Origin of the sequence: Cellulosimicrobium sp. CUA-896 (assembly GCF_001942335.1) — a bacterium.
GTDB lineage: Bacteria > Actinomycetota > Actinomycetes > Actinomycetales > Cellulomonadaceae > Cellulosimicrobium.
Map to the genome: position 1 here is coordinate 1 of NZ_MKKH01000077.1, position 114838 is coordinate 114838.

Annotated in this window: 95 protein-coding genes and 13 pseudogenes (1 of these 108 cut by a window edge); 55 read left to right on the top strand and 53 right to left on the bottom strand. The window is 74.2% G+C overall.

Translation table 11 applies throughout. The features are described 5' to 3' along the window. Window positions 1-2335: 2335 nt before the first annotated feature. The 5 genes and pseudogenes from BJF88_RS16395 to BJF88_RS19305 all read right to left on the bottom strand — a co-directional run bounded on the left by BJF88_RS16395 (window position 2336) and on the right by BJF88_RS19305 (window position 7382). A complete protein-coding gene (locus BJF88_RS16395) occupies window positions 2336-3313 on the bottom strand; it encodes a D-alanine--D-alanine ligase (RefSeq protein WP_222844039.1) in 978 nt (325 codons plus the stop codon). Window positions 3314-3442: 129 nt separating this feature from the next. Next, window positions 3443-4795 (bottom strand): annotated as a pseudogene (locus BJF88_RS16400) (PLP-dependent aminotransferase family protein). 105 nt (window positions 4796-4900) lie between these two features. Beyond that, window positions 4901-5233, bottom strand: a complete 333-nt coding sequence (gene trxA / locus BJF88_RS16405; protein ID WP_075829576.1) for a thioredoxin — start codon at window positions 5231-5233, stop codon at window positions 4901-4903. Window positions 5234-5287: 54 nt separating this feature from the next. Next, entirely contained in the window at window positions 5288-6316 is a 1029-nt protein-coding gene (gene trxB / locus BJF88_RS16410; protein ID WP_075829577.1) for a thioredoxin-disulfide reductase, read from the bottom strand. A gap of 166 nt (window positions 6317-6482) precedes the next feature. Continuing rightward, a complete protein-coding gene (locus BJF88_RS19305) occupies window positions 6483-7382 on the bottom strand; it encodes a hypothetical protein (protein WP_075829578.1) in 900 nt (299 codons plus the stop codon). Window positions 7383-7433: 51 nt separating this feature from the next. Here BJF88_RS19305 and BJF88_RS19310 point away from each other — a divergent pair, with 51 nt between their 5' ends. Next, window positions 7434-7811 carry a hypothetical protein gene (locus BJF88_RS19310; RefSeq protein WP_075829579.1) on the top strand — a complete coding sequence of 126 codons (378 nt, stop codon included), beginning with the start codon at window positions 7434-7436 and terminating at the stop codon, window positions 7809-7811. A gap of 603 nt (window positions 7812-8414) precedes the next feature. Here BJF88_RS19310 and BJF88_RS22560 read toward each other — a convergent pair. From BJF88_RS22560 to BJF88_RS16440, 4 genes are all read right to left on the bottom strand, one after another. After that, window positions 8415-8753, bottom strand: coding sequence for a hypothetical protein (locus BJF88_RS22560; protein ID WP_255372117.1), 339 nt, complete (start codon window positions 8751-8753; stop codon window positions 8415-8417). Beyond that, window positions 8750-10240 carry a murein biosynthesis integral membrane protein MurJ gene (gene murJ / locus BJF88_RS16430; RefSeq protein ID WP_255372118.1) on the bottom strand — a complete coding sequence of 497 codons (1491 nt, stop codon included), beginning with the start codon at window positions 10238-10240 and terminating at the stop codon, window positions 8750-8752. Before murJ ends, BJF88_RS22560 begins: the two co-directional genes overlap by 4 nt. Before the next feature lie 83 nt (window positions 10241-10323). After that, on the bottom strand, window positions 10324-12462 hold the full coding sequence (locus BJF88_RS16435; RefSeq protein ID WP_075829581.1) for a DUF6049 family protein: 2139 nt from the start codon (window positions 12460-12462) through the stop codon (window positions 10324-10326). Next, window positions 12459-13202 carry an NUDIX hydrolase gene (locus BJF88_RS16440; protein ID WP_083649221.1) on the bottom strand — a complete coding sequence of 248 codons (744 nt, stop codon included), beginning with the start codon at window positions 13200-13202 and terminating at the stop codon, window positions 12459-12461. Before BJF88_RS16440 ends, BJF88_RS16435 begins: the two co-directional genes overlap by 4 nt. 140 nt (window positions 13203-13342) lie before the next feature. On the opposite strand from BJF88_RS16440, the pseudogene BJF88_RS16445 reads away from it, so the two are divergent. Next, window positions 13343-14763, top strand: a pseudogene (locus tag BJF88_RS16445) (CCA tRNA nucleotidyltransferase). A gap of 311 nt (window positions 14764-15074) precedes the next feature. Here the strand turns inward: BJF88_RS16445 and BJF88_RS16450 are convergent. Then, window positions 15075-16637 (bottom strand): MDR family MFS transporter, encoded by a 1563-nt coding sequence (locus tag BJF88_RS16450; RefSeq protein ID WP_075829582.1) that lies wholly within the window; start codon window positions 16635-16637, stop codon window positions 15075-15077. A gap of 465 nt (window positions 16638-17102) precedes the next feature. Between BJF88_RS16450 and BJF88_RS16455 the strand changes: the two genes are divergently transcribed. From BJF88_RS16455 to BJF88_RS16500, 13 genes and pseudogenes are all read left to right on the top strand, one after another. Beyond that, on the top strand, window positions 17103-19043 hold the full coding sequence (locus tag BJF88_RS16455) for a family 43 glycosylhydrolase (RefSeq protein WP_255372130.1): 1941 nt from the start codon (window positions 17103-17105) through the stop codon (window positions 19041-19043). Continuing rightward, window positions 18941-19771, top strand: coding sequence for a hypothetical protein (locus tag BJF88_RS20590; protein WP_222844042.1), 831 nt, complete (start codon window positions 18941-18943; stop codon window positions 19769-19771). The genes BJF88_RS16455 and BJF88_RS20590 overlap by 103 nt, the downstream gene beginning before the upstream one ends. 449 nt (window positions 19772-20220) lie before the next feature. After that, window positions 20221-20646 carry an ROK family protein gene (locus BJF88_RS20595; RefSeq protein WP_222844034.1) on the top strand — a complete coding sequence of 142 codons (426 nt, stop codon included), beginning with the start codon at window positions 20221-20223 and terminating at the stop codon, window positions 20644-20646. Continuing rightward, complete coding sequence (locus BJF88_RS20600; protein ID WP_222844035.1) at window positions 20643-21170, top strand: ROK family protein; 528 nt, start codon at window positions 20643-20645, stop codon at window positions 21168-21170. Before BJF88_RS20595 ends, BJF88_RS20600 begins: the two co-directional genes overlap by 4 nt. After that, complete coding sequence (locus BJF88_RS16465; RefSeq protein ID WP_255372119.1) at window positions 21167-22069, top strand: ABC transporter permease; 903 nt, start codon at window positions 21167-21169, stop codon at window positions 22067-22069. The genes BJF88_RS20600 and BJF88_RS16465 overlap by 4 nt, the downstream gene beginning before the upstream one ends. After that, on the top strand, window positions 22066-22893 hold the full coding sequence (locus BJF88_RS16470) for an ABC transporter ATP-binding protein (protein ID WP_075829584.1): 828 nt from the start codon (window positions 22066-22068) through the stop codon (window positions 22891-22893). Before BJF88_RS16465 ends, BJF88_RS16470 begins: the two co-directional genes overlap by 4 nt. Window positions 22894-22970: 77 nt before the next feature. Continuing rightward, window positions 22971-23942: an aliphatic sulfonate ABC transporter substrate-binding protein gene (locus BJF88_RS16475; protein ID WP_075829638.1), complete on the top strand. Its 972-nt coding sequence runs from the start codon at window positions 22971-22973 to the stop codon at window positions 23940-23942. Window positions 23943-23949: 7 nt separating this feature from the next. Further along, window positions 23950-25488, top strand: a complete 1539-nt coding sequence (locus BJF88_RS16480; RefSeq protein WP_075829585.1) for a sulfatase-like hydrolase/transferase — start codon at window positions 23950-23952, stop codon at window positions 25486-25488. Next, window positions 25485-25739 (top strand): annotated as a pseudogene (locus BJF88_RS22565) (sulfatase-like hydrolase/transferase); the annotation flags it as partial. The gene BJF88_RS16480 and the pseudogene BJF88_RS22565, both read left to right, overlap by 4 nt. Window positions 25740-25783: 44 nt before the next feature. Then, window positions 25784-26953, top strand: a complete 1170-nt coding sequence (locus BJF88_RS16485; protein ID WP_255372120.1) for a sulfatase/phosphatase domain-containing protein — start codon at window positions 25784-25786, stop codon at window positions 26951-26953. After that, on the top strand, window positions 26950-27312 hold the full coding sequence (locus tag BJF88_RS16490; RefSeq protein WP_075829586.1) for a YidH family protein: 363 nt from the start codon (window positions 26950-26952) through the stop codon (window positions 27310-27312). Before BJF88_RS16485 ends, BJF88_RS16490 begins: the two co-directional genes overlap by 4 nt. Next, a complete protein-coding gene (locus BJF88_RS16495) occupies window positions 27309-27584 on the top strand; it encodes a DUF202 domain-containing protein (RefSeq protein ID WP_075829587.1) in 276 nt (91 codons plus the stop codon). Before BJF88_RS16490 ends, BJF88_RS16495 begins: the two co-directional genes overlap by 4 nt. A gap of 103 nt (window positions 27585-27687) precedes the next feature. Then, the gene (locus tag BJF88_RS16500; RefSeq protein WP_075829588.1) at window positions 27688-28632 is read left to right on the top strand and encodes a formylglycine-generating enzyme family protein; all 945 of its coding nucleotides are present in this window, start codon (window positions 27688-27690) and stop codon (window positions 28630-28632) included. 110 nt (window positions 28633-28742) lie between these two features. Here BJF88_RS16500 and BJF88_RS16505 read toward each other — a convergent pair whose 3' ends face one another. The 3 genes from BJF88_RS16505 to BJF88_RS16515 all read right to left on the bottom strand — a co-directional run bounded on the left by BJF88_RS16505 (window position 28743) and on the right by BJF88_RS16515 (window position 32301). Further along, window positions 28743-30023: an MFS transporter gene (locus tag BJF88_RS16505; RefSeq protein WP_075829589.1), complete on the bottom strand. Its 1281-nt coding sequence runs from the start codon at window positions 30021-30023 to the stop codon at window positions 28743-28745. Between the two features lie 500 nt (window positions 30024-30523). After that, window positions 30524-31615 (bottom strand): inositol-3-phosphate synthase, encoded by a 1092-nt coding sequence (locus BJF88_RS16510; protein ID WP_075829590.1) that lies wholly within the window; start codon window positions 31613-31615, stop codon window positions 30524-30526. Continuing rightward, entirely contained in the window at window positions 31612-32301 is a 690-nt protein-coding gene (locus tag BJF88_RS16515; protein ID WP_139316123.1) for a PadR family transcriptional regulator, read from the bottom strand. Before BJF88_RS16515 ends, BJF88_RS16510 begins: the two co-directional genes overlap by 4 nt. 707 nt (window positions 32302-33008) lie before the next feature. Here BJF88_RS16515 and BJF88_RS22570 point away from each other — a divergent pair. The 6 genes and pseudogenes from BJF88_RS22570 to rplI form a co-directional block, all read left to right on the top strand. Next, window positions 33009-34464 (top strand): annotated as a pseudogene (locus BJF88_RS22570) (transglycosylase domain-containing protein); the annotation flags it as partial. 355 nt (window positions 34465-34819) lie between these two features. Then, window positions 34820-35152 carry a PASTA domain-containing protein gene (locus tag BJF88_RS22575; RefSeq protein ID WP_255372131.1) on the top strand — a complete coding sequence of 111 codons (333 nt, stop codon included), beginning with the start codon at window positions 34820-34822 and terminating at the stop codon, window positions 35150-35152. A gap of 177 nt (window positions 35153-35329) precedes the next feature. Continuing rightward, window positions 35330-35620 carry a 30S ribosomal protein S6 gene (rpsF, locus tag BJF88_RS16525; protein WP_187346243.1) on the top strand — a complete coding sequence of 97 codons (291 nt, stop codon included), beginning with the start codon at window positions 35330-35332 and terminating at the stop codon, window positions 35618-35620. 123 nt (window positions 35621-35743) lie between these two features. Further along, window positions 35744-36280, top strand: coding sequence for a single-stranded DNA-binding protein (locus BJF88_RS16530; protein WP_075829591.1), 537 nt, complete (start codon window positions 35744-35746; stop codon window positions 36278-36280). Between the two features lie 90 nt (window positions 36281-36370). Next, a complete protein-coding gene (gene rpsR, locus BJF88_RS16535; RefSeq protein ID WP_075829592.1) occupies window positions 36371-36607 on the top strand; it encodes a 30S ribosomal protein S18 in 237 nt (78 codons plus the stop codon). A gap of 17 nt (window positions 36608-36624) precedes the next feature. Next, a pseudogene (rplI, locus tag BJF88_RS16540) lies at window positions 36625-37073 on the top strand (50S ribosomal protein L9). A gap of 135 nt (window positions 37074-37208) precedes the next feature. Here rplI and BJF88_RS16545 read toward each other — a convergent pair. Then, window positions 37209-38502 (bottom strand): annotated as a pseudogene (locus BJF88_RS16545) (MATE family efflux transporter). A gap of 585 nt (window positions 38503-39087) precedes the next feature. On the opposite strand from BJF88_RS16545, the gene BJF88_RS16550 reads away from it, so the two are divergent. Beyond that, on the top strand, window positions 39088-42606 hold the full coding sequence (locus tag BJF88_RS16550) for a replicative DNA helicase (RefSeq protein ID WP_369824661.1): 3519 nt from the start codon (window positions 39088-39090) through the stop codon (window positions 42604-42606). Window positions 42607-42636: 30 nt separating this feature from the next. Here the strand turns inward: BJF88_RS16550 and BJF88_RS16555 are convergent, their stop codons facing one another. From BJF88_RS16555 to BJF88_RS18620, 5 genes and pseudogenes are all read right to left on the bottom strand, one after another. Beyond that, on the bottom strand, window positions 42637-45426 hold the full coding sequence (locus tag BJF88_RS16555; protein ID WP_083649224.1) for a BREX system ATP-binding domain-containing protein: 2790 nt from the start codon (window positions 45424-45426) through the stop codon (window positions 42637-42639). An 83-nt stretch (window positions 45427-45509) separates the two neighbouring features. Further along, window positions 45510-45941, bottom strand: a complete 432-nt coding sequence (locus tag BJF88_RS16560; RefSeq protein WP_075829593.1) for a hypothetical protein — start codon at window positions 45939-45941, stop codon at window positions 45510-45512. Between the two features lie 128 nt (window positions 45942-46069). Further along, window positions 46070-46468, bottom strand: coding sequence for a nuclear transport factor 2 family protein (locus BJF88_RS16565; RefSeq protein WP_075829594.1), 399 nt, complete (start codon window positions 46466-46468; stop codon window positions 46070-46072). A gap of 80 nt (window positions 46469-46548) precedes the next feature. Next, window positions 46549-47958 (bottom strand): annotated as a pseudogene (locus tag BJF88_RS22580) (MFS transporter); the annotation flags it as partial. A gap of 73 nt (window positions 47959-48031) precedes the next feature. Further along, window positions 48032-49365 (bottom strand): annotated as a pseudogene (locus tag BJF88_RS18620) (alpha/beta fold hydrolase). 329 nt (window positions 49366-49694) lie between these two features. On the opposite strand from BJF88_RS18620, the gene BJF88_RS22585 reads away from it, so the two are divergent. The 5 genes from BJF88_RS22585 to BJF88_RS16605 all read left to right on the top strand — a co-directional run bounded on the left by BJF88_RS22585 (window position 49695) and on the right by BJF88_RS16605 (window position 56321). Continuing rightward, complete coding sequence (locus BJF88_RS22585) at window positions 49695-50375, top strand: VOC family protein (protein ID WP_255372121.1); 681 nt, start codon at window positions 49695-49697, stop codon at window positions 50373-50375. Next, window positions 50372-50803 carry a nuclear transport factor 2 family protein gene (locus BJF88_RS16590; protein WP_075829596.1) on the top strand — a complete coding sequence of 144 codons (432 nt, stop codon included), beginning with the start codon at window positions 50372-50374 and terminating at the stop codon, window positions 50801-50803. The genes BJF88_RS22585 and BJF88_RS16590 overlap by 4 nt, the downstream gene beginning before the upstream one ends. A gap of 39 nt (window positions 50804-50842) precedes the next feature. Next, window positions 50843-53620, top strand: coding sequence for a LuxR family transcriptional regulator (locus BJF88_RS16595; RefSeq protein ID WP_075829597.1), 2778 nt, complete (start codon window positions 50843-50845; stop codon window positions 53618-53620). Between the two features lie 316 nt (window positions 53621-53936). Then, on the top strand, window positions 53937-55448 hold the full coding sequence (locus BJF88_RS16600; RefSeq protein ID WP_075829598.1) for a carboxylesterase/lipase family protein: 1512 nt from the start codon (window positions 53937-53939) through the stop codon (window positions 55446-55448). Between the two features lie 132 nt (window positions 55449-55580). Beyond that, window positions 55581-56321, top strand: a complete 741-nt coding sequence (locus BJF88_RS16605; protein WP_075829599.1) for an alpha/beta fold hydrolase — start codon at window positions 55581-55583, stop codon at window positions 56319-56321. A gap of 404 nt (window positions 56322-56725) precedes the next feature. On the opposite strand, the gene BJF88_RS18625 is transcribed toward BJF88_RS16605, so the two are convergent. From BJF88_RS18625 to BJF88_RS16640, 4 genes are all read right to left on the bottom strand, one after another. Further along, window positions 56726-58414: a discoidin domain-containing protein gene (locus tag BJF88_RS18625; RefSeq protein WP_083649229.1), complete on the bottom strand. Its 1689-nt coding sequence runs from the start codon at window positions 58412-58414 to the stop codon at window positions 56726-56728. Window positions 58415-58728: 314 nt separating this feature from the next. After that, entirely contained in the window at window positions 58729-59433 is a 705-nt protein-coding gene (locus tag BJF88_RS16630) for a GPP34 family phosphoprotein (protein WP_075829601.1), read from the bottom strand. 154 nt (window positions 59434-59587) lie between these two features. After that, window positions 59588-60223: an ABC transporter permease gene (locus BJF88_RS16635; protein ID WP_255372122.1), complete on the bottom strand. Its 636-nt coding sequence runs from the start codon at window positions 60221-60223 to the stop codon at window positions 59588-59590. Window positions 60224-60281: 58 nt separating this feature from the next. Next, window positions 60282-61163 carry an ABC transporter ATP-binding protein gene (locus BJF88_RS16640; protein WP_075829602.1) on the bottom strand — a complete coding sequence of 294 codons (882 nt, stop codon included), beginning with the start codon at window positions 61161-61163 and terminating at the stop codon, window positions 60282-60284. Window positions 61164-61347: 184 nt separating this feature from the next. On the opposite strand from BJF88_RS16640, the gene BJF88_RS16645 reads away from it, so the two are divergent. Both BJF88_RS16645 and BJF88_RS16650 read left to right on the top strand, forming a co-directional pair. Continuing rightward, entirely contained in the window at window positions 61348-62517 is a 1170-nt protein-coding gene (locus BJF88_RS16645) for a sensor histidine kinase (RefSeq protein ID WP_255372123.1), read from the top strand. Further along, the gene (locus tag BJF88_RS16650; protein ID WP_075829603.1) at window positions 62514-63116 is read left to right on the top strand and encodes a DNA-binding response regulator; all 603 of its coding nucleotides are present in this window, start codon (window positions 62514-62516) and stop codon (window positions 63114-63116) included. Before BJF88_RS16645 ends, BJF88_RS16650 begins: the two co-directional genes overlap by 4 nt. A gap of 4 nt (window positions 63117-63120) precedes the next feature. Here BJF88_RS16650 and BJF88_RS16655 read toward each other — a convergent pair. Then, a pseudogene (locus BJF88_RS16655) lies at window positions 63121-63557 on the bottom strand (arsenate reductase ArsC). 254 nt (window positions 63558-63811) lie between these two features. Between BJF88_RS16655 and BJF88_RS16660 the strand changes: the two are divergent. Further along, on the top strand, window positions 63812-64210 hold the full coding sequence (locus BJF88_RS16660; RefSeq protein ID WP_075829604.1) for a hypothetical protein: 399 nt from the start codon (window positions 63812-63814) through the stop codon (window positions 64208-64210). A gap of 120 nt (window positions 64211-64330) precedes the next feature. Then, entirely contained in the window at window positions 64331-64933 is a 603-nt protein-coding gene (locus BJF88_RS16665; RefSeq protein WP_222844036.1) for a dihydrofolate reductase family protein, read from the top strand. A 79-nt stretch (window positions 64934-65012) separates the two neighbouring features. On the opposite strand, the gene BJF88_RS16670 is transcribed toward BJF88_RS16665, so the two are convergent. The 6 genes and pseudogenes from BJF88_RS16670 to BJF88_RS16695 all read right to left on the bottom strand — a co-directional run bounded on the left by BJF88_RS16670 (window position 65013) and on the right by BJF88_RS16695 (window position 69177). Next, a complete protein-coding gene (locus tag BJF88_RS16670) occupies window positions 65013-65756 on the bottom strand; it encodes a cation diffusion facilitator family transporter (RefSeq protein ID WP_075829645.1) in 744 nt (247 codons plus the stop codon). Next, window positions 65753-66088 (bottom strand): helix-turn-helix transcriptional regulator, encoded by a 336-nt coding sequence (locus BJF88_RS16675; protein WP_075829606.1) that lies wholly within the window; start codon window positions 66086-66088, stop codon window positions 65753-65755. Before BJF88_RS16675 ends, BJF88_RS16670 begins: the two co-directional genes overlap by 4 nt. Window positions 66089-66135: 47 nt before the next feature. Beyond that, on the bottom strand, window positions 66136-66951 hold the full coding sequence (locus BJF88_RS16680) for an anti-sigma factor (RefSeq protein WP_075829607.1): 816 nt from the start codon (window positions 66949-66951) through the stop codon (window positions 66136-66138). Further along, entirely contained in the window at window positions 66935-67519 is a 585-nt protein-coding gene (locus BJF88_RS16685) for an RNA polymerase sigma factor (RefSeq protein ID WP_075829646.1), read from the bottom strand. Before BJF88_RS16685 ends, BJF88_RS16680 begins: the two co-directional genes overlap by 17 nt. A 68-nt stretch (window positions 67520-67587) precedes the next feature. Continuing rightward, complete coding sequence (locus BJF88_RS16690; RefSeq protein WP_158068965.1) at window positions 67588-68079, bottom strand: class F sortase; 492 nt, start codon at window positions 68077-68079, stop codon at window positions 67588-67590. Between the two features lie 211 nt (window positions 68080-68290). Then, window positions 68291-69177: pseudogene (locus BJF88_RS16695) on the bottom strand (DUF4397 domain-containing protein). Window positions 69178-69444: 267 nt separating this feature from the next. Here BJF88_RS16695 and BJF88_RS19775 point away from each other — a divergent pair. From BJF88_RS19775 to BJF88_RS16715, 4 genes are all read left to right on the top strand, one after another. Further along, window positions 69445-71970 (top strand): family 43 glycosylhydrolase, encoded by a 2526-nt coding sequence (locus BJF88_RS19775; protein ID WP_075829609.1) that lies wholly within the window; start codon window positions 69445-69447, stop codon window positions 71968-71970. Between the two features lie 133 nt (window positions 71971-72103). Continuing rightward, window positions 72104-72655, top strand: coding sequence for a universal stress protein (locus tag BJF88_RS16705; RefSeq protein WP_075829647.1), 552 nt, complete (start codon window positions 72104-72106; stop codon window positions 72653-72655). Then, window positions 72643-73104: a CrcB family protein gene (locus BJF88_RS16710; protein WP_255372124.1), complete on the top strand. Its 462-nt coding sequence runs from the start codon at window positions 72643-72645 to the stop codon at window positions 73102-73104. Before BJF88_RS16705 ends, BJF88_RS16710 begins: the two co-directional genes overlap by 13 nt. Continuing rightward, window positions 73101-73472 (top strand): CrcB family protein, encoded by a 372-nt coding sequence (locus BJF88_RS16715; protein WP_075829610.1) that lies wholly within the window; start codon window positions 73101-73103, stop codon window positions 73470-73472. The genes BJF88_RS16710 and BJF88_RS16715 overlap by 4 nt, the downstream gene beginning before the upstream one ends. A gap of 52 nt (window positions 73473-73524) precedes the next feature. Here BJF88_RS16715 and BJF88_RS22590 read toward each other — a convergent pair whose 3' ends face one another. From BJF88_RS22590 to BJF88_RS22600, 3 genes and pseudogenes are all read right to left on the bottom strand, one after another. Next, window positions 73525-74139 carry a hypothetical protein gene (locus BJF88_RS22590; RefSeq protein ID WP_369824662.1) on the bottom strand — a complete coding sequence of 205 codons (615 nt, stop codon included), beginning with the start codon at window positions 74137-74139 and terminating at the stop codon, window positions 73525-73527. 131 nt (window positions 74140-74270) lie between these two features. Beyond that, window positions 74271-74417: pseudogene (locus BJF88_RS22595) on the bottom strand (hypothetical protein); the annotation flags it as partial. Window positions 74418-74433: 16 nt separating this feature from the next. Continuing rightward, window positions 74434-75177, bottom strand: coding sequence for a hypothetical protein (locus tag BJF88_RS22600; RefSeq protein WP_255372125.1), 744 nt, complete (start codon window positions 75175-75177; stop codon window positions 74434-74436). Window positions 75178-75303: 126 nt separating this feature from the next. Between BJF88_RS22600 and BJF88_RS16725 the strand changes: the two genes are divergently transcribed. Then, complete coding sequence (locus BJF88_RS16725; protein WP_075829611.1) at window positions 75304-75669, top strand: lipid asymmetry maintenance protein MlaB; 366 nt, start codon at window positions 75304-75306, stop codon at window positions 75667-75669. On the opposite strand, the gene BJF88_RS16730 is transcribed toward BJF88_RS16725, so the two are convergent. Then, window positions 75644-76273 carry a PAS and ANTAR domain-containing protein gene (locus BJF88_RS16730; RefSeq protein WP_083649230.1) on the bottom strand — a complete coding sequence of 210 codons (630 nt, stop codon included), beginning with the start codon at window positions 76271-76273 and terminating at the stop codon, window positions 75644-75646. The genes BJF88_RS16725 and BJF88_RS16730 overlap by 26 nt on opposite strands. Window positions 76274-76440: 167 nt before the next feature. Between BJF88_RS16730 and BJF88_RS16735 the strand changes: the two genes are divergently transcribed. The 3 genes from BJF88_RS16735 to BJF88_RS16745 all read left to right on the top strand — a co-directional run bounded on the left by BJF88_RS16735 (window position 76441) and on the right by BJF88_RS16745 (window position 78431). Continuing rightward, window positions 76441-77220 (top strand): ANTAR domain-containing protein, encoded by a 780-nt coding sequence (locus BJF88_RS16735; protein WP_075829612.1) that lies wholly within the window; start codon window positions 76441-76443, stop codon window positions 77218-77220. A 2-nt stretch (window positions 77221-77222) separates the two neighbouring features. Further along, window positions 77223-77912, top strand: coding sequence for a GAF and ANTAR domain-containing protein (locus BJF88_RS16740; RefSeq protein ID WP_255372134.1), 690 nt, complete (start codon window positions 77223-77225; stop codon window positions 77910-77912). Between the two features lie 102 nt (window positions 77913-78014). Then, complete coding sequence (locus BJF88_RS16745; protein ID WP_187346244.1) at window positions 78015-78431, top strand: CBS domain-containing protein; 417 nt, start codon at window positions 78015-78017, stop codon at window positions 78429-78431. Between the two features lie 32 nt (window positions 78432-78463). Here BJF88_RS16745 and BJF88_RS16750 read toward each other — a convergent pair whose 3' ends face one another. Next, complete coding sequence (locus tag BJF88_RS16750) at window positions 78464-79024, bottom strand: DUF421 domain-containing protein (protein WP_075829651.1); 561 nt, start codon at window positions 79022-79024, stop codon at window positions 78464-78466. Window positions 79025-79190: 166 nt separating this feature from the next. Between BJF88_RS16750 and BJF88_RS20605 the strand changes: the two genes are divergently transcribed. The 11 genes from BJF88_RS20605 (at window position 79191) to BJF88_RS16810 (ending at window position 90930) form a co-directional block, all read left to right on the top strand. Then, window positions 79191-80495 carry an NAD(P)H-dependent oxidoreductase gene (locus BJF88_RS20605; protein ID WP_222844038.1) on the top strand — a complete coding sequence of 435 codons (1305 nt, stop codon included), beginning with the start codon at window positions 79191-79193 and terminating at the stop codon, window positions 80493-80495. A 117-nt stretch (window positions 80496-80612) separates the two neighbouring features. Next, a complete protein-coding gene (locus BJF88_RS16765) occupies window positions 80613-80900 on the top strand; it encodes a hypothetical protein (RefSeq protein ID WP_075829653.1) in 288 nt (95 codons plus the stop codon). After that, complete coding sequence (locus BJF88_RS16770) at window positions 80897-81925, top strand: NAD-dependent epimerase/dehydratase family protein (RefSeq protein ID WP_083649232.1); 1029 nt, start codon at window positions 80897-80899, stop codon at window positions 81923-81925. Before BJF88_RS16765 ends, BJF88_RS16770 begins: the two co-directional genes overlap by 4 nt. After that, entirely contained in the window at window positions 81922-83322 is a 1401-nt protein-coding gene (locus tag BJF88_RS16775; protein ID WP_075829614.1) for a UDP-glucose/GDP-mannose dehydrogenase family protein, read from the top strand. The genes BJF88_RS16770 and BJF88_RS16775 overlap by 4 nt, the downstream gene beginning before the upstream one ends. 713 nt (window positions 83323-84035) lie before the next feature. Beyond that, window positions 84036-84965: a hypothetical protein gene (locus BJF88_RS16780; RefSeq protein ID WP_075829615.1), complete on the top strand. Its 930-nt coding sequence runs from the start codon at window positions 84036-84038 to the stop codon at window positions 84963-84965. Window positions 84966-85033: 68 nt separating this feature from the next. Beyond that, the gene (locus BJF88_RS16785; RefSeq protein WP_075829616.1) at window positions 85034-86092 is read left to right on the top strand and encodes a YhcG family protein; all 1059 of its coding nucleotides are present in this window, start codon (window positions 85034-85036) and stop codon (window positions 86090-86092) included. Window positions 86093-86324: 232 nt separating this feature from the next. Beyond that, the gene (gene sigJ, locus BJF88_RS16790) at window positions 86325-87215 is read left to right on the top strand and encodes an RNA polymerase sigma factor SigJ (protein ID WP_255372126.1); all 891 of its coding nucleotides are present in this window, start codon (window positions 86325-86327) and stop codon (window positions 87213-87215) included. Between the two features lie 66 nt (window positions 87216-87281). Next, the gene (locus BJF88_RS16795; protein WP_075829617.1) at window positions 87282-88145 is read left to right on the top strand and encodes an SDR family oxidoreductase; all 864 of its coding nucleotides are present in this window, start codon (window positions 87282-87284) and stop codon (window positions 88143-88145) included. After that, window positions 88142-88897, top strand: coding sequence for an SDR family oxidoreductase (locus BJF88_RS16800; protein WP_075829618.1), 756 nt, complete (start codon window positions 88142-88144; stop codon window positions 88895-88897). Before BJF88_RS16795 ends, BJF88_RS16800 begins: the two co-directional genes overlap by 4 nt. 61 nt (window positions 88898-88958) lie before the next feature. After that, window positions 88959-89420 (top strand): hypothetical protein, encoded by a 462-nt coding sequence (locus BJF88_RS16805; protein WP_083649234.1) that lies wholly within the window; start codon window positions 88959-88961, stop codon window positions 89418-89420. A gap of 85 nt (window positions 89421-89505) precedes the next feature. Beyond that, window positions 89506-90930 (top strand): MFS transporter, encoded by a 1425-nt coding sequence (locus BJF88_RS16810; protein WP_075829619.1) that lies wholly within the window; start codon window positions 89506-89508, stop codon window positions 90928-90930. Between the two features lie 42 nt (window positions 90931-90972). On the opposite strand, the gene BJF88_RS16815 is transcribed toward BJF88_RS16810, so the two are convergent. The 11 genes and pseudogenes from BJF88_RS16815 to BJF88_RS16860 form a co-directional block, all read right to left on the bottom strand. After that, window positions 90973-92214, bottom strand: a complete 1242-nt coding sequence (locus BJF88_RS16815; RefSeq protein ID WP_075829620.1) for a serine hydrolase — start codon at window positions 92212-92214, stop codon at window positions 90973-90975. 10 nt (window positions 92215-92224) lie between these two features. Then, window positions 92225-92920, bottom strand: a complete 696-nt coding sequence (locus BJF88_RS16820) for a glycosyltransferase family 9 protein (RefSeq protein ID WP_255372127.1) — start codon at window positions 92918-92920, stop codon at window positions 92225-92227. Window positions 92921-93323: 403 nt separating this feature from the next. Continuing rightward, window positions 93324-94061, bottom strand: a complete 738-nt coding sequence (locus BJF88_RS16825) for an SDR family oxidoreductase (RefSeq protein ID WP_075829621.1) — start codon at window positions 94059-94061, stop codon at window positions 93324-93326. Beyond that, the gene (locus BJF88_RS22605) at window positions 94058-94840 is read right to left on the bottom strand and encodes an adenylyltransferase/cytidyltransferase family protein (RefSeq protein ID WP_255372135.1); all 783 of its coding nucleotides are present in this window, start codon (window positions 94838-94840) and stop codon (window positions 94058-94060) included. The genes BJF88_RS16825 and BJF88_RS22605 overlap by 4 nt, the downstream gene beginning before the upstream one ends. Further along, a pseudogene (locus BJF88_RS23935) lies at window positions 94738-95742 on the bottom strand (hypothetical protein); the annotation flags it as partial. The pseudogene BJF88_RS23935 and the gene BJF88_RS22605, both read right to left, overlap by 103 nt. Before the next feature lie 85 nt (window positions 95743-95827). Beyond that, window positions 95828-96163 (bottom strand): annotated as a pseudogene (locus BJF88_RS22620) (SIS domain-containing protein); the annotation flags it as partial. Next, window positions 96160-97038: a glycosyltransferase gene (locus BJF88_RS23940; RefSeq protein ID WP_075829622.1), complete on the bottom strand. Its 879-nt coding sequence runs from the start codon at window positions 97036-97038 to the stop codon at window positions 96160-96162. The pseudogene BJF88_RS22620 and the gene BJF88_RS23940, both read right to left, overlap by 4 nt. Beyond that, window positions 96996-97496: a glycosyltransferase gene (locus tag BJF88_RS23945; RefSeq protein WP_075829623.1), complete on the bottom strand. Its 501-nt coding sequence runs from the start codon at window positions 97494-97496 to the stop codon at window positions 96996-96998. The genes BJF88_RS23940 and BJF88_RS23945 overlap by 43 nt, the downstream gene beginning before the upstream one ends. Further along, a complete protein-coding gene (locus BJF88_RS16850) occupies window positions 97493-98521 on the bottom strand; it encodes a glycosyltransferase (RefSeq protein WP_075829624.1) in 1029 nt (342 codons plus the stop codon). Before BJF88_RS16850 ends, BJF88_RS23945 begins: the two co-directional genes overlap by 4 nt. Further along, window positions 98518-101337, bottom strand: a complete 2820-nt coding sequence (locus BJF88_RS22625) for an HAD-IIIA family hydrolase (RefSeq protein ID WP_075829625.1) — start codon at window positions 101335-101337, stop codon at window positions 98518-98520. Before BJF88_RS22625 ends, BJF88_RS16850 begins: the two co-directional genes overlap by 4 nt. Then, complete coding sequence (locus BJF88_RS16860; RefSeq protein ID WP_075829626.1) at window positions 101334-103016, bottom strand: carbamoyltransferase C-terminal domain-containing protein; 1683 nt, start codon at window positions 103014-103016, stop codon at window positions 101334-101336. The genes BJF88_RS22625 and BJF88_RS16860 overlap by 4 nt, the downstream gene beginning before the upstream one ends. A 363-nt stretch (window positions 103017-103379) precedes the next feature. Between BJF88_RS16860 and BJF88_RS16865 the strand changes: the two genes are divergently transcribed. From BJF88_RS16865 to BJF88_RS19325, 3 genes are all read left to right on the top strand, one after another. Next, entirely contained in the window at window positions 103380-104636 is a 1257-nt protein-coding gene (locus BJF88_RS16865; protein ID WP_158068967.1) for an aldehyde dehydrogenase, read from the top strand. 147 nt (window positions 104637-104783) lie between these two features. Beyond that, the gene (locus BJF88_RS16870; RefSeq protein WP_075829628.1) at window positions 104784-105218 is read left to right on the top strand and encodes a VanZ family protein; all 435 of its coding nucleotides are present in this window, start codon (window positions 104784-104786) and stop codon (window positions 105216-105218) included. 285 nt (window positions 105219-105503) lie between these two features. Further along, on the top strand, window positions 105504-105977 hold the full coding sequence (locus BJF88_RS19325; RefSeq protein ID WP_158068968.1) for a DUF5956 family protein: 474 nt from the start codon (window positions 105504-105506) through the stop codon (window positions 105975-105977). A gap of 222 nt (window positions 105978-106199) precedes the next feature. Here the strand turns inward: BJF88_RS19325 and BJF88_RS16875 are convergent, their stop codons facing one another. From BJF88_RS16875 to BJF88_RS16885, 3 genes are all read right to left on the bottom strand, one after another. After that, window positions 106200-106388 (bottom strand): DUF4913 domain-containing protein, encoded by a 189-nt coding sequence (locus tag BJF88_RS16875; protein WP_075829629.1) that lies wholly within the window; start codon window positions 106386-106388, stop codon window positions 106200-106202. A gap of 44 nt (window positions 106389-106432) precedes the next feature. Then, entirely contained in the window at window positions 106433-106993 is a 561-nt protein-coding gene (locus tag BJF88_RS16880; RefSeq protein ID WP_075829630.1) for a D-alanyl-D-alanine carboxypeptidase family protein, read from the bottom strand. Window positions 106994-107085: 92 nt separating this feature from the next. Continuing rightward, window positions 107086-107346 carry a metal-sensitive transcriptional regulator gene (locus BJF88_RS16885; RefSeq protein WP_075829631.1) on the bottom strand — a complete coding sequence of 87 codons (261 nt, stop codon included), beginning with the start codon at window positions 107344-107346 and terminating at the stop codon, window positions 107086-107088. A 285-nt stretch (window positions 107347-107631) separates the two neighbouring features. Here BJF88_RS16885 and BJF88_RS16890 point away from each other — a divergent pair, with 285 nt between their 5' ends. After that, complete coding sequence (locus tag BJF88_RS16890; protein WP_075829632.1) at window positions 107632-109377, top strand: FAD-dependent oxidoreductase; 1746 nt, start codon at window positions 107632-107634, stop codon at window positions 109375-109377. Between the two features lie 25 nt (window positions 109378-109402). Here BJF88_RS16890 and BJF88_RS16895 read toward each other — a convergent pair whose 3' ends face one another. The 4 genes from BJF88_RS16895 to BJF88_RS16910 form a co-directional block, all read right to left on the bottom strand. Beyond that, window positions 109403-110347, bottom strand: coding sequence for a PfkB family carbohydrate kinase (locus BJF88_RS16895; RefSeq protein ID WP_075829633.1), 945 nt, complete (start codon window positions 110345-110347; stop codon window positions 109403-109405). Window positions 110348-110350: 3 nt separating this feature from the next. After that, on the bottom strand, window positions 110351-111832 hold the full coding sequence (locus BJF88_RS16900; protein ID WP_083649236.1) for a cytosine permease: 1482 nt from the start codon (window positions 111830-111832) through the stop codon (window positions 110351-110353). A gap of 63 nt (window positions 111833-111895) precedes the next feature. Continuing rightward, window positions 111896-112918 (bottom strand): ADP-ribosylglycohydrolase family protein, encoded by a 1023-nt coding sequence (locus tag BJF88_RS16905; RefSeq protein ID WP_075829634.1) that lies wholly within the window; start codon window positions 112916-112918, stop codon window positions 111896-111898. Next, window positions 112915-113640, bottom strand: a complete 726-nt coding sequence (locus BJF88_RS16910) for a GntR family transcriptional regulator (RefSeq protein WP_075829657.1) — start codon at window positions 113638-113640, stop codon at window positions 112915-112917. Before BJF88_RS16910 ends, BJF88_RS16905 begins: the two co-directional genes overlap by 4 nt. A gap of 163 nt (window positions 113641-113803) precedes the next feature. Here BJF88_RS16910 and BJF88_RS16915 point away from each other — a divergent pair, with 163 nt between their 5' ends. Further along, window positions 113804-114838, top strand: partial view of an iron-containing redox enzyme family protein gene (locus BJF88_RS16915; protein WP_083649237.1) — the 5' portion only. It continues 129 nt past the right edge of the window; the window shows 1035 of its 1164 coding nt (coding positions 1-1035); it begins with the start codon at window positions 113804-113806; its stop codon lies off the right edge, out of view.

The following is a 114838-nucleotide window of genomic DNA, read 5'->3' on the forward strand; positions in this document are numbered from 1 at the left end:
TCCCCGCGACGGGCGACCCGCACGACGTCACGCTTGAACTCAGGCGGGAACTTCTTGGGCACAGCGACATCCTTCCAGCAGGACCTCGTCCCACAGATGAAGTGTCAACCAATCCTGCAGCAGTCCCGCATCGCAGTCGCATCGCTTGGAGCGAGAGCAACTTTCTTGCGGCGCGGTCCCGCTGTGCGCGGGGGGCGGGGCGTCCAGAGCCCGTGGTGACGTGCCGCGATCCGTGCGCGAGAGTGCGGTGCGGACCACGCGTGCGATGCGGTGGCGAGAATCCCGCCTCAGGGCGCGCCGTGGCGACAATCGCCGCGGCGGGGATGTGCGACGGGGTGGACGCCGTCAGGGGCACGCGGAGGAACCACCAGGCCGGCGAACCACGGTGACGCGCCGCGCGTCCCGTTTACGTCACGAGCAGACGTCGCGCCGGGAGGTGGGCGCGGACAGTTCCACGTGAAACGCGCTCCGTACGGATCGGGAGATCGGCGACCACCTATGGATACCCCGGCGGCCCTGTGTCTCCCGTACGCGCTTCCCAGCCGCGGGGCGCAGCGGATGGTGATCAAGGTGTCGTCTGTGATCCCGCGCGAGACGAAGCGCAGGACGCACCCTGCTCGCGCACGGTGAAGGGCGGCGTCCGGCGTAGGGCAGAGTGCGGCGTAGATTAGCTAGCGACTGCCCCGCCGTTTCACGTGGAACGTAACATCGCCTTTCCTGACTGCGGTGATCCCGAGGGTTCGCGAGTAGCCGACGGCGCGAGACGTCCCGCCATCGCGACCCATAGCTGGACACATGTCGCTGAACAGACTGTCGCTGCTCCGATGACGCCGGTGTTCGGGACCTTTCGTCCTTGCAGACCCGCGTGACTGCGGACGAGCGGTCGAGTCGACGCAGAGCTCCGATCGGCCCGTGGCCTCCCTCGGTCCCGCCATAGGACGCGCGGACCCGATGGTCACCACGACGCAGCACGTCCGACGCGACGTCTCTTCCATCATGAGGCCCCGACGCCGGAGGAAGGCGGGAACCATGCGGCATCTCGACCTGTGCAGACGCCCGCGCGACGAGTGCGCGGCGGGCGAATGGTGCCGTGGCGAACTCGCGGGATGGCGGAGCAGCAACGAACGGACCCCAACAGGCAGGTGGAGCACCACCGGGGGAGGGGCCGCGCCATGCACGGAGACGCGGTCACCGCCAGCGCTGCGCGCACTTCTGCAGTCGTCTGCCTGGGAGGCCCATTGACTCTCCGCGCACTCGTCCCGGGGTTCCGGACGAGCGACGGGGCTTCGGGTGCACAGCAGCACGGCAGGCGTCAGCACGGCAGCCCGGCAGGACGTCAGCACGGCACGACGGAACGACGGAACGACGGCAGCACGGCACGGCGTCTCATCGGCGCCTTCACCACATGAAACGTCCGTCCACCGAGCCATCCGATGCCGCCAGCATGGCACTCAACTATGACGGACGACGCGTCCTCGTCCTCTGTTTCACGTGGAACGTGGTCCGCAGCCACCGTGGTTCCACGCGGGGACCGACCGAGGAAGAGGCACTGGTCGATGGGACGGGCGTGCGAGGCGCACGTCGTTTCACGTGAAACCGACCGAGCATCGCTCGATCGACCCGCCAGCAGGCGGTGAGTTCTCGCGCGGACGATGCTGGCCACACCCATGCTGGCTCCCGTAGGTGCGGCAGTGCGCCAAGAAGAGTGCACCACAGCGCAGCGCTGGCGAGGTCACGCCGCCTCGGACCGACGAGTTCAGATGGGCAGCGCCGCCCGGCTGGCCACGAGCGAAGGTAGTACCGGGCATCGTGGCGTCATGACGCACGACGTGCACATTCACCAGAACCGCCGCACATCACGCCCCGCGGCGCACCGCCCGGGACGCACCGCTTGAGGTGCACGGCCCCGAGGCACACGGTCCCCGTGGGTGCGGCACGCCTTGTCGCACGCGCAGGCTCGGTCGCCCAGGTGTCATGATGCGCGGGCGTGAGAGGAGCACGAGCGTGTCGCGAAGCACGCGCACGTCAGCAGAGGCGTGTGAGCTCCGGAGCATTGCCGGACATCACCGGTTCATGCCGTCGCGGGGGCCGCATCGTCGCAGGCTCGTGGAGGGCAGCACATCCGGCAGTCGGCGAGGCGGCAGCACGCTGCACCTCGTCCAGGGCCGCGGTGCCCGCCCCATCGACGGCGGTCTGATCGACGCCGGACCGTTGCGCATCGCCGGACAGCCACACGGCCGCACAGCCGGGCAGTCGCACAACCGGACAGTCGTATCGCCCGGCAGCCACGTGCTACGTCGACGGCCTGCCTGCTTCGACTTTCGCGCTGTGGAGATCAGACGCCGACGCGGTGGCGAACGACGGCGAGGTACAGCTCCGCGAGGTCGAGCCCCGCGGCGCGTGCTGCCTGCGGGAACAGGGACGTCTCCGTCATGCCGGGCGCGACGTTCACCTCGAGGAACTGCACCTGACCGTCGGGTTCGAGGATGACGTCGGTGCGTGACAGGTCCCGCAGGCCGAGCGCACGGTGCGCACGGACGGCGACGTCGCGGACCATGGCGTCCGCCTCGGCGTCGAGACGTGCGGGCGCGAAGTACTCGGTGCGGCCCGGGTTGTACCGGGCGTCGTAGTCGTACGGGCCCTCCGTGACGATCTCGACCGGCGGGAGCGCCCGTGGTCCGTCACCGAGGTCGACGACGCTCACCGCCAGCTCCGTGCCAGATACCGCGCGCTCGACGAGCGCCACGTTGCCGTAGGCGAAGCAGTCCACCATCGCGCGCGGCAGCTGGTCCGCCGTCTCCACGAGCGTCACGCCGAGCGCCGACCCGCCCTGCGTCGGCTTCACGACGAGCGGCAGACCGAGGCGCGCGACGATCGCGTCGAGGACGGGTTGTGCACCGAGCTCACGGAACAGGCTCTGGGGGAGCGTGACGTACTCCGGCGTGGAGATCCCGGCGCCGATCGCGACGCTCTTGGCGACGGGCTTGCTCCATGCGGCGCGGCTCTCACGCGGGCCGGTGCCGACGTAGGGGACGCCGACGAGCTCGAGGACGTCGCGCACGGAACCGTCCTCGCCGCTTGCGCCGTGCAGCAGCGGCCACACCACGTCGGGCCGGTGCCGGTCGAGGAAGCGCAGGAGATCGGCGTCGACGTCGTGGACGGACACCTCCAGCCCGGCAGCGCGCAAGCTCTCCGCGACGCGCCGCCCCGACCGCAACGAGACGTCACGTTCGTGCGAGAGGCCTCCCGCGAGGATGGTGACGTGCGGCTGGGACCGGCCGGTGGCCGCCGCGGCGCCCGTCGCACCGTCCAGCAGGACGGGGGAGGGGAGGGCAGAGGTCGAGCTGTGGTGTCCGGAGGGGGTGTCCACGAAGGCTCCTTGTGACGGAGGCGTGCCGTCGCCCGGGCTCCGGGCGACGGGCCGGTCGAGTGGCTGGGCGGATCAGGCGAGGTCGGGTGACGGGCTCTCGATGTCCGTGGGGTCCGGGTCGAGACCCGCCCCCGTCCCGAAGATCTCGACGAGCTCGCGCTCGGCGTTCACCACCCCGGCGAGGCGACGGACTCCCCTCGCGGATCCGTTCGGGGGTGGGGTAGCAGAAGGACAGCCGCATGTGGTCAGCGCCGCCGCCGTCGGCGTAGAACGCCGTGCCGGGGACGTAGGCGACCCGGGCCGTGACCGCTCGCGGCAGCATCGACCGGGCGTCCACCCCCTCGGGCAGTCGGACCCACGTGTAGAACCCGCCCTCGGGCACGGTCCAGCTCGCGGACGGCAGGTGCTCGGCGAGCGCGCCGACCATGGCGTCGCGACGCTCGCGGTACAGCTCGCGGAACTGCTTGATCTGGCCCTTCCAGTCGCACGTGTCCAGGTAGGCGCCGATCGCCATCTGCGATGCGTTCGACGGGCAGAGGATGGCCGACTCGCTGGCGAGCACGAGCTTCTCGCGCACGGCGTGCGGCGCGACGACCCAGCCCACGCGGTACCCGGGCGCGAACGTCTTGGAGAACGATCCCAGGTAGAGGACGCCGTCCTCGTCGAGAGACCGCAGCGCGGGGAGGGTCTCGCCGTCGAACCCGAGCAGACCGTACGGGTTGTCCTCGATGACGAGGACGCCGTGGCGCTGCGCGATCTCGAGGATCCGGGGACGCCGCTCGGCGGAGAGCGTGACGCCGGCAGGGTTGTGGAAGTTCGGCACCGTGTACAGCAGCTTGACGCGGCGACCGGCGGCGGCGAGCGACGTCAGCGTCTCGTCCAGGATCTCGGGGACGAGGCCGTGCTCGTCGAGCGGGACGTGGACGACGTCGGCCTGGTAGGACCGGAAGACGCCCAGCGCCCCGACGTAGCTCGGTGCCTCGGCGACGATGACGTCGCCCGGGTCGATGAAGATGCGCGTGACGAGATCCAGGGCTTGCTGCGACCCCGTGGTGACGACGACGTCGTCCGGGTGGCAGTCGATGCCCTCGAGACGGACGACGTCGAGGATCCGCTCGCGCAGCGCTTCGTCGCCCTGCCCGGAGCCGTACTGCAGCGCGGTGGCGCCGTGCGTCGCGACGAGGCGCTGCACCGTCTCGGCGATCGTGTCGAGGGGCAGTCCGTCGAGGTAGGGCATGCCGCCGGCGAGGGACACGACCTCGGGACGGTTGGCGACGGCGAACACGCCCGGATCTCCGACGCGCGCATGCCGTGCGCTCGCTCCGCGTACGCCCCGAACCAGGGGTCGAGTCGGGTCCCGCCCGTCGTGGGCGGCTGCGCGGGGTTCGTCGGCACGGTCACGATCCCCAGTGTGGCACGGCGCATCGGGGGATCCCGTGAAGACGCCGGAGGGCGGACCACGCGTGGTGGCCCGCCCTCCGGCAGGGTGTGACGGCGTCGACCGGCCGGCCCCGGGGACCGGCCGTCGGCTCAGACCGTGGTCGTGAGGACCGCGTCGATCTCCTCGGTGAGGGCGCGCTTGGGGCGCGCACCGATGATCGAGCGCTGGAGCTCGCCGCCCACGTAGACGTTGAGCGTCGGGATCGACACGATGCCGTAGGCACCGGTCGTCTCCGGGTTCGCGTCCGTGTCGAGCTTGGCGATCTTGATCTTGCCCGCGTACTCCTCGGAGAGCTCCTCGAGGATGGGGGCGACCTGGCGGCACGGCCCGCACCAGGTGGCCCAGAAGTCGACGAGCACGGGCACGTCGGACTCGAGGACCTCGGAGCGGAAGGTGTCATCGGTGACGGGGACGGTGGCCACGTGCCTCCTGGGGTCGGTCGGTCGTCCGGGACGGACGGGTGGGAGGAAGAGGGGTCAGGAGTTGAGCTCGGCGAGCGCCTCGGGGAGCTCGTCGGGGTTGGGTGCCTCGGGGGTGCCCGCGAGGTCGGCCTCGCCGGCGGCGTCGACGAGCTCGGTGAGGTAGCGCTGGGCGTCGAGGGCGGCGGAGCACCCGGAACCGGCGGCGGTGATGGCCTGGCGGTAGGAGTGGTCCACGAGGTCGCCGCAGGCGAACACACCGGGCAGGTTGGTGGCGGTCGAGCGTCCCACGACCTGCACGTAGCCCTCGGCGTCGAGGTCGACCTGGCCCGCCAGGAGCTCGCTGCGCGGCTCGTGCCCGATCGCGACGAACAGCCCGGTCACGGGGAACGGACGCTCCTCGCCGGTGACGGTGTCGCGCAGCGTGACGCCCTCGACCTTGTTCTCACCGGCGATGGCGACGACCTCGGAGTTCCAGGCGAAGTCGATCTTCGGGTCGTTCAGCGCGCGGTCGGCCATGATCTTCGACGCCCGCAGCTCGTCGCGACGGTGCACGATCGTCACCTTCTCGGCGAAGCGCGTCAGGAACGTGGCCTCCTCCATCGCGGAGTCGCCACCACCGACGACGGCGATGTGCTGGTCGCGGAAGAAGAACCCGTCGCAGGTCGCGCACCAGGACACCCCGCGGCCCGACAGGCGCTTCTCGTCGTCGATGCCGAGCTCGCGGTACGCGGACCCGGTCGCGAGGATCACGGCGCGGGCACGGTAGGTCTCGCCGTTCGCGGTGACGACCGTCTTCACCGGGCCGTCGAGCTCGAGCTTCTCCGCGTCGTCCCACTCCACGCGCGCGCCGAACCGCTCGGCCTGCTTGCGCATGCTCTCCATGAGGTCCGGACCCATGATCCCGTCGGGGAACCCGGGGAAGTTCTCGACCTCCGTGGTGTTCATCAGCGCGCCACCGGCGGTCACCGACCCGGCGAGCACCACCGGGCCCAGCCCGGCACGGGCGGCGTAGATCGCGGCGGTGTACCCCGCGGGACCCGACCCCACGACGATGAGGTTCTCGACGGTCGGCTGCTCGGTCACGGTGAAAGCTCCTCGATCTCGGTGCGTGGCGGTCGGCCACGCGATGTGGTGAACACGGCCGGGCCGCCTTCTGTTCCACGGTACGGGCCCCCGTGGCGGGGCGTGCGCGCCCCGCCGCAGCGGCCCGCATGGCGTCGCGCGCGGAGCCGCTGCGGCGGCGTCCCCGTCAGGAGACGAGCAGCTCGTTGATCTCCACGCGGTTCTCGCCCTGGCCGTTCTGCGGCAGCTCCGTGAACCACAGGACGAGGGACTCGGCCTCGACCGGCTCGGCGAACGTGAACTCCGCCCCGGGGGAGAGGGGTCCGGAGGCGAGGACCTCGCCCTCCGTCGGCGCGTCGGGCGACGTCGCCCGGATCTCGACGTTGCCGCCCTCGACCGTGGTGTCCACCACGATCGTCTGCACCGGGGCCGCCTGCTCGAGCGTGATGGCGTACCCGATGCCGCTCTTGAGCCCGGCGAAGTCCGGCGAGTTGTAGCGCCGGGAGTACCAGGCGGTCTCGGGCTGCCCGTCGTACGCCTGCGCGGCGAGCTCGGGGTGCTCACCCTCGTTGTCGGGGTTCTCGTCCCCCTGCGGGTCGAGCGCGGTGCCGGACGCGATGGCGGGCCGGACCTCGGGCGCGGGCTCGGGGGCAGCGGGCTCCTCGGCCCCGTCCCCGTCGGTCGTCTCCTCGCCCGCGGGCTCGCCGGCGTCGGCCGTCGGGCGCCCGTCCGTCGACACGGCGGGGTCGAAGCCGGAGAAGGCCGTGTTGACCGCCCACACCACGCCGGCGCCCACGAGGAGCAGGACGAGCACGAGCACCACCGGGGTGGCGTTGAACCGGCGCGACCCACGGCGTGGCGGTGCGGCGTCGGCCCCGGCGGGCGCGGCCTCGACCCGGGCTCCCGCCCCGCCGTCGCCTCCGGGCGCGGAGGCGGGGAGAGGCGCGGTGCCGGCGTCGTACCCGGCCGGAGGTGGCGGTACGGGGGCCGCACCCACCGCGGTGGCACCCGCCGCTGCACCCGCGCCCGCGCCGTACGCGACCGCCTGCGGGACGCCGGCACCGGCGGAGCCGGGGACGTCGCCCACGCGGTGGATCCGGCCCGTGCTGGGGCGCGGACGGGGGGTGCGGGTGGCGGGGTGCCCGGAGGGGCGGCGGCCCCGCCGTCGAACGCGCTGCGGACGGACTGCCGGTTCACGCCCGCGGCGGCCGGTGCGGCCGCCCCGTGCAGCGACGCGACGGAGACCGCGTCCCACGGCGCGAGCGCACCGACGACGTCCTCGGGCGTGCGCGGGCCGTCCCCGGGCAGGGTGCTGGTCCACGCGCCGGGCGCGCCGACGTCGGTGGCGAAGGTCCGGACGCACAGCTCGTCGATCTCGGGCGGCACGTCGCCGCGGACGCCGGACGGCGGGAGCACGCCGCCGCGCGACCGCTGGGCGGGCAGCGGGTGGATCGCGGCGTCGGAGATCCAGGGCACGTCGAGCGACGGCCCGGGCCAGCGCGCCGTCGTCGCGTAGTAGAGGAGCGCCACGAGCGAGACGGCGTCCAGGCGCGACGTGCGGCCCGGGTCGTGCTGGTCCTGGCCGGCGACGCCGCCGTCGAGCCCGAGCCCGGTGACGACGACCCGGTCGCCGTCGACCCGGACGGCGTCCGGCCGCACGGCCAGGTGGTGCACGCCGCGGCTGCGGGCGGCCTCGAGCGCGGAGGCCGCCTCACCGACGATGGCGCGGGCCTGCCGCGGGTCGACGACGCCGCCCGCGACGAGGTCCGTCAGCGTCGTGCCGACGAACGGCTCGGTCACGACGTACGCGACGCCGTCCTCCGACCCGACGTCGAGGACGCGCGTCAGGCGCGGGTCCGCGACGAGCGCGGCGCGCCGCGCCGCGTCGAGCGCCTCGGCGACGTGCGGGCCCGCGACGAGAGAGACCCGGACCGGCCGGTCGAGGATCTGGTCGTGGGCCGCCCACGCCGTGACGTCGGCGAGGTCGGACGCGAGCTGGTCGTCCAACCGGTAGCGGGCGACGAGCAGTGTTCCAGGGGCCACGCCGTTCACCGGACCTCCTTCGGGGGACTCGTGGTCGGCATCACCACATGGTACGCGGGCCCGGATTGCCCGGTATCTACCGGCGCGCGAGGCGCCGCACCTTGCCGAGCAGCGGCCCGAGGAGCTCGTCGAGCTCGCGCACCCGCAGGACGCGGAGGCCGCCGACGTACACCCCGGTCATGACGGTACCCACGACGGCCACCACGAGCACCGCCTCCCACCACGACAGGCCGTAGATCTCGCCGGCGAGGCGCACGTAGAGCTGGAGGACCCCCCAGCCGGCGCCAGCGCTGACGAGGGCGGCGAGCACCGTCTTCACGTGCATCCGCACGATGCGGTGCCCGTCGAGGCCGCGCAGCGTGCGCCGCAGTCCCACGGTGCGCAGCGCGACCGCCACGACGTTGGACAGGCTCATGGCGGCGCCGACGCCGACCACCCACACTGCGGGTCGAGCGTGCGCGTCGCGAGCCACGACACGCCGACGAGCACGATCGTGCCGGGCACCTGGATCCAGAACACCGTCCGCCCGTCCTCGAAGGCGTAGTAGACCCACTTCATGAGGACCATGCCGCCGAGGGGGACGAGGCCGAACGCCATGGCGACGAGGACCTGCGCGACCGCCGCGCCCGAGGCGGCGCCCACGGAGGGCACGAGCAGCTTGGTGATCGGCAGGGCGAGCACCGCGAAGACCGCGGTCGCGAACACCGTGAACACGCCGACGGTGCGCACGCCGCGCGACAGGTCGCGGCGGACACGGTCGACGTCGCCGGCGTGGGCCGCGGCGCTCATCCCCGTGAACAGCGCCGTGGCGATCGACACGGTGACGAGCGAGTGGGGGAGCAGGTAGATCATCAGCGCCTGCGTGTAGGCGGCGTTGCCCGCCACGGTGAGCTGGTCGGCGAACGCCTCGGGGGACGCGACGGTCAGGCCCGTGACGACGCCCTGCGCACCCGGGTCGCCCGCGTACTCGCCGAAGCGCTCGGCGAGGGCGGCGCGCGGGGCCTCGCTCGCGAACCGCGTGGTGAACAGCACGCCGACCTGCTCGAGCACGACGGCGGCGAACGTCCACAGCGCCACCTGGCCCGCGGACCGCAGGCCGATGCCGCGCAGCCCGAACCGCACGTGCCAGCGGAAGCCGGCCCGCCACAGCGGCACGACGAGGATGAGCGCCTGCGCCGCGACCCCGAGGGTGGCCGTGCCGGCGAGGAGCGCGATCTTCGGGCCGTCCCACTGCGTGAGGTCGTCCACCGTGCCGCTCGCGGCGGGCCCGTACACCGCGATGAACGCGCCGAAGCCGATGATCGACACGACGTTGTTGAGCACCGGCGCCCACATGAACGGCCCGAACTGCCCGCGCGCGTTGAGCACCTGGCCGAGGAGCGTGTAGAGGCCGTAGAAGAACAGCTGCGGCGTGCACCAGAGCGCGAACGACACCGCGAGGGCCATCTGGGGGGACGTCCACCCGTCGCCCGTGTACAGGCCCACGAGGATGCTCGAGCCCGCCGTGAGCAGCGCGGAGATCGCGATCAGCACCGTGCCGGACAGCGTGAGCAGCTTGTCGAGACGCTGCTGCGTGTCGTGCGCACGGTAGGCCCGCACGATCTGCGGCACGAGCACCGCGTTGAGCACGCCGCCCGCGAGGATCGCGAAGAGGACGTTGGGGATCTTGTTCGCGACGTCGAACGCGTCGGCCACGAGCCCCGTCGTCCCGATCGCGGCGACGAGCAGCACGTTGCGCACGAGTCCCAGCGCGCGCGAGACGAGGGTCCCGGACGCCATGAGCGCCGACGAGCGACCCAGGCCGCCCGAGCGGCCGGCGGCGGGCGCCTCGGCCGCCCCCGCCTCCGCGGTCTCGTCCGCCGTGCCCGCGGCCGCGGGGTCGCCCGGCAGCGCGGACGGCACCGGGGCGTCCTCCCCGCGGCTCGTGCCGGGGCGCTCGCCGGGCCGGTCGTCCCGCGGTCGGACGTGGCGCGGGCTCGAGCGCGTCACCGGCGCTGCCCCTCGACGTCGGCCCGCTCCGGCTCCGCCGGGGCGGGAGCCGGCTGGTCCACGGTCGCGCCCGGGAGACGACGAGGCGAGCGGCCGCGACGGACGGTGCGCCAGATGCCCGCGACCATCGCGATCGCGAGCAGCGCCGCGACGACGGCCGTGCCGACCGACTCCCACTCGGCGCGCACGCGCACGACGAACTCGTCGGGGGCCGCGACGCGCACGGACGGGTCGGCGGCGCTGACGACCTCGACGGCGACGGTGACGTTGCCGCTCCCGTTCGCCTCGACCGGCACCGAGACGGTCACCTCCGAGTCGGCGGGGACCGTCGTCGTCTGGCGCGACGGCGCCTTGAGGCGGGGGTCGTCGGGGCGCAGGACGACCTGCACCTCGACGTCCTGCGGCAGGTCGTTCGCCACCCGGACCGGCAGGCTCTGCTCCTCGGCCAGCAGCAGGATCGGCGAGCCGCGCTCGATCGACACCCCGCCCATCACGGCCTGGGCGGCCTGCGCGGCGTGCTGCACGGCGGCGGACCGCGCCTCCGGTGCGTCGCGGTAGGCGACCGCGCCCGGCACCACGAAGCCGGGCTCGAGCGGGCGCGTGAGCGCCGCCGGGTCCGGCGCGACCGTCGCGAAGGCCGCGAGCTCCGTGCGGGTGCGGTCGAGCGAGTGCAGCTGGCTCGGCGGGATCTCGCCCTCGGCGGGCGCGTCGTCGGGCAGCGGCGACCGCGCGTCCTCGGGCACCGGCGCGGCGAGGAGCTCGTCGACGGGCGCGACGTCGACCCACGGCGCGGCCTGCAGCGCGGCGACGCGCTCCTCGAACGCCGTGGCGTCCGGCTCCCAGCCGCGGGGGAGCGCGACGAGGACGTGCCGCGCGTCGGCCGGTCGCTCGCGCGCGACGACCGCGGTCTCGGCGAGGAGGCGCTGCACGGCGACGGGGTCGGCCCCCGGCCCGGCGGCGACGGCGCGCGTGATCTCCGGGTCCGGCACGAGTGCGGTGACGTCCCCGGCGGGCGTGGACACGCGGGCGGTGCCGGTGGGCGTGTAGGTCAGCGAGCGGTCGGGGGCGAGCGCGTCGCCGCCCACCACGACGGTCGTCGCGCCCGACGACGCGGCGAGCGCCGTCGTCGTGACGTCGGGCACCGGGTCGGCCGGCCAGGCGAGGTCGGTGCGCCACGCCGCCGCCGCCGGTTCGTCGGGCACCGCGGGCTCCGGGTCCGCACCGGGCAGCGGTGTGCCCTCGGGGAGGGGCAGCCCCGCGTGGGCGTACGCGGCGACGTCCGGGTCGTAGGCGCGCAGCGCGAACGTCGTCCGCCCCTCGGCGGCGTCCAGCAGGCGACCGGCCCACGCCGTCACGCCGGGGTCCGGGGACGCCTGCGCCGCGGCCACGAGCGCGGGGTCGACGACCCACCCGATCTCGGGGGACGACGCCGTGGCGTCCAGCACCCGGCCGAGGCGGCCGTCGGCGCCGGTCGCGGCCGACAGCGCGTCGTCGTACGCCTCGGGGTCCGGGTCGACGGGCGGCCCGGTCACGGCCGCCACCATGCTCAGCCGCACCGGTGGGACGTCGCCCGGCGGCGCCCACACGACGAACGAGCGTGCGACGGCGAGGCGCCGGCCGTCGTCGGAGAGGCGGACCGCGAGCCCGCGCGGGCCCCAGTCGCTGCGTGCCGACAGTCCGAGGTCCGCGGCGGGCACGGAGAACGTGACCTGCGCCGTCGCGCCCGGCGCGAGCGGGTCGAGCGACTGCTGGTCGACGAGCGTGCCGATCCGCCGGGTCGCCGCGGCGGTGGACCAGCTCTCGAGGCCGGAGCGCGTCGCGGTGGCCGACCGGTCGAGGCCGAGCTCGACGGCGGGGGACCCGACGGTCTCCTCGGTCCCGTTGCTCACGGTGGCGGTGACCGTCAGCGTGCCGTCCGGCGCGAGCACCCCGGGCGTGATCGCGTCGAGCTCCACCGTCACCTCGCCGTCCGCGGCGACGTCGGCGGCGGCAGGGGCCAGGAAGGAGGCCGCGCGGCTCGTCCCCGGGACCGGCGAGAGCGCGGTGCCCAGCACGGTGGCGAGCACGACGAGGACGAGGAGCAGGCCCGGGGCGAGGCGGCGTGCGCGCACGCCGCGGGAGGCGGTGGACGTCATGAGTGGTCGGTCGGGCTCCGTGGGGCGGGCGGTACCGGCCCGCCCCCCTCGTGCGGCCGGCCGGGCGAGCGGACGATCGTGCGGGTCACCCTACTCGTGATGGTGCTGCGGAACCGCGCGCGGCGGCCCTCCAGGACGCTGCCCGCGACGACGGCGATGCGCCGCTCGTTCGGGTACGCCAGGCGCTCCGCGAGCTCCACCACGGGGATCCACGCGACGTCCTCCGCCTCGCCGTCGGGGTCGCCGTCGACGCTCAGCCGACCGCCCGTCGCCCGCAGGAGGAAGTGGTGGACCACCTTGTGCACCCGCCGGTCGTCGCCGGTGAACCAGTAGTCGATGACGCCGAGCGGCTCCTGCACGACGCCGTGGATGCCGGTCTCCTCGGCGATCTCGCGGATCGCGGCCTCCTCCGCCGTCTCCTCGCCCTCGAGGTGCCCCTTGGGCAGGCACCACTCGAGGCGGCCGCCGCGGTTGCGCCGCGCGATGATGGCCGCGCGCGGGCCGTCCGCGTCCGTGGCGACGACGAGACCGCCTGCCGAGACCTCCTCGACCACGGGCAGCGGTGCCGCCCCGCCGAGCCGGTCGCGGGGGTCGATGTGCAGGGCGTGCCCGCCGGGCGGTGCCGGGACGGCGACGCGCCGGGCGCGCGCCCGGGCCCCGTCCGCTCCGTCACGGCCGCTCGCGCGACGGGGGCCGGCGGGGTCCCTCCGAGGCTCGTCGGCGTGCGCGGGGCTGGACATCCTCCAACTTTACCGAGTGGGGCTCGTCCGGCCGTGACGCGCCATCTGGCAGGCTTGGGTGTCGTGCCCACGCCACCCACCCCCAGCCGAACCCGGCGGCCCTCGAGCTGCAGCGCCGAGCCCTCGCCGTGCTCGCCGAGATGGCCCCCGCGGCGATCGAGCTCGGCGAGGTCTTCCGCGCGGCGGGCCACGAGCTCGCCCTCGTCGGCGGACCGGTGCGCGACGCCTTCCTCGGACGGGCCAGCAACGACCTCGACTTCGCGACCTCCGCTTCCCCGGACGAGACGCAGGCGGTGCTCGCGCGCTGGGGCGACGCGCACTGGGACATCGGCAAGGAGTTCGGCACGATCGGCGCGAAGCGGTTCGCCCGTGGCGGGGGCGAGGACCTCGTCGTCGAGGTGACGACGTACCGCACCGACGAGTACGACCCCGCGTCGCGCAAGCCCGTCGTCGCGTTCGGCGACACGCTCGAGGGCGACCTGTCGCGGCGCGACTTCACGGTCAACGCGATGGCCGTCCGGGTGCCGGAGATGACGTTCGTCGACCCGTTCGACGGACTCGGCGACCTCGCGCGACGCGTCCTGCGCACCCCGGTCGCGCCCGAGCGCTCGTTCGACGACGACCCGCTGCGCATGATGCGCGCTGCGCGGTTCGCGGCACAGCTCGGGTTCGACGTCGACGGCGGCACCCTCGCCGCACTCGTGCTCATGACCGAGCGCGTCGACATCGTCTCCGCCGAGCGCGTGCGCGACGAGCTGTCGAAGCTGCTGTGCGCCGCCGAGCCGCGGCGCGGGCTCGAGGTGCTCGTCGACACGGGCCTGGCCGACCACGTGCTGCCCGAGCTGCCCGCCCTCAAGCTCGAGATCGACGAGCACCACCGGCACAAGGACGTCTACGAGCACTCCCTCACCGTGCTCGACCAGGCGATCGCCCAGGAGACCGGCCCCGACGGCGCCGTGCCGGCACCCGACCTCGTGCTGCGCCTCGCCGCGCTCCTGCACGACGTCGGCAAGCCCCCCACGCGCCGGTTCGAGCCCGGCGGCGGCGTGAGCTTCCACCACCACGAGGTCGTCGGCGCGAAGATGGTCGCCAAGCGGCTCAAGGCGCTGCGCTACGACAAGCAGCTCGTCAAGGACGTCGCGCGGCTCGTCGAGCTCCACCTGCGGTTCCACGGGTACGGCGACGGCGCCTGGACCGACTCGGCCGTGCGGCGCTACGTCACCGACGCGGCCCGCTGCTGGAGCGGCTGCACCGCCTCACGCGCGCCGACTCCACGACGCGCAACAAGCGCAAGGCGCAGCGCCTGCGCGACGCGTACGACCACCTGGAGCGGCGGATCGCCGATCTCCAGGAGCAGGAAGAGCTCGCCGCGGTCCGACCCGACCTCGACGGGCAGCAGATCATGGCAGCTCTGGGCATCGCGCCCGGGCCGGTCGTCGGCCGCGCCTACAAGCACCTGCTCGAGCTGCGGCTCGACCGCGGCCCCGTCGACGAGGAGACCGCGCGCGCCGACCTGCTGCGGTGGTGGGCCCAGCAGCCGGAGTCGGCCGCGTCGTCCTGACGCTCGGAGGGGGCGGGGCCTCGGGCGGGGCGCTCCAGCAGGGTCCGGACGAGGCCTCCGGGGCGGCCGTGCCGGGTCTACCATCCGCGACCTCGTTCCTCGGTCGCTCCCGCCAGACCCGCCACGACCCGGCACGGCCGCCCCTCCGACCTCCTCCTCGTCCGGCACAGCCGCCCTTCCGGAACGGCCGCCGCTCCGGCCTCGCCCTCGCCTTCCACCGGGCCGTCACACGGCCGAACCCCGGGTCGTGCGACGGACGGGGCGGTCCGTGCCGCGCAACCCGGGGTTCGGCACCGGACCGCCCGCCCGCGTCAGTGGGCGAGCGGCGCCGGCGCGTCCTCGACGGTCTCGTCCGCGTCGTCGTGGGGCGCGCCCGGTGCCGCCGCCGCGGGGCGGCGCAGCAGGAACGACAGGCCGACCGCGACGAGCATGACGGCAGTGCCCCACACGAACGCGTCGCCGACGCCCTCGGCGAGCGCGACGGGCGCGGACGCGCCGTCCCGGCCGTAGGCGAGGGAGCGCGTCGTCATGACGGCGACGAACATCGCCGTGCCGGCCGCGCCGGCGAGCTGCTGCACCGTGCCGATCGCGGCCGACCCGTGCGAGTACAGGTGCGGGCGCAGCGAGGACAGCGCGGTCGTGAACAGCGGAGTGAACATGAACGCGAGACCCAGGCTGAGCGTCACGTGCAGCCCGAGGACGAACCACGGCGACGTGTCCGCGTGCACGGTCGTGAACGACGCGAGGGCGACGGCCACGACGCTCGTGCCCGGGATGACGAGCGGGCGCGGGCCCACGCGGTCGTAGAGGCGCCCGACCGTCGGGCCGAGGAGACCCATGAGCAGCCCGCCGGGGAGCACGATGAGACCGGTCTGGAGCGGCTCGAGACCCATCGCGTCCTGCAGGAACAGCGGCAGGAGGATGAGCGAGCCGAACATCGCGACCATGCCGACCGCCATGATCCCGAGCGCGAGGCTGAAGGAGCCGGCCGTGAAGACGCGCAGGTCGAGCAGGGCGCGGTCCTCGCGCTGGAGGGCGAGCTGGCGCCACACGAACGCGCCGAGCGCTGCCGCGCCGAGGAGGATCGGCACCCACACCGGCACGACCGGGGTGTGCCGGGCCGCCTCGCCGATGCTCGACAGGCCGTACACGAGGCCGCCGAACGCGAGCGCCGCGAGGAGCAGCGAGAACGGGTCGAGGCGCGAGTGCGTACGGTCGGCGACGTCGCGGACGTACAGGAAGCCGAGCGTGAGCGCGACGAGGCCGATCGGCAGCACCGTCCCGAACACCCAGCGCCAGCTCAGCACGTCGAGGATGAAGCCGGACAGCGACGGGCCCAGCGCCGGCGCCGCCGCCATGACGATCGAGACGTTGCCCATGATCTTGCCGCGGATCGCCGGCGGGACGAGCGTCATGATCGTCGTCATGAGCAGCGGCATCATGATCGCCGTGCCCGACGCCTGCACGACACGCCCGACCAGCAGCCACGCGAAGCCCGGCGACAGCGCGGCGAGCAGCGTCCCCGCGCTGAACAGCGACATCGCCAGCAGGTAGGCACCGCGCGTCCCGAGGCGCTGGAGCAGGAACCCGCTCGTCGGGATCACGACGGCCATGGTCAGCATGAACGCCGTCGTGAGCCACTGCCCGGTGCTCGCCGTGATGCCGAGGTCGGCCATGAGCGGGGCGAGCGCCACGCTCATCGTCGTCTCGTTGAGGATGACGACGAACGCGGAGACCAGCAGCAGCGCGATGACGAGGAAGTCCTGGCGCGGCAGCTTGTCGGCCACCGCCGCGACGGTCGACGCGCTCGCGGGCGTCGTGGCGGCGGGAGCGGAGGAGGGGAGGGAGCCGGGGCTGGTCTCGGATGCTGTCACGGTGGTCTCCGCTCGCGTCGGTGGGCGTGCCGGTCTCGGTCCGGGCCGGCAGGGGCAGGCGGCGACGCCGCGCGGTGGCGGGACGTCGTCGTGTCGGTCGTGGTGGTGGCGTGGTGCGGCGCGCGGCCGACGCCCGGGCACCGGGACGTCGGGGTGTCGCGCCGCCCGCACGAGCTCGGCACGCCTGGCGACCCGCCGGACTGGCGATCCGTACCCTGTACGACCGCGAACCATCATGCGTTATTCCCGCACGCCCTGACGACGTCTTTTCGGGCCGGTTCTCATCGGTCGCACCGGAGGCTACGGGCCCGCCGACGACGCAGCGCATTCTGCCGGATCCTTGACGGAAAAATCCGGCACCGGTCGGATGGCACGCGAGAGTCGGCGCGACGGCGAGGAGGCCGCCGCGCGTGACCCGGCTGCGCGGGGCGCGCAGCCGCTTCGACGACGAAGGAGAACCACGTGATGCGACGGCGATCAGGACGGGCACGGGGCGCGCTGGCGCTCGTGGCCGCGGCAGCGCTCGGGGCCACGCTCGTGCCCGCCGCCCCGGGGGCGGTCGCCGAGGCGGCGACGGCCCCAGCCGCGGCAGCCCCTCCCGCGGCGGTCGCGACGGCCGCGGACGGCGCCTACGGCAACCCGGTGACGGAGGGCGTCGTGGACACCTTCCCCGACCCCGCGATGATCCGCGGCAAGGACGGCGCCTGGTACGCGTACGGGACGCAGAACCCGATCTTCGAGAGCGCGGGCGAGGACGGGGAGCACATCCTGCCGATCCTGCGCACCGAGAACCTCGTCGACTACGAGTACGTGGGCGACGTCGTCGAGCCCGACGACGTCCCCGCGACGTGGCGCGACGGCTCACGCGCGTGGGCGCCGGACATCCGGTACGTCGGCGGCGAGTACCTCTTGACCTACGGGCTGTCCACGGGCGGGCTCGCCGTCGCGACGGCGCCGACACCGACGGGGCCGTGGGCGCACCGCGACGAGCTGCTGGTCCCGTCGGCGCCGGTCGCCGGCTGCCCCACGGGGAACATCGACCAGGCGCTGTTCAGCGACGACGACGGGACGCTCTACCTCTACTGGGGCAGCTACGACGTCATCTGCGTCTCCGAGCTGACGCCCGACGCCTCGGCGCTCACGGGCCCGGTCACGCAGGTCGCGCAGGGCCGGCGCATGGAGGGCGCGTACGTCGTGCGCCACGACGACCTCTACTACCTCATGTACTCCGACGCCGGCTGCTGCGACGGCGCGTTCAGCGGCTACTCCGTCAAGGTGGGCCGCAGCGACAGCCCGACCGGCCCGTTCGTCGACGACGCGGGCGTGGACCTCATGAGCCTGTCGAGCAAGGGCGGGTTCGTCCTGACGCCGAACGGCAACGGCTACACCGGCGTCGGGCACCACGCGGTGCAGACGGACCTGGCCGGCCAGGACTGGATCGTCTACCACGCCATCGCGAACGACGACCCCGACTTCCCGCCCGTGCAGACGCGTGCGGGGACGCTGCAGCTGTCGAAGCGCCCGATGATGGTCGACCGCCTCGACTGGATCGACGGCTGGCCCGTCGTCAACGCCGGGGCGGGCGCCAGCACGCAGCCGCCGGCGGCGCCGGTCACGACCGGTCCGGTGGACGACGACTTCGCGGACGGGCTGGGCGCCTGGATTACGAGCGGCTCGGTCACGACGCCCGCGGAGACCGACGCCGGCGCGTTCGCCCGGCTGGCCGACGGCGCGTCGATCACCTCCCGTGCCAGCGTCACCGGCGACGTGCGTGCCCAGGCGGACGTCCGCGTCGAGGCCGGCGGTGCCGTCGGCCTCGAGGTCCGGGGCGGGGACGACGACACGGCGACTGCGTGGGTCGACGCCGACGCGCGGGAGCTGCGCGTCGAGGTCCGGCGCGGCGGGGACACCGGGAGCGCGTCGGCGCCGGTCCCGGCGGGCGTGGACCTCGGCACGTGGCACGTCGTCACGCTCGACCGGGTCGGCGACGAGGTGACCGCGACGCTGTCCGCCGACGGTCTCAAGGACCCGCTGGCGCTCGCGTCGGTCAACGCCGAGCCGGCTGCCCCGGGCGCGGGCTCGACCGCCGTCGCCGTCGCGCGCGGCGGTGCGGACGTCGACAACATGAGCGCGGTCCCGGCGGCACGCCCGGTGACCGAGCGGGTCGCCGACCCGCAGCCCGGCGAGCTGCTCGCCGAGTTCTCCGACGAGCTCGACGCGCCGGCGACCCCGCGGCCGACGGGTCCGGGTGGTCCTGGGTGCGCCGCCCGGCGTCGGGCCCCCGCCTCGAGGGCGGCAGCCTCGTGTGGCCCACCCAGGCCGCCGAGCTGCACCGCGACAACAACTCCGCGTCCGTGCTGCTGCGCGACGCGCCGCAGGAGGACTTCCTCGTCGAGACGCGGCTGACGTTCGACGGCACGCGCGGCAACCAGCAGGCCGGGCTCGTCCTGTACGAGAACGACGACCGGTACCTCAAGCTCGCGCACACCGTGCTGCCCCTGAACCGCAAGGGCGGGCAGTTCCTGCACGTGACGGAGTTCGGCAAGGAGGCGGAGCGTCCGACGACGACGCCTCCGACGGCCGTGGCCAACGGCCCGATGTTCGGCGCCGCGCCCGCGGCGACCACGTGGCTGCGGCTGTACGCGCAGATCGACGAGGCGAACGACGAGTACGACGTCCGCATGGCGTCGAGCACCGACGGCGAGCACTGGCAGTGGGGCGGGACGTGGTCCCTGTCCGTCCGGGGCGACCTGCGGATCGGCCTGGTCTCGATGAATGCCACCGGCGCGACGGCCGAGTTCGACTACCTCCGGACCTACGCGATGCCGGACGACGCTGCGACCGGCCCGGCCCTCGACGTCACCGTGCAGCCGCGGTGCCTCGCGGGCCGGGCGTACGTCGCCGTGCGGGCGACGAACGCCGAGGAGGTCCCGGTCGACGTCGAGCTCGTGACGCCGTACGGGAGCCGGTCGGTCGCCGACGTCGCCCCCGGGAGCAGCGCGTACCAGGCCTTCACGGTGCGCGAGGGTGCGGCGCCGTCGGGCAGCGTGACGGTGCGCGGCACGGCGACGCTCGCGGGCGACGAGCTCACGTCGAGCTCCGAGCACGGCTTCGACGGGCTCGACTGCGGCTGACCCCGGCCGACGAGACGCGCGGAACCGCCCCCGATCTCCTCGATCGCGGGGCGGTTCCTCGTGTCCCGGCACGGCGGGCGCCACCGTCCCCCGGAGGTGAATTCCGTCCGGATCCCGTTCGGAAGACGCATGTTTTCTGCCGGGTCGTTGACGGAAAAATTCGGTGTCCCTACCGTCTCTCTCATGTCGACGACGACGGGCGTCCACGCGATGGTGCGACGGACCCACGAAGGACGGGTGCTCAGCGCCCTGCGCACCTCCGGCGCGCTCAGCCGCGCGACCTGGCGCGCCACGTCGGCCTGTCGCGCACCACGCTGTCGGAGATCACGGCCCGGCTGCTCGAGCGCGGCGCGATCGTCGTCGTCGACACCGACGCCGCGCAGCGCCGGGGGAGCGGGCGGCCGGCAGAGCGTCTCGCGCTCGACCCGGCGTCGGGGCAGTACCTCGGCGTGGACTTCGGCCACCGCCGCGTGCACGTCGCCGTCGCCGACGCCTCCCACGAGATCATCGCCTCCGGCGTGCAGCGGTACGACGACGACACGAGGTGGACGGCGCGGATCGCCCTCGCGTTCGAGCTCGTCGACCGGGTCGGTGCCGAGCACGGTCTGCACTTCGGAGCCCTCCAGGCCGTGGGCATCGGCGTCCCGGGCCCGTACACCGGCGCGCGCGGCATCACGTGGAACCACCGGACCGCGCCCGAGGGCGTGGACACCGCCTTCGCCGAGCGCTTCCACGCGTCCGTGGTGGTCGACAACAACACGCGCCTCGCCGCGCTCGCGGAGGCCGTCTCGCGGCCGGGTGCCGTCGGCGACGTCGTCTACGTCCGCCTGTCCGACGCGTCGGCGGCGGTCTCGTCGTCGCCGGCCGCCTCGTGACCGGCGCGCGCGGGTTCGCGGGTGAGCTCGGTCACGTGACCGCCGACCACGCCGGCGTCGTGTGCCGGTGCGGCAAGCGTGGGTGCCTCGAGACCGTCGCGTCCGTGCCCGCCATCCTCGAGGCGTGCCGCGTCCGCGGCGCGGAGCTCGTCTCGCTCGACGACCTCGCCGCGGCGGTCGAGCGGGAGGACCCCGTCGTCGACGCGGTGCTGCGCGAGGTCGGGGCCACGCTCGGGCGCGTGCTCGGCGCCGCCGCCATGACCCTCGACCCGGACGAGATCGTCATCGGCGGCGAGGTGGCGCACGTCGCCCCCGTCATCGTCGAGCAGGCGGCCTCGGCCCTGCGGTACGAGCTCCACTCCCTCCCGACGGACGGCCCGCGGGTCGTGCGGGCCGGCCGCCTGCGCGACAGCGACGGCGCGCTGGGCGCGCTCGCCGCCGTCTTCCACCAGTCCCCCCTGCTCGTCGAGTACCCGGCACCCGCCCCCTCGGGCGGGCGTGACACGCAAAGGAGCGCACGATGACCACACCGACGCCGAGCATGGCTCGGAACGGCCCCGGCGCGGGGTCGGGCTCCGTCGCCGCGGGCTCGGCCGCGCCGCTCGTGCGGGGCACCGCGGCGTCCGACGGCGGGACCGCCCCCTCCGCGCCCGGGCCGTCCCGGCGGCGGTCGACGGACCGCCGCACGAAGCTGCGGCTGCTCAACGCCGTCTCGATCGTCGGCGGCATCGCGATCTGGTGGGCCATGTCCCTGGCGGGCCTGCAGTTCCCGACCCCGCCCGAGGTCGTGAGCAAGGCGGTCGAGCTCTGGCAGGACGGCGTCCTCCAGCGCGACGTCCTCGCGAGCCTCGGGCGTGTCCTCACCGGCTTCCTCATCGGGTCCGCCGCGGCGATCCCCGTCGGCTTCCTCATGGGCTGGTACACCGTGGCGCGGGGGCTGTTCGAGCCGTGGATCCAGTTCTTCCGCACCATCCCGCCGCTGGCGCTGCTGCCGCTCGTGCTCGTCCTCATGGGCATCGGCGAGCTGCCGAAGGTGTTCGTCATCTTCCTCGCGGCGTTCCTGGCGTGCGTCATCTCGACGTACCAGGGCGTCGTCGGCGTCGACAAGACCCTCATCAACGCCGCACGCGTCCTCGGCGCGAAGGACGGGCGCATCTTCCTGCGCGTCGTCGTGCCGGCGTCCACGCCGTTCATCCTCGTCGGCATGCGCGTCGGGCTCGGGTCCGCCTGGGCGACGCTCGTGGCCGCCGAGCTCCTCGCCGCGCAGGCCGGTCTCGGGTACCGGATGCAGCAGGCCCAGCTCTACTACGACATCGCGACGATCTTCGTCGGCATCGTCGCCATCGGCGTCCTCGGCCTGGTGATGGACCGGCTGCTGCTCCTCGCGGAGACCAGGCTCACCGGATGGCAGGAGCGACGATGACCACCACGACCGACACCCCGCGCAGCACCGCGAAGATCTCCGTGCAGGGCGTGCGCAGGACGTTCGAGCTGCGCAACGAGGAGTTCGTCGCGCTGGAGAGCGTCTCCCTGGACATCGCGGACAACGAGTTCGTGACGGTCGTGGGCCCGTCCGGGTGCGGCAAGTCGACCCTCATGAACATCCTCGCGGGCCTCGACGAGCCGACGGCGGGCCACGCCCGGGTCGACGGCCGCGACGTCTCCGGCCCCGGTCCCGAGCGCGGCGTGATCTTCCAGCAGTACGCGCTGTTCCCGTGGCTGACCGTGCGCAAGAACATCGAGTTCGGGCTCAAGGTCGCCGGCCTCGGCAAGGCCGAGCGCCGCGAGCGCGCCGAGCACTTCATCCGGCTCGTCGGCCTCGAGCAGTTCGCGGACGCGCTGCCCAAGATGCTCTCGGGTGGCATGAAGCAGCGGTGCGCCATCGCCCGCGCGTACGCGGTGGACCCGTCGATCCTGCTCATGGACGAGCCGTTCGGCGCCCTCGACGCCCTCACGCGCGTCAAGCTCCAGGAGCAGCTCCTCGAGACGTGGAGCCGCGAGAAGCGCACCGTCATGTTCATCACGCACGACGTCGACGAAGCGGTGTTCCTCGCGAACCGCGTCGTCGTCATGGCCGCCCGCCCGGGCCGCATCTACGACGTGATCGACGTGGACCTGCCCTACCCCCGCACCGAGGAGGTGCGGCTCAGCCCCGAGTTCGCCGAGCTGCGGAACCGGGTCTGGACCTCCGTCTACCACCAGACGCCCGGCACCGCCGCCGACGCGTCCACCACCCCTACGGCCTGACGGCCTTCGAAGAAGAGGACCACCATGCGCACCACGACCACCCGCCTCGCGCCGCCGCCGTCGCCTCCACGCTCGCCCTGACCCTCGCCGCCTGCTCGAGCGACGGTGGTTCCAGCACCGACGCCGGCGGTGACGGCGGCAGCGCCGAGGAGACCATCCAGGTCGACTTCGGCTACATCCCGGACTTCAACGGCACCAGCCTGCTGGCGATCGCCGAGGACCAGGGCATGTGGGAGGAGCACGGCATCGAGATCAACACGCCCTCGTTCACCAACGGCCCGCTGCAGATCCAGGCGCTGGGCACCGGCGACCTCGACTTCGGCTACATCGGCCCCGGGGCGTTCTGGCTGCCCGCGTCGGGCCAGGCGAAGATCGTCGCGATGAACACGCTCGGGCAGGCCGACCGTGTCGTCGCCCAGCCGGGCATCGAGTCCATGGAGGACCTGCGCGGCAAGAAGGTCGCGATCCCCGAGGGCACCTCGGGCGACATGATCCTCACCCTCGCCCTCCAGGAGGCGGGGATGACCAAGGACGACATCGAGGTCGTGCCGATGGAGCCGGCGGCGATCGTCGCGGCCCTGTCGTCCGGCCAGGTCGACGGCGCCGGGTTCTGGTACCCGGCGCTCGCCACGGTCAAGGAGCAGGTCCCGGACCTGGTCGAGATCGCGAGCAACAAGGACTTCGAGGACACGATGGCGTTCCCGACGGCGTTCGTCGCGAGCAACGACCTCGTCGCCGAGGACCCCGAGATGGTGCAGCGCGTCCTCGCCGTGCTGCGCGAGGCCATCGCGTACCGCGCGGACAACATGGACGACGCGGTCGCGCTCACCGCGGAGTACAACGACCTCGCGGTCGAGGCCGTCGAGGGCGACGCCGCGAACGTCGAGATCCTGTCCCTGGAGGACATCGACTCGATGACCGAGGACGGCACGGTGAACGACTGGCTGACCGTCATGGGCGACTACTTCGTCGACGCGGGCAAGCTCGAGAGCCCCGTGGACCCGTCCGAGTACTACACGGGGGACCTGTTCCTCGAGGCAGGCGAGTGACGGCCCGATGAGCGACACGACCACGACGGGCGCGCCGGGCGCCCCGAGGAACGTCCTGTTCCTCATGACCGACCAGCACCGGGTCGACACCCTCGGCACGTACGGCAACCCGCACGCCTCGACCCCGGTGCTCGACGAGCTCGCGCGCACGGGCACCCGGTTCGACCGGTGGTACACGCCGACGGCGATCTGCACCCCGGCGCGCGCGAGCCTCCTCACGGGGCAGGCGCCGTTCCGGCACCGGGTGCTCGCAAACCACGAGCGCAACGTCGGGTACCGCGAGGACCTCGCGGAGGGCACCTTCACGTTCGTGGAGGCCCTGCGCGAGCGCGGGTACAACACGGGGCTGGTCGGCAAGTGGCACGCCGGCACGGAGAAGAACGCCGCCGACTTCGGGTTCGACGGCCCGGACCTGCCGGGCTGGCACAACCCCGTGGACAACGAGGACTACCTGAAGTACCTGGCGGAGAACGACCTGCCGCCGTACGCGATCAGCGACCGCGTGCGGGGCACGCTGCCGAACGGCGGGCCGGGAAACCTGCTCGCCGCCCGGCTGCACCAGCCCGTCGAGGCGACGTTCGAGCACTACCTCGCGACGCGGACCATCGAGCTGCTCGAGCGGTACGCGGAGGACTTCCGCAGCGGCCGCCGGCCGTTCTTCCTCGAGCTGAGCTTCTTCGGCCCGCACCTGCCCTACATCGTGCCCGACGAGTACTTCGACCTGGTCGACCCGGCCGACGTCGAGCTGCCGAAGTCCATCGCCGAGACCTTCGCGGGCAAGCCGCCGGTGCAGCAGAACTACAGCGCGCACTGGACGTTCGACACCATGCCGATCGAGGTGACGCGCAAGCTCATCGCCGTCTACTGGGGGTACGTGGCGCTCATCGACCGGGAGATCGGGCGGGTCATGGACGCGCTCGAGCGGCTCGGCCTCGTCGACGACACCGCGGTGTTCTTCACGTGCGACCACGGGGAGTTCACCGGGGCGCACCGGCTGCACGACAAGGGGCCCGCGATGTACGAGGACATCTACCGCACCCCGGGCCTGCTCCGCGTCCCCGGCGGCCCGCAGGGTCAGGTCCGCACCGAGTTCGTGAGCCTGCTCGACTGCACCGCCACGATCCTCGAGCTCGCCGGCGTCGACCCGGCACCGGCCGTGGACTCGCGCAGCCTCCTGCCGCTGGCGCAGGGGGAGTCGGTGCCGTGGTCCGAGGACATCGTGTGCGAGTTCCACGGGCACCACTTCCCGTACCCGCAGCGCATGCTGCGCGAGGACCGGTACAAGCTCGTGGTCAACCCCGACTCGACGAACGAGCTGTACGACCTGCACCGGGACCCCGACGAGCTCATGAACGTCTACGAGCACCCGGAGATGACCGAGGTCCGCTCGCGCATGATGCGGCGGCTGTACCGCCTGCTGCGCGAGCGCGGCGACAACTTCTACCACTGGATGACCACGATGTACGACGTCGGGGACGTCGACTACGACCCGACGCAGTCGGGCCTCGACGAGACGACCTACCAGGCCGAGCCGGCGGCGACATGAGGCGGCCCAACATCGCGTTCGTCCTCACCGACGACCACGCGGCGCACGCCATCGGCGCGTACGGGTCGGTGGTGAACACGACCCCCCACATCGACGCGATCAGCGCGGCGGGCTGGCGGCTGGACCGCTGCTACGCGACCAACTCGCTGTGCTCGCCGAGCCGCGCGTCGATCCTCACCGGGACGTACAGCCACGTCAACGGCGTCACGACCCTCGAGACGCCGATCGACGCGAGCCAGCCCACGTTCGTGTCCGCGCTGCGCGCCGCCGGGTACCGCACGGCCGTCGTCGGCAAGTGGCACATGGGCGACGGGCCGGGCCACGACCCCGAGGGCTTCGACTACTGGGACGTGCTCATCGAGCAGGGGGAGTACCACGACCCGACGTTCCTGTCGGCGATGGGCCTGCGCACCGAGCCGGGTACGCGACGGACGTCATCACCGACCTCGCGCTGCGCTGGCTCGACTCCCTCGAGGGCGACGACCCGTGGTGCCTGCTCGTCTGGCACAAGGCGCCGCACCGGCCGTGGGAGCCCGACGAGGCGCACGCCGACCTGTACCGGGAGCCGATCCCGGTGCCGGCCACGTTCACGGACGACTACGCGACCCGGACCTCCTCGGCACGGCGCGCGGCGATGCGGATCGCCGAGCACCTCACCGCCGAGGACCTCAAGGTCGACCCGCCGCCCGGCCTGACCTACGACGAGCTCGCCCTGTGGAAGTACCAGCGCTACATGGAGGACTACCTGCGCTGCGTCGCGTCCGTCGACGACAACGTCGGGCGGCTCACCGCCGCCCTGCGCGAGCGCGGCGAGCTCGACGACACGCTCCTGCTGTACTCCTCCGACCAGGGGTTCTTCCTCGGCGACCACGGCTGGTTCGACAAGCGGTTCATGTACGAGGAGTCGATCCGCATGCCGTTCCTGCTGTCCTACCCGCGGGCGCTCGACGGCGGCCGCGTGCACGACGGGATCGTCACCAACGTCGACCTCGCCCGCACGATCCTCGACGCCGCCGGCGTCGAGCCGCACCCGCGGATGCAGGGCCGCTCGTTCTGGCCGGAGCTCGCCGGGCACCACGGGACCGGCGACCACGCCGACCCGCCCCCCGACCCGCCCGCGAGAGGGTTCTACTACCGGTACTGGGAGCACGACGACGTCTTCCACAAGGCGCCCGCGCACTACGGGTACCGCGACGACCGCTACAAGATCGTCTACTTCTACAACGACGGCACCGGCCTCGCCGGCACCGGCCCCTTCACCTACCCGGGGGAGTGGGAGCTGTACGACCTCGAGCGCGACCCCGAGGAGCTGCACAACGTCGCCGACGACCCCGCCTACGCTGACGTCCGCGCCCGCCTCGAGGTCGACCTGTGGCACGCGCAGGCCGCCGTCGACGACCGTCCCCACCCCGGGCAGCCCGTCCCCGCGGGGATCGCCGCGCTCGCCGGCCGGACCGGGACATGAGCGCCGAGAGCCGCTTTCCACGGTCCGTCTACGGGGTGGGGACCGAGCCCGACCCGCGCTTCAGCCTCGCGAACGAGCGCACCTACCTCGCCTGGCTGCGGACCGCGCTCGCGCTGTTCGCCGCCGGCGTGGCCCTCGAGGCGCTCGACGTCCCCGTGGACCCGCGGTTCCGGCTCGCCTCCGCCGCCGTGTTCGTGCTGCTCGGCCTGCTCGGCCTCGTGCAGGCCTGGCGCGGCTGGGTGCGCACCGAGCGCGCGCTGCGCGAGGCCCGCCCCCTGCCGGGGCCGTCGATCGGCGTCGTCGTCGGCGCCGGTGCCGGCGTCGCGATGCTCCTGCTCGCGGCAGGCGCCCTCGCATGACCGCACCCGGGCCGCCGTACGACCCCGGGCTCCAGCCCGAGCGCACCCTCCTCGCGTGGCGGCGCACGTGCCTCGCCCTCGGCGTCGCCGCCGCCGTGGCGGTGCGCTTCGCCGCCGACGTCGTGGGGCCCGTCGCCGTCGTCCTCGGCGCGTCGGGATCGGGACGGCGCTCGCGGCCTCCGTCGTGGCGGCCCGGCGTTATCGTGCGTCCCCGACCGGTTGACCGCGACGGGGGGAGCTACCGGTGGACGGGACGGCGCTCGCCGCGCTGACCGTGACCGGCGCGGTGGTCGGCCTCGCCGCGGCGGTGTTCGTCGCGGGCGGTGTCGCCGCGGTCGGGTCGGGGAGATGATCCGAGGGGGAGAGGATGGGGCGATGAGCGACACGGTCACCGGCTCGCCGACGGCGGACCTCGTCCGCATCGACGGCGGCACGTTCCGCATGGGGTCGGAGCACTTCTACACGGAGGAGGGCCCGGTGGTCGAGGTGACCGTCGCGCCCTTCGAGATGGGCCGCACCCAGGTCACCAACCGGGAGTTCGCCCGGTTCGTCGACGCGACCGGCTACGTCACGACGGCGGAGCGCGCACCCGACCCCGCCGAGTTCCCGGGGGCGGACCCCGAGCTGCTCGTCCCGGGCTCGCTCGTCTTCACCCCGACGGAGGGACCCGTCGACCTGCGCGACTGGCGGCAGTGGTGGCGGTGGCAGCCGGGTGCGTCGTGGCGGCACCCCGCCGGTCCGGGATCGTCGCTGGAGGGGAAGGAGGACCACCCGGTCGTCCAGGTGTCGTTCGAGGACGCCGGCGCCTACGCGGCCTGGGCGGGGCTGCGGCTGCCGACGGAGGCCGAGTGGGAGATCGCGGCGCGCGGCGGCCTGGACGGCGCGACGTACACGTGGGGCGGCGAGGCGCAGGACGGCACGCGCGCCAACACGTGGCAGGGCCGGTTCCCGTACCTCAACACCGGCGCCGGCTCCGGCCGCTGGGTCGGCACCGCGCCCGTCGGCTCGTTCCCGCCCAACGAGTTCGGGCTGCTCGACATGGCCGGCAACGTCTGGGAGTGGACGACCGACCCCTGGACCGACGGGCACCGCCGCCCCGACCTCCTGACGACCGAGCCGGAGCACGCGTGCACGTGCGGGTGCGGCCCGTCCGACGCGCGGGAGCGCGCCGACGCGCAGGCGCCGCCCGAGCGTCTGGTGCTCAAGGGCGGGTCGCACCTGTGCGCGCCCGAGTACTGCCTGCGGTACCGCCCGGCGGCCCGCTCGCCGCAGACGCCGGACTCGTCGACGACGCACATCGGCTTCCGCTGCGCGCGCTGACCCCGGTGCCCGTCAGCCCCGAGGGCTGCCCTCGCTCGCGGCGGGCTCGACGGGACCGGTCCCTGCGCCGCCCAGCTCGCCCCGGTCCGGCTCCACGTCCTCGCGCAGCGTCACGGCGTCGGCCGCGTCCGCGCGCCGCGCGTCCACAGCAGGAGCGCGGCGAGCGCGTACGCCACGGCGAGCGCGACGAACACCGGCCTCGACCAGCCCGTGTCGGGCAGCGTGAACGCCGCGAGAGCCGCCGCGCCCACGAACGCCGCGTTGTACAGGACGTCGTAGAACGCGAACGCGCGCCCGCGGAAGCCGTCCTCGGTGTCGCGTTGCACGATCGTGTCGACCGCGATCTTCGTGCCCTGCGCCGCCAGCCCCAGCAGCGCGGCACCCGTGTAGACCACGGCGCGCGACGGCGTCGTGAGCAGCAGCAGCTGGCTCGCCGCGGCGAGCACCAGCATGATCGCGATCCACGCCTGCGGGCCCGTGTAGCGCGAGAGCGTCGGGGTGAGCAGGACGGCACCCGCGCCACCCACGCCCGTGAGCCCGACGACGACGCCGAACGTCGCGAGGCCCGCGTCCGGGTTCCCCGGCTCGAGGAGGTTGCGCGCGATGAGGATCGACGCGATGAACACGACCCCGTACAGGAACCGGTGCGTCGCCATCGCCAGCAGCGCCTGGCCCGGGGTGCGGCGGGCGACGAGGTAGCGCGCGCCGTCGGCCAGGCCACGGGCGACCTCGGCGATCTGGCTCGTCACCGCGCCCCGCTCCGGCCGCTCCGGGCCGAGCTGCGTGCGCCCGAGCCGCAGCGCCAGGAGCGACGCGACGCCGAACACCAGCGCCGCGCACACCAGCGCGGAGGAGTCCTTGACCCGGCCCGGCTCGAACGCGAGGCTCAGGACGAACCCGATGCCGCCGCCCACGAACGCCGCCCCCGCCCCGAGCGTCGGGGTGAGCGAGTTCGCGGTCAGCAGGAGCGGACCGTCGACGACACGCGGCAGGCCTGCCGACAGCCCCGCGAGCAGGAAGCGGTTCACCGACAGCGCCGCGAGCCCCAGCGCGTAGATGCCCGCGCCGACGCCCCCGGACAGCATCAGCGCCGCCATGCCCAGCGTGAGGACGACCCGCACCGCGTTGCCCCACAGCAGCACCTGCCGCCGCTGCCACCGGTCGAGGAACACGCCCGCGAACGGGCCCACGATCGTGAACGGCGCCAGCATCACCGCGAACGCGCCCGCGATCGCCGCCGCCGAGCCCTGCGCCTCCGGGGAGAAGAACAGCAGCGACGCGAGACCGACCTGGAACATGCCGTCGCCCGCCTGCGACACCAGCCGCACGGCGAACAGACGACGGAAGCCGCTCAGGCGCAGCAACGCCCGCAGCTCGGAGATCACGCCCACGCGTTCACCCTACTTTTCTGGCTGACGGGCGTACGGTCGCCCTGGGTGGTCGGCCCGGGTGGGTGCGCCGCGTCTACCATCCGCCGCTCGTGCCTCGCGGCTCCCGCCAGACCCGCCACGACGCGGCGCACCACGGCCCGCCCTGCATCGCCTCACCTCGATCGGCGCTCACCAGTGGCGGGGCAGAGCGAGGTACCGCCCTGGTGGCGCGACCTGGAGCGCGACCGTGCGAGGCCGAGCGCCGGTCACCCGGGCGACACGAGCGGCGAGCGGATGGGGCGGACTCGGATGCGAAGGGCGTCGAGCCGCGCTCGTGAACCCACGGCCGACCGACCGTGGTGACGGCGCGGCAGCCCGAGCACCGAGACCGCCCCACCCGCGGGGAGGCCCTACCTGGACCGCTCAGCTCAGCGCTCGACCTTCTCGGTCGTGCCGACCGCTGCGCTCCGCTGCGGGCGAGCGCCTCGTTCCTCGGCCCTCACCCTTCGCTGCGCTCCGGCTCAGCGCTCCACCTCGCCGCGGATGAAGGACTCCAGCTGAGCACGGCCCTTCGTGTCCTCCATCTGGACCGGCGGGGACTTCATGAAGTACGTCGAGGCCGAGAGGATCGGGCCGCCGACGCCGCGGTCCTTCGCGATCTTCGCGGCGCGGACGGCGTCGATGATGATGCCCGCGGAGTTGGGGGAGTCCCACACCTCGAGCTTGTACTCCAGGTTCAGCGGGACCTCGCCGAACGCGCGGCCCTCGAGGCGCACGTAGGCCCACTTGCGGTCGTCGAGCCACGCGACGTAGTCCGACGGGCCGATGTGGACGTTGCGGTCGTCCGTCTTGCCGGCGAGTGGACCCTCGAGGTTCGACGTGACGGCCTGCGTCTTGGAGATCTTCTTGGACTCCAGGCGCTCGCGCTCGAGCATGTTCTTGAAGTCCATGTTGCCGCCGACGTTGAGCTGGTACGTGCGGTCGAGGATGACGCCGCGGTCCTCGAACAGCTTAGCGAGCACGCGGTGCGTGATCGTCGCGCCGACCTGCGACTTGATGTCGTCGCCGACGATCGGGACGCCGGCCTGCTCGAACTTCGCGGCCCACTCCGGGTCGGACGCGATGAAGACGGGGAGCGCGTTGACGAACGCGACGCCCGCGTCGATCGCGGCCTGCGCGTAGAACTTCGCGGCCTCCTCCGAGCCCACCGGCAGGTAGCAGACGAGCACGTCGACCTGCGCCTCGCGCAGCGTCGCGACGACGTCGACCGGCTCCGCGTCCGACTCCTCGATCGTCTGCGCGTAGTACTTGCCGACGCCGTCGAGCGTCGGGCCGCGCTGGACGGTCACGCCGGTCGGCGGGACGTCCGCGATCTTGATGGTGTTGTTCTCGGACGCGTTGATCGCCTCGGCGAGGTCGAAGCCGACCTTCTTCGCGTCGACGTCGAACGCCGCCACGAAGTCCAGGCTCGACACGTGGTAGTCGCCGAACTGCACGTGCATGAGGCCGGGGACGGTGTCCGCCGGGTCGGCGTCACGGTAGTAGTGCACGCCCTGGACGAGGGACGATGCGCAGTTCCCTACGCCGACGATGGCGACGCGGATGGAGGTCATCCTCGCTCCTTGGTGATCGAAGTTCCAGGATCCTCGGGGCGACGAGCGCCGGGCTCCTGACCGGGTGTTTCCGCAGGGTGCGGGGTGCTGCTGGGTCGTACGCGGCCGCTCCGGGGTGTTCCGAAGGAGCGGTCGCGCTCGGTGGTGATGAGACCGTCGAGCCAGCGCACCTCGCGCTCGACCTGCTCGAGTCCGTGGCGCTGCAGCTCGAGCGTGTACTCGTCGAGCCGCTCGCGGGTGCGGGCCGCGGACTCCCTGACCGCCTCCAGCCTCTCCGTGAGCCGGGTGCGCCGGCCCTCGAGGATGCGGATGCGGGTCTCGGCGTCGGTCTGCGCGAAGAACGCGAACCGGACGTCGAAGCTCTCGTCCTCCCACGCGGCCGGGCCCGAGGAGGCCAGCACGCTCTGGAGGTGTTCCTTGCCGTCGGCCGTCAGCTCGTAGACGATGCGCGCCCGCTTGCCCGACAGGGCCGGCGCCAGCGCCGCCGGGGCGGCGGTCTGCTCCGTGCCCGTGATGAGGCCACGGGCGACGAGCGTCTTGAGCGCCGGGTACAGCGACCCGTAGGACAGCGCGCGGAACGAGCCGAGCATGAGGTTGAGGCGCTTGCGCAGCTCGTAGCCGTGCAGCGGCGCGTCGTTGAGGAGGCCCAGGATCGCCGTCTGGAGCACGGGTGTCTTGCTGCGCACGATCCTCACCTCCGCCCGTCGCGTCGTCGTCCTCGCCCGCCCGACGACCGGGAGGAAAGTCGATGTATCGAGTCGATACATCGGTAGGTTAGGTCGTGTCGATGTGTCGCGCAACGCTCGGCGCGCGGCGTGACGGCGGTCACGGGGGCGCGCCGACTTGTGAAGGAGCGGCGGAGGGCCCGGGCGGCCGGGGCGAATCGTTGGCGGACGATCGCGCCGTCGTGCCGCACGGTCCTTGCCCGGCGAGGGCGACGTCCTATTGTTCAGGGTGGCCGGTCCTGTGCGTGCGTGCCCGCTCCCTGCCTGCCTCGTGCCCGACGACGTCCCCTCGCTCCCGGAGCGGGCGTGCGCCGTCCGGTGGCCCGGCTCTGCGGCACGGCATGCATAGGACCCGAGGGGCGCCCCGGCGCCGCTCCCGAACGTCCCCCAGAGGAAGGCAGACCGTGGCGCGAACCACGAGCAGGAAGGGCCGGACGACCGCGCGACCGCGCGGCCGCCGTCGCTTCTTCAACTACCCGCGCTCGCACGTCTCGGGATTCCGCCGCTGGCTCCCGTCGTGGCGCGTCGTGGTCGGCACGATGCTCACCGGCATCGCGCTCGTGGCGGGCGTCGGCGCCGCCGCGTGGTTCACGACCGAGGTCCCGGACGAGCTCCCGAGCGTCGACGCGCAGACGTCGACCGTCTACTGGGGCGACGGGGCGACGCAGATGGGCACCTACGCCGTCGAGAACCGCGAGATCGTCGACTACGCGACCCTGCCCGAGTACGTGGGCAACGCGGTCGTCGCGTCCGAGGACCGCACGTTCTGGACCAACTCCGGCGTCGACGTCAAGGGCATCGCCCGCGCCTTCTACAACACGTCCGGGGCGGCGGCCGCCAGGGCGCGTCCACGCTGACGCAGCAGTACGTCGAGCGGTACTACACCGACACCGTCACGGACTACGCGGGCAAGGCCCGCGAGGCGATCCTCGCGCTGAAGATCACGCAGCAGCAGGAGAAGTCCGAGATCCTCGGCAACTACCTCAACACCATCTACTTCGGGCGCGGCGCTACGGCATCGAGGCGGCGGCGCAGAAGTACTACGCCAAGCCGGCTGCCGAGCTCACGCTGTCGGAGTCGGCCGTCATCGCGGGCATCATCCCCAACCCGACCAACTGGGACCCGGCGAACAGCCCGGAGCAGGCGCAGCAGCGCTGGGAGCGCACGCTGAACCTCATGCTCGAGGACGGCCACATCACGCAGGCCGACCACGACGCCGCGGTCGCCGCCGGCATGCCGCAGCCGGTCGAGTACGTGAAGTCGAACAAGTACGCCGGCGCCACGGGCTACCTGCTCGACACGGTGGAGAAGGAGCTCGAGCGCGACGCGGGCATCACGTCCGACGAGCTGCAGACACGCGGTCTGACGGTGACGACGACGGTCGACAAGGCGATGCAGGACGCCGCGGTCGCGGCCATGCAGACGATCCCCGAGGACGCTGCTCCGAACCTGCGTCAGGCGCTGGTGTCGATCGACCCGGCCGACGGGTCCGTCCGCGCGATGTACGGCGGTGCCGACTACCTCGCCAACCAGTACAACAACGCCACCCGCGGTGCGGCCCAGGGCGGCTCGACCTTCAAGCCGTTCACGCTCATCGGCGCCCTGGAGTCCGACCACACGCTCGACGAGCGGTTCAACGGCAACAACGATCTCGAGGTGCCCGGCTTCGACAAGCCGGTCGTGAACTTCGGGGGGTACAGCTACGGCAGCACCGACCTCGTCGAGGCGACTGCCAAGTCGATCAACACGGTCTATGCCGAGCTCAACGTGGAGATCGGCCCGGAGAAGACCGCCGACGTCGCTGCGCGGGCCGGCATCGACGCGGAGGACGTGGGTGCCAACCCGGCGAACGTGCTGGGCACCGCGACGGTGACCCCGCTCGAGCTCGCCAACGCCTATGCGACGCTCGCCGCGCAGGGGATGCGGGCCACGCCGCACATCGTCGCGGAGGTCAAGGACGCGCGCGGGAACCTCGTCTGGCAGGCCCCTGGCGCCGACCGTCGGACCCAGGAGTTCGAGCCGGACGTCATCGCCGGGGCGACCTACGCCATGACGCAGGTCGTCGAGGCGCCGGGTGGGTCCGGCGCGCCGGCCCAGGCGCTGAACCGTCCCGTCGCCGGTAAGACGGGAACGTCGAACGACAACCGGTCGGCCTGGTTCGCGGGCTTCACGCCGCAGCTCGCGACCGTCGTCGGCCTCTACCAGTCCGGTCCGAACGGCGAGCAGGAGCAGATCACGCCCTTCGGCGAGTGGGACGCGATCACGGCGGCACATGGCCCGTGCAGGCTGGACCACGTACATGCAGGCCGCGATGGAAGGCATGCCCGTGGAGGAGTTCCCGGAGTACACGCCGCCGCGCAAGCCCCAGCCGACGGAGACGCCGACCGAGGAGCCTACGGAGGAGCCCACGGAGGAGGAGACCGAGGAGCCCGAGGTCGAGGAGCCCGAGAACGTCTCCGTGCCGGGCAACCTGGCGGGCATGTCGCAGCAGGACGCGCGGGCGGCCCTGCAGGCGCTCGGTCTCAAGGCGAACGTCACCGAGGAGTTCTCCGACACGGTGCCGCGCGGGATCGTGATCAGCTCCGGCTCGGCGGGCGCGCAGGTGCCCCCGGGCTCGACGATCGCGCTCGTCGTCTCCAAGGGCCCGGACCCGGCGAACCAGGAGCCGGAGGAGCCCGAGGAGCCGGAGGACCCGGAGAACCCGGAGGATCCGGACCCGGGGCAGTCGCCACCTCCGACCACCCAGCCGACGACTCCGGGCGGCACGAACCAGGGCGGCAACAACAATCGTGGCGGTGGCTCCGGGGGCTGACCGACCGGCACCGCCTGCGCCGGGGACTTTCCCCCGCCACGGATTTCCAGGCCCGCGCCCGGTACGGGTACCCTGGGGAGCTGCTGTCCGCGGCTACGTCGCGACAGCAGGACTGCATGAACCCTCCTGTCACGGATGGACCGTGACCGTGAAGACCAGAGGAGGTGGGTTATCCGCATGCGTCAGTACGAACTGATGATCATCCTCGACCCGGAGGTCGAGGAGCGCACCGTCGGCCCGTCGCTCGACAAGTACCTGTCGGTCATCAAGACCGACGGCGGTTCCGTCGACAAGGTGGACATCTGGGGTCGTCGCCGCCTGGCGTACGACATCGACAAGAAGTCCGAGGGCATCTACGCGGTCGTGGACTTCACGTCGACGTCCGACACCGCCAAGGAGCTGGACCGTCAGCTCGGCCTGAACGAGGCCGTGCTGCGCACCAAGATCCTGCGCACGGACGCTCGCTGACCTTCCCCCGCACCCCCTCGCGGCTCGTCCTCCACGGGTCCGCCCCACGCCTCGCGCGTGTGGGCGCCACGTGATGGGATGGGCCGCCGACACGGACGACGACGAGACACGAAGGAGCTGGCCATGGCAGGTGACACCGTCATCACGGTGATCGGGAACCTCACGGGCGACCCGGAGCTGCGCTTCACCCCTGCGGGTGCGGCGGTGGCCAACTTCACGGTGGCGTCGACGCCGCGGACCTTCGACCGCCAGGCGAACGAGTGGAAGGACGGGGAGACCCTGTTCATGCGCTGCTCGATCTGGCGCGAGGCCGCGGAGAACGTGGCCGAGTCGCTGACGAAGGGCATGCGCGTCATCGTGCAGGGCCGTCTCGTCCAGCGCTCGTACGAGACCCGTGAGGGGGAGAAGCGCACCGTCGTCGAGCTGCAGGTGGACGAGATCGGTCCTTCCCTGCGCTACGCCTCCGCGAAGGTCACCCGGGCCCAGCGCTCGGGCGGCGGTGGCGGCGGCTTCGGCGGCGGTGGCGGCTTCGGTGGAGGCGGCAACGCCTCCGGCGGTGGATTCGGCGCTTCCGGCGGCGGTCAGCAGAACGACGACCCGTGGGCCACGGCCGGCCCGGCGTCGTCCGGCGGCTCGTTCTCCGACGAGCCCCCGTTCTGACCGGACGCCACACCCAGAACATCCCTCGTCCCTGACCGACGCCGCGTCCGCGGCCCGGGCGGGGACCGCACCTGAGAAGGAGCACCCACCATGGCCAAGCCTGTGGTGCGCAAGCCCAAGAAGAAGTCCAACCCGCTGAAGACGGCGAAGATCGAGACGGTCGACTACAAGGACACCGCTCTCCTGCGCAAGTTCATCTCCGACCGCGGCAAGATCCGCGCGCGTCGCGTGACCGGCGTCTCCGTCCAGGAGCAGCGCCAGATCGCCCGTGCGGTGAAGAACGCGCGTGAGATGGCCCTGCTGCCGTACACGTCGACGGCTCGCTGAGCGGGGAGGGGAAGAACATGGCCAAGCTGATCCTGACCCACGAGTCACCGGTCTCGGTGAGCCCGGCGACGTCGTCGACGTCAAGGACGGGTACGCCCGCAACTACCTCGTCCCGCGCAAGCTCGCCACGCCGTGGTCGAAGGGCGCCGAGTCGCAGGTCTCCGCGATCCGCAAGGCGCGCAAGGCCCGCGAGATCGCGTCGCTCGACGACGCGAAGGCGATCCGCGACTCGCTGCAGTCGAAGCCGGTCGTCGTCGAGGCGAAGGCCGGCGCCGCCGGTCGTCTCTTCGGCGCGGTGACGACGGCGGACATCGCGTCCGCGGTCGCCGCCGCCGAGGGCCCCTCGGTCGACAAGCGCAAGATCGAGATCGGCCAGCCGATCAAGTCGACGGGCGACTACACGGTCTCCGTCCGCCTGCACCCCGAGGTCTCCGCGACCGTCGCGGTGAAGGTCGTCGCTGCCTGATCTGCTGATCCAGCACCGCGAAGGCCCGGTCCCTCCCGAGGGGCCGGGCCTTCGCGCTGCTCGGGCCCGCGTCGCGCGGCCGCGGCGGTGGCCCCGGCGGTGGCCCCGGCGGTGACGTCCCGGGCGGCGCCGGCCTCAGGCGGTGCCGGTGACCATCCAGCGGGTGCCGCGGGCGCGGAGCCCCGTGGTGACGGCGCGTGCGGCCATGAAGACCCCCGCGAAGGCGAGCCAGAGCCACGCGAGCCCCGTCGCGCCGTCGGGCGCCCAGTGCCGGACGGCGAGCGCGAACGGCGCGTAGACCGCGAGCGTCACCATGCCGGCCCACGCGAGGAAGCGGCCGTCGCCGGCGCCGATGAGGACGCCGTCGAGGACGAAGACCCACCCCGCCATGGGCATGAGCGCGCCGCACACGGCCATGCCGAGCGCGACGGCGAGGCGCACCTCGGGGTCGGTCGTGAACAGCAGGGCGAACCACCAGCCGCCCGCCGCCATGACGACGCCGATGACGGCTCCTGCCGCGACGCCCCACTGGAGCGTGCGGCGCAGGACGGCGCGGACGCGGGGGACGTCGTCGCGCCGAGCCCGTGCCCGACGAGCGCCTGCGCAGCGATGGCGAGCGCGTCGAGCGCGAACGCGGCGAGCCCCCACACGGAGCTCACGACCTGGTAGCCCGCGAGCGTGACCTCGCCGAGGCCGGTGGCGACGAACACGGTGAGCAGGATCGCCAGCCGCAGGGACAGCGTGCGGACGAAGAGCGGGACGCCGGCCCGGGCGTGGCCCAGATGCCTCCTGCGGCGGGGCGCAGGGCGGCGCCGCGGCGTCGGGCGCCGCGGACGACGACCGCGACGAGGACGGCGCCCATGGTGAGCTGGGCGACGGCGGTGCCGATGCCGGAGCCCGCGATGCCGAGCCCGGCGCCGTAGACGAGCACGACGTTGAGGACCGCGTTGAGGGTGGCGCCGCCGGCGGCCACCCACAGGGGCGTGCGGGTGTCCTGGAGGCCGCGGAGCACGCCGGTGGACGCGAGGACGAGCAGCATGCCGGGCAGGCCGAGCGCGGACCAGCGCAGGTAGACGACGGCGTGGCCGGCGACGTCGCCCGTGCCGCCCATCGCGCCGACCGCCCACGGCGCGGCGATCCACAGGGCGGCGGCGAGCGCGACGCCGAGACCGAGCGCGAGCCACAGGCCGTCGACGCCGGACTGGAGCGCCTCACGCTCCTGTCCCGCACCGAGGCGGCGCGCGACCGCGGCGGTGGTCGCGTACGCGAGGAAGACGCACAGGCCGACCAGGGTGACGAGCAGCGTCGAGGCGAGCGAGAGGCCGGCGAGCTGGGCGGTCCCGAGGTGGCCCACCACGGCCGAGTCGACGAGGACGAACAGCGGCTCCGCGACGAGGGCGCCGAGCGCCGGGACGGCCAGCGCGAGGATCTGCCGGTCGAGCGCGGATCGCCGGCCACGGCCTGTGGATGGCTCGGCGCGGCGAGGCCCGGCGGGTGAAGGACGGGTGTCCGGCGGCGGGCCGGAGGGTCTCCGGCGTGTCGTCGGCGTGTCGTCGGACTTTCTTTCGTCCACACCCTTGAGGGTAGTGAATGCGCTGGTCACCGGCCGTGCCAGGAGTTGTACACAGGAGAATTCCCCAGTTGTCCACATGGTTGTCCACCGGGTGTGCACAGCGCGCGGCGGTGTGTCCACAGGATCGCGGGTGACTGTCCACGATCCTGTGCACAGGGCTGTTTGCCGTCCGCGCGATCCGGCCTCTACTGTCGCGGGGTCGTGTCTGCCGGGACGGGAGGCGCGGCCACCGGGACAGTCGTGTGGGTGGCCCGCTGTAGAACACGTGTACGACGCGGGTGAGGCCCGCTGCCGGGCCTGGTGGCCTCGGCGAGCCGGGGGAGCGAGGGGCGCATGTCGATCGAGGAGCTCGAGGACAGCTACGGGGGGTCCGGCCCGTCGTCGGCGTTCGACCGCACGCCGCCGCAGGACGTCGCGGCCGAGATGAGCGTCCTGGGCGGCATGCTGCTGTCGAAGGACGCGATCGCCGACGTCATCGAGCAGATCCGCGGCTCGGACTTCTACCGCCCCGCGCACGAGGTCATCTACGAGTCGATCATCGACCTCTACGGCCGTGGCGAGCCGGCCGACGCCATCACCGTCGTCGCGGAGCTGACGCGGCGTGGCGAGCTCCAGCGCATCGGCGGCGCCCCGTACCTCCACGACCTCATGGCCGGCGTCCCCACCGCCGCCAACGCCGGCTACTACGCCCGGATCGTGCGCGAGCGCGCGGTGCTGCGCCGCCTGGTCGAGGCCGGCACGCGCATCGTCCAGCTCGGCTACGCGACCGACGGCGGCGACGTCGACGACATCGTCAACAACGCCCAGGCCGAGGTCTACGCCGTCACCGAGCGGCGCACCACCGAGGACTACCTGCCGCTGTCGGAGATCCTCGGCCCCACGTTCGACGAGATCGAGGCCGCGCAGGGCCGCGGCGAGGGCATGACCGGCGTCCCGACGGGGTACTCCGACTTCGACCGCCTGACGAACGGTCTGCACCCGGGACAGATGGTCGTCGTCGCGGCGCGTCCGGCCATCGGCAAGGCTCTTGCCCTCGACACACCGCTCCCGACGCCGACCGGGTGGACGACGATGGGCGACGTCGCCGTCGGTGACCTGCTGCTCACGGCCGACGGGACGCCGACGGGTGTCGTCGCGGCCACCGACGTGATGGTCGACCGCCCCTGCTACGAGGTCGAGCTCGACGACGGCACGGTCATCGTCGCGGACGCGTGGCACCAGTGGGTCACGTCGACCCGTGCGCAGCGTCGCCGCGTGAGCAGCGGAGAGACGCCCGAGTCAGCGGTGCGCACGACGGAGGAGCTCGCCGCCACGGTGCGGTGTGCCACCGCCGACCAGCGCGCGAACCACTCGATCGCGACGACAGCCGCCCTCGCGCTCCCCGAGGCGGATCTGCCGATCCACCCGTACGCGCTCGGTGTGTGGCTGGGCGACGGCAGCTCCCGGCGCGCGGAGTTCACCTCCGCCGACCCCGAGATCGCGATGCGGATCGAAGGTCTCGGCTACGCGGTCGATCCGACGGACGGGCAGCTCCGCGCCCTGGGGATGCCGTCGACCGCCCACGTCCCCGCGGCGTACCTCCGGGCGAGCGAGAACCAGCGCCGTGAGCTCCTCGCCGGGCTGCTCGACACGGACGGGACGGTGAACCCCACCGGCAGCGTCCAGATCGCGTTGACCAACGAGCGTCTCGCGACGGACGTCCGCGAGCTGGTCCACTCGCTCGGTTACCGCACCGGCTGGTCGACGAAGTCGGTGAAGGGCCGGAGCGCGGCGTCGTCCACGGCGTACACGATCACGTTCACGACGGAGGACGACGTGTTCGCGCTGGAGCGCAAGCGCCTCGTCCACAAGGAACGTCGACGCCCCGGCACCGCACGGCTGACCTCACGGTTCGTCGTCGACGTGCGTCGGGTCGAGTCCGTGCCGGTGCGCTGCGTGGAGGTCGAGCACCCCTCTCACCTGTACCTCGCGGGCCGGTCGATGGTCCCGACGCACAACTCGGTGCTCGGCATCAACGTCGCGACGCACGCGGCGGTGCACCACCAGATGGCGTCCGTCATCTTCTCCCTGGAGATGAGCCGCAACGAGATCACGATGCGTATGCTCGCCGCCGAGGCGAAGGTGCCGCTGACCCGGATGCGCTCGGGAAAGATGGACGACGGCGACTGGCAGAAGCTTGCCGGCACGATGGGCAAGGTCGCCGAGGCGCCGCTGTTCATCGACGACTCGCCGAACATGTCGCTCATGGAGATCCGGGCCAAGTGCCGACGGCTCAAGCAGCGGCACGATCTCAAGCTCGTGGTCATCGACTACCTCCAGCTCATGTCGTCCGGGAAGCGCGTCGAGTCGCGTCAGCAGGAGGTCTCCGAGTTCTCCCGTGCGCTCAAGCTGCTCGCGAAGGAGCTGGAAGTCCCGGTCATCGCGATCTCGCAGCTGAACCGTGGTCCGGAGCAGCGCGGCGACAAGAAACCGCAGATGAGCGACCTGCGTGAGTCCGGCTGCTTCCCCGAGGACACGAAGATCCTGCGCGCCGACACGGGTGCCGAGACCACGCTGGGCGAGCTGTTCGCGCTCAACGCCAAGGACGTGCCGGTCTGGGCGCTCAACGACCGGCTCCAGTACGTGCGCCGTCACCTCACGCACGTGTTCCCCACGGGCGTGAAGCCGGTCTTCCGGATGCGCCTGTCCTCCGGCAAGGAGGTCGAGGCGACGGCGAACCACCCGTTCCTCACCTACGACGGCTGGACGGCCCTCGGCGATCTGGAGGTGGGCTCGCGCATCGGTGTGCCGCGCCACGTCCCCGGCCCGGAGAAGAACGTGGAGTGGGACGACCACAAGGTCGTCATGCTTGCGCACCTCCTGGGGGACGGCTCGTTCGTCGAGCGTCAGCCCATCCGGTACGCGTCGATCGACGAGCGGAACCTGTCGGCCGTCAGCGACGCAGCGACGGCGTTCGGGATCACACCGGTGCGGGACGAGTACGCCGCCGCGCGGTGCACCACGCTGCGGCTGCCGGCGCCGTACCGCCTGACGCACGGCAAGCGGAACCCGATCGCCGAGTGGCTCGACGACATGGGGCTCTTCGGCGCGCGAAGCCACGAGAAGTTCATCCCGACGAGCGTCTTCCACCTGCCCAAGCATCAGATCGCGCTGTTCATCAAGCACATCTGGGCGACAGACGGCTCGGTGACCGTGAACAAGAACGGCCGCGGCGGACGCATCTACTACGCCTCGACCTCGCGCGGGCTCGTCGACGGCCTGTCGCGGCTCCTGCTCCGGTTCGGCATCTCCACGCGCGTTCGTCGGACGACGCCCAAGGGCGCCTACCGGACCGGCTGGACGCTCGACGTCAGCGGTGTGGACGACCAGCGCCGCTTCCTCCAGGAGATCGGTGTCCACGGCGACCGCGGCGACACCGCCGAGAAGCTGTTGGCGATCATCCGGGACACGCGGCCGAACACGAACGTCGACACGGTTCCTCGCCAGGTCTGGGAGGACGTGCGCGAGCTGCTCGTGGAACGTGAGATGACGCAGCGGGAGTTTGCCGCGGCGATCGACACGCAGTTCTGCGGAAGCGCCCTGTGGAAGAGCGCTCCGTCGCGACACCGCCTGACCAAGATCGCGTCCGTCCTCGAGAGCGAGAAGCTCGAGATCATGGCGATGAACGACCTGCTGTGGGACGAGGTCGTCGCCATCGAACCGGTGGGGGAGAAGCAGGTGTTCGACGCGACCGTGGTCGACGCCCATAACTTCGTCGCGAACGGGATCGCGGCTCACAACAGCATCGAGCAGGACGCCGACGTCGTGATCCTCCTCCACCGCGAGGACGCGTACGAGAAGGAGTCGCCACGAGCCGGCGAAGCCGACCTCATCGTGGCGAAGCACCGTAACGGCCCGACGGACACCATCACCGTGGCGTTCCAGGGGCACTACCAACGCTTCGCCGACATGCAGATGTAGCGTCGTTCGGCCGCTGTGCCCAGTCGAGGATCACCGCGCTCCGAGCGCCGCCGAGAGATCGCGCCGGGAGGTGACGCCGAGCTTCCCGAAGACTTTGCGCAGGTGCCACTCGACGGTGCGCGGGCTCAGGAACATCGTCGCCGCGATCTCCGGGTTGGTGCGCCCCGCCATGGCGAGCCGGGCCACCTGCTCCTCCTGCGGTGTGAGCTCCTCCTCCGAGCCCGCGACCCGCTTGCGGACCGTCTCGCCCGTCGCCATGAGCTCCCGGCCGGCGCGCTCGGCGAACGCCACCGCTCCCATGGCGACGAACGCCTCGTGCGCGTCACGCAGCCGCTCCCGGGCGTCGACCCGCCTGCCCTCGCGTCTCAGCCACTCGCCGAGCAGCAGGTTCGCTCGTGCCACGCCCATCCCGACGCGACCGCGTCCGAAGTGCTCGACGGCAGCGATGTAGTGCGTCTCCGCAGTGCCGTCCCTCGCCGTCAGCGCCTGAGCGAGGGCCTGCGCGCCGAGCGCCCAGGGGGTCCCCGAGGCGGACGTCCGCACCGACAGCCGACCGGCCGCCTCCTGCGCGGCCTCGTGCTCGCCGAGCCGCACCGCTGCCTCGACGAGCTCGCCGAGGCTCCAGTGGTACATGGAGAGGTCTGTGTAGCGGGTCGCCTCCGCCGCGGACGCCATCGCCTGCTCGGGATCACCGAGACCGTTGTAGAGCACCGCTCGCGTGTACGCGGCGACGCCGAGAAGACGCCCGACGCCACGCTCGTGCGCGTCGCGGCGAAGCCTTCCGATCGCGTCGAGCGCCTCCGGTTCGCGCCCCAGGTGCGCCGCCATCACCGCCCCGGTGGCGAGGAACGTCTCGACGCCCGTGACCTGGCCCGTCGCGGACGACTCCTCCTGGAGCGCGCGTGCCTCGTCCAGCCGACCGGCGAAGACGAGCGCTCCCGCCCGGTACGACAAGGCGGCGGGCAGGATCGACAGCGTGCCGGTGGTCCGGGACCAGAGGACGGCCTGCCCGGTCACGCGGATCCACGACTCGAGGTCGTACAGCTCCATCGACACCATCGCGGCGAGCCACAGGAGGCGCAGGTCGTCGGTCGCGGTCAGGGTCTGGACCGCGCGGGACAGCAGCGGGAACCCGGTCGCCGGGCCGTCGAGGCCCCACCGTGTCAGGCCCTGGAGGAACAGGCCGGGTGCGTCGTCGGCGGTGGGCGCGGTGGCGGCGGCACGGGCGGACTCCTGCAGGGCCTCGGGTCGACCGAGACGCCCGGACCACAGCGCGGACCCGAGTGCGGCGAGATAGGTCTCGCGAGCCGCCGTGGGTTCGAGCGGGGCGAGCCGGGCGGCGGCCTCCAGCAGCGCCGTGCCCGCACCGAGGCCCGGGTTGAGCAGGTAGGCGGTCTGCGCGCGCAGCCGTGCGACCTGCGCGCGCTGCAGCCCGTCGAGCGGACCCCGCTCAGCGGTGACGAGAAGGCCGGAGACCGCGGCCGGCTCGCCGGAGTCGAGCCGGGCGAGCGCGGCGGACAGCGCCCGTCCTGCGCGTCGGGCCGGGTCCGGGCTCAGGACCACCGAGCGTTCGAGGAACGCCGCTGCCGCCGCTCGTCCGCCCCTGGCGAGCGCGCGGTCCGCCGAGGCCTCGAGCTCGGCGGCCACCGACTCGTCGGGATCGATCGTGGCGTGCGCGCGGTGCCAGGCGCGCCGGTCGGGTTCGAGCCGCGGGTCGGTCACCTCGGCGAGGGCGCCGTGGACACGCCGGAGGGTGCGCGGGTCCGCCGAGCGCCAGGAGGCGGAGCGGACGAGAGGGTGGCGGAACCGCACCCGAGGGCCGAGCTCCAGGAGCCCTTCAGCCTCGGCCGCCGCGGCTGCGGCGGGTGGGACACCGAGCACGTCGAGTGCGCGCAGGAGGAGCGAGGAGTCACCGACAGGCTCCACCGCGGCCGCCAGCACGGCCGTCCTCGCGTCCGGGCCGAGCGCGTCGAGCCGCCGCCGGAACCCCTCCTCGACCCGGCTGGTCAGTCGGCGGTCCCTGCTCTCGCCGAACCCGAACGCCAGCTCGGCGACGGGGACCCCCCGGGGAAGCTCGACGAGCGCCAGCGGGTTGCCCCGCGTCTCCGCGACGATCCGGTCGCGGACGGCAGCATCGATCGGCCCAGCGAGCGAGGACGTCAGCAGCGCGTGAGCGGCCTCGGCGTCGAGGCCGTCGACGACCAGCTCCGGCAGGCCGGTGAACGCGTCGTGGGCCGCAGGGGTGCGTGCCGCGACGACGAGGCCGACCGACTCCGCGTCGAGCCGGCGCGCCACGAACCCGAGGATCAGGGACGAGCTCCGGTCGAGCCACTGGGCGTCGTCCACCAGGCAGAGCAGCGGTGTGCCGGCTCCGGCCTCGGCGAGGAGCGCGAGCACCGCCATGCCCAGCACGAGCGGCTCGGGCGGTGCGCCCGACGCGAGACCGAAGGCGGTGCGCAGGGCGGTCGTGTGCACCTCCGAGAGCCGGGCTGCGTGCTGCATCAGCGGCGCGCACACCTGCTGCAGGGCGGAGTTCGCCAGCTCGGACTCCTCCTCGACCCCGGCGGCGCGCACCACCTCGACGGCGGTGGCTTGCGCGGCCGCGAGGTCCAGCAGGACGCTCTTGCCCACACCCGGTTCTCCCCGCACCACGAGCACCCGGCTGCGGCCGCCGCGCACGTCACGGAGCAGCTGGTCGAGGACGTCGCGCTCGCGCCGCCTGCCGTGCAGCTCCACCGGGGAGCCCGTTCCGACGCGTCGGCCGCCGCGGGCACCGGGCCGGTGCCGCAGCGGCTCTCGCGCCGTGGTCGAGGTGTCCATGCCGTCGACGCTAGGGGGCGGGGTCCCGGGTCGCGCCCGTGGGACTCACTGGTCTCGCCGGGCCGTTGCGCTCGCGCCTGGCCTCAGGCGACGGCCTGCAAGGGACCGCTGAAGGCCTTCCGGAAGGACGCCGGGGCGACGACGGGCAGGAGCGCCCCCAGCATCCTCGCCTTCAGGCCGTGCGGCGCCCGCGTCAGCTCGACGTCGATCCGGGTGCCCGTCCCCTGCGGCGTGAGCCGGAACACCCAGCCTCCTCCCGGGCCGAAGATCTTCGAGTCGAGGGTCGTGATGTCGACCTGGTTCCGCGTCGCGTCCCACTCGTAGTGGGCACGTTCCCAGGACGCCTCGGTGCCCTCGGTCACCTCGGCCCAGTTCTCGCCGATCCCGTGCACCTGGAAGTGCTCGGCGTCGATGGTGGGCCAGGCGTCAGGACGCCGGGGGGAGAAGTCCGTGAGGACGGCGAGCACCTCGGGCGCGCTCAGCGACGACGTGAGGTGGAAGCGGGCGGTGGGCATGATGTCTCCTTTCGTCACGACCGGGCAGGACGTCCGCCCGGTCCCTCCACCGTGGCGGCGGAGGACCGTGGGCCGCACCGGGGTGCGGCACTGGTCCGGTCCCTGGTCCCGCCCCGGCGGGACGCCGGTCACACGCCGAGCAGCCGGGACGCCTCGGCCGGGTTCGTGCAGTCGCGCCAGGCCGCGATCCTGCCGTCCCGGAGCTCGTAGACCGCGAGGTTGCGGATCGGTGCGAGGTCCCGGCCCGGGAGCGCGAGCCCGTGGATCTGCTCCGCGATCACGGTGTCGCCGTCGACCGCCTGGTTGAGGGTCTCGAACCGGACCCGCTCGAAGGTCCGGAAGACGCCCGCCCACAAGGAGACGAGTGCGCTGCGGCCCTGGAGCGGCGCGTCGCCGTAGTTCTCGAAGGTGACGTCGTCGGTGAGGTACGGCGTGAGACGGGAGGCTTCCCGCTGCTCGAACTCGGCCAGGAACGCGCGGATCGCCTCGTCGTTGCGCGCCTCACGGGCGCTCGGGTTGTCGGACACGGGGGCTTCCTCTCGGTGACGGGCGTCGGCCGCAGGGCGGCCTGACGCTCAGGCGGACGGTGTCGGGGCGGGCGTCGCGTCGTCCGCGGCACCCACGTCGCCGGTGCGTCCCGGTGGTCGGCGTGCTCGTCGTCGACGGGCGGCGCGGCACGGTCCCGCAGCGAGACGGCGCCGATCGCGAGCGCGAGGAAGCCCGCGGCGGCGAGCAGGGCACCCCTCGTGCCTGCGAAGGACTGCACGAGGACGAGCACCGCGATCCCCACCGAGGCGCCGAGCTGCACCGACGTCTGCACGACGCCGGCCGCGGCACCTGCGAATCGTGGTGCGACGGACGACATGACGGTGATGTTCACGCCGTAGTAGACGACCCCTGCACCGAGCCCGGTCGTCACCATGCCCAGGACGAGCAGCACGGACACGGTCCCGGACGGTGCGGCGATCGCGAGAGCCGCCATCCCGGCCACGGCCAGTCCGAGGCCCGTGCTCAGCACCTTGCGGACCCCGAACGCGCGGACGAGCCTGCTGGCCGACAGCGCGCTGGCCAGCTGCGGGGCGGTGAAGACGACGAAGAGCGCTCCGATCGCGATCGGGGCGAGCCCGAGGCCGGTGCCGAACAGCTGCGAGAGGAAGAAGACCACCCCGGTGAGAGCGCCCGCCGCGGGCCCGTTGGCGAGGAAGGCGCCTACGACGCTCCGACGGGCGAAGAGCGCCACGGGGACCAGCGGCTCGGCTGCCGACCGCAGGCGGAGCACGAGTCCGGAGACCGCGACGACGGCGACGGCCAGGCCGACCACGACCACGGTCCCGACGCGGTGCGTGCCGGCGAGCTGGACGAAGGCGAGCACGACGCCCACCGTGCCCGTGATGGTGAGCACGGCGCCCGGCAGGTCGAGCCGGTGCCTGTCCGGGGAGCGCAGGGCGGGGACGAGGACGGGCGTCAGGACCAGCAGCGCGATGCCGAGCGGCACGTTGAGCCAGAAGATCCAACGCCAGTCCAGCCACTGCACGACCACCCCGCCGAGGATCATCCCGAGCGAGAAGCCGACCCCGAGCACGACGCTGAACCAGCCCAGGGCCTTCGCGCGCGCGTGCCCGGTGAAGCTGTGGGTCACGATCGCGAGCACCGCGGGGGACGCCACTGCCGCACCCACGCCCTGGAGGGCGCGTGCCGCGACGAGGGAGCTCGGGTCCCAGGCGAGTCCCGCGACCCCCGATCCGATCGTGAAGACGGCGAGACCGACCAGCAGCGTCCGGCGCCGTCCGATCACGTCGCTCAGTCGACCCCCCACGATGAGCAGCCCGCCGTAGGTCAGCAGGTAGGCGTTGACGACCCAGGAGAGCGTCGCGGCGCTGAAGCCGAGGTCCGCCTGGATGCGGGTCAGTGCGACGTTGACGATCGCCGTGCTGATGGTGACGAGGAGCGTCGTCGCGAGGACGACCGGGAGGAGCTCCCGCGACGGCGCGCGGTCGACGGTCGGGTCCACGGGCATGGTGTGCTCCAGGTGGGTCGCGCGGACGGGAGCGCCCGCGAGGTCGCGTGCCGGGGGGCGTGGGTCGCGGGTCTCACGCACCGTGGACCTCGAGGTCCGGGGCCCAGTTGTCGAGAGGTTCGAGCCGCAGGCGGGTCAGCACCATCGACGCGATGCGCCAGTGACCGTCGACCTTGCGGTAGGTCTCGCGGTAGTGGCCGTACCCGCGGTGGCCCTGAGGGGCGTCGGGTCCGGCGCGGAACGGCAGCACGTCCTCCATGGCCCACACGGCGGTCGCGGTGTCCGGGCCCGTGATCTCGATCTCGGGCATGTGCCCGTGGTGCGCGGTGGCGCGCCGCCGACCAGCGACCCGACGGTCGCGACGAACTGCTCGGGCGAGCTCCACTCGACGCCGTCGGTCACGAGGTGGGCGTCCGGGGTGAAGACACCGAGCAGGTCGTCCGGGCGTTTCTCGTCGACGTACCGGAAGTACCTCGCCTTGAGGGCGCCGATCTGCTCGACCGCCTCCAGCCGCGCGACGCGGTCGGCGAGGGCGTCCCGCTCGGTCCCGTGGACGGCGAGCGAGTCGTCGCCGCGGAGGAAGTCGAGGACGTCCCTGCTGAACGCCTCAGGGTGCTGGAAGAGGACGCCGTGCCCGGCGTCGCCGTAGAGGATCGTCCGCGCGTGCGGCAGACGCTGCGCCATGGCGAAGCTCGCGTACGCGGGGATCATGACGTCGTGGACGCCGTTGACGACGAGCGTCGGCGTCGCCAGGGTGCCGAGCAGGTCGAGGTTGCCCTCGAAGCTCCGGATGGTCTCGATCTGGGCGCGGACCGCCTCGGGCGAGACCTCGGCGTGCCCGGGATCGGCGAGGCGCCGGTCGAGGCGGCGAAGCGACCTGCGCCCGGCGTCGCGAGCGGCGTCGTCCTCGGGGAAGAACAGGAGCAGGAAGTCCTCGTCCGTGTTCTCCTCACGGAATGCCGCCTCCCAGACGCGGTCCTCGGTGGGCGGCAGCCCGGGGAAGGTGCCGCCGGGACCGCTCCCGACGACGACGAGCCGGTGCACCCTCGCCGGGCGGAGGAGCGCCACGCACTGCGCGACGTACCCGCCCATGGACCAGCCGAGCAGGTCCACCGTCGTGAGCCCGAGCGCGTCGAGGAAGTCGGTCGCGCCGCGGGTGAGGCCTTCCACCGACCGGGGAGGCGTGCCCGAGGAACGCCCCGTGCCCACGTTGTCGAAGACGATGACGTCGCGCTCGGCCGCGAGCAGGTCCAGCAGGTAGGGGTCCCAGTGGTCGATCGTCCCGCGGAAGCGCAGCGTCAGCACGAGCGGGACACCGCCCCGCACGCCGAACCTGCGGTAGGCGTACCTCGCGAGCTCGCCGTCGACCCACCGGGTCTCGGCACGTTCCGACTCGTACAGCGTCATGGTGTCCTCGTCCTCTCTCGCCGGCAGGGCCGGGTCCTCGGCGGCCGTCCGGCCGCTCCGTGTCACGAGGCTCGCTCGGGAGTCCTGCCCGTGGGACCCGTGTCTCCGACTGGTCGTGCACCCGGTCGGGCGACGGGCGCGGTCGTCCTCCACGAGCCGGACGTGTCTGCCGCGCGGACCTCCGCACACGTCCGCGGACCTCCGCACACGTCCGCGGACCTCCGCACGCGTCCGTGCCAGGGGTTCTCACGGGCGCGACGTGGCCGCGGCGCGGCCGAGACTCGGTGTACCGGTCGACCGTCGGCCGGACCGGACGAGAGGAGTTCTCGATGAGCACCCAGATGGACGAGCCCGTCGTCGCCGGCACCGCCGCCACGCCAGCGGTCGGCGATCCGGCGTTCGCGTCGAAGCTCGAGGTCGTCGTCATCCCGGTCGCGGACGTGGACCGCGCGAAGGCGTTCTACGAGCGCCTCGGCTGGACGCTCGACGTCGACCTCGCCGTGGCGGCCGACTACCGGGTCGTGGAGTTCACACCGCCCGGGTCACCCGCGTCGATCATCTTCGGGACGGGGGTGACCCGCGCCGAGCCGGGGTCGGCCACGGGCCTGCACCTGGTCGTCCCCGACATCGAGGCCGCGCGAGCCGTCCTGGTCGCACGAGGCGTGGCGACCAGCAAGATCTTCCACGAGGCGACCGGCGTGTTCCACCACGAGGAGGAGGAGCGGCGGGAGCCGGGTCTCGCGCCGGAGCGTCGCTCGTACGGCTCCTTCCTGGCGTTCGAGGACCCGGACGGCAACACGTGGTACGTCCAGGAGGTCACCGTCCGCATCCCTGGCCGGATCGTCCAGACCCGCTACGACTCGCCGGCCGAGCTGGCCGTCGCGCTGCGTGCTGCGGCCGTGGCGCACGGGCGCCACGAGGAACGGATCGGGCACGAGGACCCGGAGTGGCCGACGTGGTACGCCGAGTACATGGTGCGTGCGGCGGCGGGCCAGGAGCTGCCTGAGTGAGTGACGGTCTGGACCCGGTCGAGCGGCTCGAGGCCACCGAGGCCGTCAGGCGCTTGCAGGCACGCCTGTGCCGTGCCGCGGGCGAGCGCGTCTGGGCCGACGTCGACCGGTGCTTCTGCGGGGACGGACAGCTGCGCGGGTACCGACCCGACGGCGAGCTGGCGTGGTTCGCCGACGCCCCCGACATCGGGACGTCGGTCGGGCTGGAGGTGGGCCCGGGCACGCTGTCCGTCCACGCGTTCGGGGAAGAGCTGGTGGTGCACTCGCCGACGCGCGCCGAGGGCATGTGGACCGTCGAGGGCGTGCTCGTCCGCCCGGACGGCACGGTGCGGCGGGACCTCGGGTACGCCCACCAGACCTATCACCGGCACGACGGTCGGTGGCTGGTCCGGTCCGCCGAGTTCCGAGGGCGGCACCTCGAGCGCTGACCGGCTCCCGCCGGGCCGCCGCCGGTATCATCGGCCGACATGGGGCAGCTCGATCCCCCGAGGACGCTGGTCGGGCGCCGGCGCGAGACCGACCGCCTCGACCGTCTCGTGGCGAGCCTGAGAGGCGGTCAGTCCCGGGCGCTCGTCGTCCGCGCCGACGCAGGCATGGGCAAGACCGCGCTGCTCGAACGGACGGCGGTCGCCGCGTCCGGCGGGTGCCGTGTGCTCCGGGCGGCGGGCGTGGAGTCCGAGCGGGAGCTTCCGTACGCGGGCGTCCACCGCCTGTGCGCGCCGCTGCTCGACGGCCTCGACGCACTCCCCGAGCCGCAGGCCACAGCGCTGGGGGTCGCGCTCGGGCTGCGCGCCGGGCCGGCACCCGACCGGTTCCTCGTCGGCCTGGCGGTGCTCAGCCTGCTCAGCGGTGCCGCCGAGCGTCAGCCCCTGCTGTGCCTGGTCGACGACGCCCAGTGGCTCGACCAGGCGTCGACGCAGGCGCTGACGTTCGCGGCGCGTCGTCTGGCGGTCGAGTCGGTCGGCATGGTGTTCGCGGTGCGCGAGCCGGTCACCGAGGGGTTCACCGGGATCGAGGAGCTCGTGGTCACCGGGCTCGAGGACGTCGACGCCCGACGACTGCTCGACAGAGGCCTCACCGGACCGGTGGACGAGGGCGTACGTGCGCGACTCGTCGCGGAGGCGCACGGGAACCCCCTCGCGCTCATCGAGCTGTCCGACGGCACCACCGTGCTCGAGCTCGCCGGCGGATACCGCTCGAGCGGTCCGGCCGGGGTGATCGGACGGATCGAGGGGAGCTTCGCCCGCCGCATCGGCGAGCTCGGTCCGCGGACGAGGACGGCGCTCCTGATCGCCGCCCTCGAACCCGTCGGCGACCCGACGCTGGTTCTCGCCGCGGCCGGCACCCTCGGCATGGACGCGGACGCCTTCGCCCCGGCGATCGAGGACGGCCTCGTCGAGCTCGGCGCACGGCTCCGGTTCCGTCACCCGCTGGTCCGCTCCGCCGCGGTCCGCTGCGCGTCGGGCGACGAGCGGCGGGAGGCGCACCGTGCCCTGGCCGCGGTGACGGACGAGCAGACCGAGCCGGACCGCCGGGCGTGGCACCGCTCCGAGGCGGTCGTCGGGCTGGACGAGGAGGTGGCCGCCGAGCTGGTCGCCTCGGCCCGGCGCGCCCGCGCGCGCGGCGGGGCGGCCGCCGCTGCCGCGTTCCACGCCCGGGCGGCGGAGCTCACCCCCGACCGCACCACCCGCTCGCTGCGGGCGCTGACCGCCGCGGAGGACACGTTCCGGGCGGGGTCGATGCACGAGGCGTCGCGGCTCCTCGAGCTGTGCGAGCCGGATCTGCTCGACGCCGCCGCGGGGGCACGCGCCGACCTCGTGCGTGCGCGCATCGTGTTCAGCACGACGCGCGGGCGCGAGGCGCCGCCGCTGCTTCTCGCCGCCGCCCGCGCCCTGGAGGTCCACGACGGCGCCGCCGCCGTCACGACCTATGCCGAGGCCCTGCTCGCCGGGCTCAGCGCCGGCTCGTCCGCGCGCGAGGGAGGTGGCGTGGGGGACGTGGCGGCGGGCATCCTCGGTGCGCGGCTCGCAGAGCCTCTCGACGACGAGTCACGCCTGATGGCCGACGCGCTGCGCGGGCTGGCGGTGCTCGTCCGCGACGGCTACGCCGCCGCGGCCCCCGGCCTGAAGAAGTCGCTCGCGGCGTTCCTCGACCGCGCGGGTCGCGGCGAGCCCGGCTCCGACGCACCGCTGCGCTGGCTGCCGCTGGGCTGCCTCGTCGCGCGCGTGCTGCTCGACGACGTGGCCTCCGACCGGCTCAGCCGAGCGTTCGTCGAGACGAGCCTGCGCGGGGGAGCGTTCTCCACCCTGCCGCTCGCGGCAGCGGAGCGGATCGTCTTCCTCCTGATGGCGGGGCGCATCGTCGACGCCGAGGACCTCTTCACCCAGGCGCGTGCGGTCATCGCCGCGACCAGCGCTCCCGAGTCGATGTACCGGCGGGGGTGGATCGCGAGCTTCCGGGGAGACGTCGCGGCCAAGGCCGAGTTCACCGAGCGGTGGCGCGACCGCGTCGTCGAGCGGGGTGAGGCGCAGTGGCTGCTGACGGTCGCGTGGCTCGACGGTTTCCTCTTCGACTCGCTCGGCCGCTACGAGGAGGCGCTCGACTCGGTCGGTCGAGCCGACGGGCACCCGTTCGACATCGGCATGTCGGCATGGGCGCTCTCGGAGCACGTGGAGGCAGCGGTGCGGGCCGGCGCACCCGGACGGGCCGCCGCACCGCTCGCCCGGCTCCGGGAGCAGGCCGAGGCCATGGGTACCGACTGGGCGGTGGGTCTCGCCCGCCGCGCGACGGCGCTCGCCTCCGCGGACGACGACGCCGAGGCCGCCTACGCGGAGGCCGTCGACCGGCACGGGCGCACGCGGGCGGCCACGGCGCACGCGCGCTCGCAGCTCGTGTACGGGGAGTGGCTCCGGCGCCAGGGCAGGCGGGTCGACGCGCGCGGCCAGCTGCACGCAGCGTACGAGGCGTTCGCCGCGATGGGTGCCCACGCGCTCGCCGAGCGCGCACGCCGGGAGCTGTCGGCCACCGGCGAGGTGGTGCACCGGACCGGCGCCGGTCCGGGGAGCGAGCTCACGGCGCAGGAGCGGCAGATCGCCCGGCTCGCGTCGACCGGTAGCACCAACCCCGAGATCGGCGCTCTGCTCTACCTCAGCCCGCGCACCGTCGAGTGGCACCTGCGCAAGGTGTACACCAAGCTCGGGGTGTCCTCGCGGCGACAGCTCGCGCCTGCGCTGACGGAGCGGTGAGCGGCAGCTGCACTCACGGCCCGGCCAGGTCTCGGGCGGCTCGCGCTGCGCCCGGCCCGTAGGTGACCAGGGACCTGCCCGGGGTACCGGCACGGTGGAGGTACCGGTGCGCCGGGTGCCGGTGCCCGACGACGGTGGCTGCATGGACACCACCCCATCACCCCAGGCCTCATCCGTTGCGGCACATCGTGCCCTGTCCGGACGGTTCGCCGCCCGACTCGTCGCAGTCCTCGGAGCGCTCGCGGTCCTGCTGTCCTGCTGGACCTCGGTCGCAGCGCCGAGCCACGCGCGCGACCGCGGCCCGGCGTCGCCCGAGGTGTCGACCTCCGTCCGCATCGACTCCGGACGGCTCCAGGGGCTCGCCACGGTCGACGGCGTGGAGTTCCGCGGCGTCCCGTACGCGGCGCCCCCGACCGGTGACCTGCGCTGGGAACCTCCGCAGCCCGTCGCGCCCTGGTCCGGCGTACGGGGTGCCGAACAGTACTCGCCGGTCTGTCCCCAGGCCCCACCGAGCCCCAACGGTCAGAGCGAGGACTGCCTCACCCTGAACGTCACGGTGCCGCAGGGCACCACGACCGCCGCGAGGCTGCCCGTGATCGTGTGGATCCACGGCGGTGGGTTCGAGCTCGGCGAGGGTGCCGACTACGAGGCGGCCGACCTGGCGCGCAAGGGCGCGGTCGTGGTCACCGTCAACTACCGGCTCGGGCTCCTCGGGTTCCTCTCCCACCCGGCGCTGGCCGACAAGCCCGGCGGGCCGAGCGGCAACTACGGGCTCATGGACCAGCAGGCCGCGCTCCGCTGGGTCGCGCGGAACATCGGCCGGCTCGGCGGTGATCCCGGCAACGTCACCATCGCGGGACAGTCGGCCGGCGGCCTCTCCGTGGCGATGCAGCTCGCGTCGCCGGGGGCGAAGGGCCTCTTCCACCGCGCGGTGATCCAGAGCGGGGCGTTCGCACCCGTGCAGAAGTCCCTCGCCCGGGCGGAGCAGGAGGGCCGGGCGGCGGCCGAGGCCGTGGGCTGCCCGGACCAGAGCTCGCAGTGCCTGCGCGAGGTCCCCGTCGAGACCCTCGTGGCGAACCAGCCGCTGTCGATCACACCCGGAGTCGTCGACGGTGCGGTGCTCACGCGGTCGGTCGGCAACGCTCTCGCCACAGGCCGCTTCAACCGGGTGCCGATCATCAACGGCGTCAACACCCAGGAGAACCGCCTCTTCACGACGCTCGGCCTGAGCGTCACCCGCGGGGCGACGGCAGTCCTGCCCGGGCCGGTCACCGCGGAGAGCTACGAAGCCACGATCGCGACGAACTTCGGAGTGAGCGCGCGGACCGCGTCGTTCGTGGCGAAGGCCTACCCGCTGTCGCGGTATCCGTCGCCCGCTCAGGCCTTCAGCGTGCTGAACTCCGACGCGAACTTCTCGTGCCCCGCGTTCGTGCTCGATGCAGCGGCCGCCACGTGGGTGCCGACGTTCGCCTACGAGTTCAACGACGCGCAGGCACCGCGGCTGTTCGCTCCCGACACGCTCGGGGAGCCGTACGCGGCGACCCACCAGTCGGAGCTCGCCTACCTGTTCGACCAGCCGAACGCACCACTGCCGGGCGAGCTCTCGCCCACCCAGCGGCAGCTCGCCTCGGCCATGCAGGAGGCATGGGTGACGTTCGCCCGGACCGGGTCGCCGTCGACCCCCGAGGTGCCGTGGCCGAGGTTCGACCTGCGCAGCCGACAGGTGCTCTCGCTCGACGACCCGGCACCGTCCGTGGAGCGCGGCTTCGCGGCCGACCACCGGTGCGGGGTGTGGGCAGCCGTCGCCCTCTTCGGGACGACGGGCTGACGGAACGGCCCCGTCGGACCGGTGCCGTGCCTCGAGGCCGGCGCCGGTCCGGCGTCCCGTCCGGCAGACGACCGGGCCGCGTCGGCGGCACCGCAGCAACGACACGCAGAACCGAGAAGAAGGAGCAGAACGATGAGCACCACTACTCCCGTCGTCGTGCTGGTGCACGGCGCGTTCGCCGAGTCCTCGTCCTGGGACGGTGTCGTGACGCACCTGCGCCGCCGAGGCGTCGAGGTGATCGCCGCGGCCAACCCGCTGCGGAGTCTCGCGGGCGACGCGGCCTACGTCCGCGACGTCGTCACGTCCGTCGGGAGGCCGGTCGTCCTCGTCGGGCACTCGTACGGCGGATCGGTGATCACGGAGGCCGCGTCACGCAGCGAGCTCGTCGCCGGGCTCGTCTACGTGGCCGCCTTCGCGCCCGAGACCGGTGAGAGCGCGCTCGAGCTGTCGAACAGCGAGCCGGGCAGCACCCTCGGGGACGCGATCGTGAGACGAGAGCTGGCCGGCGGCGGCGCCGAGCTCTTCGTCCGGCCCGAGCTCTACCCGGAGCAGTTCGCGGCGGACGTGCCCCGCGCCGCCGCCGAGCTGATGGCGGTGAGCCAGCGCCCCGCCGCCGAGGGGGCGCTGGCCGACGGACTGCCCACGGGTCGACCGGCATGGATGACGATCCCGTCCTGGTCCGTCTTCGGTACCGCCGACCGCAACATCCCGCCGGCCGTGCTGCGAGCAGGTGCGGCCCGAGCAGGCGCGCGGACGGTCCGGGAGATCGACGGTGCCTCGCACGCGATCGCGGTCTCGCACCCGCAGGAGGTCGCCGAGGTCGTCCTCCTGGCCGTGGACGCCGCACGCTCGGCGCGCGGAGCCGTGGCGTGACGCGCGGGGCTCGCACGAGGCGACGGGACCGTCGTGCCGCAGCGGTCTACGCGGCTTCTCTGCGCCGTGCGGATCCGGACGGACCGATCACCGACCGCGAGGTGCGCACGCTCGAACGACTCTCGCCCGAGGGTTTCGACCTCGTGCTCCGTCGGTTCGAGGCCGGCGACCTGGGTCTGCCGGAGCGCCGGCGGGTGCGGACCGCGTGCGGGGGTCCGTCGCCCGAGCACCGGAACGGCGGGGCGAGGTACGCCGCAGCACCGCCCCCACGGTCGGCGTACCTCTTCCTGTGGGGGCTCGGCTACTGGTACGGGCCTTGGTGAGCACCAGGGCTCGTGGCGACGACGACGCCGCCGGCCTCAGGACGAGGCCGGCGGGCGTCGCGCCGGTCGCGAGGCGCCGCGTCAGTCGCAGGCGAGCGCGTCGTGCTCGACGTCGACGGTCGAGGTGACGTCCTCACCGTCGATAGCCGCGGTACCGGTGACGGTCACCGTGCCGCTTTCGACGTCGGCGGAGCGCACCGGGAACGCCTGGTACGCGTTCGCGCCGGGGGCGACGTCGGCGACCTCGTGCGTGCCGAACGCCGTCGTGAGCGTCACGTCGACGGGGGAGTCCTCGCCGTTCGCCGCGCGGACGGCGAGGTAGGCGTTGCCGCCGAGGCACCGCGGCTCGGCCACGACGTCGAGGTCGAGCTCCGGCTGTCCGCCGGCCGGCGTGCCGTAGATCTCGAGCTCGTAGATGGAGAAGCCCCACTGCGTGGCGCGCTCCGTGGCGTAGAGGCGCACGTGCCGGGCCGTGCCCGAGACGTCCAGCCGGTCGAAGAAGCCGTCGCCGTCGGTGACGGTGTGCACGGTGGTCCAGGTCTCGCCGTCGGGCGAGGTCTGGATCTCGTACGCCGACGCGTAGGCGGTCTCCCAGTCGACGACGACGCGGCTGAGGTCGTAGCTGGCGCCGAGGTCCACCGCGATCCACTCGGGCTCGCTCCAGCCGCTGCCCCAGCGCGTGCCCGCGTTGCCGTCCACCGCCATGTCACCGGTGCGCGCGGGGTCGTCGGTGCTGGACGTCGTCACCGGGCGACCGAGAGCCAGCGAGTCGCCGTCGTCGCCGTCGTCGCCCCCGCCGTCGTAGTCGGGGGACAGGTAGCAGCGCAGGTACTCGTAGGAGTCGGCGGTGGTCTGGAACGACGGCGCCGCGTCCCACTCGTACGTGTAGTACTCGACGTACGGCTCGGCCGCGGCGATGATCGCCGGGAGGTCGAGCTCGCCGTTGCCGAGCCCGACCTGTCGCATGTCGCCCTCGGCGTCGACGTTCACGGCGTCCTTGATGTGGAGGAGCTCGATGCGGTCGCCGTGCTCCTCGATCCACGTGGGGACGTCGATGCCGGCGTCCGCGGCCCAGCCGACGTCGAGCTGGAACGTCACGTAGCGCGGGTCGGTGTTCTGCTCGATGACCTCCCAGGCCCGGACCATGTCGCCGGTCTCGGGGTCGGGGAACTGCGTGGTGAACTCGCTCTGGTGGTTGTGCAGCACGATCTTGCCCGCACCGTTCTCGGTCGAGTACTGCCCGAGCTGGTTCACGTACTCCGCGGTCGCGACCGCTTCCTCGTACGTGCCGTAGCTCCCGGCCATGCCGCCGGTCCCGATGTAGTCCTGGCCCAGCGCGACGGCGTACTCGACCGTCTCGGGCCACGTGGCCCAGTCGGTGCTGCCGTGGCTCGACGAGACCTCGAGGCCGTACGTGTCGAGGATCGCCTGGTAGTCGGCGACCGGCATCGAGTAGGGCTGGTTGTACGGCTCGACGTTGGTGAACCCGGCGGCGGCGACCTCACCGAGCACGCGGTCGATCGTCTCGGGCGACGGGGTCCCGGACCCCAGCTCGCCCACGTGCGTGTACAGCTGGATGGAGATCTTGGAGTCGGGGAGCCCGTCGTCCGGGCCGCACGCCTCCGCCGCGGCGGCGGTCGGGGCCGGGGCGGCGAGCGGTGACGGGGCGGCAGCGGCCGGGGTCGCGGCGAGCGCGCCCGCGAGGAGCGCACCCCCCGTCAGCCCAGCACCGAGCCGGCGCGCGCGAGATGAGTGCTGCGAGATGTGCATGGAACTCCAATGGACAGCGTTGTCGATTGAGGGCGGCAGGCATGCAACTTTTGACTGCGGCGTGTGCAAAAGAACGTAACCGCCGGGTATGGGACCGTCAAGGGCACCGGCTGCCGTCCGCGGCCACGCAGCGCTCGGTCGCGGCCCATGACCAGGCAGGGCGGTTCGCCATCCGGCGGAGCAGGAGCTCGTGACCACGGCGCGGACGCGATCGTCCTCGACCCCCGCAGGCACGTGGCGGCTCCGCGCACCGAGAAGTGAGAATCCGCCCCGGATATCGCGAGATGTGGGGCAGATTCTCACTCCTCGGCGGTTCACTGCGCCTGGCTGCCGCCGATCACGCCCGTCGCGACGGCGATGCCGATCGAGACGTTGACCGCAGCGGCCTGCGCGACGAGCGCGGTGCCCACGGCGGCGGCGCCCCAGTCGCCGTTCTGGTACCGGAGAGCGCGTGTCGCGACGGCGTTCGACCACCGGATCGCGGGGTGGAACTGCGGCAGCGTGCCGCTCGCGGACAGGATCGCGACGAGTGCCGCGGTCCGGGGGTCCGGCGCCGCGCCGTCCTCGAGCACCGCACGCACGCGTTCGAGCAGCGCCGCCTCGTACGCCGGGTCCTGCGCGGGCATCCGCGTGGTCGGGATGAACCCGAGCAGCCTCGACCGCTCGCGGCGGACCAGGCCGCGCTCGACGAGCCGGTCCAGCACCTGCGCGCGCAGGGGCGGACCGACCTCGGCGAGCACGGACCCGACGTAGCGCGGACGCTTCTCGATCCGGGCGAACGCGTCGTCGAGCAGCGCGTCGCCGAGCGAGGGACCGGGCACGGCGTACACGGTCTGCTTGCGATCCGTCTCGACGCGGCCGCGCAGCGCGAGCTCCATGAGGACCGCACCGCCGAGCGTCCAGTGCAGGGTGCCCTCCCCCTTGGCGACGCCGCTCCGGTCGTCGAGGAGCAGCAGCATGAGGTCCTCGACGAGGAGCAGGTCGCGGGCCGTGCCGGCCTCGACGGGCTGGTGATCCATGGTGGTCTCCGATCCGTGTCCGTGTCCGTGTCCGGGTCCGTGGGCCGGAGGTGGTGCCGGCCCGGCGTGCGTCAGCGCCGCGGGTCCCAGCGGAACAGGCGGGCCGCGAGCGCGACGGCGACGACGATCCACGCGGCGGTGGGCGCGAGCAGGATCAACGAGTCGCCGAGCGGGGCGCCGCCCTCCCACGCCTGGACGACGAGCTCGGTCGCCGCCCCGCCGGGCAGCAGGCGCTTGAGCAGGGTGAGGCTCTCCGTGCCGGTGATGCCGACCCAGCTCGCGACGCGATGACGCCGAGGCTGACGGGCAGCGCGGTGATCTGCGCGTGCTCCGGCGTGCGGGTGATCCCCGCCGTGGCGAGCCCGAGGGCGATCATCAGGGCGACGGTCGCGACGACGGCGACGACGAGCAGCCCGACGTTCTCGGGTGCGCCGGTGACCACGCCGAACACCGCGAGGATGAGCGCGACCTGAACGAACGCGATCGCGGTGGCGGGCAGCACGAGCCCGGTGAGGATGCCGGAGTCGCTGGCCGCGGTGGAGCGCAGCCGCTTGAGGAACAGGTTCTGGCGGCGGTCGACGAGGGTCGTGACGGTCGTGGAGTACAGGCCGAAGACGGTGACGGTGAACATGACGATCGCGGCGATGTAGCCGAGGCTGCCGATGGTCGCGAACGTGTCGTGCTGGTAGATGAAGAACGCGCTGACCGCGACGGGGATGACGAAGCTCGTGACGAGCACCGAGCGGTTGCGGAAGATCTGGACGAGCTCGCTCCGGGCGATGGGGAGCATGAGGGTTCCTCTCGGAAGAGTCGGGGTGGTGCGGGGGTCGGCCGGGGCGGCCGCGTGGTCAGTCGCTGTCGAGCGCGCGGAAGACGTCGTCGAGCCGCGTCGGGCCGGCTTCGAGGTCGGCCAGCTCGAGGGCGTGCTCGTCGGCCCACGCGAGCAGCGTGCGGAGGTCGCGCTGGAGGGTGAAGGTCTCGACGACGGTCCGGTCACCGGTGCTCGCCACCTCCAGGGGCAGCGCGGGAGCCGCGGGCGGGGTGGTGAAGCTGATGACGGCGGGCAGGGTGCGGGTCAGCTCGGAGACGGTGCCCTCCTGGCGCAGCGTGCCGCGGTGCATGAGGCCGATCCGGTCGGCGTGCTGCTGCGCCTCCTCCAGGTAGTGCGTGGTGAGGACGATCGTCGAGCCGTCGCCGCGCAGCTTCTCCACCGCGGTCCACAGCGCGTCGCGGGACTGGATGTCCAGCCCGGTCGTGGGCTCGTCGAGGAAGACGAGCTCCGGCGACCCGTACACGGCGGTCGCGAAGTCGAGGCGGCGCTTCTCGCCCCCGGAGAGCTGGCCCACGAGCGTGGTCGCCTTGCGCAGGAGGTCGACGACGTCGAGCACGCGGTCCACGTCGTCGCTGCGGCCGCTCAGGCCGCCGATGAGAGCGACGGACTCCCGCACGGTGAGGTCGGACGCGAAGCCGCTCTCCTGGAGCATGATCCCGGTGCGGGGCCGCACCTCGCGCCGGTCGTCGGGGCGGCGGCCGAAGACGCGCGCGCGGCCGGAGGTCGCGGTCCGGTGGCCCTCCACGACCTCGAGCGTCGAGGTCTTGCCGGCGCCGTTCGTGCCGAGCAGGGCGTAGATCTCCCCGCGCCGCACCTGGAAGGACAGGTCCTGGACGGCCTGGAAGTCGCCGTAGCTGACGTTCAGGCCGTCGACGTCGATGACGTGTGTCGATGGCATGCCCCGATCACACCCGTTCCCGCGTCCGCGCGGCAGTGCCGCCGCGTCAGGAGCCCGGCGTGACACCGGGCACGGCCGGGCGTGACAGGTCACCGGGGGTGGCGTGACGTGGCGTCACTGGTGCGACGTCGGGGTGCACGGGATGCTGGGACGAGACCCGTCGACCGAACCCGGAGCGCCGCCCATGCCGATGTCGCCGTCGCGCCCGTCCGCGACGCCGGGGCGCGACGTGACGGCGCAGGGACGCTTCCGCGACCTCAACCTCACGATGATGCTGCCGGTGCTCGCCCTCGGCGGGGCGGTCGCCGTCGCTGTCGACGCCCGCACGTGGGCGGAGGCGGCGGTGCTCGCCCTCGGGGTCGTCGCGGCGCTGGTCGCGTTCGTGCGGTGGGCGGCGGGCCGGCTCCTCCCGGTGGCGCTCCCGTGCCTCGTCGTCGCCGCGGCCGTGTGGGCGTACGGGGCGCTGGTCGTCGAGAGCTCCACCGCGTTCTTCGGGGTCGCCGTGGTCGGCGGGCTCGTCGTCCCGCGCCTGCCGCGCCACCGCGTCGCGGGCGCCGTCGCGCTCGTGGGCTACGTCGCCGCGGTCGGCGTGGTCCGGCTCGTCGTCGAGCCCCCCGTGACCACCCGGGACTTCCTCGCCTACGTGCTGCTGCCCACCGGCATCACGACCGTGGTCACGGCGCTGATGTTCCCCAACAAGCGCTTCTACGACGTCGTCCAGGAGCTCGAGGACTCGCGCGAGCGCGAGGCGGAGCTGGCCGTGGCGCGCGAGCGCATCCGGTTCGCGAGCGACCTGCACGACATCCAGGGCCACACGCTGCACGTCGTGAAGCTCAAGCTCGCGCTCGCGCGCCGGCTCGTGCACGTCGACGCCGACCGCGCCGACGACGAGCTGCGCGAGATCTACGCCCTCGTCGGCGACACGATCGACCGCACGCGGGACCTCGTGTACGCGCAGCGGCGCCTGAACCTCACGGCCGAGCTCGAGAACGCGAAGAACCTCTTCGAGGCCGCGGGGATCCGCGTGCGGGTCGAGCGCGACGGCGTGCCCGACGCGCGCACCGGCGAGCTGCTCGGCCAGGTGCTTCGCGAGACGACGACGAACGTGCTCCGGCACGCCCAGGCCACGCAGGTGCACGTCACCCTCACGGCGACGGGGATCACCGTCGTCAACGACGGCGCGCCGCGCGGTCCGCTGCCCGGGCTCGGCGGTCTCGCCGCCCTCCGGGAGCGGCTGGCCGGCGCGGGCGGAGAGCTGACGGTGGCCCAGGACGGCGGCCGGTTCACGACGTCGGCCACGCTCCCCGCGACCGACGCGGACCGGCGTCCGACCGCACGGCAGGAGACGCGATGACGACGGTCGTGCTCGCGGACGACGAGGTGCTGCTGCGCAAGGCCCTCGGGGCGCTGCTGCCGCTCGAGGGCGACATCACCGTGCTCGCGGAGGCGGAGGACGGCGAGGCCGCCGTCCGCGCCGTCGCCGAGCACGAGCCGGACGTCCTCGTCATCGACCTCGAGATGCCCGGCGTCGACGGGCTCGCCGCGGTCGAGCGGATCCGCGCGGACCGGCCGGACCAGGTGATCCTCATGCTCACGCGGCACGCCCGGCCGGGGGTGCTCCGCAAGGCGCTGCGGCTCGGTGTCCAGGGCTTCGTGAGCAAGGCGGCCGAGCCGTCGCAGATCGCGTCGGTCGTCGCGGCGCTGCACGCGGGCCGGCGCTGGGTCGACCCGGACGTGTCCGCCCTCGCGCTCGTCGACGACTGCCCCCTGACCGAGCGCGAGGTCGACGTCCTGCGCGCGACCTCCGACGGCTACTCGGTGGCCGACATCGCCGTCCGCCTGCACCTCGCCCAGGGCACGGTGCGCAACTACCTGTCGAACGCGATGCAGAAGACGCAGACGCGCACGCGTCACGAGGCGGCGCGGTACGCGCGCGAGCACGACTGGTTGTAGCGGCTCAGCGAGCGGCCGTCGCAACGCCCAGCGAGTCGAGCAGCGCGACGACGCGCTCGCGGACGCGTCGCGGATCGGCCGGACGGCGTCGATGCCCTGCCCCGCCGGGTCGTCGAGCTCCCAGTCCTCGTAGCGCTTGCCCGGGTAGTACGGGCACGCGTCGCCGCAGCCCATGGTGACGACGACGTCCGACGCCTGCACCGCCTCCGGCGTGAGCACCTTCGGCTGCTGGCCGGTGAGGTCGATCCCGACCTCGCGCATGGCCTCGACCGCGACGGGATTGATGCGGTCGCCCGGCATCGACCCTGCGGACCGGACCTCGACGGAGCCGCCGCCGAGCTCGCGCAGGAACCCGGCGGCCATCTGCGACCGACCGGCGTTGTGCACGCACACGAACAGCACGCTGGGCCGGTACCCGGCGGTCGTCGTCATGCGGACCATCCTCACGCACGACAGGGATGCTCGTCGATACGTGGCCTCACCGGCCGCGCCGGCCGCCGCATGCTCGTCGACCGTCGCGCGGCCGACCTCCACGTCGCGATGACGCGCGCGACCCGGCGCCTCGTCGTACTCTCGGGCGTGTCGTCCACAGCGGGGAGCTCTACCCCTTGGCATCCGGCCCGGTGAGCGGCACACTTACCAGGCCGCGGGATCGAACCGGTCCTGACTTCCGGGCAGCGGGGGGACGACGACGTATGGACGCTCTGCGGTGGAGCGCGCTCGGCGACGGGGTGTACCGGGCAGAGGTGGACGGCTACGCGTACGAGATCTGCCACGACACCGACCTGGACACGTGGACGCTCGAGACGGGCGGCCGGACGTGGCGCGCGCTGCCCAGCCTCGACGTCGCGCAGGAGGTCGCCGTCGTGGCGCACGAGGTCCGCGACAGCGACCGGGGGACGACCCGCTACCGCGTCGTGACGTCGTCCGGCGCGGTGCGCGGCGAGGAGTTCGGCGCGGTGGACGACGACGAGGCGCTCCAGGTGCTGCGCGCACGGCTGCGCTCGGGCAACCTGCCCCTGGCCCCGTTCCAGCTCTTGGCCGACGGCGGCCGCGTCGTCGGGTCCTGGCAGCGCGCCGTCGAGCTGCGCTGACCCTCGCGCCCCCGGGAGCCGCCGACCGATGACCGCGCGCTGCCCGGGCGGTCGACCCTCGCGAGACCGGCCGCCGGCCCGCGGCGGCCCCGCGTGGGAGGACGGGACGACATGGGCATCGTGACGACCAGTGCGAGCGTGTCGCTGGACGGGTACATCTCCGGTCCGCAGGGCAGCGGCTTCGAGCACCTGTTCGCGTGGTACGACGGCGGGGACCACGAGTTCCCCAGCGCGAACCCCGGCGTCTCGTTCCGGCTGTCCGCGGCGGACCACGCCTACCTGACGGCCGCGATGGAACGCCTCGGAGCGCTCGTCGTGGGCCGCCGCCTCTTCGACCTGACCGACGGCTGGGGCGGTACCCACCCGCTCGACAAGCCCGTCGTCGTGCTCACGCACGCGGTGCCGCAGGAGTGGGTCGACGCGCACCCGGGCGCGCCGTTCCGGTTCGTCACGGGCGGGATCGAGGACGCGGTCGCGGCCGGGCACGACGCGGCGGGCGGTCTCGACGTCGCGGTCAACGCGGGGGAGATCGCGAGCCAGGCGCTCGCGGCGGGGCTGCTGGAGGAGGTCGTGCTCGACGTCGTGCCCGTGCTGCTCGGCGGCGGCGTCCCGTTCTTCGGCGCGATCGGCGCGGCGCCGCGGCTGCTCGACGGGCCGGACGTCACGCCGGGGGAGCGGGTGACGCACCTGCGCTTCCGCGTGCGGCCGCTCGACCCGGCGTAGCACCTGAGGCTCGCGGCGCGAGCGATGCACTCCCGCTCGAATGATGCGCCCAGGAGTGCATCACTCGAGCCGGAGTGCATCACTCGGACGGAAGTGCATCACTCGATGGCGGGCGCGGGGCGCAGCAGCCGTCGGAGCAGCCGCGCTCGGCAGCGGGACCCGCGTCGTCGTGCCCGACGAGCGCGGCGACGGGCGTGCAGCACGCGTCACCGCGCCACGCCTCGACGCCCTCGCGGACGGCGAAGCCGGCGATGACGAGCGCCGCCAGGGGGTCGGCCCACGTCCAGCCGAGCGTGGAGTTGAGCACGAGCCCGACGAGGAGCACGGCGGACAGGTAGCTGCAGATCAGCGTCTGCTTCGAGTCCGCGACGGCCGACGCCGAGCCGAGCTCGCGCCCGGTGCGGCGCTCGAACCACGACAGGACGGGCATGACGACCAGGCTGACCGCGGCCAGCACGATGCCGACGGTCGAGTGGTCCGGCTCGGACGCGCCGAGCAGGGTGCGCGCCGCGTCGACCGTGACGAAGAGTGCGAGACCGAAGAACGACAGCGCGATGACGCGCATCGCGGTGCGCTCGCGCCGGTGCGGGTCGGGTGCGGCGAACTGCCAGGCGACGGCCGCGGCGGAGAGCACCTCGACGACCGAGTCGAGGCCGAACCCGACGAGCGCCGCCGACGACGCGACGCGACCGGCGGTGATCGCGACGACCGCCTCGACGGCGTTGTAGGCGATCGTCGCGCCGACGACCCACCGGACGCGCCGCTCGAGGACGGCGCGGCGCGCGGGCAGGAGGGGCCGCGGCCCGACGGGGAGGGACGTCATGAGCAGGTGCACCCGTCCGGTCCGCAGCACGTGGGGTCGACCGCGACGACGAGCCGCAGGAGGTCGTCGAGCGCGGGCGCGAGGTGGGCGTCGGCGAGCCGGTACCAGGTGCGGCGGCCGTCGGGGATCGCCTCGACGAGACCGCAGCCGCGCAGGCACGCGAGCTGGTTCGACATGACCTGGCGCGAGACGCCGAGCGCGTCCGCGAGGTCCGACGGGTAGGCGGGTGCCTCGCGCAGCGCGAGCAGGACCCGGCTGCGCGTCTCGTCCGAGAGCGCGTACCCCAGGCGCGCGAGCGCGGCGGTGTGCGTCAGCGTGACCGTCTCGACCATGAGGGCGACAGTACACGCAAACGTGAATTCACGGAACGGTGAACCCGTCAGGCGTCGAGCGGTCCCCGGACCACGGAGTCGCCCGAGTGGGCGGGGTCGCCGTCGAAGTGCTCCTCGGAGACGTCGACGACCGGGAACGCCGCGAGGTCGAGGCCGTCGGGGACGTCGAACCGCCCCTCGGAGCCCTCGAGCACGCCGAGGCTCACGAGCCCGCTGACGTCCTCGGCGAGCAGCCAGACCTCGCGGTACGTGCCCTCGGGCGCGGGCGCGTCGACCGACACGACGACCTGCCGCGTCCCGTCCGGCGCCTCCTCGACGCGCGCCTGCCCGCTCGCGCCCGTCCACGCGGGCAGCGCCTCGAGGTCGGCGGTCGCGAGCGTCGTCTCGGGCGGCTCGGTCTCCCGGCGCTCCCACCAGACGCCGCCCGCGACGCCCAGGAAAAGCGCGAGGCACGCCGCGGCCGCGACCGGCAGCCAGGCACGCGGTCGACGGGACGCCAGCGGCACCACGCTCGCGCCGGTGTGCGGGAGGTCGGGTGTCGGCTCGCGCTCGGCCGGCAGCGGCGCGGTCCCCGCGTCCGCAGGGGCGACCGCGTCGGCCTCGGCCTCGGACTCGGCGTCGGTCTCGGCCGGAGCCGCGAGCCCGAGCCCCAGCTCGCCGCGCACGGCGTCCCAGACGCGCGGCGCGGGCGCCACGAGGTCGCGGTCCCGCTCGGCCGACCGTGCGACGTCGGCCACGACGGCGAGCTCGCGCACGGAGGCCGAGCACGCCGGGCAGGAGTCGAGGTGGGCGCGCGCGGCGTCGTCGAGCACGTCCTCGCCGAGCGCGAGGAGCGCGAGGTCCTCGTCATCGATGTGCTGCACCGTCCACCTCCAACCTGTCTCGCAGCCGGATCAGGCTCCGTCTGACGTGGCTCTTGACCGTACCCAGCGGCAGGTCGAGCTCCTCGGCGATCTGCACGTGCGTGAGGTCGCGGTAGAACGCGAGCTCGAGGATCGTGCGTCCCGGGTCGCCCAGCCGCCGCAGCTCGTCCGCGACGAGCACCCGGTCCGCGACCTGGTGCACCTCGTCCTCCGTCACGACAGGGTTCGGAGCGGACGACGCGGCGGCTTGCTCCGAGCGCCGGGCCCGCGTGCGCGCCTCGTGCGCGTCGGCGACCGCGTGCCGCGTGATGCCCATGAGCCACGCCGGGAGGCGCGCCCGCCCGGCGTCGAACCGGTGCCGGCCGCGCCACGCCGAGACGAAGACCTGCTGCGTCACGTCCTCGGCGTCCGTGCGGTCCCCGAGCGAGCGCAGCGCGACCGTGTGGACCAGCGTCGACCACCGCCGGTACGCCTCCGCGAGCGCCTCCTCCTCGCCGTCGGCGAAGCGACGGCCCAGGAGGGCGACGTCGACGTCGGCGTCGTCGACCGCGGCGTCGGTGGGCTTCAGGACGAGTCCTCCGTGCTGGGATCCGTCCCCGCGTCGTGCGGGGTGGTGCGTGCGCCGATCGTAGACCGTCACGCGCCCGGCGTCCGCTCGGCGGTGACCACCACGTTCTCCGTGTACGAGCGCTGCCCCCGGTCCCACCTCCCTCCGCACGTGACGAGGACGAGCCGCGGGGCGCCGGCGCGGTCGAACACCGTCGTCGCGGGGAACTCGCTCTTGGGGATGCTCTCGATGCCGGTCACGGTGTAGCGGTGCGTCGTCCCTGCGGCGTCGACGACGTCGACCGCCGCGCCCTGGCCGACCTCCCGCAGCGTGGCGAACGGGCCGACCTGCACGGGGTCGTCGACGTGCGCGGCGACGACCGTCGCTCCGGCGGCGCTCGCGGGTGCGGGGCCGTGGCGGTACCAGCCGGCCGTGAGCGCGTCGCCGGGGAGCGCCATGCGGCCCTGGTCGTCGACGCCCTCGGGGACGACGGGCATGTCGATCCCGAGGTCGGGGACGACGACGCGGACGGGGGCGGGCGGCGCGGGGGCGGGGGTGTCCCGAGCGGGACGGACGGGCACGTCGGGCCGCACTGCTGCGGCCGACGGCGCCTCGTCCGTCCCGCCGGTCTCCGGGCCCGGGGCAGGTGGCCGGGCGGGAGCGCCCGCCGCCGGGTCGTGACCCCCGGCGGCGGGCCGGTCGCGGGTGCAGGGGAACACCCGCCGACGACCAGGACGAGCCCCGCGAGCGCCGCGACGAGCACCCCGCCGCGGCGTGCCGCGAGGCGCGTCCTCATGCGGACCGGTGCGTCGTCGCGTGCACGGCCTCGCGGTCGTGCTGCTCCCGGCGGGCGCGGACGAGCATGACGCCCGCACCGACGAGGAGCAGTCCGACGAGGCTCGCGCCGAACGCGATCGCGACGGTGGTGAAGGTGCCGCTGGGGGTGGTCGCGGCGGCGAGGCCGGACTCGCCCGCCGGGACGCCGGACGGTGCGGAGTGCAGGCCCTCGACGGTCTGGGTCGCGAGGGCGAGGTTGCCGGCGTCGAGGCTGCCCCACGCGTAGGCGATGGTGTTGACGCCCTCGGCGACGGTGAGGTCGGCCGGGCCGAGCACCGGGTCGGTGGTGCCGGCGGCGGCGATCGTCGCGGAGACCGTGCCGGCGGGCAGGTTCAGCACCGACTCGTCGGGGTTCTCGAGGCCGGAGACGACGCCTGCCCACCGGCGAGGACGTCGACGGCGGGTGCGGCGGCGACGTGCCGGACGGTGAGGCGGCCCTCGCCGGCCGCGGTGGCCGACGTGTCGTTGGTGAACAGGGTCGCGGTCGGCTGGCCGCCGGCGTCGAGGTGCGCGACGGCGGTGTAGTTCCCGTCGGCCTCGAGCGGCAGGTCGACGGGGCCGATCACCGGGGAGCTGGTGTCGGTGGCGTCGGGTGCGGTGATCGCGACGCTGTACGTGCCCGGGGCGAGGTCGAGCGGCCCGGCGAGGTCCCCGGGCTGGAAGTCGTCGAGGGTGAGCTCGTCGTTGACCCAGACGTCCACGGGGGTGTCCGGCACGCCGTGCAGGACGGAGAGCGCGGCGTTGCCCTCGGTGGCGGCCGTCGCGGGGGCGGCGAACGCCCCGATGGCGACGAGTCCGGCGGCGCCCGCGAGCGCGGCGGTGCGTCGTGCGGTGCGGTGCATGGTGTCCTCCAGGTGTCGGGCCCGGTGGCCGGGCGCGATGTGCTGCTGACACCCGGTACTTCCGCCGCAGGGGCCGGATCGGATGCACCGTCGCACCGCCACGTTGTTGACAGCGATGTCAAGCCCGCGCAGACTGGTCGGGACCACGAACCGCGCAGCCCGGGGCCCTGCCTGCCCGGTCGCGCCCGCGAAGCGGCGGGCCCGACCTCGCGGTCGCGACCGGGCCCGTCCTCGACGACGTCGTCGAGGTCCCCGGAGGGAACACGCATGAGAAGACCGCTCGCCGCGGCGTCCGTCGCCGTGCTCGCGCTGCTCGTCGGGGGCGCGCTCGCCCCGGCCGCGGCCGCCGACGACGCACCGGAACCCGCCGTCGTCCCCGACCTCACGACGGCGGAGGCCGGCAACCCGATCATCGACGGCTGGTACGCCGACCCCGACGTCGAGTTCTACGAGGGGGAGTACTGGGTCTTCCCGACGACGTCGGCGCCGTACTCCCAGCAGGTACAGCTCGACGCGTTCTCGTCGCCCGACATGATCCACTGGACGAAGCACGAGCGCGTGCTGCACCTGGACGACGTCTCGTGGGGCTCCTACGCCCTGTGGGCCCCGGCGCCGGTGGAGCGCGACGGGAAGTACTACCTGTACTTCGGCGCGAACGACATCCAGAGCGACGACGCGCTGGGCGGCATCGGCGTCGCGGTGGCGGACCGCCCCGAGGGCCCGTACGTGGACGCGCTCGGCGAGCCGCTCATCGACGCGTTCCACAACGGCGCGCAGCCGATCGATCAGGACGTCTTCGTCGACGACGACGGCCAGGCGTACATGTACTACGGCGGGTGGGGCCACTCGAACGTGGTCGAGCTGAACGACGACATGATCAGTCTCGGCACCCACGACGACGGGTCGACCTTCAAGGAGGTCACCCCGGACGGCTTCGTCGAGGGCTCGTTCATGTTCAAGCGGAACGGGACCTACTACTTCATGTGGTCCGAGGGCGGCTGGACCGGCCCGGACTACCGCGTCTCGTACGCGCGCTCCGACTCGCCGCTCGGGCCGTTCGAGTCGGAGGGGACGGTGCTCGCGCAGGACTCCGCGGTCGCGCGCGGCGCCGGGCACAACTCCGTGGTCAACGTCCCCGGCACGGACATCTGGTACATCGTCTACCACCGCCGTCCGCTCAGCGAGACCGACGGCAACGCCCGCCAGGTGTCGTACGAGCGCCTGCGGTTCGGCGAGGACGGCTCGATCCTGCCGATCGAGATGAAGGTCCAGGACGACTTCGAGGACGACAACGACCTCGGCTGGACCGCGCACGGCGGGACGTGGACGGCGACCGACGGCGAGTACGTCGTGGGGTCCGTCCGGGAGGGCAAGAGCGTCCAGGACACGAACTTCGCCGACCTCGACTACCGCGTCTCCGTCACCCCCACGGCGGTCGCGGCCACCGGCGGCGACGCCGGCGTGATCTTCCGTGCGAGCCAGGTGGCTGCCGGCCAGGACGCCTACCGCGGCTACTACGCGGGCCTGCGGCCGTCGGGTCAGGTCGTGCTCGGCAAGGTCGACGACGGTGGGTGGAGCACGCTCGCGACGGCGCCGGCCGACGTCGCGCTCGGCGAGCGCCACGCGCTGCGCGTCGTCGCCGTCGGGCCGAACCTGCGGGTGTACGTCGACGACGCCCCGGACCCGGCGATCAGCGTCACCGACGGGACGTTCGCGTCCGGCACGCACGGCCTGCGCGTCTTCGACGCCGCGGCCCGCTTCGACGACGTCGCGATCGAGCGCCGCGTGCTCGACGTCGGCGTCGACGTGAGCGCGGGTGCGGTGCTGCCCGGCGGGTCGGCGGGCCTCGAGGTCTCGGTGACGAACACCGCCGACGAGGGGCGCACGGTCGACCTCACCACGACGGCGCCGGACGGCTGGACCGCCGCCCTCCCCGCGACGTCGCTCGACGTCGCCGCCGGTGCGACGGAGACGTTCACCCTCCCGGTCTCGGCCGCCTCCGGCGCCGCCGACGGCGTGCACCCGGTCAGCGTGTCCGCGTCGTGGGACGACTGGACCGCCGCCGGGACGGGCTACGTCGCGGTGATCGAGGACGTCTTCGAAGCGCACCCGAGCACACCGGAGGAGTCGGTGTGGCTCGCCGCGGACGACCGCTCGCAGATCGGCCCGCACGGCGCCGGCCAGTGGGTGCGGTACACCGACGAGGACCGCTCCTACACGTACCGGGTGCCGCTGCCGGAGAGCGTGCGCGCCGGGACGGTCACGCTCGACATCGGCAACCAGTTCCTCGTCGAGGCCTCCTCCGACCAGGAGACGTGGGTCGAGGTGCTGCGCGAGACGCGCGAGGAGCGCGCGCTGGGCAACCGCGCCGAGCGGTCGCTCGACGTCGCGACGCTCCTCGAGCAGACCGGCTCGGCCGACGGGTCGCTGTACCTGCGGTTCCGTGACGCGTTCCCCGCCGACGGCTGGGGCTCGTGGCTACGCACTGCGCGTCTCGAGATCGACGCGACCCCCGCGCCCACCGTCTCCGTGCAGGCGGAGACCCGGTGCCTCGCCGGCACGGCGTACGTCGCGGTCCGCGCGACGAACGACGGCGACGCGCCGGTCGACGTCGAGCTCGCCACGGCGTTCGGGTCGACGACGCGCACCGGCGTCGAGCCGGGGCGCAACGCGTACCAGGCGTTCTCGTCGCGCGGCTCGAGCGTCGACGCCGGCAGCGTGACCGTGACGGCCACGTCGCCGGGCGGCGAGCCGCACGCGCAGGAGGTCGAGGTGCCCGCCCGCACCTGCTGACGCCGGCGGACCGGTGAGAGCTGCGGTCCCGCTCGAGCGCTGCGTGCACGGACGCAGCGCTCGAGCGCGGACGCATCGCTCGTCCCGGACCGCGGCGCACGGGCGCCGGCGCCGAGGGGCCATGATGGGGAGCATGTCCCGACGTCCCGTGCCGCAGCCCGCGGTCGACCGCATGGTCCCGTTCGCGGGGCACGCGGTCGTCGTCGGCGTCGTGCCCGGCCAGGCCCCGCTCGTCGTGCGGACGGCGGCGTCGCTCGCGGGCGCCGTGGGTGCCGGCCGGCTGCACGCCGCGTACGCGGACACGTCGCGCTACGTCGTCGAGGAGCACGCGGACGGCACGGTGACGCACGCCGCGCTGGACCCCGACGCCGCCGACGACGCGTGGGAGGCTGCGCGGGACGCGCTGCGCGTCCAGGTCGGCGCGGCGCTGGCGGACGAGGACGTCGCGTGGGAGCTGTCCTACCTCGCCGGCCGCCCGGACCGCGCGCTGACGCACCTGGCCCGGGCGGTCGACGCCGCGGTGATCGTGGTGGGCACGCGCACGCCCGGCACCGGGGCGCGGCTGCGCGAGCTCGTGGACGGGTCCGTCGCGGCGCACCTCGCGCACCACCAGCACCGCCCGGTGCTCACGGTGCCGCTCGCCGTCGTGGACTGGAAGGAGCTGCGCACGCCGTGGGAGGGCTGAGGCGCCGCACCCCGCTGCTCGCGCTCGCGGGCGTCGTCGCGGCCGGGGGAGCGGTGGGCGCGACCGCGCGTGCGCTGCTCGAGAGCGCGTTCCCCGCGCAGCCCGGCGCGTGGCCGTGGGCGACGTTCTGGATCAACGTCGTCGGCTCGTTCCTGCTCGGCGCGCTGCTCGAGACGCTCGTGCGCACCGGCCCGGACCAGGGTGTGCGCCGCGCCGTACGGCTCGGCGTCGGCACGGGCGTGCTCGGCGGGTTCACCACGTACAGCACGTTCGTCGTCGAGGTGGAGCGGCTCGCGTCCGGCGGTCACCTCGGCCTCGGCGCGGCGTACGCCGTCGTGAGCGTCGTGCTGGGGATCGCGGCGGCGGCCGGCGGCTTCGCCGTCGCGACGGCGGTGCTGCGGCGGCGGGACGCACGGGACCCCGGCACGAGCCCGGACGCGGCGACGTGACGGCGCTCGAGATCGCCGCCGTCGCGCTCGGCGGTGGCACGGGCGCCGCCGCGCGCTTCCTGCTCGACACGGCCGTGCAGCGCCACAACCGGTGGTCGACGCCGCTCGGCACCGTCGTCGTCAACGTCACCGCGTGCTTCCTGCTCGGTCTGGTCACCGGCTGGGGACTGGGGCACGCGGGCGACGTCGTGCTCGTCGCCGGCCTGGGCGCCGGGTTCCTGGGCGGCTTCTCCACGTTCAGCACGGCGAGCGTCGAGGCGGCCCGCCTGCTGCTGGCGCGGCGGCGCCTCGCCGCGGTGCTGCACCCGCTCGGCATGCTGCTCGCCGGGCTCGCCGCCGCCGCCCTCGGCATCGCGCTGACGTCCTGAGCGCCGGAGCCGTCGCAACAGCTGCACAGCAGGGGAGCAGCGCCCGGCGGCGTCAGACGCGGGCCATCGCACGCACGGCCTCGATCGTGTCGGCCTCCGCCGCGGTCTTGTCGTCGCGGTAGCGCAGGACGCGCGCGAACCGCAGCGCGAGGCCGCCGGGGTAGCGGGTGGAGCGCTGGAGCCCGTCGAACGCGATCTCGACGACCTGCTCGGGCCGCACGTGCACGACGTGCGCGGCGCGCGACGTCTCGAGCTCGAGGAACCGCTGCGTCTGCCACGCGAGCATCTCGTCCGTCATGCCCTTGAACGTCTTGCCGAGCATGACGAACCCGCCGTCGGGGTCGCGCGCGCCGAGGTGGATGTTCGACAGCGTGCCGCTGCGCCGCCCCGAGCCCCACTCGACGGCGAGCACGACGAGGTCGAGCGTGTGCCGCGGCTTGACCTTCACCCAGCCCGCACCCCGGCGGCCGGCAGCGTACGGGGCCTCGAGGGACTTCACGACGACGCCCTCCTGCCCGTCGGCGACCGCGCGGTCGAAGAACGCGCCCGCGGCGGCGGGGTCGCCGGTGGCGAGACGCCGGACGGCGAGCGGGCCGGCGACGGCGTCCAGCACCGCGAGCCGCTCGCGCAGCGGCTCGTCGAGCAGGTCCCGGCCCCCGGCGTGCAGGACGTCGAAGAAGAACGGCGTGAGCTCGAGCGCTCGGCCAGCTCCGCCTCGACGCTGGCGGAGCGCTCCCCGGACTCGCGGGTCGCGGACCGGGCCGCCGTCTCCTGGAACGGTCGCGGCACGCCGTCGTCGTCGACGACGAGCGCCTCGCCGTCGAGCACGAGCCGCTGCACCGGCAGCGCGCGCACGGCCGCCACGATCTCCGGCACGCGTGCGGTGATGTCGTCGAGCGAGCGCGTGAAGACCCGCACGTCGTCGCCGTCGCGGTGCACCTGCACGCGGATGCGTCGAGCTTCACGTCGACGGTGACGGGCACGGCGTCGTCGTACCCCGGGACGCGTCCGCCTCGGTGTCGGGCGCGCCGACGACCCCGAGCTTCTCGAACGCCCCCGCGACGTCGGGGGCCGACTGCGCGAGCATGGGCCGCACAGGCCGGCCGACCTCGAGCGTGAACGCGGCGAGCGCGACGAGCGCCGCGTCCGGGTCGGGCGAGCCGAGAGCCGCGCGCGCCACCGGGCCCGTCGCGCCGCGGAGCATGACCGCCCGGCGCACCGCCTCCGCGGGCACGCCCGAGGCCTCGGCGACGGCGTCCAGCACCACGGAGTCGAGCGCACCCTGCCGCAGCTCGCCGGTGACGAGGCCCCGCAGGAACGCCTGCTCGCGCTCGGTGGCGGCGCCGAACAGCGCCGCGGCCTCGGTGGCGCGCGCGCCGTCCGAGCCCGGTCCGGAGAGCCCGGTCATGCGGGCGAACGCCGCGTCGACGGCGTCGAGCGTGAGGGTCGGACCGTCCGCGGGTCCGGGCAGGTCGCGCAGGGACCGCCAGCCCAACCCGGTGCGCCGCTGGCGCAGCTCGCCGGCGAGGTAGGAGACCGCGATCTCGATCTCGTCGAGCGCGACCCCGACGGAGTGGGTCGGCCCGGAGCGCACGGCCTCGTCGGCGGCGCGGCGCAGGAGCGCGGCGATCTCGGAGCGCTTGGCGAGCCGCGAGCGGGTGGCGGCGACGGCGTCGGACGTGGCGGCGACCTCGGCGAGGAGCATGCTCCATCGTCGCGTCGCGGGCCCGGTCCCGCCCGGCGAGCCGCTGCTCCACGCGCCGTCCGGGGAGCCGTAGGATGGCCGAGCCTTCAGACCCGGGGCCACGGCACGTCGACGAGGTGGTCCGTCATGCCCTCGGTTCCCTCCCGTCCGCCCGGCACGGGCACGACGCCCACGGCGTCCGTCGAGGGCGACGTCTGGCGTCTCGCGGGTGACCTCGACGCCGCCGCGCTCCAGCTGCTCGGCGACGAGCTCGCACGCGCGGCAGCCGCCCGGGCGCACGGCGAGCTCGTCGTCGACGTGAGCGCCGTGACGTTCTGCGACGCGGCCGGGCTGCGGCTCCTGTGCCGGACGGCGCTCGCCGCGTCCGGCCCCGTCGCGCTCGTGGGCGTGCCCGAGCGGCTGCGCGACCTCGTCGCGCTGTGCGGCGCGACCTTCCCGTTCGTGCTCGACGAGAGTGCGGGCGAGGTCACGGCAGGTGGAGGATCCGGCTGACGAGGGCGCGCCGGTCGGCGCGGGGGTCGAGGTCGGCGAGGCAGCTCACGAGCTCGTCGGCGAGGTCGCGGACCCGCACGTTCGCGAGGCTCGAGGCGGCGCACAGCAGCGAGAAGGCCTCCTCGGGGTCGAGGCCCAGGACGATCGCGACCGCCCCCTTGGCCTGCTCGATCCGTCCCCGCGAGGAGAACGCGTCGGAGATCTGCCGGTTCGCGTCGGACGCCGAGCGCGCCGCGACCGACGCCGTGACGTCGACGAGATCGCCCGTGACCTCCACGACGCGACCGGCGTCATCACGTACCGCGGTGCCCGTCACGACGACGGTCCGCGTCGCGCCGTGCGCGTCGACGATCCGGTGCAGGTGGGAGAACGGCTCGCCCTCGGCGAGCGCCTCGAGCAGGGTCCCGCCGGTGGGCCGGGTGTCGTCGGGGTGGCGGTGCGCGAGGAGGAGCTGGGTCGTCGGGACGACCTCCCCGGGCTGGAGACCGAGGATCGCGTAGACGCCCGCCGACCACCACCACCGGTCGTCGTCGATCCGGTAGCGGTACGTCCCGGTGGCGTTGCGTGCCCCAGGCAGGAGCGCGTCGTCGATGGTCATGGGCATGATCAGCCGTCTCTGCAGTCCTGCGGAGCCGTGGCCTGACCCTTCCCCTCGACCGTATGCTCAGCCGGGCCCATCGGCAATCGGCGACGGGACGCCGCACGCGTGTCGACGGGCGTGCCGGCGCGGACGCGCGATACTGGCCGGGACGAGGGACGGGGGCAGCGACCATGGCCGACGACGCGGGCGTGCTCGCGCTCCTGGCTGCCGCCGTGGCGCGGAACGCCGACGTCGAACCGCTGGCCGCGCGCCTGTGCCGCGCGTGCCTCGAGGTCCTGGGCGCGGACGGCGGCTCGATCACCCTTCTGCCGGCGAGCGCCGGCCAGCTCACGGTGTGCACCTCGGACGTCACGTCGGCGCGGTTCGAGGACCTCCAGGACGTCCTCGGCGAGGGGCCGACCCGCATGGCGCACACGGAGGGCCGCGTCGTGGTCGCGGCCGTCGACGGTGAGTCCTTCGTCGACGTCGTCCTCGACGGGGACGGCGACGGGCACCACCTGACCGGGGAGGACAGCCCGTTCCCGATGTTCCTCGAGCTCGCGCCCGAGGTCGCAGCGCCCGTGACGGTGTTCGCGTTCCCGATGCGGCCCGGGGGGAACGCGATCGGGGTGCTGACGTGCCATGCCGCGAGCGGGGAGCTCGCGATCTCGCTCCACGACTGCCTACGGCTCGCCGACGCCGTCGGCGCGGCGCTGCTCGGCGACCGCGAGTCGCTGTCGGCCACGGCGCCGGGCTGGCGCGAGCGGGCGAAGATCCACCAGGCGACGGGCATGGTGATCGCCCAGCTCGGCCTCCCGGCCGAGGACGCGCTCGCGCTCCTGCGCGCCCACGCGTACGCGGGCGGGGTGACACTGGACGAGGTGGCCGAGCGGGTGGTCGCCCGGCAGCTGTCGTTCGCCACCCAGGCCCCGGGGTCGACCCCGACGATCGAGGAGGAGGAGGAGTCGTGACGATGCGGACCTCGACGCAGGCGCTGGCGGCGAGCACGTCGGCGCTCCTCCGCGGCGACGACGTGACCGACCTGCTCGCGCGCCTCCTCGCGGACGCGGTCGCGTTCCTGCCCGTCGACGGCGCGGCCGTGCTCGTCGCGGGCCCCTACGGCGCTCTCGAGCTGCTCAGCGCGACCTCCCACCGCGAGCAGCAGCTCGAGCTCTACCAGGCGCAGGTCGACGAGGGCCCGTGCGTCGACACGGTGCGCGACGTCGCCGAGGTGGTATGCGTCGGTGCGGACGAGATCGTCGGACGGTGGCCCACGGTGGGGGTCGCGGTCGTCGGGTCCGGGTTCTCCGCGGTGCACGCCTTCCCGCTGCGGTGGCACGACGGCGCGCTGGGTGGCCTGAACCTCTTCGGCACGGACGCGAGCTCCTTCTCGCCCGAGGAGTGCGCCCTCGCGCAGTCCTTCGCCGACGTGGCGACCCTCGCCGTCGTGCACCCGACGGCGCTCGCCGACGACGAGGTGCGGCGCCGGGTCGAGCAGGCGCTCGAGGGCCGTGCCGTCGTCGAGCGGGCGAAGGGCGTGCTGGCCCACCAGCTCGGCGTCGACCCCGGCGACGCGTACGACGAGCTCGTCGCGCGCGCCCGTGGCGGCAGCCTGACCGCGACGGCCGAGGCCGTCGTCGCGGAGGCGTCCCGGCGGCGCTGAGGCACAGCGGCGCGCGACGGCGGTCCGGTGCGGCGGCGCGGCTCGGGGCGCACGATGGGAGCAAGGCCGGGGCAGCCCGCCCCGCCCGCACGAGAGGACGCCGTGGTGCGACGCACCGTGTCCGACTGCATGGCCCCCGCGCCGACCGTCGTCGACCACGGCGCGACGTTGCGGTCCGCGGCGCAGACCATGGCGCAGCAGGGCCTCGGCGCGCTCCTCGTCGCCGCGGGCGGCGAGATCGTCGGCGTCGTCACGGACCACGACCTCGTCGTGCGGGGGCTGGCCGCCGGGCTCGACGGCGACGCTCACGTACGGGACGTGATCAGCGGCCGCCTCGCGACGCTCGCGCCCGGCGACCTGGTCGCCGACGCCCTCCAGGTCGTGCGCGACGCCGGCCTGCGCCGGGCGCCCGTGCTCGACGGCGGCGTCGTTGTCGGGATGGTGTCGATCCGCGACCTCGCGGTCGCCCTCGACGCCGACGCGGCGCTCTCCGACGTCGCCGGCCCGTCGGACGACTGAACGCGGACGACTGAACGCGGCCGAGCCGGCGACTACGAGCCGGACGACCCACGTCCGGACGACCCACGTCCGGACGACCGGCCGCCGGACGAGGCGTCCTCCTCGAGCGCCGACCCGTCGCCGAGCTGATCCTGCGTGACCACGGACAGCGTGCCGTCGCTCTCGAGGACGACGAGCGCCACGAGGTCCAGGCCGCCGACCCCGTTGCTGCGCACCGCCTGCCGCACCTCCGACGCCGCGACACGGTTGCGGCGCATCGCGTCCTCGAGGAGACGGCCGTCGCGCAGGAGCACCGACGGGCTCGCCGTGACGACCGACCGCCCGCGCGCGAACCGGGTGGACGACCACGACACGAGCACCTGGAGCAGCACGAGCGTCAGGACCGCGGTCGCGCCCTCGGTCCACGACACGTCGGAGGTGAGGAGGATCGTCGCGAGCACCGAGCCCAGCGCGACGGTCACGACGAGGTCGAACGCGTTGAGCTTCGCTAGGGTGCGCTTGCCCGTCACGCGCAGCACGAGGACGAGCCACACGTAGCCGGCCGTCCCCACGAGCACGACCCTCGCGACCTGCGACCACGCGTCGAACCACACGGCGGCGCTCCTTCCCTCGGCGTTCCACGGTCCGCCCCGGCCGGCCCGGACGGGGCGGCGGACCCGCCCACCGTGCGTCACCGCGGCACCGCTCGCCATGCGAGGTGCGCGCGGCGGTGCCTACGGTCCCGACGACCGGGAACGATTGACGAGGACGGCGAGACGGATGACGGAGCACCAGGACGCGACCCGCGGCACCGGACCGACGGGCACGGGGTCGACCGGGACGGGGGCGCGTGAGCACGACGGCGGCAGCAGCCCCTGGCGCACGTACGGGCGCTTCGCGGCGATGATCGCGACGTCGACCGTCGTCATGTTCGGCCTCACGTACACGAACGCGTTCGCCCTCGACCACGTGCGTTTCAGCGAGGAGCGCGTCTACATGGCGGTCCTCATGGGCTCGGCGATGGCGATCATCATGCTCGGGTTCATGTGGGGGCGCATGTACCGCGACGTGCGCGTCAACGTCGCGATCGTGCTCGTCGCGCTCGTGGTGGGCACCGGCGCGCTGGCGCTGTCGCGCTCGCAGGTCCTCGTCGACGACCGCGCGTACATGAAGGGCATGATCCCGCACCACTCGATCGCGATCCTCACGAGCGAGCGCGCCGACATCGACGACGTGCGCGTGCGCCAGCTCGCCGACGAGATCATCGAGGCGCAGCGGCGCGAGATCGCCGAGATGGACTGGCTGATCGAGGACATCGCCGAGAACGGCGTCGTGACGTCGCCGCTCGAGCGACGCAGCGGCCGGTGCCGGACTTCGGCCCGGGCGACGAGTCGTGACCGGGCGCTCGGGCGGGCCGCCGGACCCCGCGTTACGGTGGCGAGAGGTCGAGACGAGGCCGCCACGCCGTCGCGGAGGTACCCGATGAAGGCCCTGTTCGTCAGCTGCACGCTCAAGAAGTCGCCCGAGCCGTCCAACACCGAGACCCTCGGCCGTGTGGTCGCCGAGTCGCTGCAGGACCGCGGCGTCGACGTCGAGCACGTGCGGCTCGTCGACCACGACGTGCCGCCCGGCGTCGTCACCGACCTCGGCGAGGGCGACGGCTGGCCCGCGATCCACGACAAGCTGCTCGAGTCCGAGATCCTCGTCGTGCTCACGCCGACGTGGCTCGCGCGGCCGTCGTCGATCGCGCAGCGCATGCTCGAGCGCATGGACGCGATGCTGTCCGAGGCGACCGACGACGGCACGCCGGTCGCCTACAACCGGGTCGCGGGCGTCGTCGTCACCGGGAACGAGGACGGGGCGCACCACGTCATCTCCGAGGTGTCCGGCGCGCTCGGCGACATCGGGTACACGATCCCCGGCCAGTCGTGGGTGTACTGGAACCAGGGCCCCGGTCCCGGACCGGACTACGTCCAGACCGGTCACGGCCACGAGTGGGCGCGCAGCACCGCGCAGCTCATGGCGCACAACCTGCACGCCGTGGCCACGGCGCTCGCCGAGCGCCCGGTGCCGCCGCCCTCCTGACCTGCGACGGCGTCCGCGCGGCTCGGCGTGCGGGCGCCCCGGGCCCGTGCCAGCGTGGTCGGTGCCCGGGTCCAGCAGCGAGCCCGTCCAGCACGAGCGCGACCGGTGGAGGCGATCATGGCTGACGAGTCCGAGACGAGGACGACGACCGACCACGACGAGATCCGCAGGTGGGTCGAGGAGAACGGCGGGTCCCCGGCGAGCGTGCGCGGTACCGAGAAGGGCGACGACGACGCGGGCGTCCTGCGCGTCGACTTCCCCGGCGGGGCCGGCGAGGACCAGCTCGAGCACGTGTCGTGGGACGACTGGTTCGCGAAGTTCGACGCGTCCGACCTCGCGTTCCTGTACCAGGCGCAACGGTCCGGCGGGGGCGGCAGCACCTTCTTCAAGCTCGTGCGCCGGTGAGCGCCGCGACGTCGGCGCGCCCCGTGCGGCGCGCGGTGGTCACGGGCGGGGCCGGGTTCGTCGGCAGCCATCTCTGCGAGGCGCTCGTCGCGGCGGGCGCCGAGGTGGTGTGCGTCGACGACCTGTCCACGGGCGACGAGCGCAACGTCGCCGCGCTGCTCGACGACCCGCGGTTCACGCTCGTGCGCCAGGACGTCTCCGCGGCGCTCGAGGTCCCCGATCCCGACCGGGTCGACCTCGTGCTGCACCTCGCCTCGCCCGCCTCGCCCGTCGACTACCTGCGGCTGCCCGTGGAGACGCTGCTCGTCGGCTCGGCCGGGACCCGCCACGCGCTCGAGCTCGCCGAGCGGGCCGGCGCGCGGTTCGTCCTCGCGTCGACGTCCGAGGTGTACGGCGACCCCGAGGTCCACCCGCAGCGCGAGGACTACTGGGGCAACGTCAACCCCGTCGGTCCCCGCAGCGTGTACGACGAGTCCAAGCGCTTCGCCGAGGCGATCACCACCGCGTACCGGCGCAGCCGCGGCGTCGACGCCGGCATCGTGCGCATCTTCAACACCTACGGCCCCCGCATGCGCGGCCACGACGGCCGCATGATCCCGACGTTCGTGCGCCAGGCGCTCGCGGGCGAGCCGCTCACCGTGGCCGGCGACGGGTCGCAGACGCGCTCCGTCTGCTACGTCGACGACCTCGTCGAGGGGCTGCTCGCGTTCGCGGCGAGCGGGCACCCCGGGCCCATGAACCTCGGCAACGCGACCGAGCTCACGGTCGAGCGGATCGCGCGCGACGTGCTCGCCGCCACGGGGTCCGACGCGCCGCTCGAACGGATCCCGCTCCCGGAGGACGACCCGCGACGCCGCCGACCCGACACCGCGCTCGCCGAGCGCGAGCTCGGCTGGCACGCCCGCACGTCGTGGCCCGACGGGCTCGCGCGCACCGTCGCGTGGTTCCGGTCGCGGCCCGACGAGCGCCCCGACGCACCCGACGAGGCCGAGCGCGCCGTCGTCGGGGCGGGTGAGCCGTCGTGAAGGTCTCCGTGCACGGCTGTGGCTACCTCGGGGCCGTGCACGCCGCCGCGATGGCGCACCTCGGGCACGACGTCGTGGGCGTCGACGTCGACGAGGCGAAGGTCGCCGCCCTGGGCGCCGGGCGCGCGCCGTTCTACGAGCCCGGCCTGCCGGACCTGCTCACGGACGGCACGACGCGCGGCGCGCTGCGCTTCTCCACCGACGCCGCCGACGCCGCGGGTGCCGACGTGCACTTCCTGTGCGTCGGGACGCCCCAGTCCGCCGGCAGCGGTGTCGCCGACCTGCACCACCTCGACGCGGCGCTCGCGGCGCTGCGCCCGCACCTGCGGCCTGGCGACGTCGTCGTGGGCAAGTCGACGGTGCCCGTGGGCACGGCAGCGCGTCTCGCGGCGGAGCTGCCCGACGGCGTGCACCTCGCCTGGAACCCGGAGTTCCTGCGGGAGGGCCACGCGGTCGAGGACACGCTGCACCCGGACCGCCTCGTGTACGGCGTGCCGCGCGACGAGCCGGCCGGCCCGGGCACGGCGGACGACGCGCGCGAGCCCGCCGAGCGTCCGGCGCAGCGCCTCGACGCCGTCTACGCCCGCCTGCTCGCCGACGGCGTGCCGCGCGTCGTGACCGACTACGCGACCGCGGAGCTCGCGAAGGTCGCCGCCAACGCGTTCCTCGCCACCAAGGTCTCCTTCGCGAACGCGATGGCGGAGGTCTGCGAGGCCGCGGGCGGCGACGCGGTGGCGCTCGTCGGGACGATGTCCTACGACGCCCGCATCGGCGGCGACTACCTCGGCGTCGGGCTCGGCTTCGGCGGCGGCTGCCTGCCCAAGGACATCCGCGCGTTCGCCGCGCGCGCCGAGGAGCTCGGCGTGGGTCGCTCGGTCGCGTTCCTCGAGGAGGTCGACGCGATCAACGAGCGCTGCCGCGACCGCGCGGTCGAGCTCGTCCGGTCGGCGGGCGGCGGTCTCGCGGGCCGGCGCGTCGCCGTCCTCGGCGCGGCGTTCAAGCCCGACAGCGACGACGTGCGCTCCTCGCCCGCGCTCGACCTCGCGCGCCGCCTCGCGGGCGAGGGGGCGGACGTCGTCGTCACCGACCCGCAGGCGATCGCGCTCGCCCAGGCCGCGGCGCCCGAGCTGCGCTACGCGGCGGAGGTCGCGGAGGCGGTGACGGGCGCGGACGTCGTCGTGCTCGCGACCGAGTGGCCCGAGTACCGCGCGCTCGACCCGGCCGCGCTGGCCGGCGTCGCGCGGTCCGCGCGGCTCGTCGACACCCGCAACGCGCTCGACCTCGCCGCGTGGCGGGCCGCGGGCTGGGACGCGCGGTCGCTGGGCGGCGCGCCGGTCGCGGTGCTCGACGGTCCCGCCCCCGACGTCGCACGCCCTGGCGAGGTCGTCACCGGCTGACCCGGGCAGGTCCCCGGTGGCGCCCGGTGAAGAGCTGGGGCGGACGCCGGGCGGGCACGGGGTGGGAACGGCGGACGCCGCGGCGCCGCAGGCCAGGTGTCGGGACGATACGGGCGTGGACGACACCGCAGGGGAGCACGACGACGCACCCGTGCCGGACCCGCGCCCGGAGCGCCCGGCACGCCCCCCGTCGTCCCCGGGACCGCAGCGCCGGCGCCGGGTGTGCGCCGCGTCGCTCCGGGCGTCGCGGCCGGGCACGGCGTGTGGACCGGAGCGCTCCTGTCCGTCGTCGTCCTCGCGGGGCTCGGCCTCTTCTCCGCAGGCTCCGGCGGCGTCGAGGAGCGTCTCGTCGCGGCCGTCGCCCTCTCCGCTTGGCTCGGCGTGGTCTGGGTCCCGTTCACCGCGCTGTGGGGCGGCCTGGCCGGTCTCGCCGGGGGCGTCGCGGCGCGCCTCACCGACCGGTGGTGGGGACGGACGCCCGCTTGGCTGGTCGCCGCGGGCCCGGTGCTGGTGGCCGCGCTGGGTGGCGCCGCTGCCGGCTGGACCGTCTCGTCCGTGGCCGACGTCGGGCTGACGCCGGCGCTCGGCTCGACGTCGGGCGGCTCCGGCGCGCTCGTCGGCGCGGCGGCGGTGGCGTTCGAACGGCGGGGCGCTCGACGGGCGGCACGCTCCGGGCAGCCGCGACATCGGGCGTCCTCGCGGGCGTCACGGCCGTGCTCGTCGCCGTGGCGTGGCTGTGGACGGGGTGGGTGTCCCTGCGCGCTCAGCCGTGGGACTGGGGTGAGACCTACGGCCACCTGCTCGGCCGGGCGTCGAGCGAGGTCGGCTTCGCGAGCGGCGGGTTTCCGCCCCAGGGCTGGTGCCTCGGCGGCACCTCGGAGGTCGTGCCGACGCAGCCGGTGTGGCACGCGGTCCTCGCGGCCCTGCTCCTCACGGCGGCGTTCGTCGCCCTGGTCGCCCTGCTGGCGCGCAGCGTCGGCCCGTGGAGGTCGAGGACGGACCGGGTCGTCGCACGCGTGGTGTTCGTCGTCGCGGTCGGCGCCGGTCTGGTGTGGGGCTGGTCCATCGCCACCGCGGTGCCGCCCGACGAGGCGTGGGACGACCTCGCCGCACGGCGCGCCGCCGCTGCGCAGGACGCGGTGGATTCTGCGGCGGCGGCAGAGGCCGCGGCCGGCGTCGGCACGTCGGCCGACGCGAGCGCCGTGCCGACACCGCCGCCTGCGCCGGTGAGCGATGCCGCGGCGCGCGCGGACCTCGAGGTGCTGCGCGCCGCCGCTCAGGACGCCGGCGGGCCGGACCTGCTGTGGCCCCAGCCGCTCGGCGTCGTGGACGCCCCCTGCACGACCGCCGACGGGACGGCCGGCGTCCTCCCGTCACTCACCGGCCGGTTCACCACGCGCGACCTCGCGACCGCGACCGACAACCTCGACTTCCTGTCGATCACGCAGGCCAACGAGGACGTCGCCGAGCGGATCGTCCAGGCCTGGTCGCGGCACGGGCTCGGCACGCCCGAGCCCCTGCACGGCGAGTGGTGGCAGGGCCCGACGCCGGACGGCCGGACGACCGTCGAGATCGCGCACGTCGGCTTCGAGGAGGGCGTCGGCGCCGTGCGGGTCGACGCCGTGTGCACGACGCTCCCATGACTGTCGTGGATGGTGAAAAGTTCGGTATGCCCGCTTCGAGTGTCGGTGGTAGCGGCCAGGATGCCCGCATGACTGTGCCAGGACATGACATCGAGCCCGCCGGGTACGCCGAGATGTTGGCCGAGCTGAAGGCACGGGTGCGCGCGACGCGGTTCCGGGCCGCGCGGGCCGCGAACACCGAGGTGCTGCGCCTGTACTGGTCGGTGGGCCGCGACATCCTCGACCGGCAGCGCTCCGCGGGGTGGGGGAGCAAGGTCGTGACGAGCCTGGCGGCCGATCTGCAGCGTGAGTTCCCCGACCAGCGCGGCTGGTCGCGATCGAACCTGCTGTACATGCGGCGAGCGGCCGAGACCTGGCCGACCGAGGACGAGTTCGTCCACCACGTTGGTGGACGATTGCCGTGGCGGCACGTGACGGTGCTGCTCGACCGCGTCGACACCCGCGACGAGCGTGACTGGTACGCCGCACGGGCCGCGGAGGACGGCTGGTCCCGCGCGGTGCTCGAGCATCAGATCAAGGCCGACCTGCGCCGCGCCGTCGGTGCGGCGCCGACCAACTTCACCGTAGCGCTCGAGACGCCTGACTCGGAGCTCGCGCAGCAGCTCGTCAAGGACCCGTACGTGTTCGAGCACCTGGCCCTGGTCGAGCGCGTGGCGGAGCGGGACGTCGAGCAGGCGTTGATGGACCGCTTGCAGGACACGATGCTCGAGCTCGGCCGCGGCATGGCGTTCGTCGGACGTCAGGTGCGCCTGAGCGTGCCGGACGACGCGAGCGACCGTGTGGACGAGTTCTTCGTCGACCTGCTGTTCTTCCACGTCGAGCAGCTGCGCTACGTCGTCGTCGAGCTGAAGATCGGCGCGTTCGAGCCCGGGCACGTCGGCCAGCTCGGCACGTACGTCGCCATCGTCGACGACCAGCTCCGCCGCCCTGAGATCCACGCACCGACGATCGGGATCCTGCTGTGCACGGGCAAGACCGGGCCGACGGTGCGGTACGCCTTGGCGGGCACCAGGGCGCCTATCGCCGTCGCGGACTACCAGGGCCTGCCCGAGGACGCCCGTGGCGTGCTGCCGTCGGCGGCCGAGCTCGAGGCCGTCATCGAGGACGAGCTCGACCACGGCCACTGAGCAGTCCGAACCGGTACGCGCAGCTGCCCTGCGCAGCTCGTCCGCGTGCCGGGTCGGCGGCGCTCGCCCTGCTCGGCGGGCGGACGCATGGCTCCCGGTCCGGACCGCTCACATGGGGGCCCGTCGGTTCGTCATAGTGGGGACAGCACGAGGACGGGAGCGCGTGATGACGCAGAGCGAGGCAGGTCAGGGACCAGGCTCCGATGCGGATGCTCGCGAGCAGCTGCCGGAGGTGTTCGACGAACGGCGTCGGCTGCTCGCGATCGGGTACCGGATGCTCGGCACCCTCGCCGAGGCGGAGGACGCGGTCCAGGAGACGTACGTGCGCTGGTACCGCATGACCGACGCCGAACGTGCCGCGATCGCGAATCCGCAGGGGTGGCTCACCCGTGTCATGAGCCGCGTCTGCCTCGACGTCCTCGGCTCCGCCCGCGCTCGTCGGGAGCGCTACGTCGGGGAGTGGTTGCCGGAACCGGTGCCGGCCGACCTGTTCAGCGGCGCCCCGTCCCCGGCGCACCGGGCACCGACCGTGGACCCGCTGGACCGGGTGACGCTCGACGACGAGGTCAGTACAGCGCTCCTCATCGTGATGGAGAGCATGACGCCTGCCCAGCGCGTCGCGTTCGTCCTGCACGACGTGTTCGCCGTGCCGTTCGACGAGATCGCCGCGGTCGTCGGGCGAAGCCCGGCAGCGGTCCGCCAGCTGGCGACCTCCGCGCGGCGACGGATCCGCGCGCACGACGCCCACCCACGGAACCGGCGGGAGCACGACGACGTGCTCGTCGCCTTCGCGGCGGCCGTCACCGGCGGCGACCTCGCCGCGCTGACCGGACTCCTCGACCCGTCGGTCACGCTCCGTTCCGACGGCGGCGGCGTGGTGACCGCGGCCCGTCGCCCCGTGCTCGGCGTCTCCAACGTCGCCCGCTTCATGCTCGGCGTGTTCCGGAAGCGACCGGGCATGGTCTTTGCCGAGCACCGCACGGGCGACGGCCTGGCCCTCGCCGCCATGGACGGTCGACGGCTTCGCGGCATCGTCAACGTCAAGGTCCGCGACGGGCGGATCACCGACGTCTGGATGCAGGTCAACCCCGACAAGCTGACCAGCTGGCGGACCAGCCTCTGACCCTCGCAGGTCCCTGCCGGCCTCGTCAGGACACCGGCGCCACGAGCCGCGGGGAAAGGAACCGCCATGAAGATCCTCGTCCTCGGCGGCACCGGGCACGTCGGGGCGCGGCTCACCGTCCGCCTCGCCGCGCTCGGCCACGAGACGGTCGCGGCGTCACGCACGAGCGGGGTCGACGCCGTCACCGGGGAAGGCCTCGGAGCGGCGATGGCCGGCGTCGACGTCGTCGTCGACGTGCTCGACACAGTCGACACGGACGTCGCGGCCGCGACCGCGTTCTTCCGCGGCACGACCGAGCGCGTCCTCGCCGCCGAGCACACCACCGGCGTGCACCACCACGTCCTGCTCTCCGTGCTCGGGGCGGACCGCGCGCTCGCGAACGGGTACCACGCCGGGAAGGTCGCGCAGGAGGAGGCGGTCCGCGACGGCGGCATCCCCTTCACCATCGTCCGCGCCACCCAGTTCCACGACGCCGTCCTCACGATCGCGGACGCGCTCACGAGCGACGGCGTCGTCCGCGCACCCGGCATGCTCCTCCAGCCGGTGGACGTCGACGACGTCGTCGACCTTCTCACCGAGGTCGCGACCGCGGAACCGGCGTACGACACCGTCGACCTCGCCGGACCGGACCGGTACCGCCTCGACGAGCTCCTCCGAGCGACGCTCGCCGCCGCCGCCGACGGCCGCGAGGTCGTCACCACCGCCGGGCTGGCCCTTGGCGCCGACGCTGCCGACTCCCTGCTCCCGCTGGGTGCGCACCGCACGGCGCCCGGCCCTTCCCCACCCCCGTGCCGCGAGCGGACCGGTAGCCGCAGCGTCCACCGCGCACGCTCCGGCGATCTCGTCGCGGTGCTCCCTCACACGTCGACCCGCCACGTCGTCAGTGCACCGAGGGCGCACGTCGAGCGCCAGGACGAGGAGACGATATGAAGATCGCCGTCGCCGGTGGCACGGGAACCGTCGGGAAGCACGTCGTGCACGCAGCGCGAGAACGAGGGCACGACGTCGTCGTCCTCTCGCGCGAGCACGGCGTCGACGTGCACGGGAACGTCGGCATCACCGCGTCGATCGACGGTGCCGACGCGGTGATCGACGTCCTCAACACCACGACGCTCTCGACCAAGGTCGCCAGGGCGTTCTTCTCCACGGCCACGACGAACCTCCTCGCCGCCGAGGCGCAGGTCGACACCGCGCACCACGTCGTGCTCTCCATCGTCGGCATCGACGAGATCGACACGTCGTACTACGCCGGGAAGATCGCGCAGGAGCGCCTCGTCCGCGGCTCGGACGTCCCGCACACCGTCGCGCGGGCCGCGCAGTTCCACGAGTTCGCCGAGCAGATCGCCTCCCAGACGACGCTGGGCCCGCTCACCGTGGCACCGCGCACCCTCTCCCGCCCTGTCGCCGCGCGGGAGGTCGGCGCCCATCTCGTCAGCGTCGCGGAGTCCGAGCCCGGGGGGCGAGCCCCAGACCTGGTCGGGCCGGAGGACGACACGCTCGCCGGCATGATCCGCCGCATGTACGCCCACGACCGGACGTCCCGCCGCGTCCTCGACGTCCGCTTCCCGGGTGCCTACGGCACGGGCCTCGCCTCCGGCGCCCTCCGGGGAGGGCAGGGCCCGCAGCGAGTCGCCGGCACGACGTTCGACCAGTGGCTCGAGTCCCCCGACCACCACGGCTGAACGACCACCACGGCTGAACGACCACCACGGCTGAACGACCACCACGAGCGAGGAGAACCCCATGGAACACCCGCGACCCGCTCGAGACCGGATCGGTCTGCTGCAGACCGTCGGGCTCGTCGGCACGATCGTCATCGCCCTCGGAGTGGGCGTGTGGGCGTACGTCCTGCCGCGCGAGTTCTACGACCACTTCCCCTCGCTCCTCGGCGAGTGGATCTCCCAGGACGGCCCGTACAACGAGCACCTGATCCGCGACCACGGAGCGCAGTACCTCGCCCTCGGGGCCGCCAGCGTCGCCGCCCTGTTCTGGCGGTCGCAGCCGCTGTACCGCGTGCTCGGCATCGCCTGGGGCAGCTTCGGCGTCCTGCACGTCGCCTACCACGTCACGCACCTCGGGCACATGAGCACCACGGACGCCGTCGCCCAGATGGTCGTCCTGACGGTCGCCGCGGTGCTCGGCATCATGATCGCGGTCCCCCCGAGAACCCGGGAACCGCAGGAGGACCACGCGCTTCGCGCCTGAGCCTGGCGTCGCCGCCCGTTCATCACCCTCTCGGCCTGGTCGCACACCACGTCGCGGACGGGACACCACGATCGGAGAGAACTGCATGCCCGAGAGCGTCGACGGAGCGACGAGACCGGTCACGTCGCTCGTCCTGGGGTGCGTCGGCATCCTCACCGCCTACCTGCCCGTCGTCGGCGTACCCGTCATCCTCGGCGAGATCGGCACGGCGACCGGCGCCTCGACGGCAGAGCTGCAGTGGGTGACCGCCTCGGGGCTGCTCGCGCTCGCCGCCGCCGTGCTCCCGAGCGGAGTTCTCGGGCACCGGCTCGGACGGCACGTCGTCCTCGTGGCGGGGCTGGCGCTCGTCCTCCTCGGCGCCGTCGTCGGCGTCGTCGCGGGGCTGGTCCCCGCGGAGGTCGCGCTCGGATGGCTGTACACCGGTCAGGTCGTCATCGGGCTCGGCGGCGGAGCGCTCCTGACCTCGACGCTCGCCGTCGTCAGCGACGCCGCGACGACGCACCACCGGCGTGGCCTGTACATCCCGCTCTGGGCGAGCTCGCTGGTCGTCGGGTCCGGCCTCGGACCGTTCGTCTCCGGCGCGGTCGCGACGTTCACCACCTGGGGCTGGACCTTCCTCCCGCTGGCCGTCGTCGCGGCGGGGGCGCTGGCCCTCGCCGTCGCCGTCGCACCTCCCGCACGGACGCCGCGGACGATGCGGCAGGGGATCGACCTGCCAGGACAGCTGACGTCGGCGGCCGCCGTGACGGCGCTCGTCTACACGATCATCCAGGCACCCACCACCGGATGGGCGTCCACCCCGACCGTCGTGAGCGGCGGTGCGTCGGTCCTGCTCGTCGCGGCCTTCGTCGCGGTCGAGGCCCGGGCGGTCTCGCCGATCGTCCCGCTCCGGCTCTTCCGCTCACCAGGTTTCGTCGTCGCCGCGCTCGCGGCGACGAGCATCCTGTTCGCCATCGTCGGCATCGCCTTCGTGCTCACCCTGTATCTCAGCGGGCACCAGCACCTCAGCGTCCTCGGCGTCGCGGACCGTATCGGGTTCCTCTACCTGTTCGCCGCGCTGACCGGGCCGGTCGTCGGGTACGCGCACCGGTACGTCGCGATGTCCACCGTGCTCGTCACCGGGCTCGCGATCTCGGCGCTCGGCGTCGGTCTGCTCGCCGCCGTCCCCGCGGAGGCCGGTCTGGTCGCTCTCGCCTGGCGGCTCAGCCTCACCGGGATCGGCGTCGGAGCCGTCCTCAGCGTTGTCTCGTCGGTCGCCATCCACTCCGTCCAGAGCGGGGACGCGGGCATGGCGGGCGCGACGAACACGTTGTTCCGGCAGGTCGGCGCGGCTCTCGGCCCCGCCGTCGCCGGCACGATCTGGACCACTCGGACCACCGGCGGGGGTCCCGCCGTGGAGGGGTTGCACGTCAGCATGCTCGCCATCGCCTGGGCCCTCGGCGTGTCCGCCGTGCTGGCCCTGCTGACCTTCGCCACGAGCAGTCGTCGGGCCCGCCTGGCCGGCCGCTGACCCGCCGTCCCGGGCTCGACGACCCCGGGCGCCGCCCCGGGCTCAGCGGCCCGTCACGAGCGCGTCGATCCGCCGCACCGGCTCCCACGCACCGTCCTCGGCGTTCGACACGACGACGACGGTCGTCCCCGGCGCGGCGGCTGGCGGCACGCCGGTGCTGCCGGTGCCCTCGGTGGTGGCGTCCGGGTAGTGGCGCAGGATCGCGCTGGCGCCGGTGTTGATGCCCTCCTTGTACGCCGAGCGCACGCTCCCGTCGGCGCGGAGCTCGAACTCGAGCCCGAACCCGTAGTGCACCTCGGCGGTGCGGTCCTCGGGCGCGAGGCCCTCGGCGTCCTTCTCGTCCGTCTCGTCGGTGTCGCCGTCGTCGTGCTTGACCTGCGGCGTGAAGAACGCGCGCGTCAGGTCGGGCGGGAGCAGGACGCCGTCGCGCGCCGCGCCGAGGAAGCGGGCGAGGTCGGCCGCGGTGACGTGCGCGCCGCCGTCGGGTGAGCCGACGGGCGGGTAGGAGTAGATGTTCTGCCGCCACCCGAGCACCGGGCCGTTGCCGGTGCGGTCGTCGCTCGCTGCGTCGTCGCCCGCCGTGTCGCCGCGCACGGGCTCCCAGCCCTCGGCGACGTCCGGCACGGCCTCGTCCATGCGGAAGAACCCGGACGCCGCCATGCCCGCCCGGGCGAAGACGTGCTCGCGGACGTAGTCGCGGTACGTCTGCCCGGTGGCGGACTCGAGGGCGAGCCCGGCGAGCACGTATCCGACGTTGCAGTACCGGCAGCCTTCGCCGGGCGCGAAGTTCGGCTCCTTGTGGACGAAGCCGGGGAGGAAGTCGGCGGTGCGCGTCACGGAGTAGTTCGGCCGGTCGACCCACAGCGCCTCGTACGACTCACCGGCCTCCTCGTCCGCGTCGTCGGCGATGCCCGACGTGTGCGTGAGCAGGTGCCGCAGCGTCACGTCGCGGGGGATCGCGGTGCCGGCGAGGTCGACGTGGTCGTGGACCCGGTCGTCGAGGGCGAGCGTGCCGGCGCCGACCTGCTGGAGCACCGCGACGGCGGTGAACAGCTTGGTCACGGACGCGACGTCGAACCGCGTCGTCGTGCGCACCGGCACGCCCCAGCGGCGCGAGGCCACGCCGTATGCGCGCTCGAACACCTCCTCCCCGTGCCGCTCGACGCGGACGACGCCGGAGAAGTCGTCCGCGGCGGCGGCCGCCGCGAGGTGCCGGTCGAGGGCGTCGAAGGCCTCGGGGGAGGAGGTGTCGAGCGGTGGGTCGGCGGGCACGGACGGGGCCATGCCGTCGACCCTAGGCGTCGGCGTCGGCCCCCGTCAGGAGGTTTTCCGCCGCGGCGACCACCTCGTCGACGGTCGCGCGCTCGAGCGCCGGGTCGACGTCGTCGGCGTGCGGGTCGCCGAGGTAGGTGACGTCGCCGCCCTGCGGCACGGGCTCGTCGCCGTGCCAGACGACGACGTGCCGCTCCGGGTCGATCGCCGGCCCCCACAGCGTGGGCGGCGTCGGGCCGAACAGCACGACCGACGGCGTGCCGTACGCGGTGGCGAGGTGCGCCACGCCCGTGTCCCCGGACACGACGAGCCGGGCCGTCGCGACGACGTCCGCGAGCGCGGGCAGGTCGAGCGTGCCGGACGCGTCGCTCACCGAGCCGCCGGGCGACAGGTCGTCCCCGGCACCGGCGTCCGCGACGACCTGCGCGCACAGCTCGCGCTCGGCAGGCCCTCCCGTGACGACGACGTCGTGCCCCGCGTCCGCGAGCCGGCGCACCACGGCGGCGAACCGGTCGGCGGGCCAGCGCCGCGACCCCGACGCCGCGCCGGGGTGCACGACCACGTGCTCGCCGCGCGAGGCCGGGGCCTCGACGCGCAGGTCCTCGCGCGCGCAGCGCCCGCCCGCCCACGTGAGGAGGCGGCACCAGCGGTCGACCTCGTGCTCGTCGGCGTCCCAGTCGAGCCCGGGCACCATGGCCTCGTCGGACCGGAACGCCACGAGCAGGTCCGGCTCGGTCTCGAGGAGGATCCGGTGGCTCTCGGGGCGCTGCCGTGGAGGTTGACGGCGATGTGCCCGACAGGCGCCCCGCCCGTCACGGCCTCGGCCTCCTCGCCCCAGTGCAGCGGCTCGAGGCCGGTCGTCGGCACGACGCCGTCGACGAGCCCGAGACCCTGGAGCCACGCCCCGACCTCGCTCGGCGCGGCGAGCAGCACGCGCCGGCCGGGCCACGCGCGCCGGACGCCGCGCAGCGCCGGGATCGCGGTCACGGCGTCGCCGAGCCCGAGCGCGCGCAGCACGAGGACCGTGCCCTCGTCCTCGCCCTCGACGACCGCCGGCAGGTCGGGCGCGAGCTCGCTCGCGCCGTCGCCGGTCACGTCCTCCGGTCCCGTCACGCCCTCGCTCACGGCCACGACGTCTCGCCGGAGGCCATGACGAGCATCTCGCGGATCTCGCACCCGACCGGCTGGCGCAGCGCGGTGATCACCGCCTGCGCGGTCGCGCGCGGGTCGTTGAGGTCGGCGTCCGGGCCGGGCTTGTACTGCTCGGTGCGGCCGTCGAAGAACGCGGTGCGCATGCCGCCGGGCACGAGGCACGTCACGCCGACGGTCCCCGCGGTCTCGGCCGCGAGCGCCTGGGAGAACCCGCGCACGGCGAACTTGGACGAGCAGTAGGCGGTGGCGTCGGAGACGCCCTTGAGCCCGAGCGTGGACGCGACGGTCACGACGGTGCCGCGCCGCTCGGCGAGGTGCGGCAGCGCGGCGCGCACGACGGAGACGGTGCCGAACAGGTTGACCTGGACGACGCGCTCCCAGGTGGCGGGGTCGATCTCGTCGAGGCGTCCGCACGCGTCGGTCCCGGCAGCGGTGACGACGGCGTCGGGCGGCCCCACCTCGACGGCGAGGCGCTCGACGGCGGCGGCGGCCGCGGCGGAGTCGGACAGGTCCACGATCGCGTGCAGGCCGCCGTTCGCGGGCGCGACGCGGTCGAGGACGACGGGCTTGCCGCCGGCGGCGGTCACCGCCTCGACGACGGCGGCGCCGAGGCCGCTCGCGCCGCCCGTGACGTACACGGTGCCGACCTCGCGGGGTACGGGCGCCGGGGAGTCGGCGGGCTGCTGGAACGTGGTGGGAGAGGTCATGCGGTGGTCTCCTTCGCGGTGGTGGGGGAGGGAGCTGGGGGGGCGTACTGCCCGGAGCGCTCGAGGATCGACGTCGTGGACCGTCCGGCGACGAACGGCAGGACGACGACGCGCCCGCCGTGGCGGCGCACGACCTCGGCCTCGGGCAGCGTGTCCTCGGTGTAGTCGCCGCCCTTGGCCCACACGTCGGGGCGCAGGCGGTCGAGGGCGGCGCGCGGGTCGTCCTCGTCGAAGACGACGACCTCGCTCACGCAGTCGAGCGCGGCGAGCACGCGGGCGCGGTCGGCCTGCGTGACGACGGGGCGGTCCGGTCCCTTGAGGCGGCGCACGGACGCGTCGCCGTTGAGCAGGACGACGAGGTGGTCGCCGAGGCGGGCCGCGGCCTCGAGCGTCGCGACGTGGCCGGCGTGGAGGATGTCGAAGCACCCGCCGGTCGCGACGACCGTGCCGCCGCGACCGCGCAGGCGGGCCGCGACCTCCTCGGGCGTGGCGGTGCCGGGGCGCCCGTCGGCGGCGTCCTGGCCGTCGGCAGCGCCCCGGTCGTCCGCGCGACGGCGGTAGCCCTCGGCGCCGCCGGCCGCGACCCACGCGGACGCGGCGTCGACGGCGCGGGCGACGCGTCGACGAGCGAGGCGCCGCGCGCGAGCTCGCACGCCGCGGTCGAGGCGAAGCGGTCCCCGGCGCCGCACGGGTCGCCCGCGACGGCGGTCGCGGGCACGTACGCCGGCTCGCCGGTCGCGCGGGCCACGAACGCGCCGCGCTCCCCGGCGGTCACGCACACCGCGTCGACGTCCCAGCCGCGTGCGAGCGCCTGGGCGAGCCCGCCGACGTCGTCGGGGTCCGCGGCGATGCCGAGCCGGTCCGCGGCGTCGAGCGCCTCGGCGAGGTTGGGGGTGACGAGCGCCGCCCCGGGCACGGGTGCGCCGCCGCGCGGGTGCGGGTCCCACACGACCGTCGTCGTGCGGGCCGCCTCCGCGAGCGCGACGCGCAGGGGGCCGTCGTGCGTGGTGCCGGCGCCGTAGTCGGACACGAGGACGACGTCCGCGTCGCCGAGCGTCGCGCGCACGGCCGCCTCGGGGACGTCGACGGGCCGGGCCGGGCCGCCGTCGTCGACCCGGACGACGGTCTGTCCCGCGGAGCGCACGCGCGTCTTGCGCCGCGTCGTGCCCTCCTGCGGGACGGGCACGACGCCGAGGTGCGGACGCAGCAGCGCGCGCAGGTCGCGCCCGCGTCGTCGTCGCCGAACGGCGCGACCAGCCGGACGCGCGCGGCGTCGGCGGCGAGCAGGGCCGTGAGCCCGGCGCCGCCGGGGCTGCGGCGCACGCCGAGCGTGTCGACGACCGGGACCGGGCCGTCGGGGGAGAAGCGCGTGACCTGCCCGTCGACGTCGCGGTCGAGGAGCACGTCCCCGACGACGACGACGCGCGGCCGGTCGTCCGCGGGTGTGGGCTCGGCGGCTCGCGGCTGCGCGTGGGCAGCACCGTCGGCGCCGTCGGCACTGTCGGCGACGGCCTCCGCGGCGGCCTGCCGGTGGCGCACGTGCGCGTCGACCGCCGCGCACAGCGCGTGCACGACGACGAGGTGCAGCTCCTGCACCGACGACGTCGACGCGCCCTGCATCGCGAGCGTGTCGTCGCACGCCGCCGACAGGGCGGACTCGCGCGGGCCGGTGAGCGCCCACGTGGTGAGGCCGAGCTCGCGCGCCGGTGCGCCGCGGCCACGACGTTCTCGCTGCGGCCCGACGTGGACAGCAGCAGCAGCACGTCGCCCGCCCGCCCGTGCGCGGCGACCTGCCGCGCGTACATCTCGCCGACGCCGTAGTCGTTGACGATCGCGGTGAGGCTGGAGGTCTCGGCGTGCAGGCTGATCGCGGACAGCGGCACGCGCTCCCCCTCGAACCGCCCCACGAGCTCGGCCGTGAGGTGCTGGGCCTCCGCGGCGCTGCCGCCGTTGCCCGCGACGAGCAGGCGTCCGCCCGCCAGCACGACGTCCGCGAGTCTCTCGCCCCACGCGTCGATGCGGCCCGCCTCGGCGAGCAGCAGGTCGAGGCCCTGGTGGAGGTCGTCCGCGTGCGCACGCAGCCAGTCGCGCGCGGCGCTCATCGGGCGCTCACCGCCCGCAGCGCCGCGGCGGGCGCGGCCGCCGCGGACCTGGACGACGCCGCGGCGGCAGCGACCGAGGCCGGCTCGGACGACGGTGCGCGCCGCGTGCCCGACCGCGACCCGGCGGCCACGACGCGCTCGTACGACTCGAGCGTGCTCGCCGCGACGGCGGTCCAGCTGTAGAGGCGCTCGGCCCGCACGCGCGCCGCCGACCCGAGCCGTTCGCCGAGCGCGGGGTCGTCGGCGAGGCGCTGCAGCGCCGCGGCCAGCGCCGCCGCGTCGCGCGGCGGGACGAGCAGGCCCGTGCGCCCGTCCACGACCGAGTCGAGCAGACCGCCGACCGCGGCGCCCACGACCGGGCGCCCGCAGGCCGCGGCCTCGAGCGGCACGATCCCGAACGGCTCGTACCAGGGGTCGCACACGACGACGTCGGCCGCGTGCATGTGGTCGCGCACCTCGTCCTGCGTGACGCTGCCGACGAGGTGCACCCGGTCGGCCACGCCGAGGGCCTGCGCGAGCGCCCGCAGGCGGCGCGCCTCGTCGTCCTGCTCGAGCCGGTCCGGCCGCGGGCCGCCCGCGACGACCAGCTCGGCCCGCGGCAGCGCCGGGAGCGCCTCGATGACGGTGTCGATCCCCTTGCGCTCCACGAGCCGCCCGACCGTGACCAGCCGCAGCGTGCCCGGCTCGCGGTCGCGGCGCTCGCGCAGGCGCTCCCCGCGGGCGGGGTCGGGGCGGAAGTGCCCGACGTCGACCCCGCACGGCACGACGTCCACCCGGTCCGGGTCGGCGCCGAGCGCGACGAGCTCGGCGACCTCGTCGGTGCACGTCGCGATCACGCGGTCCACCGCGCGGCACAGCAGGCGCTCGCGGGCCACGCGCTCCGCGGGGCTCGTGTCGCGCGCGCCTGGTGGCGGCGCTTGACGGACCCGAGCGCGTGGAACGTCTGCACGAGCGGGATGCCGAGCGCCGGCGCGGACATCAGCCCGGCGATGCCGGACATCCAGAAGTGCGCGTGCACGACGTCGGGCGCCGCGGCCGGGTCGGACCACCGCCGGCGCAGGTCCGCGCCGAAGGCGTCCATGTGCGGCAGGAGCTCGTCCTTGGGCACGGACGTCGGCGGTCCGGCGTCGACGTGCACGACCTCGACGCCGCGCGCGAGGGGCACGCGCTCCGGGAGCGCCGCGTCGTCGCGCCGGGTGTAGACCTCGACGTCGTGCCCCTGGGCGCCGAGCCGCGTGGCGAGCGACGCGACGTGGACGTTCTGCCCGCCAGCGTCGACGCCGCCGAGGACGGCGAGCGGGCTGGCGTGCTCGGAGATCATCGCGATCTTCATGAGGTCACCTCCTGGAGGACCGTGTCCCAGCGGCGCAGGAACGTGGCGAGGGAGTAGTGCTCGAGGACGTGGGCGCGCGCGGCGGTGCCGCGCTCGCGCGCCTCGTCGGGGTCGGCGAGCCAGCGCCGCGCGGTCGCGACGAGCTCGTCGGGACGGGAGCTGAGCGTCCCGGCGGCCGGCGGGACCGCGACGGGCGCCTCGGTGGTCGGCAGCGCGAGCACCGGCATGCCGAGGGCCATCGCCTCGAGCAGCGACAGTCCGAGGCTCGTCCAGCGGTAGGGGTGCAGGTAGACGCGCGACGTCGCGAGGCGCGCGTGCATCGCAGCCTGCGGGACGTCGTCGTGCAGGCCGTGCTGCGTGCCGGGTGCGCCGCCGGGCCCGGGGGCGGGACCGGCCGCCGGACCGCCGAGGTGCTCGGCAAGCTTGCCGACGCCCATCCCGTACACGTCGAGCGGTGCGTGCCGCCCGACCTCGACGAGGACGTCGGTGCCCGCGACGCGCCACCGCCGTACCGGCTCGTTGACGACGACGCCGACGCTCGCCCGGCTGCCCGTGTACAGGTGGCCGGGGTCGGGGATGCCGTGGTCGACGACGAGGGTGCGCGCGTCGCCGCAGTCCCACATGAGCTGGTTGAACGCGGTGACGTGCACGATCGGGACGAGGCCCTCCTCGACGACGTCGAGGCCGGCGAGGGGGTGGCGCGAGCGGGCCGCGTGCTCGGTGGGCGCGTTGTGCTCGACGTACACCGCGGGCACGTCGCGCCCGGGCACGAGCCCGGTCCAGCGCCGTAGCAGCTCGACCTCCTCCGGCCGCTGGAGCACGACGACGTCGATCCCGCCGCCCGCGGCGAGGCCGGCGATCTCCTCGGGCGAGGCCTCGGTCACCGACGCGGGCCAGTCCCAGGTCTGCGCGCGGCCGCGGCCCTCGGGCCCGCGGCCCGGGACGAGGGGGACGACGTACTCGTGGCCGCCGCCGACGAACGACGTCGCCCACGACCCGTGCACGTGCCAGACGAGGATCCTCATGCGACCACCTCCGCGGTCTCGGGCGCACGTCCGGGCGGGGCCGGGGGCGCGTCGGGGGACGTCGCGGCGAGACGCTCGACGGCGTCGACGACCTCGTGCGTCCCGATGCCGCCCAGGCACGGGTGCCCGGCGACGGGGCACGCGCGCGCCCGGGTGCCGCGGCACGCGGCGCCCTGGTCGCCGAGGACGACGCTCGGCACGCCCCACGGCGCCCAGCGGTCGGCGGGGACGACGGGCGCGAAGAGCGAGACGACCGGCGTCCCGACGGCGGCGGCGAGGTGCGCGGGCCCGGTGTTGCCGACGACGACGCACGCCGCCCCGGCGAGCACGGCCGCGAGCCCGGCGAGGTCGGTGCGACCCGACAGGTCCGTCGCGCGGCCGTCCGCGACGTGCGCCGCGAGGTCGGTCTCGCGCGGCCCGCCGGTCACGACGACGCGGTGCCCGGCGTCGGCCAGCGCGGCAACCATGTCGCGCGCGTGGTCGGGCGCGGGCGCGCGGGCCGGTACCGACGCACCGGGGTGCACGACGACGTACGGCCCGGCGGGCACGAGGTCGCGCACGTCGGGCAGCGGCTCGCGCACGCGCAGGCGGTCGTCGGCCGGTCCGTCGTGACGAGACCGTGCGCGTGCGGTCGCGCCGTCGCGGTCGGCGACCGGGTAGCCCGCGGCGCGCACCAGGTCGAGGGCGGCCTCGACCTCGTGCAGGCCGTCGGGGCGGCGGTGGCGCACGTCGAGCAGCGAGCCGGGGTAGTCCTCGCTCGTGCCGGACACGTGAGGGATCCCCGCGAGCCGGGCGAGCAGCGCCATGGGCAGCGGGCTCTGGTGGAACGACGTGAAGACCACGGCGGCGGCGTACCGGCGCGCGGCGAGCGTCTCGACGAGGCCGAGCACCTCGGCGCGGTCGAGCGGCGGCGGCGCGTACCCGGACCACGGCGCGTCGAACACGAGCACGTCGCGCACGCCCGGCAGCAGCCCGGCGGCGGCGCGGCCGGCGGACGACGCGAGCACGTCGACCTGTCCGCCGCGCTCGGCCGCACCGGCCGCCAGGGCCCGGACCGCCGGACCGGTGAGCAGCACGTCGCCGTCGCTGTCGAGGCGCACGGCCAGGACGTCGGCCGTCATGCGTCGCCCTCCGCGAGATCGGCAGCTCCGGTCGACGTCGCAGTCCCGACGCGCCGATCTCAGCACCGGCTGCCGATCTCGACGCGCCCCGTGCCGAGGCGGGGAGCGGTCGGCGAGCAGCTTCACCGCGGCGGCGAGGTCGGGCGCGACGTGCGGGGCGGCGTCGACCTCCTCGGCCCGCGTGACGGGGGTCGGCACGAGCACGGGCGTCGCGCCCGCGGCGAGCGCGGCACCGACGTCGGCGCCGATGTCCCCGACGACGGCGCAGCGCCACGGCTCGACGCCGAGCTCGGCCGCGGCGGCGAGCACCATGCCGGGTGCGGGCTTGCGGCACGCGCACGCGTCGTCGGGCCCGTGCGGGCACACCTGCCACGTGTCGAACGGGCCGAGCAGCTCCTCGACGCGCGCGTTGACGGCGTCGACCTGGTCGCGCGTGATCATGCCCCGCGCCACACCGGACTGGTTGGACACGACGCCGACGCGCACGCCGCGCGCCCGCAGGCCGTCGAGCACCTCTTGCGCGCCCTCGACGGGCCGGACGGCCGCCGGGTCGCCGTTGTAGGGGACGTCGTGGACGAGCGTGCCGTCGCGGTCGAAGAGCACCGCGGCGAGCGTGCCGGGCCACGGGTCGAGCCCGCGGCGCGCGGCGAGCGTGCCTGCGACGCGGTGCCGCACGGCGGCGAACGGGATCGCGGCGCTCGTCCAGGCCATGCGGCGCAGCTCGGCGGCGAAGACGTCGTCGCCCGGGCGGGGGCCGGGGGCGAGGCGGCGGCGCGCGAAGTCGAGCGTGAGCCCGGCCCAGGCGGCGGCACCGAGCGCGGCGACCGCGGGGCGGCGCGCGAGCAGTCCCGCTGCGGCGACGCCCGCGGCGCCCACGGTCGCGACGTGCCAGGCGAGGCGTCCCCGCCCGGTCTCGGCGCGCTCGCGCCAGTCGGGACTGTGCAGGGCGCGCATCGTCGCGTCGTCGCGCGTGCCCGCCTGGACGCGCAGGCTCACGCCGTCGTCGGTCGGGCGTACCGGGTGCGTCGTCGTGCGGGTGCCGCGCACGAGCTCCCAGCCCGCATCGCGCACGCGCAGCGCCAGGTCGGCGTCCTCGCGGTACGCGCGGGGGAAGCGCTCGTCGAACCCGGCGACGTGCTCGAGCGCGGCGCGGCGGTAGGCCATGTCGGCGGTCGGCCACAGCGCGTCCTGCAGCCCCGCGGTGCCGCGCTCCCAGTCGGTCGGTCGACGGTGCGTCGGCAGCGGCACGTGCAGGCGTCCCTGCACACCGCCCGTGCGAGCGCCGGCGGCGGCGAGGTCGGCGGCCAGGAGATCGGCCCAGCCGTCGGGGAGCTCTACGTCGTCGTCGAGGAACACGACCCACGGCGCGGACGTCGAGCGCCAGCCGGCGTTGCGGGCGGCGGCCGGGCCGCGCCCGCCGGTGCGCACGACGCGCGCACCGAGCCGGGCGCCGACGTCGCCGAGGTCGAGCGGCTCGGGCAGCGGGTCGCCCGGCCCGTCGGCGGAGGAAGCGGTGGGCAGGCGCCGGTCGTCCGCGACGACGACCTCGACCGGCGCCGGCGCGGCTGGGGAGCCGTCGGCCTGCGCGGCGAGCGTCTCGAGCAGACGCAGCAGCGACGGCCGCCCGATGGACGGCACGACGACGGCGTACGCCTGCTCGCTGCCGGCGACGCCCGGGGTGGCGGGCGCCGTCACGCCGCCGCCCCGTCGCCCGCGCCGGGGGCGAAGACGTCCGCGCGGCGCACGAGGTGGGGGCCGAGGACGAGCACGTCGACGGGCGCCGAGCCGAACAGCTCGAGCGCGTCGCGCGGGTCGTCGACCATCGGCCGCCCGGCGGTGTTGAGGCTCGTGTTGACGACGACGGGCAGGCCCGTGCGCTCCTTGAACGCACGGATCATCGCCTGCAGCCGCGGGGTCGAGTCGTCGATCGTCTGGATGCGCGCGGTGTGGTCCACGTGCACGACCGTCGCGATGCGGTCGCGCCACTCGGGCGCGACCTCGTGCACGAACAGCATGTACGGGCTGGGGATCGGGCCGCCGCTGAAGATCTCCGCGGCGTCCTCGAGGAGGACCATCGGCGCGACGGGGCGGAACTGCTCGCGGCCCTTGACGTCGTTGAGGCGCTCGAGGTTCTCCACCGGCCCGGGGTTCGCGATGAGCGAGCGGTGCCCGAGCGCGCGCGGCCCGAACTCGGCGCGCCCGTCGAACCACGCGATGACGCCGTTGTCGGCGAGCACCTGGGCGACCTCGCCGGGCAGGTCGTCGGGCGTGGTGAACGGGACCTTGGCGGTGCGCAGCCAGTCGGCGAGCTCGTCGTCGGACCAGGACCGGCCGAGGGCGGCCGAGCCCATCGGCTCGACGGTGTCGCCCGCCTCGGCCGCGAGCTGCATCGCCGCGCCGAGCGCGGTGCCGGAGTCGCCCGCGGCGGGCTGCACCCACACCTCCTCGAACGGCGTCTCGCGCCAGATCCGGGAGTTCGCGACGCAGTTGAGCGCCGTCCCGCCGCCCATCGTGAGCACGCGGTCGCCCGTCTGCCCGTGCAGCCACGTCGCGAGGTCCACGAGGACCTCCTCGAGCCGCGCCTGCACCGACGCGGCGAGGTCGGCGTGCTCCGCCATGCCGCCGTGCTCGGTGCCCCACGTGCCGTCGTCGACGCGACGCGGCGCCCACCGCGTCCAGTCGGGCGCCTCGGCGACGAACCCGCCGTCGTCGGTCGCGTAGAGGATCTCGCGCAGGTCGTCGAGGAAGCGCGGCTCGCCGTAGGACGCGAGCGCCATGACCTTGTACTCGTCGCTCGAGCGCAGGAAGCCCAGGTGCTCGGTCAGGGACTCGTAGACCAGGCCGAGCGAGTGGGGCAGCTCCTGGCTCGCGAGCACCTCGAGCTTGCCGTGCGCGTACCGGCCGGCGAGGTGGGACGAGCGCTCACCGCGCCCGTCGAGCGACAGGACGCTCGCGACGGGGAACGGCGACGCGAGCGCGGCCGACGCCGCGTGCGCGACCTCGTGCGGGACGAACCGCACCGCCGACGGCGACAGGCCGGGCAGCGCCGTCGCGATGAACTGCGGGGCCCGCTCGGCGTACTGCACGCGCAGCCAGTCCCACGGGTCCGGAAGGCCCATCTCCTCGGCGGGCTTCGCCAGCGCCGGGTCGAACGAGTACGCGACCGCGTCGAGGTCCTGCGGGCGCAGCCCACCGGCCTCCAGGCACCACGCCATCGCCTTCTCGGGCAGCTCCCACGCCGCGAACGGCACGGGCCGCTTGCCGTGCTTGCGCCGGGAGAACCTCTCCTCCTCGGCGGCCGCGACGACCTTGCCGTCGACGACCAGAGCCGCGGACGGGTCGTGGAACAGGGCGTTCACACCGAGGACGCGCATGGATGGCGAGCCTTCCTTTCTCGGGCCAGGCTGGGAGGGCCCCGTCACGGGGCACGACCTGACGCGTGCGGGTCGGCGCTGCTGCAACCCGGCTTCACCTTCTCGCCGAGAAGCGCTTCTCGCACGCCGACCTGGCACGCACACGTACTTCTCCCCGTGTCATTCGACGCACCGCCCACCTCCGGAGGCCTTGATGACGACGACCACCTCGACCGCTCCGTCCGCACCGGCGGGCACCTCGACCGGCGCCCACCGGGTCGAGCGCACCGACCCGACGACGGGCCGTCCCGGCACGCCGGTCGAGTGCGCCGGGGCGCACGAGGTGGACGCCGCCGTCCGCGCCGCCGCCGCCGCGTGGCCCGCGTGGCGCGCGACGCACCCGGCGAGCGGGCGGGCGCGCTGCGCGACGCCGCGAAGGCGGTGCGCGAGGCCGCCGACGAGCTCGGCGCGCTGCTGTGCGCGACGACGGGGCGGCTCGAGCGCGAGGCGCGGCAGTCGGCCGAGGTCGCGGCCGAGCTGCTCGAGGAGGCCGCGGTCACCGGGCTGACCCGGTCGGGTCGCGTCCTCGCGGGCGACCCCGCCGCGCTCGACGTCGTGCGCCGCGAGCCGCGCGGCGTCGTCGCCGTCATCACGCCGTGGAACGACCCCTACCCGGCCGCCGCCGGGCTCATCGCCGCCGCCCTCATCACGGGCAACGTCGTGGTGCACAAGCCGTCCGAGCGCAGCGACGCCCCCGGCGTGCGGCTCGCCGAGCTCGTCGCCGGCGCCCTCCCGGCCGACGTGTTGCGCGTGCTCAGCGGCGACGGCTCGACCGGCGAGGCGATCGTGGCGCACGAGGACGTCGCGCTCGTCGCGCACGTCGGGTCCACCGCGGTTGGCCGGCGCATCGCCGCCGCCGCGGGCGCGCGCGGCGCCAAGGCGCTGCTGGAGAACGGGGGGAAGGACCCGATCGTCGTCGACGCGGGCGTCGACCCGGCGCTCGCCGCGCAGCAGATCGCGACCGGTGCGTTCACGAACGGCGGCCAGCTGTGCACGGCCGTCGAGCGGGCGTACGTCGTCGAGGAGGTCGCGGACGCCGTCGTCGCGGAGCTCGCGCGGATCGCCCGCGAGGTCACGGTCGGCGACCCGTCCGACGACGCCACGACGATGGGGCCGCTCGTCGACGAGGACCAGCTCGCCGTCGTCGACGAGCACGTGCGCGGCGCGACCGCGGCCGGCGCGGAAGTGGTCGTGGGCGGGCAGCGGCTCGACCGCGACGGGTCGTTCTACGCCCCGACGGTGCTCGACCGCTGCCCCGACGACGTCGCCCTGCTCACGGAGGAGACGTTCGGCCCTGTCGCGCCCGTCGTGCGCGTCGCGGACTTCGACGAAGGCCTGCGCCGGGCGTCGGAGTCCGCGTACGGGCTGGCGGCGACCGTGCTCACCCCGTCGCTCGAGCGCGCGCTGCGCGCCGCGGACCAGCTCGACGTCGGGACCGTGAAGGTCAACGCCGTGTTCGGCGGCGCGCCCGGCGGCTCCGCCGACCCGCGCCGGGGGAGCGGCGGAGGCGCCGGGTTCGGCCCGGACCTGCTCGACGAGATGACCGTGCGCAAGGCGATCCACCTGGAGGGCCTCGCCTGACGACCCGCGTTCACCTGTCCGCCGCGACGGACCGCTACCCGCGAGACGGATCCGACCACGGGTGGATGGCATGACCGTCGCCGGCGGGCAGAGTGGAGCCGCACGTGCTGACGTGCCATGACGTCTCCACGAATGCGCAGGTCACCCGTGTTCCACCAGGTCCCCGTCCTCCCGGTCGTCGTCCCGCTCGCTGCAGCGGTGCTGGCAGGGCTGCTCTGGTCCTTGAGACGCCGTGGGCGGCTCTCGGTGCCGCGCGCCTCCGTGGCCCTCGCCCTCTGCGTCTACGTCGCGGGCGTCGTGGCGAACACCGTCTTCCCGATCTACTGGGACAAGCCCGCCCGGAGCGCGCCGTGGAGCAGCTACCTCGTCGTCGTGCCGTTCGCGGACTACGAGGTCACCGACGCGGTCATGAACGTCCTGGTCTTCGTCCCGGTCGGCATCGTCGTGCCGCTCGTCCTCGTCGAGGTCTCGTGGGGGAGGGTTCTGGCCACAGCGGCGATCTTCAGCGCCGTCATCGAAGGCACGCAGTACGTGACGGCGCACGTGCTGGGCGGAGGGCACATCGCGGACGCAACGACCTGATCTTCAACGTGCTCGGCGGGGCACTGGCTTCGCCGTCTTCTCCGTGCTCTCGCGGGTGCCAGTCATCGATGACGTCGTCCACCAGTTTCGCTGGCACGACGTCGACCGCCGCGCAGTTGGGCGCGAGGCGCGATAGCGGTACGGCACACGCGGCAATCCGTCAGCCGCAGGAGCGCCCACGATGCCGGCCAGGCGCCGACTCATGATCGACCGGGCGTGGCCGTCGACGAGCGGATCGGCCGGGACTCGATCTCGACGAGGGAACCTCAGCGAAAGAATGGCCCGATGACCTTCATTGACAGCCGATGGGCAGAGATCCTTGAGGCTCATCCCTTGCCAACCGGCCGATGGGCAACCCTGCCTCTCATTGATCGATCGACTCTTGTTGCCTACACCGCCGGTCCAGGAAGGGTGCGGGGAGAACGACTTCTCCTGGGCGATGAAGCGCTCGACGACATGGTGCGGCATGACCACCGACGCCGCTCGGCCGTTAGTGTCGATGAACTCGAAGACATGTCGGATGAAACTCGCCGATACATGCGTGATCTCGGTTTGCCGGCCCCACCGTCCGCCATGCGGTGGTCAGTGCTGATTCCGGAACGCATCTCAACGGCTGAATTTGATCGGCTGATCGCGACGGCCGCTAACCCTCAGGAGATACTCCAAGACCCTCGCGAGGATGCGGCACACAGTGCACGCGCCGTCACGCGCACTGTGGCACGACTGCTAGGCGTTCCCGACCCGCTGGCGAAGCCGTAGGCAAGCACCGGAGCAGCGTGCCCACGAACTCGCACCTCACGAGCACGCACGTCTTCCAGTTGCCGAGCGTGGGCCGCATCTCTTGTCGCCTTGGGTCCTCGCGGTGACTCGACCAGGCTGAGTGTGCTGCCGTTGGCGAGGATGTGGGTGGTCTTGCGCGCGCGCGAGTGAGTGCGACGTATAGGTCGTTGATCTCGGCGTGATTCCCGGCGTCGGCGATGATCACGTGGTCGCACTCCAAGCCCAGGACCGCCACAGCCGCTCCAGGTGCGCGACGACCTCGGTGTACTCCCACCCGCGCGGGTCCCACCGGAACGCCTTGGGGTTGCGCTTGAAGTGCGGCAGCAGCCACTCGCGCACCCACACGTCGACGTTCGGGGAGAACGTCGCGACCGGCTCGGAACCGGGCACGTCGTCCAGCGTCGCCGCGTTCGCTAGTGCGAGCCGACCGCGTCTCAGCCGCGGTGCACCCAGTGCCACGGCTCGCGCGGCGTGTCCTCTACGTAGCCGAATCGGCCCGCGTTGGCGCGCATCCAGGTCTGCGCCTGGGCGTCGAGATCGAGGTCGACGGCGATGCCCCACCCGTGCGGGCTGGTGCCCGGCTCGGCCGCGAGACCGCCCTGGGTGTACAGGCCCTTGCGCTGGGCCACGTCGACCTGGGCGTCGAACGATCGGTAGGAGTCCGTGATCCCGATCGTGACGCCCTCGCGCGCGGCCGCGGTCATGAGCTGTTCGAGCTGCTGGGCGGCCGGTCCCCACAGCCGGTGGCCCGTGGTGCCGACGGCCTGCAGCGCGGAGGCGGGCACCTTGCCGTTGCCGTACACCGCGAGCGCGGCCGGGACGCCGTCCGCGGACCGGACGTCGGTCGTCGAGCGGACGCCGGTCGTCGCGAGCGCGGCGTCGAGCACCTCGTCGAAGCGCACGGCGTTGCCGGTCGCCGCCACGGGCCTCGCGCCGAGCCCCATCATCGTCTCGATCTCCGTCATCCGCTGGGAGATCGCCGAGATCCCGTGCACGCTGCCCTCCTGTCACCCGTCACGCGCGGCACCTGCCGCTGCTCCAGGTATGCGTCGGCAAGCCGTGGCAGCCGACGGGCGCGCCCGCCCGCTCAGGTGAGCGAGAGGAAGAGCTTCTCGAGGCGCTGGACGTCGGCCGGGCCGTTCTCCTCGTCCGTCAGGCACTGCTTGAGGCCGGACGCGATGATCGCGAACCCGGCGCGGTCGAGCGCCTTCGACACCGCCGAGAGCTGGGTGACGACGTCGGCGCAGTCGCCGCCCTCGTCGACCATGCGCACGACGGCGGTCAGCTGGCCCTGCGCGCGCTTGAGCCGGTTCGAGACCTTCTTCATCTCGTCCTGGTCGAGCTCCATGGGTGTTCCCTCCTCGATCCGCGTCTCAGCGCCCGAACAGCCGGGCGAGCACGGAGGACCCGGACCGCTGGGCGGGGTGTCCCTCGCACCGGTCCTGCCGTGGCACGCCGCGCATCACCTGGTCGACGTGCTGGCCGCAGCCTGTCCACGTCGTCTTGCCGCACCGTCGGCACGTCACCGCCTGGCACATGGTCGTCCTCCTCGGATGGTCGTGACAGCCCCGGCCGACGTCGCGGCGAGGCCCTGCTTCACGAGCACTATACCCCAGGGGGTATCTTAATGAGCATGACGGAGAAGAACTCGCTCAAGATCGTCGTGGTCGGAGGGGTCGCCGCGGGCATGTCCGCGGCCACGCGCCTGCGCCGCCTGTCCGAGGACGCCGAGATCGTCGTCCTCGAGGCCGGCGAGCACGTCTCGTTCGCGAACTGCGGCCTGCCGTACCACGCGGGCGGGGTCATCGAGGAGCGCGACGCCCTGCTCCTCCAGACGCCCGCGTCGCTCGCCGCGCGGTTCCGCCTCGACGTGCGCGTCCGCAGCCGCGTCACCGACGTGGACCCGGTGGCGCACCAGGTCACCGTCCGCGACCAGGCCACGGGGGAGGAGTACGTCGAGACGTACGATCGGCTCGTCCTCAGCCCCGGTGCGCGGCCCGTCGTGCCGCGGGTGCCCGGCGCCGAGCGCGCCCTCGTGCTGCGCGACGTCGCGGACGTCGACCGCCTCGTCGACGCCATCGGTCACGCGGGGGAGGGCGGCGGCCCGGCCCGCACGGCCGTCGTGATCGGCGCCGGGTTCGTCGGCGTCGAGGTCGCCGAGAACCTCGTGCACCGCGGGCTGAGCGTGACCCTCGTCGAGCTCGCCGACCAGGTCCTCGCCCCGCTCGACCCCGAGATGGCTGTCCGCGTCCGGGACGAGCTCGTCGCGCACGGCGTCGACGTGCGCACGTCTGCGCAGGTGACGGCGGTCGACGCTCGCACCGTGGACCTGTCCGACGCCGCAGGCGACGCTCTCGGCACCGTCGAGGCCGACCTCGTGGTCGCCGCGATCGGCGTGCGCCCGGACTCCGACCTCGCCGCCCGCGCCGGGGCGCGCACCGACGCGCGCGGCGCGATCGTCGTCGACGAGGACATGCGCACCACGGTGCCGGACGTCTTCGCCGTCGGCGACGCCGCGACGAAGCGCGACGCGCTCGCCCCCGAGGGCCCGGGTGCCGCGACGACGGCGATCCCGCTCGCGAACCTCGCCAACCGGCACGGCCGGCACGTCGCCGACGTCATCCTCGGACGCCCCCGCCGCCTCGCAGCCTCTGCGGGCACCGCCGTGGTCGGCGTCTTCGGCCTTACCGCCGCGGTGGTCGGCCGCAACGAGAAGCGCCTGCGCGCGGAAGGGCGCCTGTACCGCGCGATCCACACTCACCCGATGCAGCACGCGGGCTACTACCCGGGCGCCGAGCAGATGGCGCTCAAGATTCTCGTCGACCCGGCCACCGACCAGGTCCTCGGCGCCCAGGGCGTCGGGCGCGACGGCGTGGACAAGCGGATCGACGTCGTCGCCACGGCGATGGCCGGCGGCCTGACGGCCTCGGAGCTCGCCGACCTCGAGCTCGCCTACGCGCCGGCGTACGGCTCCGCGAAGGACCCGGTCAACATGCTGGGGTACGTCGCCGACAACCTGCGCACCGGGGACACCCGGACGGCCCAGTGGCACGAGGTCGACGCGCTCGTCGACGCGGGTGCGACGCTCGTCGACGTCCGGACGCCGGTCGAGCACGCCCGCGGCACGGTCCGCGCGGCCGACGGCCGCGAGTCCCTCAACGTCCCGCTCGACGAGCTCCGCGACCGTGCCGCGCGCGAGATCCCGGCGGGCGCACCCGTCGTCGTGCACTGCCAGGTGGGGCAGCGCGGGCACACCGCCGCGCGTCTGCTCACCCAGCTCGGGTACGACGTGCGCAACCTCGACGGCGGGTACCTCACCTGGCGGGACGGCACGGCCGCGCGCCAGGCCTCGGACCGCGCGGAGCTCGCCGCCGCCTGACGGCGCGTCACGCGTCAGCGTGAGGTCAGCCGGCCAGCGCCGCGGTGATCTCGTCCGCGGTCGGGGACGTTGCCGGGCCGCGCCGCGTCACGGCGATCCCGGCGGCGACGTTGGCGCGCCGGACCGCCTCGAGCAGGTCACGGCCGAGCGCCAGGTCCGCGCACAGCACGCCGGTGTGCGCGTCCCCGGCGCCGTTGGTGTCGACGGCCGTGACCTTCACACCGGGCACCAGGACGGGCTCGGTGCCCGCCGGGGCGACCCAGCACCCGTCCGCGCCGACACGGACGAGGACCAGAGCGTCCAGCGCCCGCGAGAGACGCGACGCGAGCTCGCGAGGTGCGAGCGACGGAGCGTCCGTGCCCTCGTCGAGCCGGCCGAGCAGGATCCTCGCCTCGCGCTCGTTGACCGTCCAGGTCGTCGCCGCGTCGCGCACGGTCGCGAGCGCCGCGGCAGGGACGTCACCGATCACGGGCGAGGCGTCCACGACGACGGGGACCTGACCGCCGATCCGGCCCAGCAGGCGAGCCAGGGCGGCGGCGGTGGCCGGGTGGTGGAGCGAGTACCCCGTGACGTAGACGACGTCGCCCGGGCGGACCTCCACCGCGTCGAAAGCGTCGTCCGGGACGGCGCCCTCCGCGCCCACGGTGGAGACGAAGGTGCGCTCGGCGTCGTCGTCGACGAGCGCGACGCAGAAGCCGGAGTCCAGGCCGGGGTGCGGGGTCTGCAGGACGTCGACGCCCTCGGTGGCCAGCGTGCGTCGGACGAGGTCCCCCAGGGGTCCCGTCCCGTGCCCGCCGGCGTACAGGACACCGGCCCCCTCGCGCCGCGCGGCGGCCATGACGTTGAACCCGCCGCCCACCTCCATGGCGGAGTCCGTCGCGAACACGTCCGCGCCCGGCCGCGGGACCGCGGCGACGTTCATGACGAGGTCGACGATGGCCTGCCCCGTGTGGACGACCCTGCCGGTCATGTCTCAGGCCTCCTTCGTGGCCCGGCCGGCCCGGACCCCGCCGAGCGCGGCGTACAGGGCGCCCGCGACGACGAGCGTCGCGACCCAGGCGAGGCCGTTGCTGCCGATCCACGTGTCCGCCAGGGCACCGGTGAACCAGACCTCCGCCTCGCTGACGCGCGCGGTGGAGAAGAGGAAGCCCACGACGATCGCGACCGCCCAGGAGGCCGTGGCGCGCCACTCGACCCCGCCCCGGTACCAGTAGCGGGACGAGCGGGAGAGGTCCATGAGCGCGTCGGCGTCGTAGCGCCGTCGGCCGATCATGTCGACGACGAACACGCCGACCCATGCCGTGATCGGCACCGCGAGCAGCGAGATGAACGTGATGAACGGGCCGTAGAAGCTGTCGGAGATGAGGATGAAGTAGATGGCGCCGAGCGTGGTGACGACGACGTCGAGCACCACCGCGTACACCCGCTTGATGCGGAAGCCGAGGGTCAGCGTGGTCAGGCCCGCCGAGTACACCGAGAGGTGGTTCGACAGGAGCAGCCCGCCGAACGCCGTGACGAGGTACGGGACGGCGACCCAGGAGGGGAGCAGGGAGCGCACGGCGGCGACGGGGTCGCCGGCCGCGGCGAGGCTGCTGTCGCCCGCCGCGAGGAGGCTGCCGAGCCCGATGATGAACACGAGCGGGATGCCCGCGCCCGCGGATGCAGACGCGACCAGCGCGCCGGCCCGGACGCGCCCCGACTGGTAGCGCGACATGTCGGCGCCCGCGTTGGCCCAGCCGATACCGGTGCCCGCAGCGATGGTCCCGACGCCGATGATCACCGCGGAGATCGGCCCCGCCGGCGTGGAGGCGACGGCGCTCCAGTCGACCGTGCTGACGAGGTAGGCGCCGACGAGCACGTTGAGGCCGCCGAAGATCCAGGTGGCCCACTTCTGCACGGTCACGAGGAAGGCGTGGCCCATGCCGGAGACCGCCACGGTGCAGCCGACGAAGATGGCGATGCACACGAGCGCGAGCACCGGGGTCTGCTTCGCGTCGGGGTTCGTGCCCAGCAGCAGCGCGGACAGCGAGAGGAGCGCGAACGCACCCGTCGCGGTGTTGACCGTCTCCCACCCGAGGCGCGAGGCCAGCGAGACGAGCGTGGGCCCGATGTTGCCCCGGACGCCGAACGTCGCGCGGGAGAGCGTGAGGCTCGGGGCCCCGCCGCGGCGGCCCGCGATCGAGATGACGCCGACGAGCGCGAACGAGCCGAAGGCGCCGAGCGCGGCCACGAGGAGCGCCTGCCAGACGTTCATGCCGAGGGCGACGAGGGTGACGCCGAGCGGGATGCCGAGGATGGAGAGGTTGGCGGCGAACCACACCCAGAACAGGTCCAGCGGGTTGCCCTGGCGGTCGGCCTCGGGGACGGGCTCGATGCCGCGCTGCTCGTACCGGGACAGCACGGGGCTCTCCACGGGTGCGGGTGGGTCCTCGGTCGTACGGGTGTTCTCGGGCATGGCGATGCATCCTCCTTGATGTCCTGCGGGTGGTAAGGCGTGCGCGGTGGTGCGTGACGAGGGTCAGCGCACGGTCGCGCCCGCACGGTCGTGGGCTCGACGGAGGTCGAGCAGGCGTGCGACGACCGGCTCGACCTCGAGGCCGGACACGGCGCGGACCTGGGCGACCGCGTCGGCGGGGAAGGCGTCCGGACCGGCGACGCTCCCGAGGACCGCGCCGGCCATCGCGGCGACGGTGTCGGTGTCCCCGCCGAGGCCGGCGGCGAAGCACAGGCCGTCGAACGGCTCGTCGCGGAACCGGTGCGCGATCACGAGGGCGCTCGGGACCGACTCCTGGGACTGGACGGAGGTGCCGACGACCCGGCTCAGGAAGTCGGCCAGCTCGGTCAGGTCCATGCGGGTGGCGGCCCGGAGCGCGAACCGCGTCCGGTCGACGATCGACGCACCTGCGACCCAGCGGCCGAGCGGCTCGGCCCGACGTGCGAGATCCAGGCCGTACTCCAGCGCCTCGTCGACGTCCGCGCCGTCGACACCGGCGGAGACGGCTCCACCCACGGCCGCAGCGGCGGACAGGCCGAGGCCGGTGTTGTGGGTCACGAAGCTGAGGTCGTGCACGGCCCCGAGCAGCTCCTCAGGACGCGCCGACGGGACGGCGATCGCGACGGGGGTGATCCGCATCGCGGCGCCGTTCGTGGTGCCGCCACCACCGGCCTCGGCCGGGTCCGTGCCGCCGGCGATCGCGGCGACCGCGGCGGAGGTCGAGGGACCGAGGAGGTCCAGCGACCCCTTGTCCCGCATCGTCCGCTCCCAGGCGATGAGCGCGTCCGCGAACGCCGTCGCGGGCACGCGGCCTCCGCCCTCCACCAGGAGGTCGGCGACGAGCAGCGCCTGCTCGGTGTCGTCGGTCACCGACCCGGCAGGCATCCCCGCTGCGATCGGTTGGTCGGCGGGCGCGTCGACGAGGCCGGTGATGCGCCCGAACCGCCGGGCGATCACCTCGCGCGGCATCGACTGCGTCGGCATCCCGAGCGCGTCGCCGAGGGCGAGGCCGGTCATCGCGCCGACGGCCCGACTGTGAGGAGTCATCGGGCCGTCACCTCCTCGCCGAAGGTCAGGTGCAGGCTGAAGTGTGCGGGGTCGAGGTAGGACTCGACGCGCTCGACGAACTCGCCGGAGCGGTCGAACGAGACGCGCACCGTGCGCAGGAACGCGCTGCCGGCCGCCCTGCCGAGGATGTCGGCGACCTCGGGGCCGACCGTCGCCACGGACACGTCCTGCGTGCCGTGGTGGGCGACGAGGCCCGCGTCGCGCAGCGTCTCGGTGAGCGAGCCCCCCAGGAGACCGGTGTCCGGCAACGAGGCGAGGCGCCCGCGGGCGGGCACGGTCGCCCGCTCGTAGGAGACCGGTGTCGCGCCGAGCAACCGGCGGCGTCGCACGACGACGCACGGCGCACCGTCGAGGCCGCGGGCCTCGTCGGCGGACCCGGCCACCAGCTCGATGCCGAGCTCTTCCGTGGTGATCTCGGCGCCGGTGGCCGTGAGGGCCCGGGCCCAGCCGACCTGGGCGTCGAGCGGGGTGCCCTCGAACGTCACGAAGGAGCCGACGCCCGCGCGGGTGGCGATCAGGTCGAGGTCCTGGAGGTCTCGCAGCGCCTGGCGCACCGTCCCGCGGGAGACCGCGAACTCCGCGGCGATGTCGGCCTCGCTCCCGAGCCGGTCGCCGGACCGGAGGTCGCCGTCCTTGATGCGTCGCGCGAGCGCGTCGACGATCTGCTCCCGTCGCGTCCTCGCGACCACGTTCGCTGCCATGTTGAACATGTTCATACCTGTACAGCCGAGTGTCAAGCGATGCCAGCGTCCGCTCCGACGCGGCGGGACCGCGGCGCCGCAGCGGTCGCGAGCTGCCGGAACCTCGGCGACCATGTCGTCGGCGTCCAGCAGGGCGCCGCACGTGCCGCTCACAGGAGCCTTGATGACGTCGACGCCGGTGCGAGACACCGCAGCCCGCGACACCGCAGACCACCCCGATGCTGCGGACCACCCCGTCACCGCCGCCACCCCGCGTCCGCCCCACCAGGCCCGCCTGCCGCTGCCCGCGGCCCGCGGACCGGTGAGCGGGGCGCTGGTCGCCGCCCTCACGTCCGGGCCGCCCGCCGACGACGCGGGCGAGCGCCTCGCACCGGTGCGCGCGGCGCTCGCGGCCGCGCTCGCCGCACACGCCCCAGGCAGCCGCGACATCCTCGACGACGGCGACGTCCAGCTCGCGCTCCTGGTCATGTACGAGCTGCACTACCGCGGTGTCGAGGGCGTCGACGACGCGTGGGAGTGGGAACCGGCGCTCCTCGCCGCGCGCCGGACGATCGAGGGCCCGTTCGAGGCGGCGGTGCGCGAGCGCGCGGGCACGCCGACCGGCACCGAGACCGACGCGCCCGCCGTCGCGCGGCGCCTGTTCGACCTCGCGGCGTCCGACGACGGCCCGAGCCTGTCGCGCTACGTCGCCAAGCGCGCGGACGCCGAGCAGGTGCGCGAGCTGCTCGTGCTCAAGTCGCTCTACCAGCTCAAGGAGGCCGACCCGCACACGTGGGCCGTCCCGCGCCTCGCGGGCGCACCGAAGGCGGCGCTCGTCGAGATCCAGGCCGACGAGTACGGCGGCGGCCAGGTGGGCCGGATGCACGCCGACCTGTTCGCGCGCACGATGCGCGGCGCCGGGCTCGACGACACGTACGGCCGGTACGTCGACGCCGTCCCGGCGGTCGTGCTCGTCGCCCTCAACACCATGTCGCTGTTCGGCCTGCACCGGCGCCTGCGCGGCGCGATCGTCGGGCACCTCGCGGCGTTCGAGATGACGTCGTCGATCCCGAGCCGCCTGTACGGCAACGGCTTCCGGCGGCTCGGCCACGACGAGGGCACCACGGAGTACTTCGACGAGCATGTCGAGGCCGACGCCGTCCACGAGCAGATCGCGGCGCGCGACCTCGCGGGCCGGCTCGTCGAGCAGGATCCCGCC

What these genes read in the sequence shown, in the direction of transcription:
- BJF88_RS22560 (WP_255372117.1), bottom strand. Translation starts at nt 8,753, where the DNA reads ATGAGCCTGTCCAACGTCGTGGCGGTCGCGCTGCGCACCGTGGGACTG.
- BJF88_RS16435 (WP_075829581.1), bottom strand. Translation starts at nt 12,462, where the DNA reads ATGACGTCCACCGCCTCCCGCGGCGTGCGCGCACGCCGCCTCGCCCCG.
- BJF88_RS16440 (WP_083649221.1), bottom strand. Translation starts at nt 13,202, where the DNA reads ATGTCCAGCCCCGCGCACGCCGACGAGCCTCGGAGGGACCCCGCCGGC.
- BJF88_RS16455 (WP_255372130.1), top strand. Translation starts at nt 17,103, where the DNA reads ATGCGACGGCGATCAGGACGGGCACGGGGCGCGCTGGCGCTCGTGGCC.
- BJF88_RS16465 (WP_255372119.1), top strand. Translation starts at nt 21,167, where the DNA reads ATGACCACACCGACGCCGAGCATGGCTCGGAACGGCCCCGGCGCGGGG.
- BJF88_RS16470 (WP_075829584.1), top strand. Translation starts at nt 22,066, where the DNA reads ATGACCACCACGACCGACACCCCGCGCAGCACCGCGAAGATCTCCGTG.
- BJF88_RS16480 (WP_075829585.1), top strand. Translation starts at nt 23,950, where the DNA reads ATGAGCGACACGACCACGACGGGCGCGCCGGGCGCCCCGAGGAACGTC.
- BJF88_RS16490 (WP_075829586.1), top strand. Translation starts at nt 26,950, where the DNA reads ATGAGCGCCGAGAGCCGCTTTCCACGGTCCGTCTACGGGGTGGGGACC.
- BJF88_RS16495 (WP_075829587.1), top strand. Translation starts at nt 27,309, where the DNA reads ATGACCGCACCCGGGCCGCCGTACGACCCCGGGCTCCAGCCCGAGCGC.
- BJF88_RS16500 (WP_075829588.1), top strand. Translation starts at nt 27,688, where the DNA reads ATGAGCGACACGGTCACCGGCTCGCCGACGGCGGACCTCGTCCGCATC.
- BJF88_RS16510 (WP_075829590.1), bottom strand. Translation starts at nt 31,615, where the DNA reads ATGACCTCCATCCGCGTCGCCATCGTCGGCGTAGGGAACTGCGCATCG.
- BJF88_RS22575 (WP_255372131.1), top strand. Translation starts at nt 34,820, where the DNA reads ATGTCGCAGCAGGACGCGCGGGCGGCCCTGCAGGCGCTCGGTCTCAAG.
- rpsF (WP_187346243.1), top strand. Translation starts at nt 35,330, where the DNA reads ATGCGTCAGTACGAACTGATGATCATCCTCGACCCGGAGGTCGAGGAG.
- BJF88_RS16530 (WP_075829591.1), top strand. Translation starts at nt 35,744, where the DNA reads ATGGCAGGTGACACCGTCATCACGGTGATCGGGAACCTCACGGGCGAC.
- rpsR (WP_075829592.1), top strand. Translation starts at nt 36,371, where the DNA reads ATGGCCAAGCCTGTGGTGCGCAAGCCCAAGAAGAAGTCCAACCCGCTG.
- BJF88_RS16550 (WP_369824661.1), top strand. Translation starts at nt 39,088, where the DNA reads ATGCTGCTGTCGAAGGACGCGATCGCCGACGTCATCGAGCAGATCCGC.
- BJF88_RS16555 (WP_083649224.1), bottom strand. Translation starts at nt 45,426, where the DNA reads ATGGACACCTCGACCACGGCGCGAGAGCCGCTGCGGCACCGGCCCGGT.
- BJF88_RS16560 (WP_075829593.1), bottom strand. Translation starts at nt 45,941, where the DNA reads ATGCCCACCGCCCGCTTCCACCTCACGTCGTCGCTGAGCGCGCCCGAG.
- BJF88_RS22585 (WP_255372121.1), top strand. Translation starts at nt 49,695, where the DNA reads ATGAGCACCCAGATGGACGAGCCCGTCGTCGCCGGCACCGCCGCCACG.
- BJF88_RS16595 (WP_075829597.1), top strand. Translation starts at nt 50,843, where the DNA reads ATGGGGCAGCTCGATCCCCCGAGGACGCTGGTCGGGCGCCGGCGCGAG.
- BJF88_RS16605 (WP_075829599.1), top strand. Translation starts at nt 55,581, where the DNA reads ATGAGCACCACTACTCCCGTCGTCGTGCTGGTGCACGGCGCGTTCGCC.
- BJF88_RS18625 (WP_083649229.1), bottom strand. Translation starts at nt 58,414, where the DNA reads ATGCACATCTCGCAGCACTCATCTCGCGCGCGCCGGCTCGGTGCTGGG.
- BJF88_RS16630 (WP_075829601.1), bottom strand. Translation starts at nt 59,433, where the DNA reads ATGGATCACCAGCCCGTCGAGGCCGGCACGGCCCGCGACCTGCTCCTC.
- BJF88_RS16635 (WP_255372122.1), bottom strand. Translation starts at nt 60,223, where the DNA reads ATGCTCCCCATCGCCCGGAGCGAGCTCGTCCAGATCTTCCGCAACCGC.
- BJF88_RS16640 (WP_075829602.1), bottom strand. Translation starts at nt 61,163, where the DNA reads ATGCCATCGACACACGTCATCGACGTCGACGGCCTGAACGTCAGCTAC.
- BJF88_RS16645 (WP_255372123.1), top strand. Translation starts at nt 61,348, where the DNA reads ATGCCGATGTCGCCGTCGCGCCCGTCCGCGACGCCGGGGCGCGACGTG.
- BJF88_RS16650 (WP_075829603.1), top strand. Translation starts at nt 62,514, where the DNA reads ATGACGACGGTCGTGCTCGCGGACGACGAGGTGCTGCTGCGCAAGGCC.
- BJF88_RS16660 (WP_075829604.1), top strand. Translation starts at nt 63,812, where the DNA reads ATGGACGCTCTGCGGTGGAGCGCGCTCGGCGACGGGGTGTACCGGGCA.
- BJF88_RS16670 (WP_075829645.1), bottom strand. Translation starts at nt 65,756, where the DNA reads ATGACGTCCCTCCCCGTCGGGCCGCGGCCCCTCCTGCCCGCGCGCCGC.
- BJF88_RS16675 (WP_075829606.1), bottom strand. Translation starts at nt 66,088, where the DNA reads ATGGTCGAGACGGTCACGCTGACGCACACCGCCGCGCTCGCGCGCCTG.
- BJF88_RS19775 (WP_075829609.1), top strand. Translation starts at nt 69,445, where the DNA reads ATGAGAAGACCGCTCGCCGCGGCGTCCGTCGCCGTGCTCGCGCTGCTC.
- BJF88_RS16705 (WP_075829647.1), top strand. Translation starts at nt 72,104, where the DNA reads ATGTCCCGACGTCCCGTGCCGCAGCCCGCGGTCGACCGCATGGTCCCG.
- BJF88_RS22600 (WP_255372125.1), bottom strand. Translation starts at nt 75,177, where the DNA reads ATGCTCCTCGCCGAGGTCGCCGCCACGTCCGACGCCGTCGCCGCCACC.
- BJF88_RS16725 (WP_075829611.1), top strand. Translation starts at nt 75,304, where the DNA reads ATGCCCTCGGTTCCCTCCCGTCCGCCCGGCACGGGCACGACGCCCACG.
- BJF88_RS16730 (WP_083649230.1), bottom strand. Translation starts at nt 76,273, where the DNA reads ATGCCCATGACCATCGACGACGCGCTCCTGCCTGGGGCACGCAACGCC.
- BJF88_RS16735 (WP_075829612.1), top strand. Translation starts at nt 76,441, where the DNA reads ATGGCCGACGACGCGGGCGTGCTCGCGCTCCTGGCTGCCGCCGTGGCG.
- BJF88_RS16740 (WP_255372134.1), top strand. Translation starts at nt 77,223, where the DNA reads ATGCGGACCTCGACGCAGGCGCTGGCGGCGAGCACGTCGGCGCTCCTC.
- BJF88_RS20605 (WP_222844038.1), top strand. Translation starts at nt 79,191, where the DNA reads ATGACGGAGCACCAGGACGCGACCCGCGGCACCGGACCGACGGGCACG.
- BJF88_RS16765 (WP_075829653.1), top strand. Translation starts at nt 80,613, where the DNA reads ATGGCTGACGAGTCCGAGACGAGGACGACGACCGACCACGACGAGATC.
- BJF88_RS16785 (WP_075829616.1), top strand. Translation starts at nt 85,034, where the DNA reads ATGACTGTGCCAGGACATGACATCGAGCCCGCCGGGTACGCCGAGATG.
- BJF88_RS16795 (WP_075829617.1), top strand. Translation starts at nt 87,282, where the DNA reads ATGAAGATCCTCGTCCTCGGCGGCACCGGGCACGTCGGGGCGCGGCTC.
- BJF88_RS16800 (WP_075829618.1), top strand. Translation starts at nt 88,142, where the DNA reads ATGAAGATCGCCGTCGCCGGTGGCACGGGAACCGTCGGGAAGCACGTC.
- BJF88_RS16805 (WP_083649234.1), top strand. Translation starts at nt 88,959, where the DNA reads ATGGAACACCCGCGACCCGCTCGAGACCGGATCGGTCTGCTGCAGACC.
- BJF88_RS16810 (WP_075829619.1), top strand. Translation starts at nt 89,506, where the DNA reads ATGCCCGAGAGCGTCGACGGAGCGACGAGACCGGTCACGTCGCTCGTC.
- BJF88_RS16815 (WP_075829620.1), bottom strand. Translation starts at nt 92,214, where the DNA reads ATGGCCCCGTCCGTGCCCGCCGACCCACCGCTCGACACCTCCTCCCCC.
- BJF88_RS16825 (WP_075829621.1), bottom strand. Translation starts at nt 94,061, where the DNA reads ATGACCTCTCCCACCACGTTCCAGCAGCCCGCCGACTCCCCGGCGCCC.
- BJF88_RS23945 (WP_075829623.1), bottom strand. Translation starts at nt 97,496, where the DNA reads ATGAAGATCGCGATGATCTCCGAGCACGCCAGCCCGCTCGCCGTCCTC.
- BJF88_RS16850 (WP_075829624.1), bottom strand. Translation starts at nt 98,521, where the DNA reads ATGAGGATCCTCGTCTGGCACGTGCACGGGTCGTGGGCGACGTCGTTC.
- BJF88_RS16860 (WP_075829626.1), bottom strand. Translation starts at nt 103,016, where the DNA reads ATGCGCGTCCTCGGTGTGAACGCCCTGTTCCACGACCCGTCCGCGGCT.
- BJF88_RS19325 (WP_158068968.1), top strand. Translation starts at nt 105,504, where the DNA reads ATGACCTTCATTGACAGCCGATGGGCAGAGATCCTTGAGGCTCATCCC.
- BJF88_RS16885 (WP_075829631.1), bottom strand. Translation starts at nt 107,346, where the DNA reads ATGGAGCTCGACCAGGACGAGATGAAGAAGGTCTCGAACCGGCTCAAG.
- BJF88_RS16890 (WP_075829632.1), top strand. Translation starts at nt 107,632, where the DNA reads ATGACGGAGAAGAACTCGCTCAAGATCGTCGTGGTCGGAGGGGTCGCC.
- BJF88_RS16895 (WP_075829633.1), bottom strand. Translation starts at nt 110,347, where the DNA reads ATGACCGGCAGGGTCGTCCACACGGGGCAGGCCATCGTCGACCTCGTC.
- BJF88_RS16900 (WP_083649236.1), bottom strand. Translation starts at nt 111,832, where the DNA reads ATGCCCGAGAACACCCGTACGACCGAGGACCCACCCGCACCCGTGGAG.
- BJF88_RS16905 (WP_075829634.1), bottom strand. Translation starts at nt 112,918, where the DNA reads ATGACTCCTCACAGTCGGGCCGTCGGCGCGATGACCGGCCTCGCCCTC.
- BJF88_RS16910 (WP_075829657.1), bottom strand. Translation starts at nt 113,640, where the DNA reads ATGGCAGCGAACGTGGTCGCGAGGACGCGACGGGAGCAGATCGTCGAC.